The 115,343-nt window shown below is 64.8% G+C and carries 94 protein-coding genes, 1 tRNA gene, 1 other RNA gene and 1 riboswitch (1 of these 97 only partly in view); of the genes, 38 read left to right on the top strand and 58 right to left on the bottom strand.

The window, feature by feature from the left end:
* The 9 genes from J7396_RS02485 to J7396_RS02445 form a co-directional block, all read right to left on the bottom strand.
* On the bottom strand, positions 1–993 hold the 5' portion of the coding sequence (locus J7396_RS02485) for a response regulator (RefSeq protein WP_014089647.1). It extends 963 nt beyond the left edge of the window; the window shows 993 of its 1,956 coding nt (coding positions 1–993); its start codon is at positions 991–993; the stop codon falls past the left edge of the window.
* Positions 983–1,858, bottom strand: a complete 876-nt coding sequence (locus tag J7396_RS02480; protein ID WP_209260905.1) for an ATP-binding protein — start codon at positions 1,856–1,858, stop codon at positions 983–985. Before J7396_RS02480 ends, J7396_RS02485 begins: the two co-directional genes overlap by 11 nt.
* Positions 1,855–2,853, bottom strand: coding sequence for an ATP-binding protein (locus J7396_RS02475; RefSeq protein ID WP_209260904.1), 999 nt, complete (start codon positions 2,851–2,853; stop codon positions 1,855–1,857). The genes J7396_RS02480 and J7396_RS02475 overlap by 4 nt, the downstream gene beginning before the upstream one ends.
* A 2-nt stretch (positions 2,854–2,855) precedes the next feature.
* Entirely contained in the window at positions 2,856–3,251 is a 396-nt protein-coding gene (locus J7396_RS02470) for an ATP-binding protein (protein WP_008571097.1), read from the bottom strand.
* Entirely contained in the window at positions 3,248–3,610 is a 363-nt protein-coding gene (locus J7396_RS02465) for an STAS domain-containing protein (RefSeq protein ID WP_003484273.1), read from the bottom strand. The genes J7396_RS02470 and J7396_RS02465 overlap by 4 nt, the downstream gene beginning before the upstream one ends.
* A 1-nt stretch (position 3,611) precedes the next feature.
* A complete protein-coding gene (locus J7396_RS02460; RefSeq protein WP_011346773.1) occupies positions 3,612–4,454 on the bottom strand; it encodes an STAS domain-containing protein in 843 nt (280 codons plus the stop codon).
* A gap of 660 nt (positions 4,455–5,114) precedes the next feature.
* On the bottom strand, positions 5,115–7,439 hold the full coding sequence (locus J7396_RS02455) for a tetratricopeptide repeat protein (protein WP_209260903.1): 2,325 nt from the start codon (positions 7,437–7,439) through the stop codon (positions 5,115–5,117).
* A gap of 25 nt (positions 7,440–7,464) precedes the next feature.
* Positions 7,465–9,333, bottom strand: a complete 1,869-nt coding sequence (locus J7396_RS02450; RefSeq protein ID WP_209260902.1) for an ATP-binding protein — start codon at positions 9,331–9,333, stop codon at positions 7,465–7,467.
* Positions 9,334–9,544: 211 nt separating this feature from the next.
* A complete protein-coding gene (locus J7396_RS02445) occupies positions 9,545–10,900 on the bottom strand; it encodes a helix-turn-helix transcriptional regulator (RefSeq protein ID WP_017156588.1) in 1,356 nt (451 codons plus the stop codon).
* Positions 10,901–11,804: 904 nt separating this feature from the next.
* Here J7396_RS02445 and J7396_RS02440 point away from each other — a divergent pair.
* Positions 11,805–12,596: a response regulator transcription factor gene (locus J7396_RS02440; RefSeq protein ID WP_011346768.1), complete on the top strand. Its 792-nt coding sequence runs from the start codon at positions 11,805–11,807 to the stop codon at positions 12,594–12,596.
* 522 nt (positions 12,597–13,118) lie between these two features.
* Here the strand turns inward: J7396_RS02440 and J7396_RS02435 are convergent.
* The 13 genes from J7396_RS02435 to murJ all read right to left on the bottom strand — a co-directional run bounded on the left by J7396_RS02435 (position 13,119) and on the right by murJ (position 29,545).
* A complete protein-coding gene (locus J7396_RS02435; RefSeq protein WP_008571090.1) occupies positions 13,119–13,505 on the bottom strand; it encodes a DUF805 domain-containing protein in 387 nt (128 codons plus the stop codon).
* A 410-nt stretch (positions 13,506–13,915) separates the two neighbouring features.
* On the bottom strand, positions 13,916–15,307 hold the full coding sequence (gene radA / locus J7396_RS02430; RefSeq protein ID WP_008571089.1) for a DNA repair protein RadA: 1,392 nt from the start codon (positions 15,305–15,307) through the stop codon (positions 13,916–13,918).
* A gap of 241 nt (positions 15,308–15,548) precedes the next feature.
* Positions 15,549–17,429 (bottom strand): tetratricopeptide repeat protein, encoded by a 1,881-nt coding sequence (locus J7396_RS02425; protein ID WP_029818923.1) that lies wholly within the window; start codon positions 17,427–17,429, stop codon positions 15,549–15,551.
* Between the two features lie 168 nt (positions 17,430–17,597).
* A complete protein-coding gene (gene cyoD, locus J7396_RS02420; protein WP_003484294.1) occupies positions 17,598–17,933 on the bottom strand; it encodes a cytochrome o ubiquinol oxidase subunit IV in 336 nt (111 codons plus the stop codon).
* Positions 17,933–18,565, bottom strand: a complete 633-nt coding sequence (gene cyoC, locus J7396_RS02415) for a cytochrome o ubiquinol oxidase subunit III (RefSeq protein ID WP_008577121.1) — start codon at positions 18,563–18,565, stop codon at positions 17,933–17,935. Before cyoC ends, cyoD begins: the two co-directional genes overlap by 1 nt.
* Complete coding sequence (gene cyoB, locus J7396_RS02410; protein WP_209260901.1) at positions 18,562–20,562, bottom strand: cytochrome o ubiquinol oxidase subunit I; 2,001 nt, start codon at positions 20,560–20,562, stop codon at positions 18,562–18,564. Before cyoB ends, cyoC begins: the two co-directional genes overlap by 4 nt.
* Positions 20,562–21,497 carry a ubiquinol oxidase subunit II gene (gene cyoA, locus J7396_RS02405; protein ID WP_011346764.1) on the bottom strand — a complete coding sequence of 312 codons (936 nt, stop codon included), beginning with the start codon at positions 21,495–21,497 and terminating at the stop codon, positions 20,562–20,564. The genes cyoB and cyoA overlap by 1 nt, the downstream gene beginning before the upstream one ends.
* 360 nt (positions 21,498–21,857) lie before the next feature.
* A tRNA-Thr gene (locus J7396_RS02400) sits at positions 21,858–21,933 on the bottom strand.
* A 90-nt stretch (positions 21,934–22,023) separates the two neighbouring features.
* A complete protein-coding gene (gene ispH, locus J7396_RS02395) occupies positions 22,024–22,974 on the bottom strand; it encodes a 4-hydroxy-3-methylbut-2-enyl diphosphate reductase (RefSeq protein ID WP_014089639.1) in 951 nt (316 codons plus the stop codon).
* Positions 22,975–23,040: 66 nt separating this feature from the next.
* Positions 23,041–23,559, bottom strand: coding sequence for a signal peptidase II (gene lspA, locus J7396_RS02390; protein ID WP_008577115.1), 519 nt, complete (start codon positions 23,557–23,559; stop codon positions 23,041–23,043).
* A gap of 316 nt (positions 23,560–23,875) precedes the next feature.
* A complete protein-coding gene (gene ileS, locus J7396_RS02385) occupies positions 23,876–26,707 on the bottom strand; it encodes an isoleucine--tRNA ligase (protein ID WP_071117305.1) in 2,832 nt (943 codons plus the stop codon).
* Positions 26,708–26,713: 6 nt separating this feature from the next.
* The gene (locus J7396_RS02380) at positions 26,714–27,766 is read right to left on the bottom strand and encodes a bifunctional riboflavin kinase/FAD synthetase (RefSeq protein WP_011346752.1); all 1,053 of its coding nucleotides are present in this window, start codon (positions 27,764–27,766) and stop codon (positions 26,714–26,716) included.
* A 186-nt stretch (positions 27,767–27,952) separates the two neighbouring features.
* Positions 27,953–29,545 carry a murein biosynthesis integral membrane protein MurJ gene (gene murJ, locus J7396_RS02375; RefSeq protein WP_209260900.1) on the bottom strand — a complete coding sequence of 531 codons (1,593 nt, stop codon included), beginning with the start codon at positions 29,543–29,545 and terminating at the stop codon, positions 27,953–27,955.
* Between the two features lie 116 nt (positions 29,546–29,661).
* On the opposite strand from murJ, the gene rpsT reads away from it, so the two are divergent.
* Positions 29,662–29,931: a 30S ribosomal protein S20 gene (rpsT, locus tag J7396_RS02370; RefSeq protein ID WP_003484323.1), complete on the top strand. Its 270-nt coding sequence runs from the start codon at positions 29,662–29,664 to the stop codon at positions 29,929–29,931.
* Between the two features lie 91 nt (positions 29,932–30,022).
* Here the strand turns inward: rpsT and obgE are convergent, their stop codons facing one another.
* The 3 genes from obgE to rplU all read right to left on the bottom strand — a co-directional run bounded on the left by obgE (position 30,023) and on the right by rplU (position 31,917).
* Positions 30,023–31,090: a GTPase ObgE gene (gene obgE / locus J7396_RS02365; protein ID WP_209260899.1), complete on the bottom strand. Its 1,068-nt coding sequence runs from the start codon at positions 31,088–31,090 to the stop codon at positions 30,023–30,025.
* Between the two features lie 233 nt (positions 31,091–31,323).
* Positions 31,324–31,584 carry a 50S ribosomal protein L27 gene (gene rpmA, locus J7396_RS02360; RefSeq protein ID WP_003484326.1) on the bottom strand — a complete coding sequence of 87 codons (261 nt, stop codon included), beginning with the start codon at positions 31,582–31,584 and terminating at the stop codon, positions 31,324–31,326.
* A gap of 12 nt (positions 31,585–31,596) precedes the next feature.
* Positions 31,597–31,917, bottom strand: a complete 321-nt coding sequence (gene rplU, locus J7396_RS02355) for a 50S ribosomal protein L21 (protein ID WP_003484328.1) — start codon at positions 31,915–31,917, stop codon at positions 31,597–31,599.
* A 292-nt stretch (positions 31,918–32,209) separates the two neighbouring features.
* On the opposite strand from rplU, the gene uvrA reads away from it, so the two are divergent.
* Positions 32,210–35,176, top strand: a complete 2,967-nt coding sequence (gene uvrA, locus J7396_RS02350) for an excinuclease ABC subunit UvrA (RefSeq protein ID WP_029818918.1) — start codon at positions 32,210–32,212, stop codon at positions 35,174–35,176.
* The gene (locus tag J7396_RS02345) at positions 35,176–35,580 is read left to right on the top strand and encodes a thioesterase family protein (RefSeq protein WP_007967522.1); all 405 of its coding nucleotides are present in this window, start codon (positions 35,176–35,178) and stop codon (positions 35,578–35,580) included. Before uvrA ends, J7396_RS02345 begins: the two co-directional genes overlap by 1 nt.
* Before the next feature lie 113 nt (positions 35,581–35,693).
* On the opposite strand, the gene J7396_RS02340 is transcribed toward J7396_RS02345, so the two are convergent.
* Positions 35,694–36,122, bottom strand: a complete 429-nt coding sequence (locus tag J7396_RS02340; protein ID WP_209261006.1) for a copper chaperone PCu(A)C — start codon at positions 36,120–36,122, stop codon at positions 35,694–35,696.
* Between the two features lie 65 nt (positions 36,123–36,187).
* Between J7396_RS02340 and J7396_RS02335 the strand changes: the two genes are divergently transcribed.
* The 5 genes from J7396_RS02335 (at position 36,188) to J7396_RS02315 (ending at position 40,740) form a co-directional block, all read left to right on the top strand.
* Positions 36,188–36,958: an enoyl-CoA hydratase/isomerase family protein gene (locus tag J7396_RS02335; RefSeq protein ID WP_008574729.1), complete on the top strand. Its 771-nt coding sequence runs from the start codon at positions 36,188–36,190 to the stop codon at positions 36,956–36,958.
* Positions 36,959–37,028: 70 nt separating this feature from the next.
* Positions 37,029–37,934: an acyl-CoA thioesterase II gene (gene tesB / locus J7396_RS02330; protein ID WP_029818913.1), complete on the top strand. Its 906-nt coding sequence runs from the start codon at positions 37,029–37,031 to the stop codon at positions 37,932–37,934.
* Between the two features lie 245 nt (positions 37,935–38,179).
* A complete protein-coding gene (locus J7396_RS02325; RefSeq protein ID WP_014089633.1) occupies positions 38,180–38,692 on the top strand; it encodes a DUF2007 domain-containing protein in 513 nt (170 codons plus the stop codon).
* A gap of 109 nt (positions 38,693–38,801) precedes the next feature.
* On the top strand, positions 38,802–39,995 hold the full coding sequence (locus J7396_RS02320; RefSeq protein ID WP_209260898.1) for a sigma-70 family RNA polymerase sigma factor: 1,194 nt from the start codon (positions 38,802–38,804) through the stop codon (positions 39,993–39,995).
* A 259-nt stretch (positions 39,996–40,254) separates the two neighbouring features.
* Positions 40,255–40,740 carry a hypothetical protein gene (locus tag J7396_RS02315; RefSeq protein ID WP_008574722.1) on the top strand — a complete coding sequence of 162 codons (486 nt, stop codon included), beginning with the start codon at positions 40,255–40,257 and terminating at the stop codon, positions 40,738–40,740.
* Between the two features lie 166 nt (positions 40,741–40,906).
* Here the strand turns inward: J7396_RS02315 and J7396_RS02310 are convergent, their stop codons facing one another.
* Positions 40,907–41,497: an EF-hand domain-containing protein gene (locus J7396_RS02310; protein WP_011346743.1), complete on the bottom strand. Its 591-nt coding sequence runs from the start codon at positions 41,495–41,497 to the stop codon at positions 40,907–40,909.
* A gap of 199 nt (positions 41,498–41,696) precedes the next feature.
* On the opposite strand from J7396_RS02310, the gene J7396_RS02305 reads away from it, so the two are divergent.
* From J7396_RS02305 to J7396_RS22495, 4 genes are all read left to right on the top strand, one after another.
* The gene (locus J7396_RS02305; RefSeq protein WP_081306663.1) at positions 41,697–42,452 is read left to right on the top strand and encodes an arginyltransferase; all 756 of its coding nucleotides are present in this window, start codon (positions 41,697–41,699) and stop codon (positions 42,450–42,452) included.
* Positions 42,406–43,737: an endonuclease/exonuclease/phosphatase family protein gene (locus J7396_RS02300; RefSeq protein ID WP_209260897.1), complete on the top strand. Its 1,332-nt coding sequence runs from the start codon at positions 42,406–42,408 to the stop codon at positions 43,735–43,737. The genes J7396_RS02305 and J7396_RS02300 overlap by 47 nt, the downstream gene beginning before the upstream one ends.
* Positions 43,738–43,992: 255 nt before the next feature.
* Complete coding sequence (locus tag J7396_RS02295) at positions 43,993–44,607, top strand: hypothetical protein (RefSeq protein WP_011346740.1); 615 nt, start codon at positions 43,993–43,995, stop codon at positions 44,605–44,607.
* Between the two features lie 28 nt (positions 44,608–44,635).
* Positions 44,636–45,688 (top strand): XVIPCD domain-containing protein, encoded by a 1,053-nt coding sequence (locus J7396_RS22495; protein WP_011346739.1) that lies wholly within the window; start codon positions 44,636–44,638, stop codon positions 45,686–45,688.
* A gap of 130 nt (positions 45,689–45,818) precedes the next feature.
* Here the strand turns inward: J7396_RS22495 and purT are convergent, their stop codons facing one another.
* Positions 45,819–47,021 (bottom strand): formate-dependent phosphoribosylglycinamide formyltransferase, encoded by a 1,203-nt coding sequence (gene purT / locus J7396_RS02285; RefSeq protein WP_071117299.1) that lies wholly within the window; start codon positions 47,019–47,021, stop codon positions 45,819–45,821.
* Positions 47,022–47,145: 124 nt separating this feature from the next.
* On the opposite strand from purT, the gene J7396_RS02280 reads away from it, so the two are divergent.
* The 4 genes from J7396_RS02280 to J7396_RS02265 all read left to right on the top strand — a co-directional run bounded on the left by J7396_RS02280 (position 47,146) and on the right by J7396_RS02265 (position 49,559).
* Positions 47,146–48,015, top strand: coding sequence for an SPFH domain-containing protein (locus J7396_RS02280; protein WP_011346737.1), 870 nt, complete (start codon positions 47,146–47,148; stop codon positions 48,013–48,015).
* A gap of 156 nt (positions 48,016–48,171) precedes the next feature.
* The gene (locus tag J7396_RS02275; protein ID WP_008574709.1) at positions 48,172–48,456 is read left to right on the top strand and encodes a hypothetical protein; all 285 of its coding nucleotides are present in this window, start codon (positions 48,172–48,174) and stop codon (positions 48,454–48,456) included.
* Positions 48,453–48,635 (top strand): hypothetical protein, encoded by a 183-nt coding sequence (locus J7396_RS02270; RefSeq protein ID WP_008574708.1) that lies wholly within the window; start codon positions 48,453–48,455, stop codon positions 48,633–48,635. Before J7396_RS02275 ends, J7396_RS02270 begins: the two co-directional genes overlap by 4 nt.
* Before the next feature lie 126 nt (positions 48,636–48,761).
* A complete protein-coding gene (locus J7396_RS02265) occupies positions 48,762–49,559 on the top strand; it encodes a M15 family metallopeptidase (protein WP_209260896.1) in 798 nt (265 codons plus the stop codon).
* Between the two features lie 75 nt (positions 49,560–49,634).
* Here J7396_RS02265 and J7396_RS02260 read toward each other — a convergent pair whose 3' ends face one another.
* From J7396_RS02260 to J7396_RS02240, 5 genes are all read right to left on the bottom strand, one after another.
* Positions 49,635–50,309 carry a DNA-3-methyladenine glycosylase gene (locus tag J7396_RS02260; RefSeq protein ID WP_209260895.1) on the bottom strand — a complete coding sequence of 225 codons (675 nt, stop codon included), beginning with the start codon at positions 50,307–50,309 and terminating at the stop codon, positions 49,635–49,637.
* A gap of 2 nt (positions 50,310–50,311) precedes the next feature.
* Positions 50,312–50,698 carry a DUF423 domain-containing protein gene (locus J7396_RS02255; protein ID WP_181388215.1) on the bottom strand — a complete coding sequence of 129 codons (387 nt, stop codon included), beginning with the start codon at positions 50,696–50,698 and terminating at the stop codon, positions 50,312–50,314.
* Between the two features lie 80 nt (positions 50,699–50,778).
* Positions 50,779–51,960: an SRPBCC family protein gene (locus J7396_RS02250; RefSeq protein WP_011346734.1), complete on the bottom strand. Its 1,182-nt coding sequence runs from the start codon at positions 51,958–51,960 to the stop codon at positions 50,779–50,781.
* 350 nt (positions 51,961–52,310) lie between these two features.
* Entirely contained in the window at positions 52,311–52,952 is a 642-nt protein-coding gene (locus tag J7396_RS02245; protein WP_008574699.1) for a response regulator transcription factor, read from the bottom strand.
* Positions 52,952–54,148, bottom strand: coding sequence for a sensor histidine kinase (locus tag J7396_RS02240; RefSeq protein ID WP_008574698.1), 1,197 nt, complete (start codon positions 54,146–54,148; stop codon positions 52,952–52,954). Before J7396_RS02240 ends, J7396_RS02245 begins: the two co-directional genes overlap by 1 nt.
* Before the next feature lie 236 nt (positions 54,149–54,384).
* Here J7396_RS02240 and J7396_RS02235 point away from each other — a divergent pair, with 236 nt between their 5' ends.
* The 5 genes from J7396_RS02235 to J7396_RS02215 all read left to right on the top strand — a co-directional run bounded on the left by J7396_RS02235 (position 54,385) and on the right by J7396_RS02215 (position 57,399).
* Positions 54,385–54,984, top strand: coding sequence for a GNAT family N-acetyltransferase (locus tag J7396_RS02235; RefSeq protein WP_008574695.1), 600 nt, complete (start codon positions 54,385–54,387; stop codon positions 54,982–54,984).
* Between the two features lie 3 nt (positions 54,985–54,987).
* Positions 54,988–55,734, top strand: coding sequence for a septum site-determining protein MinC (gene minC / locus J7396_RS02230; RefSeq protein WP_011346732.1), 747 nt, complete (start codon positions 54,988–54,990; stop codon positions 55,732–55,734).
* A 35-nt stretch (positions 55,735–55,769) separates the two neighbouring features.
* Positions 55,770–56,579, top strand: a complete 810-nt coding sequence (gene minD / locus J7396_RS02225) for a septum site-determining protein MinD (RefSeq protein ID WP_005930297.1) — start codon at positions 55,770–55,772, stop codon at positions 56,577–56,579.
* Between the two features lie 2 nt (positions 56,580–56,581).
* Positions 56,582–56,839, top strand: a complete 258-nt coding sequence (gene minE / locus J7396_RS02220) for a cell division topological specificity factor MinE (RefSeq protein WP_003484370.1) — start codon at positions 56,582–56,584, stop codon at positions 56,837–56,839.
* Between the two features lie 68 nt (positions 56,840–56,907).
* Positions 56,908–57,399 carry a hypothetical protein gene (locus J7396_RS02215; protein WP_014089622.1) on the top strand — a complete coding sequence of 164 codons (492 nt, stop codon included), beginning with the start codon at positions 56,908–56,910 and terminating at the stop codon, positions 57,397–57,399.
* A 170-nt stretch (positions 57,400–57,569) separates the two neighbouring features.
* On the opposite strand, the gene J7396_RS02210 is transcribed toward J7396_RS02215, so the two are convergent.
* The gene (locus J7396_RS02210; RefSeq protein ID WP_209260894.1) at positions 57,570–58,886 is read right to left on the bottom strand and encodes a HAMP domain-containing sensor histidine kinase; all 1,317 of its coding nucleotides are present in this window, start codon (positions 58,884–58,886) and stop codon (positions 57,570–57,572) included.
* Positions 58,852–59,568: a response regulator transcription factor gene (locus J7396_RS02205; RefSeq protein WP_003484375.1), complete on the bottom strand. Its 717-nt coding sequence runs from the start codon at positions 59,566–59,568 to the stop codon at positions 58,852–58,854. Before J7396_RS02205 ends, J7396_RS02210 begins: the two co-directional genes overlap by 35 nt.
* A gap of 216 nt (positions 59,569–59,784) precedes the next feature.
* Here J7396_RS02205 and J7396_RS02200 point away from each other — a divergent pair, with 216 nt between their 5' ends.
* The 4 genes from J7396_RS02200 (at position 59,785) to J7396_RS02185 (ending at position 66,175) form a co-directional block, all read left to right on the top strand.
* Positions 59,785–61,518 carry a glycosyltransferase family 39 protein gene (locus J7396_RS02200; RefSeq protein WP_209260893.1) on the top strand — a complete coding sequence of 578 codons (1,734 nt, stop codon included), beginning with the start codon at positions 59,785–59,787 and terminating at the stop codon, positions 61,516–61,518.
* Positions 61,519–61,617: 99 nt separating this feature from the next.
* Positions 61,618–62,382: a phosphatase PAP2 family protein gene (locus J7396_RS02195; RefSeq protein ID WP_029818899.1), complete on the top strand. Its 765-nt coding sequence runs from the start codon at positions 61,618–61,620 to the stop codon at positions 62,380–62,382.
* On the top strand, positions 62,379–64,046 hold the full coding sequence (locus J7396_RS02190; protein WP_014089619.1) for a phosphoethanolamine--lipid A transferase: 1,668 nt from the start codon (positions 62,379–62,381) through the stop codon (positions 64,044–64,046). Before J7396_RS02195 ends, J7396_RS02190 begins: the two co-directional genes overlap by 4 nt.
* Positions 64,047–64,156: 110 nt before the next feature.
* Positions 64,157–66,175, top strand: a complete 2,019-nt coding sequence (locus tag J7396_RS02185) for a M2 family metallopeptidase (protein WP_209260892.1) — start codon at positions 64,157–64,159, stop codon at positions 66,173–66,175.
* Between the two features lie 483 nt (positions 66,176–66,658).
* On the opposite strand, the gene J7396_RS02180 is transcribed toward J7396_RS02185, so the two are convergent.
* The 5 genes from J7396_RS02180 to raxST all read right to left on the bottom strand — a co-directional run bounded on the left by J7396_RS02180 (position 66,659) and on the right by raxST (position 72,895).
* On the bottom strand, positions 66,659–67,063 hold the full coding sequence (locus tag J7396_RS02180; protein ID WP_003484384.1) for a hypothetical protein: 405 nt from the start codon (positions 67,061–67,063) through the stop codon (positions 66,659–66,661).
* A gap of 16 nt (positions 67,064–67,079) precedes the next feature.
* Entirely contained in the window at positions 67,080–68,333 is a 1,254-nt protein-coding gene (locus tag J7396_RS02175) for a multidrug effflux MFS transporter (protein WP_031421558.1), read from the bottom strand.
* Positions 68,334–68,611: 278 nt separating this feature from the next.
* Positions 68,612–70,768, bottom strand: a complete 2,157-nt coding sequence (gene raxB, locus J7396_RS02170) for a peptidase domain-containing ABC transporter RaxB (protein ID WP_209260891.1) — start codon at positions 70,766–70,768, stop codon at positions 68,612–68,614.
* Positions 70,765–72,111 (bottom strand): HlyD family efflux transporter periplasmic adaptor subunit, encoded by a 1,347-nt coding sequence (locus J7396_RS02165; protein WP_078537057.1) that lies wholly within the window; start codon positions 72,109–72,111, stop codon positions 70,765–70,767. Before J7396_RS02165 ends, raxB begins: the two co-directional genes overlap by 4 nt.
* Positions 72,092–72,895, bottom strand: a complete 804-nt coding sequence (raxST, locus tag J7396_RS02160; protein ID WP_209260890.1) for a RiPP modification sulfotransferase RaxST — start codon at positions 72,893–72,895, stop codon at positions 72,092–72,094. Before raxST ends, J7396_RS02165 begins: the two co-directional genes overlap by 20 nt.
* A 422-nt stretch (positions 72,896–73,317) precedes the next feature.
* Between raxST and raxX the strand changes: the two genes are divergently transcribed.
* The 6 genes from raxX (at position 73,318) to J7396_RS02130 (ending at position 83,904) form a co-directional block, all read left to right on the top strand.
* The gene (raxX, locus tag J7396_RS02155; protein ID WP_014089614.1) at positions 73,318–73,497 is read left to right on the top strand and encodes a RaxX family RiPP; all 180 of its coding nucleotides are present in this window, start codon (positions 73,318–73,320) and stop codon (positions 73,495–73,497) included.
* A 251-nt stretch (positions 73,498–73,748) separates the two neighbouring features.
* A riboswitch (glycine riboswitch) is annotated at positions 73,749–73,863 on the top strand.
* A 90-nt stretch (positions 73,864–73,953) separates the two neighbouring features.
* Positions 73,954–76,827: an aminomethyl-transferring glycine dehydrogenase gene (gene gcvP / locus J7396_RS02150; protein WP_209260889.1), complete on the top strand. Its 2,874-nt coding sequence runs from the start codon at positions 73,954–73,956 to the stop codon at positions 76,825–76,827.
* A gap of 178 nt (positions 76,828–77,005) precedes the next feature.
* Complete coding sequence (locus J7396_RS02145) at positions 77,006–78,640, top strand: carboxylesterase/lipase family protein (protein WP_029818889.1); 1,635 nt, start codon at positions 77,006–77,008, stop codon at positions 78,638–78,640.
* Positions 78,641–78,696: 56 nt separating this feature from the next.
* Positions 78,697–79,551 carry an aldo/keto reductase gene (locus J7396_RS02140; RefSeq protein WP_209260888.1) on the top strand — a complete coding sequence of 285 codons (855 nt, stop codon included), beginning with the start codon at positions 78,697–78,699 and terminating at the stop codon, positions 79,549–79,551.
* A 209-nt stretch (positions 79,552–79,760) separates the two neighbouring features.
* Entirely contained in the window at positions 79,761–81,869 is a 2,109-nt protein-coding gene (locus J7396_RS02135) for a catalase (RefSeq protein ID WP_209260887.1), read from the top strand.
* A 799-nt stretch (positions 81,870–82,668) separates the two neighbouring features.
* Complete coding sequence (locus J7396_RS02130) at positions 82,669–83,904, top strand: type III secretion system effector protein (RefSeq protein WP_209261005.1); 1,236 nt, start codon at positions 82,669–82,671, stop codon at positions 83,902–83,904.
* Positions 83,905–84,217: 313 nt separating this feature from the next.
* On the opposite strand, the gene xopP (J7396_RS02125) is transcribed toward J7396_RS02130, so the two are convergent.
* From xopP (J7396_RS02125) to J7396_RS02110, 4 genes are all read right to left on the bottom strand, one after another.
* Positions 84,218–86,371 carry a type III secretion system effector XopP gene (gene xopP, locus J7396_RS02125; RefSeq protein WP_209260886.1) on the bottom strand — a complete coding sequence of 718 codons (2,154 nt, stop codon included), beginning with the start codon at positions 86,369–86,371 and terminating at the stop codon, positions 84,218–84,220.
* 116 nt (positions 86,372–86,487) lie between these two features.
* The gene (gene xopP, locus J7396_RS02120; RefSeq protein WP_071118114.1) at positions 86,488–88,632 is read right to left on the bottom strand and encodes a type III secretion system effector XopP; all 2,145 of its coding nucleotides are present in this window, start codon (positions 88,630–88,632) and stop codon (positions 86,488–86,490) included.
* Between the two features lie 676 nt (positions 88,633–89,308).
* Positions 89,309–90,034: an AraC family transcriptional regulator gene (locus tag J7396_RS02115; RefSeq protein WP_008578160.1), complete on the bottom strand. Its 726-nt coding sequence runs from the start codon at positions 90,032–90,034 to the stop codon at positions 89,309–89,311.
* Between the two features lie 131 nt (positions 90,035–90,165).
* Positions 90,166–90,624, bottom strand: coding sequence for a hypothetical protein (locus J7396_RS02110; protein WP_011346711.1), 459 nt, complete (start codon positions 90,622–90,624; stop codon positions 90,166–90,168).
* A gap of 302 nt (positions 90,625–90,926) precedes the next feature.
* Here J7396_RS02110 and J7396_RS02105 point away from each other — a divergent pair, with 302 nt between their 5' ends.
* On the top strand, positions 90,927–91,334 hold the full coding sequence (locus J7396_RS02105; protein WP_228729571.1) for a hypothetical protein: 408 nt from the start codon (positions 90,927–90,929) through the stop codon (positions 91,332–91,334).
* A 239-nt stretch (positions 91,335–91,573) separates the two neighbouring features.
* Here J7396_RS02105 and J7396_RS02100 read toward each other — a convergent pair whose 3' ends face one another.
* The 10 genes from J7396_RS02100 to lexA all read right to left on the bottom strand — a co-directional run bounded on the left by J7396_RS02100 (position 91,574) and on the right by lexA (position 107,093).
* Positions 91,574–93,694, bottom strand: coding sequence for a S9 family peptidase (locus tag J7396_RS02100; RefSeq protein WP_014089605.1), 2,121 nt, complete (start codon positions 93,692–93,694; stop codon positions 91,574–91,576).
* A 140-nt stretch (positions 93,695–93,834) separates the two neighbouring features.
* Positions 93,835–93,911: non-coding RNA, sX9 sRNA (locus J7396_RS02095), on the bottom strand.
* 61 nt (positions 93,912–93,972) lie between these two features.
* Complete coding sequence (locus J7396_RS02090; RefSeq protein ID WP_209260885.1) at positions 93,973–94,809, bottom strand: transporter; 837 nt, start codon at positions 94,807–94,809, stop codon at positions 93,973–93,975.
* Between the two features lie 717 nt (positions 94,810–95,526).
* Complete coding sequence (locus J7396_RS02085) at positions 95,527–97,497, bottom strand: oligopeptide transporter, OPT family (protein WP_011346708.1); 1,971 nt, start codon at positions 97,495–97,497, stop codon at positions 95,527–95,529.
* A gap of 431 nt (positions 97,498–97,928) precedes the next feature.
* Positions 97,929–98,747 carry an HDOD domain-containing protein gene (locus J7396_RS02080; protein WP_033478574.1) on the bottom strand — a complete coding sequence of 273 codons (819 nt, stop codon included), beginning with the start codon at positions 98,745–98,747 and terminating at the stop codon, positions 97,929–97,931.
* 209 nt (positions 98,748–98,956) lie between these two features.
* The gene (locus J7396_RS02075; RefSeq protein ID WP_209261003.1) at positions 98,957–100,549 is read right to left on the bottom strand and encodes a S9 family peptidase; all 1,593 of its coding nucleotides are present in this window, start codon (positions 100,547–100,549) and stop codon (positions 98,957–98,959) included.
* Positions 100,550–100,981: 432 nt separating this feature from the next.
* Positions 100,982–104,230: an error-prone DNA polymerase gene (locus tag J7396_RS02065; RefSeq protein ID WP_209260884.1), complete on the bottom strand. Its 3,249-nt coding sequence runs from the start codon at positions 104,228–104,230 to the stop codon at positions 100,982–100,984.
* Between the two features lie 174 nt (positions 104,231–104,404).
* Positions 104,405–105,823, bottom strand: a complete 1,419-nt coding sequence (locus tag J7396_RS02060) for a DNA polymerase Y family protein (RefSeq protein ID WP_008571902.1) — start codon at positions 105,821–105,823, stop codon at positions 104,405–104,407.
* 9 nt (positions 105,824–105,832) lie between these two features.
* The gene (gene imuA / locus J7396_RS02055; RefSeq protein WP_011346702.1) at positions 105,833–106,486 is read right to left on the bottom strand and encodes a translesion DNA synthesis-associated protein ImuA; all 654 of its coding nucleotides are present in this window, start codon (positions 106,484–106,486) and stop codon (positions 105,833–105,835) included.
* A 1-nt stretch (position 106,487) separates the two neighbouring features.
* Entirely contained in the window at positions 106,488–107,093 is a 606-nt protein-coding gene (gene lexA, locus J7396_RS02050) for a transcriptional repressor LexA (RefSeq protein ID WP_031421534.1), read from the bottom strand.
* Between the two features lie 149 nt (positions 107,094–107,242).
* Between lexA and J7396_RS02045 the strand changes: the two genes are divergently transcribed.
* Positions 107,243–107,464 (top strand): AbrB/MazE/SpoVT family DNA-binding domain-containing protein, encoded by a 222-nt coding sequence (locus J7396_RS02045; RefSeq protein ID WP_008574105.1) that lies wholly within the window; start codon positions 107,243–107,245, stop codon positions 107,462–107,464.
* Between the two features lie 8 nt (positions 107,465–107,472).
* Positions 107,473–107,898, top strand: coding sequence for a type II toxin-antitoxin system death-on-curing family toxin (locus J7396_RS02040; protein WP_029818875.1), 426 nt, complete (start codon positions 107,473–107,475; stop codon positions 107,896–107,898).
* Between the two features lie 108 nt (positions 107,899–108,006).
* Here J7396_RS02040 and J7396_RS02035 read toward each other — a convergent pair whose 3' ends face one another.
* The 4 genes from J7396_RS02035 to J7396_RS02020 form a co-directional block, all read right to left on the bottom strand.
* A complete protein-coding gene (locus tag J7396_RS02035) occupies positions 108,007–108,510 on the bottom strand; it encodes a DUF6496 domain-containing protein (RefSeq protein WP_014089599.1) in 504 nt (167 codons plus the stop codon).
* A 162-nt stretch (positions 108,511–108,672) separates the two neighbouring features.
* Positions 108,673–109,017 carry a cupin domain-containing protein gene (locus J7396_RS02030; protein ID WP_008574109.1) on the bottom strand — a complete coding sequence of 115 codons (345 nt, stop codon included), beginning with the start codon at positions 109,015–109,017 and terminating at the stop codon, positions 108,673–108,675.
* Between the two features lie 62 nt (positions 109,018–109,079).
* Positions 109,080–109,673 carry a GIY-YIG nuclease family protein gene (locus tag J7396_RS02025; RefSeq protein ID WP_008574111.1) on the bottom strand — a complete coding sequence of 198 codons (594 nt, stop codon included), beginning with the start codon at positions 109,671–109,673 and terminating at the stop codon, positions 109,080–109,082.
* Complete coding sequence (locus J7396_RS02020; RefSeq protein ID WP_057680987.1) at positions 109,670–110,989, bottom strand: DUF763 domain-containing protein; 1,320 nt, start codon at positions 110,987–110,989, stop codon at positions 109,670–109,672. The genes J7396_RS02025 and J7396_RS02020 overlap by 4 nt, the downstream gene beginning before the upstream one ends.
* Before the next feature lie 297 nt (positions 110,990–111,286).
* On the opposite strand from J7396_RS02020, the gene J7396_RS02015 reads away from it, so the two are divergent.
* From J7396_RS02015 to J7396_RS02005, 3 genes are read left to right on the top strand one after another with little or no spacing between them, the layout of a single operon-like run.
* Positions 111,287–111,865 carry a (2Fe-2S)-binding protein gene (locus J7396_RS02015; protein ID WP_136733014.1) on the top strand — a complete coding sequence of 193 codons (579 nt, stop codon included), beginning with the start codon at positions 111,287–111,289 and terminating at the stop codon, positions 111,863–111,865.
* Positions 111,838–112,926: a xanthine dehydrogenase family protein subunit M gene (locus tag J7396_RS02010; protein WP_209260883.1), complete on the top strand. Its 1,089-nt coding sequence runs from the start codon at positions 111,838–111,840 to the stop codon at positions 112,924–112,926. The genes J7396_RS02015 and J7396_RS02010 overlap by 28 nt, the downstream gene beginning before the upstream one ends.
* Positions 112,923–115,220: a xanthine dehydrogenase family protein molybdopterin-binding subunit gene (locus J7396_RS02005; protein ID WP_209260882.1), complete on the top strand. Its 2,298-nt coding sequence runs from the start codon at positions 112,923–112,925 to the stop codon at positions 115,218–115,220. The genes J7396_RS02010 and J7396_RS02005 overlap by 4 nt, the downstream gene beginning before the upstream one ends.
* Positions 115,221–115,343: the final 123 nt, after the last annotated feature.

Raw genomic sequence — 115,343 nt, 5'->3', positions numbered from 1 at the left:
GTGCGCCGAGCCGTTAGCGATCTCGGCCAGGCGCGGCACGCGTTCGATGCGATTGGATTCCACTGCGAGCTGGATCATGTCCAAGCCGGAAATGATGCTGGTCAGCAGGTTGTTGAAGTCGTGCGCGATGCCACCGGTGAGCTTGCCCAGCGCTTCCATCTTCTGCGCCTGCAGCAGCTGGATTTCGGTGTGCTGACGCTGCGCGATCTGATGCGCGAGCTCGCTGGTGGCGGTATCCAGTTCCTGGCGCTGCTCGCGCTCGCGCAGGCGCTGCTCGGTCACGTCTTCCACCAGCAACAGCCCCAGATCCGGCTCGCGGTAGGGCGACACGCGCCATTCGGTTTCGCAGAGCTTGCCATCGCGCAGCAGCGACAAGGTGCCGCTCCAGCGCTCGCGTTGCGCCAACGCAGTGGTCAGTGCGTGCACGGCGGCGGCCTGATCCAACCCGGCGGCATGGATCGCAGCGCCGGGTGTGGCGCTGCCGATCAAGCGTTGGAATGCGGCATTGGCCTCGTGCATGTGCAGGTTGGCATCCACCACCGCAATCGGCGCGCTGATGTGTTCGAAGATTTCGCGGAAACGCGCCTCGCTGACCCGCAACGCCTCCTCGGCGCGGCGTGCGCGCAACAGCGTGCGCAAGGTGGCCAGCAACACGTTGGGGTCGACCGGATGGATCAGGTAGGCGTCGGCGCCGGCATCCAGCCCGGTGATCATGTCGCCGGTGGCGATCGAGGCCGCCGAAACATGCACCACCGGCAGCAACGCGGTGCGCGGCTCGGCACGCAGCGTCCGCACGATATCGAAGCCGCTCATGTCCGGCAGGTTGACGTCCAGCACCACCGCAGAAAACGTCTGCGCGGAAAGTTTGGCAAGACCCTCGGTCCCGGTGCCGGCTTCTTCGACCGCGAACTGATGGTGTTCGAGCACGCGCCGCACCGAATAACGCGTCACCGCGTTGTCGTCGACGACCAGAATGTGGTGCTTACTGCCCACGCGTTTCCTCCGCTGCCAGTGTCATCGGCAGCACCACGTAAAATTCAGAACCCTGCCCGACCACGCTGTTGATCCCCACCCGGCCGCCCAGCAATTCGGCGAACCGTTTGCAGATCGACAACCCCAGGCCGGTGCCGGTCAGGCGTTTTTGCAGCGGCGAGTCCACCTGTACGAAATCTTCGAACAAGGCCTCGTGAAGCTCGGCCGGAATGCCGATGCCGGTGTCGTGCACGCCAAAGCGTACATGGCTGTCGCCTTCCAGCTGCGCAAACACGCGCACCTGCCCCTGCGGGGTGAACTTGAGCGCGTTGGAAATGAAATTGCGCAGGATCTGCGCCAGCTTCTTGTCGTCGGAGTACAGCAGCGGCAGCACCGGCGGATCCTCGAAGATCAGCGTGGTCGTGCCCACATCGGTGAGCGGACGGAACATGCCCCGCAGCGCCGCGAACAGGTCCATCAGGTCGAACCAGCCCGGCGAGATGGTGATGCGCCCGGCCTCGATCTTGGCCAGGTCCAGCAGGTCGTCCACCATCTCGGTGAGCTCGCGCGCCGAACCGCTGACAAAGCGCACCTGCTTGAGCTGCTCTGCATTGAGCGGCCCGTCCATGCCATCCTCCAGCAGCCGGGTGATGCTCAGGATCGAGCCTAGCGGGGTGCGGAACTCGTGGCTCATGTACGACAGAAAGCGGCTCTTGAGTTCGGACACCTCGCGCAGCTGTTCGGCCTGTTGGTCGAGCTCGGCATACAAGGCCAGCACGCCCTGGTTGGTTTCTTCCAGTTCTTCGCGCAAGGCCTGGTTCTGCTGGCGCAAGCTTTCCAGTTCAGCCATCGCCTCGGCTGCCGGCATCTTGGTGGTTGAATTCATTGCATGGCTCCCAAGCGCATGACGAACACGCAGCAATCGTCGCGGCCGCGCGCGTAATCGCGCGCCAGCACTGCGGCAATGATGCGTGGATGGCGCGACAGCAGGCCCGGATGATCGCGCAGGGTCCAGCGCGATTGCAGGCCGTCGCTGTGCATGACCAGTAACTTGCCGGCGGCGCGTGGAAAGTCGAACGGTTGCGCCTTGCGGAACTGCACCCCGACGATGCCCGGGTGCGAGGGCATGCCGCGCACGCCGTCGCCATCGCACAACGAGGCGACGATATTGCCCACCCCGGCAAAGCGCACCTGGCCGCTGCCGGGATCGAACTGCATGACCGCCGCCGCGCCGCCGCGCGTGCCGCTCATGCCGGCATGCAGGCGCGCGATGCGTTCGCCGGGTTCGCCACGGGCCGCTGCCGCAGCGCGCGTCCCCGCATCGGCGGCATCGGCCGCGCCCGCTCCGTGGCCAAGGCCGTCGATCATGCTCACGGTCACGCCTTGCGCATCGATCGCCAGATGCCAGCCATCGCCGCAGACCGTTTCGTTCTGGAGCGGCAGACGCAGCGCGCCGTAGGGCAGGTCGGGCATGCTGTCGGCGTCGGCGTACACACGCGCCAGGACCACGGCCCCCCGGGCATCGGAATAAGCGTCCAGCAACGCGGCATGTCGCTGCACCGTGCCCAGGCCGTTGCCAGGCGTGCTGCCGGTGGAATATCCGTCCGGCAGACAATCGGCCAGCACGAATCCGCGCCCCTGATCGAGCGTGCACAACTCGATGCCCAGACCATCGCGGCCGGCGACGCTGCACAGCTGCATCTGCCCGCCACCGGCATGGTTGAGCAGGTTGGTGCACAACTCGGTCGCCACCAGGGCCACGCGGCCACAGCCGTCTTCATCGAAACCGCAGGCCTGTGCAAGCGCCACCGCTTCGCGGCGCACCTGCCCGACCTGGGTGCCCTCTTCGACGCGGATCACCTGGGTGAGCGCGCCGGTCATGGTTACTTCCATTTGGTGATGGTGATGCGGGTGCCCTTGCCGGCTGCGCTATCGAGCACGAAATCGTCCACCAGCCGCCGGCTGCCGGACAGTCCCAACCCCAGGCCACTGCCAGAGGTCCAGCCGTCGGTCAGTGCAAGCTCCAGGTCTGCAATGCCCGGGCCCTGGTCGCGGAACGTCAGCTGCACGCCCTTGCGGATGCCGCTTTCGACCAGTGCCCAGTCCATGTCGCCGCCACCGCCGTAGATCACCGTATTGCGCGCCAGTTCGCTGGCCGCGGTGACCAGCTTGGTTTGATCGACCAACCGCAGCCCGCATTGCACCACCAGCTTGCGCACGGTCTGCCGCGCCAGCACCACATCCTGCTCGGTGCGCACCGGTTGCGAGCCGACCGTCATGGAGCCGCATCGGGTTGTTGCAGCAGGCGCATGCCGCGCTCGACATCGAGCGCGGTGCGCACCGACGGCAAGGTCAGCCCCAACTCCACCAGGGTGATCGCCACCGCCGGCTGCATGCCCACCACCACGGTTTGTGCGCCCATCAGCGTCGCCAGCCCGGAAATGGTGCTGATCATGCGCCCGATGAACGAATCGACGATATCCAGCGCGGAAATGTCGATCAACACGCCACGCGCAGAGGTGGCGCTGATCTTCTCGGACAGGTCGTCCTGCAGTTGCAGCGCCAGTTGGTCGTGCATGTCCACCTGGATGGTGACCAGCAACAGATGGCCCATCCGCAGGATCGGAATACGTTCCATGTCAGTCTGCCTTGCTGACGGTCACGCCGGTGCGCTTGAGCGCCAGCGCCAACGCATCGGCCAGGTTGGCCTTGGTCACGATCCCCTGCAGGTCCAGGCCCAGATGCACGATGGTTTGCGCAATCTGCGGGCGCACGCCGCTGATGATGGCGTCGGCCCCCATCAGCCGGATCGCGGTCACGGTCTTGAGCAGATGCTGTGCCACCAGGGTGTCCACGGTGGGCACGCCGGTGATGTCGATGATGGCGATTTCCGAGCCGGTGTCGACAATGCGTTGCAACAGCGACTCCATCACCACCTGGGTGCGCTGCGAATCCAGTGTGCCGATCATCGGCAGCGCCAGCACGCCGTCCCACAGCTTCACCACCGGGGTGGACAGCTCCAGCATCTCTTCCTGCTGACGCACGATGATGTCTTCGCGGGTCTTCTGGAAGACCTTCACGGTGTACAAGCCCAGGCGGTCGAGCAATTCCGACAACGCCCACAACTGCTGGCCCAATTCTTCCGGGGTACTGGCGTATTCGCGCTGCACCAGCGCAAACAACACGCGCTTGAGCGAAAAGATGAAGTTGGCGGTTTCCTGCGAATCGAAACCACGCGTGGCGCGGTCGCGCGAGAGATGTTCCAGGAAGCGACGCACCTCGCTCCATTCAGCACTGTCCAGGCTGCTACCGTCGTGCTTCAACGATGCCACCAGCAAGCGCAGGAATTCGCCGGCCTGCGCTTCGAATTCCTGCCGCGACAGACGCGCATCGTTGCCCAGGCTGGACTCCAACCATGCGGCCAGCAACGCATGTTCCTGGCCACCAATCGCATCGATCGAGCGCTGCTGCAATGCCACCATGAGATCACCCACCAAAAGAAAAGAGGTTGGGCATGCGGGCTGGACTGCGCCCTGACCGACGCGGCGCCCCCACGCCGATGCGCAGCAGAATAAAGCAATTCAGATTGACCAACCAGCGAGCCAACCTGTAGCAGTCAGCCGCCCACGGGCGCAGTGTGACATTGCCGCGCGCATGCCGAACGTGCGCCGGTCCACGCCTGCGGACATGCACTGCACCAGCGCCCGTGCAAGGCAACACGCCAACCGGTCGGCGTGCCATCACCCCGGGCCCTGGCGATGGCCGATCGACGGCGCGTCACTGCGTTTTGAGCCTGCGGCGATGCTCTTCCGATCGGCATTGCCACTGCCATGGCGAGCTCCATCAGGACACTGGAGACCAAACAGGACCAAACGCCGCAGAAACGGCAGTGCGTGGCGCTGCGCCCTGCGCCTGCACGCAGGGCATGCACTTGCGTCATCGCCCTGCCGACGGTGTGGCGGCACGTCCAAAGCGGGAGGGTGTGCCGGCGTGAATGCCGCCGCGTTGCGGAAGGGCAATGAGCGTGTTCTTGATGCCGGATGCAGCGCCGCGCATCCAGCGTGGCGCCCGAACGCACGCCACGATCGCCAATGTCCACCCACCCCGGCGACAAACGCCGTTGGATCAAGCCGATCGCCGCCCTATAGTCCGTAACGCTCCACCGCATCCAGATGCGGCTGCGGATCCTGGCCGCAGGCCTCGGCAAGCCGCAGCCAGCACATCGGATGCGACCAGCGCGAGGTCGTGCATCGCAGGACGCGATGCAGTTCCTGCGGGGCGACGTTTTCCGGAAGGGCCACGGTGAACAACACGCCCGGCAGTCCGGATGTTGCATCCTCCGGGTTGAACGCGTCCGGATGGTCCGGGTCGACCACGCGGTAGTCGTCGCGACTGTGCAGCCACATCTTCCAGCCGCGCATTTCCAGGTCTGCACGCATCGCCTCGATCACCTCGTCGCCAGGATGCACGCCGTCCACCAGCCAGCTATTGGCATAGCCACCCGGTTGCAGCACATGCACCTGCGCGTAGGTCGGCACGAAACGCTCGCGTTCGGCTTCGTCTTCCGGCGGCGGATACAACAGTTCCGCGTCGAACACCACCCAGTCGCCGACATGCTGGCGCCGATGCGCAGGCGCGTTTTCGACGATGCGTGCAGTGACCGGGCCGGTGCGGCGCGCGTAGTACTCGGCCACTTCGCCATCATCCATGCAACGAATGATCACCCAGCCCCAGGTCTCTTCGACTACGCCGCTGGTGCTGCTCAGCTCCATGCCAATGGCCTGCGCAGAGGCACGCACCGCGTCCCAATCCTGCGCCGCACTGGCCGCCGTCATATGATCCCAATGCGCAGAACGCGGCTCTTCCAGCAGCTCGGTAAGTTGCCGATAGACCGCGGCGGCCTCGGCAAACCGGCCGGTATCGAGATACATGCGCGCCAACAAGCCGCGTGCGCCGTGCGAGCCGGGCGATAGCTCCAACAGTGCGGTGCAGGCCTGCTCCAGCGCCGGCCAGTCGCCCAGCCGCTGCGCCAGCTGCGCCTCGCACCACAATGCCGCCACCGGCGCCTGTGGGCGATACAGCTGTGCCAGCCGGCGCACACCGGCTTCATCGCCGCGGCCCAGCAACAGATTCATCAGCCGGAAGGTGGGGCTGGTTTCGCGATCGGCATGCCGCTGCACGAATGACCACAGCAACGCGATCGCTTCCTCGTCGGCCGCACAGGCACTCAAGGCAGAAGCAGTGGTGTCGACAAGCTCGGCATCGTCCGGACAGTCAGCGACGGCCTGCAGCAACCACTGCGCTTCGCGCTCGGGATTGCGCACCACATCATCGCCCTGCGCGTTCAACCATTCCAGCAACTGCGCGGCAGCGACCGGTGACTCCTCGCCCGCTGATACGGCCGCGATGCGCGCAGCCCAACCGTCCAGCGCCAGCGTGGCACCACGGTCCTGTCGCAACTTGGGCAGATGCGCACGTGCAAGCGCCAGATGCCTGCGCGCGGTCCACACCGCGCCGCGTTGCAGCGCCAGCCCGATCGCAAGCTCGGCCGCTTCGATCAGGATGCGATGCGCGCCAACCTGCGCGTAATGGTCGAGCATCTGCTGCACGCGGCTGCCCAGGTCCCAGCTATTGCGCTCGGGCGCGCGCGCCACCAGCACCGCCACCGCACGCAGCCAGTGCAGGCGATAACGCGGCGCAATCTCGCGCCATGGCAACAGCGCTTCCATGGCTTCGTCATCGCGCTGCAACAGCGCCAACGCGCGTGCCTTCTGCAGGCGCCGCGGCTGGCTGCAATTGGCCCACTCGGCACCTTCGCGCGCGGCGTCGCGTTCGCGCTGTTCCACCAGCGCCAGCGCTTCCTGCGCACGCCCAAGCGCAAGCAGGATCGAGATGCGCATGTCCGGCACGCCGTCGTAGATTTCGCCGCCATGGTCCAGGATGGCCTGCGACTGCTGCTCCAGGTACTGCAGCGCCGCGTCACCGCGCCCGTCGTCGAGCAATGCATCGGCTTTTTCGCAGCTCAGGCACTGGTAACACGACCAGCTCGGGTCGATGCGGCCCAGGGTTTCGTCGCATACCTCGATACGTTCTTCCACCCAACCCGGGCCATCGATGTTGGCATAACACGCGGCCAGGTCCTGGGTCACGCAGACCGATTGCGGGCACTCCACTGCGTCGGCGCGATGCGCACGCTCGAACAGCGCCACCGCATCGCCCAGCGCACGCTCGCCTTCGCACAGGTTGCCGACCCGGTTGCGCATTTCCCAATGCCCGACGAACACCTCCAGCCACGGGTTGGCCAGCGTCTTGCCCAGCGCACGTGCCTCCGGCAACAAGGCCTCGGCGCGGTCGATCTGCAGATCGCAGATGTGGTCGGTCAGCCGCGTCAGCAACTGCGCATTTTGCGGCTGCCCGGCTTCGCCCAGATCGTCCTGCAGTTTTTCTACCCAGTTCCAGATTTCCATCGTGCCGCTCCTGCGATGCGGCGCTTCAGCGCGCCAGCAATTGGGTCACGGTCTCGGCGAAATCGCCGAAGGCCTTGTTGAGATCGGAAACACCTGATTCGGTGCTGCCCGGCTGCGGCTGCGTACGCCCCTGCGCCGCGACGATCACCTTGAGCGCACGCAGCAAGCGCGCCGCCACCGCGGCCTGCGGGTTGCCTGCGCGCTGCGCGCCCAGCAAGGCCTGCAGCGCCGGATTATCCAGATTCAGATACAGCCGCTGGGTCTGCCGCGCTTGGATGCGCGCGGTGAATTGCCGCGCCAGGCGCAACGCGGCGGTAGAGACACGCTTGTCGTTTTCGTCCTGCTCCAGGCGGCGTTTGAGCTCGGCCTCGCGGTCGGGCACTACCACCAACGGCAGTTCCTGCGGGCTGAAACGCGCCGGCACCAGCGCTTCGCCATCGCCCAGGTGCTGTTCCAGCCAGGCCAGTTCATCGGCCGGCAGCGTGTCCAGCTGGAACAACTGGCGGTTGCCCTGCTCGGTGCCCAGCTCGACCAGACGCACACCCTTGACCTGCGCCCAGCGCCGCAGAAACGGCACCACCGCATACCGGTTGCCGTAGGCCACCGGCACGCCCATCGCACGGAACAGCATTTCTTCGAAACCGCTGTCGCTGTCGAGGATCACGTGCACCGCACCGCGCGATGGCAATTGCTGCGCCGGCAGATCGCCTTGCGACGTCGGTACCCGCACGTGTTCCAGCAGCAATTCGAACAGGCGCTCATCGCACAGCGCCGCGCCCAGCAGAGCTTCGTTATGACGCAACAGGATGCGTCGCCATGCCTCCGGTTGCTGGCGCGCCACATCGGCCAGGCCTTGCACCAAGGCCTCGGACAAGGCGTGCTGCACCGCGCTATAGACCGTATCGCGCTGCAGGTCTTCGCGGCTTGCGGTAGGCGTCAGCCGATTGGATTCGATCACCCCACCGATGAAGCCCGCCCACGGCGGCAGCAGTTCGCGCGCGTTGTCATCCAGCAACATGCCGCGCAGGAACACCGACAGATTGCGGTTGTCGCTGGTGCCGTAGGTCGCACCGTCCTGCACCCATAACAGGCCGACCGCATCGCTGCCCTCTTCCTCACGCACCGGCATGCAGCACAACGGCTCGAAATTGCGCTCAAAGCGCGCGGCGAACTCGCGTTGCCGGCGCCAGGCCTGCACCGGATGCAACGGTACGGCGTCCTGCACGCGCCACGGCGGCGGCTCGGGATTGATCGGCTGCGTTGCGGCGCCGATCCAGATCGGCTCGCGCAACAGCGCGCAATAGCGCGACAGAATCTCGCGCAGCCGCCCTTGCTGAGCCAACGACAGATAATCGCCGTGTAGTTCCAGCACCACCTCGGTGCCCACCTGCGCACGCGCAGGAATCGGGCTGACCGTGTACTGCTCGGCGTTGCTGGAGATGTAGCAATAGCCCAGCGTGGGAGACTGGTAGGAGGTGGTGCGCACGGTCACCCGCCGCGCCAGCACGAAGGCGGACAAGAAGCCCAGCCCGAACATTCCGATCAGGCCGCTGTCCTCGTGGCCGCCCTGGCGCAGCCCACGCGTATAGCCCACGCCCACGGTGGCCAGGTAGTCGTGGATTTCCTGCTGGGTCAGTCCGGCACCGGTATCGACGATGCGCACGATGCCTTGCGCGGTATCGGCATGCACCTCGATGCGCGATTGGCCGTCCCAATCGGGTTGTTCCAGACGACGACGCAGGATGGAATCGTGCGCGTTCTGCACCAGCTCGCGCAGCGCCACCACCGGGGTGGAGTACAGGTGCTTGCCGAGGACCGACATCAGTCCATTGAGATCGACGCCTGCCCGGCGGATCTGCGAGGCGTCGGTCGCCTCGGGAGTGGGATCTTGCATGATCGGTCGTCGTTTCCTTGGCGACGACGCCCATCCTCGGACGCGTCCCCCTGGGTGCCAGTGCCAGCCGGAAAGGATAGCCGGAACCCACATTGCACGCACGTCTCAGTTTGACCCCTGCCCTCCGTTGCGTACAGCGACGCGCACTGCACCGCACGCCGGGTTGACCCACCACGGATCGGTAGCGCTACCAATCCGTGGGTTGCGGAGATTAACGCTGCAGGGTCTCCATCGGCGCCTCATTGAAGTGCTGGCGATAGCCCTTGGCCAACGCCGAACGGCTGCCGACGCCCCAGCGACTGGCCGCCTGCAACACACTGCCGCAGCCGCCTTCGGCCAGCAGTTCGTCGCGGATGCTTTGCATCCGGTAACGGCGCAGCACCTGCGTCGGTGACAGTCCGGTAGCCGACTTGAACGCTTGCTGCAGCGCGCGCCCGGTGACCCCGATCTGTGCGGCCACTTCGTTGATCGACAGATCCGAGCGATGCGCATTGGTGATCATGTAGCTGTAGGCGCGCCGATACTTGGCCGGCAACCGGGCGGAGATGTCGTCGCTGACGTGCGCAGGGGTGCCGCTTTCCAGCAAGCGCGGTGCTTGCACTTCGCTGCGCAGGCACTGCACCGCGCCCAGCGCGTAGCGGTTGTAGAGCAGCAACGCCTGTTCGGTGCGCCCCATCGCCTGGCTGATCTTGGCCTGGCAGTACTCGAACTCCAGGTTCCAGCGCGGCGCATGATGCCGACCGGCACCGGCCAGTGCACGCTCGGCCAGATCGGCACGGCCCACCGCCAATGCCGCCAGCGCCAGTTCCACCTGCGCGTCTTGACGCGCGCACGGCGGGCAGCCGGTGGCTGCGGCCGGCAATGCGTCGATCTGCGCGTCGAAGCCGAAGGTGTCGCCGCCGGCAATACGCAACAGGCTGCGTACATGCCGCATGCGCTGCGCCAGCACCGGCATGCTCTCTGCCAGATCGGCGATGCAGGCGCGCAGGTCGCTGGGCTCGAAGGCATGCGTGGCATCTTCCTGGCGCAGCGTGGCTTGCCAGAACACATGGTCGCTCATGCGGTCGGAGCGACGGATACGCAGCTGCGCAATCATGTCCAGACGCAGCGCAGTGGCAATCCGCAGCCAGTCCGACGCGCCGCTCTCCAGGTCGGCCAGCACCTCGCGGGCACGCTCCAGGGTCTGTAAGGCCAACGTGCTCTGGCCCAGATGGAAGTGGGTCAGCGATTTGCCCAACAGGCTCTCGCCGCACAGGCTGGGCGGCGTTTCGCGGTCCATTGCCAACTGCGCGAAGCAATTCAACGCCGCGCTCAGGCGCCGCTGGCTCAGCATCAACCAGGCGGTGTTCCGGCACGACAGCAGGCGCAATTGACGCTGATGCCCGCGCATGGCCTTCAAGGCCTGCCGATACGCATCTTCGGCCTCTTCCTGATATTCCAGGATCAGCAACGCATCGCCGCTGGCACCGAACAAGCTGACCTCATCGTCGGCGCCATCCGCTGCGCCCTGTCCGTCGCGTCGCTGTTGGAGATGTTGCAGTCCCTGTGGCCAAGCACCAACCAGCATCCTGCTCGTATAGGTAGGAAGACGTTCTGCGTATGACAACGCAGAGATCGCTGCAAAGTAGGTGGAAAGGATCATGCCGGTCTCTCTCTTTGGGGGGCGGAGCAAAAGACAACAGGCGCCGAACTCGCTGGCGCAAACGATTGTATGCAGCGGATCCAATAGAATTTCTCTCTGAAAGCCATTGAAAAAATCAAAAAAGCTCACTCTGTCAAACAACCATGTGATGCGTTTTCTCCCGACGCAAAGCGCATTTGCACATCGTCGGCCTTGTCGTACGCCAGACATTTCGCGCCATCCGGTTGAGTATCGATATCGCCGGTCTACGCCAATCCCCAGGCACAGTCGGACAACGTCTGCGAACGCGCCGCTTCCATGCGCATTGATGGTCATCGGCGATGTTCAACACGATGCACCGTGACTGTACGGACACGTACGCCGAAGCGTTTTTGATCGCGAGAAGCGGGCATGCCACGAAGGAAAATCGCTGCTGACCTATTCCAGCCGCGCGCGATCCCACGACCAATCGCAATAGATTGGTCTAGACCTCGGCAACCGGATGCCTCTGCCCGCGCGCGTCAGTCCATGCTTACTCGCTACTGCATGACGCGCATGGCGCAATTGCATGCGTCCCAGACATGCCCGCTATGTAAGAGCTCTGTTACGTCTAAATGAGCGCGAGTTAAAGCCGATGTCGACAAATCCGAAGACGCGTACGCAAGCGTGAAACTTTTGGTCTCTGCAATGGTACATACCATTCGTCCAGCTCCACTGGACTCTCCCCCGCCAACCGACTGGTCCGACGATGCAGCGATCTTTGAAGATGGATTTTGTCCTGGCATTGGCCGACCCGCACCGGCGCCCGTCCCATGCGTGGCTTGTACGCCGACACGCGAAGGCCGCCTGAATGAACGACCACTCCCCCTCCAATGCCGGATCGGTGTTCCTGTTGACGCAGGACGCGCGCCTGACCTCGCAGGTCAACGCCAGCCTTGCACCGCTCGCACGCAACGTCTCGACGTTTTCCGATGAACTGGAGCTCCTGCGTTCGCTGCGGCACTCGCCGTGCGAGCTGCTGATCTTCGATGCCAGCTGTGTCGCCGCCGATGACAGTTCACTGCTGGCCTGGCAGCGCTGCCATAGCGGCCAGCCCACGCCGCTGATCGTGCTTGGCCGTTTCGATTGCGCCGACAACATTCTGGCCTGGTATCGCGCAGGCGCGCAGGAGGTCCTTGCGCTGCCTTTCAATTCGCATGAGTTGCACGTGCGCGCGGCCCTGGCGATATCGCCGGTGGCGCATGCCTGCCCGGAGACGCAGCACCTGAGCGTGGGTCCCTACAAGCTGATCCGCGATGAAAATACCGTCTACCTGGAAGGCAAGCCGATCGCGTTGACCGCACGCGAGTTCTCGATTGCCTGGCTGCTCTTTTCCAGCCCCGGCGTGTGCTTCCGGCGTTGCCAGCTGGCCAAGGCGGTCTGGGGCAGCCATACCGAATTCACCGACCGCACCATGGAGCAGCACATCTACAAGTTGCGCAAGAAACTGCAGCTGAGCGGTGACAGCAGCGCGGTGCGCATCAGAACCGTCTATTCGCACGGCTACAAGCTGGAGCTCGCGTTGCACGATACCGAGGCAACGACAATGAGCAAGGCCGTTAGCCCAAGTCTTGGCCCTGCACATCACGCAGCCGCCTGCTGAGCAAGCGCACCGCTGCAGATGCGATCTGCGAGCTGCACTGCGCAGTCTCGCCTGCGTGACAGCGAAGGGTGCTTGATGACAGGACGGGCGTCGGCACGCCATCGACGACGGAGCGGCCTGCACGCGCACCCGGCCCGCAAGCTGTGCCGTCATTCAAGTTCTGCAGGTACCGGCCATGCGACTGGCTGCATCGTTCACTGCACAGCGTGGGGTGCACGCTGATCGGCGTTGAGCGACGTCGCTGCATCCGTGAGCAGGCGTGGCAGCGACGAATGCGGCGCTGCCTGCTGCGCCGGGACTGTCCAGCGAAACACGCTTCAAGCATGTCGCTGTGTCTCCGCCGTCCATCTCTGGGGATCGGATGCGGACGCCCACTCTGCAGAGCGCAGACTTGGCAACTCTCACGCACGCAGGCCGTGACCTTGCGCCTATGCGCCATACGCAATGGCACGATTGGCACATTCACACACGACAACGGCGCAGGGAACTCCTGCGCCGTTGTCCGCTTTCATAACGCGCGAATTACTGCTTGGGGTTTTCGCCGTACTGGTTCGGGCCGGGCGTGCCTTCGATGCACATGAAGACCAGCAACACGAAAGCACCGACGTACGGCACCAGGCTGATCAGATAAAACCAGCCGGACTTGTCCTGGTCGTGCAGGCGGCGCACCGTGACTGCAATACCGGGCACGATCAACGCCAGACAAACGATCACCATGACCGCACAGATCAGCCAAGCCAGCGCACCCGGGCCGTTCTCGTTCCCCATCGCCACTGCCGCGACGGCGAACAGGCCGCCAAACACGAACAGCACCAGGAGCTGCATCAGCGCGAACATCCAGTATTCCTTGCGGCGCGAGCGACCGTTGAAGTCGGCGTAACGCTTGAGCGGCAGCAACATCCATTCCATCGTGATTCTCCTGAAAACGCAGTGAGTGGTGTCTGTGGTCCGGTGCACAGTGCAACGGGCCGCGCATGTTGCCATAGCCCCACTCTTTCTGAAAACGCTTTCTCGACAACCAACTACCAAATCCCGGCGTTTGTCCGACAAACGGCTTGCGGGCGTCAGGTCGCCCTGCGACGTATGCCATGCGCGCCTCCGCAGCACGTCTGAAAGGCACGCGAAGACCTCTGCACTCAGCGTTTCTGGAGGGTGGCGGCACGGCCGCACCAGTGGTGACCAAGCCGGACGATCATCGATGGTCGCCCGGCAGCCGGCCGAGACGATGGCGGCAGGCTGGCCCCGGACATGGCAAAGACTTCCGACGCATTCGCAGGTCGCCAACCCGGCCTATCGCAACATCCGCGCGGTGCGCGGCTTCAGTCGGCCGCCGCTTCCAATGCCTGGCTCAGGCGCTCCACGGCAATGATTTCCATGCCCTTGATGCTGGTGGTCTTGGGCGCATTGGCGCGGGGCACGATGGCGCGCTTGAAGCCATGCGTCGCCGCTTCCTTCAGGCGGTCCTCGCCATTGGGCACCGGGCGGATTTCGCCGGACAGGCCCACTTCGCCGAACGCGATGGTCTTTTCGGACAGCGGCCGGTCGCGCAGCGACGACAGCACCGCCAGCAGCACCGGCAAATCGGCCGCGGTTTCCTGCACGCGGATGCCGCCCACCACATTGACGAACACGTCCTGATCGCCCACCACGATGCCTCCATGGCGATGCAGTACCGCCAGCAGCATCGCCAGCCGGTTCTGCTCCAGACCCACCGCCACCCGACGCGGGTTGGACAACGGCGAGGCATCCACCAGCGCCTGCACCTCCACCATCAGCGGGCGGGTGCCTTCGCGGGTGACCATCACGCAACTGCCCGGCTGCTGGGTGCTGCCGCCGGACAGGAAGATCGCCGACGGGTTGGAGACTTCCTTGAGGCCCTTCTCGCCCATCGCGAACACGCCCAGTTCGTTGACCGCACCGAAGCGGTTCTTGAACGCGCGCAACAGGCGGAACCGGCTACCGCTCTCGCCTTCGAAATACAGCACTGCATCGACCATGTGCTCGAGCACGCGTGGCCCGGCGATGCCGCCTTCCTTGGTCACATGGCCGACCAGAAACACCGCGGTACCGGTTTCCTTGGCGTAGCGCACCAGCCGCGCTGCGCTCTCGCGCACCTGGCTCACCGAGCCCGGCGCTGCGGTCAACGATTCGGTCCACAAGGTCTGTACCGAATCGGCCACGATCAGCTTCGGTCGCGCCACGCTGGCGTGCTGCAGGATGTTTTCGATGCCGGTTTCGGCCAGGGCGTTCAGGCCTTCCAGCGGCAGGTCCAGGCGCACCGCGCGCCCGGCCACCTGGGCCAGCGATTCCTCGCCGGTCACATACAACACCGGCAACGTGGAGGCCATGCTCGCCAGCGCCTGCAGCAGCAGCGTCGACTTGCCGATCCCGGGATCGCCGCCGATCAGCACCACCGCACCTTCCACCAGCCCGCCACCCAGCACCCGATCGAACTCGCCGATACCGGTGGAGACACGCGCCTGCTCGGACTGCTGCACGTCCTTGAGCGCGGTGATCTTGGGCGCCTCGGCCTTGCCGGCCCAGCCGCTACGCCGCGATGCCGCTGGCGACGCCTTGCCGCCCGGCGCGGCGCTCTCGAGCACGATTTCGCTCAGCGTGTTCCAGACACCGCATTCGGTGCACTGGCCCTGCCACTTGGTGTACTCGGCACCGCACTCGCCGCAGACATAGGCCGTTTTCGCCTTCGCCATCGCTCTTGCCCATCGTTATTGAAGCAGCAGGATAGTGGCTGACGGTCTCAGTGTGCGCGACGCAGGACTTTGCGGATTCGGGATTCGGGATTCGGGATTCGGAAAAGTCGACGACTGCTGATGTGCAGTGCAAGCGATTGACCAGCTGCGCCCACACAACGGCGGCATGACCGGTGACGACCGGCCATGCCGCTTGGATTCCACTGATCCCACGTCGGGCAACGACGTGGGCGTGTGCCACTCAGCGCGCCTTGTACAACTCGCTCAGGCGATCTGGCTTGCCGGCGATGCGCTCCAGATGCGGATACAGCAGACCGCCGTGGTAGTCGATACGGACGGTTTCGTAGCGGTCGCCGCGCTTGACCAGCAGTTCGATCGGTGCAGTGGTGCCCTTGGCCGCCTTGATCGCATCCTTGATCACATCGGCGCTGAAGGCGCGGCCGTTGACGGCCACCAGGGTATTGCCGTTGATGATGCCGGCATTGAATGCCGGGCTGTCCCACAACACCTCGTTGACTTCGCCCGAGCCCTCCAGCGACAGGCCCAGCGAATAGGTCAGGCTGACGTCGTTTTCGTTGCTCTCGTAGGTCTTGATGGCCAGGTTCGGTTCGTCGTTGTAGACCAGCTTCCAGCCATTGGCTTCGATGCCGCCATTCAACGAACCGTGCCCGTCCATGCGCTCGCGCAACAGGCTGGCCCAGTCGTAGGCGGCCACGCCGTTGAGCGTGCTGACGATGTCGTCGAAGGTATACGGATTGACGTCCCAATCGCCGTTCTTCATGCCGAAGAACGCCTTGGCGAAATCGTCGATGGAACGCTTGTTGTTGGTGAGCGCGCGAAGCTTGCTATCCACTTCCAGCCACATCATCTGGCCGCCGGAGTAGTAGTCCTCGCTCATCTGGTAGCTGCGGTACGCCTTGGGACGCCGCATCGACATGGTCGGGTCGTTGGTGGTGTCCTGCACCGTGCGCCAGGCCATGCCGGGGCGGCCGCGCTCGTAGGTTGCCGCCACGCCGGCCAGCATGTCGCGCGCCTGGTCCTGCGTCCACAGGCCGGAACGTGCGGCCATCACTTCGCCCCAGAACTGGGTCTGGCCCTCGTACAGCCACAGCAGGCTGTCGCCCATCGGCACGTTGAAGTTCGGCGTCGCCAGGTCGGCGCCACGGCGGTACTTGCCGTTCCAGGAGTGGTTGAACTCGTGCGCCAGCAGGTCGCGCATGGTCCAGCTCTTGTCCCACTCGGTGAAGTAATTCGGCGGGCCGCTGTTTTCGCTGGAACGGTGATGCTCCAGGCCGATGCCGCCCAGCTTCTTGGTCAGCGCCAGCAGGAATTCGTAATGGTCGAAGTGACGCGCGCCGTACAGCTTGTCCATCTGCTGCACCAACGCGGCGTGTGCCTTGATCTGCTCGGGCTTGGCCTCCAGCGATTTGGCTTCATCGGCGAACACGTTGAGGTAGACCGGCTGCTTGCCGGTGCTCAGCTCCACGCGCTTGTAGTACTTGCCGGCGAACATCGGCGAATCGACCAGGTCGTCGAAATCGATCGGCTTGAAGCTCACCGTGTCGCCGACGCGGCGATCGGTTTCCAGTGCCGTGGCATAGCTCCAGCCGGCCGGCAGCGTGACGCTGGCCTGCGCCTTGATGTTGCGCGCGAAATAGCCGGCCGGGTACAGCGCCGTGGTGTTCCACTGCAGGTTGAGCATTTCCGGGGTCATCATCACCCGGCCCTGGTTGCCGGCCTGCGGCGAGAGGAACCTGAACTCGGCCGTCAGCTCGGTGGCGCCCTGTGGCACATCCACCTTGAACGCATAGACATCGAATTGGTCGCGTTTCCAGGGCACCACCTTGCCATCGACCTTGATCACCAGACCGGCGAGCTTGTCGATCGGTCCGGTCGGCGAATGGTTGCCGGGAATCCACTGCGGGTACAGCAGCGTCATCGGGCCCGGCTTGGCCGGCATGGTGGTCTTGACCTTGAAGATGCGGTGCGCCAGATCGGTGGCGTCCACGTCGATCTTCAAGGTGCCGTCGAACGGCACGTCCTGCGGCGGTGCGGTTTGCGCAGCCGCCGGCAGCGACAACGCCGCCAACAACGACACGGACAACAGGGTGGGCATTTTCATCGCAACTCCGCAGGTGACCTGGACAGGCAAGCCCACGATGCTAAGCGCCTGCCTGTGCTTGACCGTATGCCATTGGTCATGCTGCGGGCGATTGACGCGTAAAAAAAAGGCCGCCAATCACTTGGCGACCTCTTCTTCAACGTTGCGGCGATTCGGCGTGTCGCCGTCTCAATGCATCATGTTGACATTCATGTTGTGCAGCACCCACAGCGAACCGACGATCACGATGCCGATGATCAGCAGCGAGAACAGGCCCACCTGCACGTTGGAGCGCTGCTCGGGCGTGCGGTCCATGTGCAGGAAGTACACCATGTGCACCAGCATCTGCACCGCGGCCATGACCGAGATCACGACGATGGTGACACCCTTGGAGAACGCGCCGCTCATCACCATCGCAAACGGGATGACGGTGAGGATCACGGCCATCACAAAGCCGATCAGGTAGGACTTCAGGCCGCCGGCATGCGCATCGGCAGCGGTATCGGTGTGGTGGTGATTGGCCATTACAGCGCTCCCAGCAGATAGACGACGGTGAACACACCGATCCAGATGATGTCCAGGAAGTGCCAGAACAGGCTCAGGCAGGCCAGACGCGTGCTGTTGCGCGCGGTCAGGCCGTTCTTGGAAATCTGGATCACCAGCACGGCCATCCACAGCAGGCCGGAGGCCACGTGCAGGCCGTGCGTGCCCACCAGGGTGAAGAATGCCGACAGGAACGCACTGCGACCCGGGCCGGCACCCTCATGGATCAGGTGGTTGAACTCCCATACTTCCATGCACAGGAAGCCGATACCCAGCAGCGCGGTGACGGCCAGCCAGCCGTATAGGCCGCCCATCTTGCGCTTGTGCGCGGCAATCATCGCAAAGCCGAAGCTCAGGCTGCTGAACAACAGCAGGAAGGTTTCCACCAGCACGAACTTCAGATCGAACAGCTCCTTGGCGGTCGGCCCGTCCACCGTGGCGCCAGAGAGCACCGCATAGGTGGCGAACAGACCGGCAAACAGCAGACAGTCGCTCATCAGATAGACCCAGAACCCGAAGACGGTGTTGCCACCGCCGTCGTGATGCTCGTGGTCGTGATCGTGGCCGCCCGCGTGGGCGGCGTGGTCAAGCGTGGTCGAGGAAGCCATGGTCATACCACCTTCGCGGCCTGCGCCGCCTGTTGCTGTTCGAGCAGGGCGAAACGTGCGTTTTCGATGCGCTCCACTTCGTCGGCCGGCACCCAGTAATCGATGTCGTCATCGAAGGTGCGCGCGATGAAGCTGCCGATCATGCCCACCAGGCCGATGATGGCCAGCCACCAGATGTGCCAGATCAGACCGAAGCCCAGCAGCACACTGAAGGCACCGATATAGACGCCGGCGCCGGTGTTACGCGGCATGTGGATCGCTTCGTACTTGGACGGACGCACCCAGCCCTTGCCATTCTGCTTGTCGGCCCAGAACTGATCGCGGTCGTCGATGTGCGGCAGCACGGCGAAGTTGTAGAACGGCGGCGGCGAGGAGGTTGCCCATTCCAGCGTACGGCCATCCCACGGGTCGCCCGTGTAGTCCATATGCTCCTTGCGCTTCCACACGCTGTAACCGATCTGCACCAGGTTCAGGAAGATGCCCATGCCGATGATGGCAGCACCCACCGCGGCCACGTACAGCCACGGCGCCCACTCGGGGTGGTTGTAGGTGTTCATGCGACGGGTCATGCCCATGAAGCCGAGCACGTACAGCGGCATGAAGGCCACGAAGAAACCGACGATCCAGCACCAGAACGAGGCCTTGCCGATCTTCTCGTTGAGCTTGAAGCCGAACGCCTTCGGGAACCAGTAGGTCAGGCCCGCCAGGTAACCGAACACCACGCCGCCGATGATCACGTTATGGAAGTGCGCGATCAGGAACAGGCTGTTGTGCAGCACGAAGTCCACGGCAGGAATCGCCAGCATCACGCCGGTCATGCCGCCGATGGTGAAGGTGATGATGAAGCCGATCGTCCACAGCACCGGCGAGGTCATGTGCACGCGACCGCGGAACATGGTGAACAGCCAGTTGAAGATCTTCACGCCGGTCGGGATCGAGATGATCATCGTCGTGATGCCGAAGAAGGCATTGACGTTGGCACCCGAGCCCATGGTGAAGAAGTGGTGCAGCCACACCACGAACGACAGCACGCCGATGCACGAGGTGGCGTACACCATCGAGGTGTAGCCGAACAGGCGCTTGCGGCTGTAGGTGGCAATCAACTCGGAGAAGATGCCGAATGCCGGCAGGATCAGGATGTAGACCTCCGGGTGACCCCAGATCCAGATCAGGTTGACGTACATCATGGCGTTGCCGCCACCGTCGTTGGTGAAGAAGTGCGTGCCCAGGTAACGGTCGGCACCCAGCAGCGCCAGCGCCACGGTCAGGATCGGGAACGCGGCGATGATCAGGATGTTGGTGATCAGCGCAGTCCAGGTGAAGATCGGCATGCGCATCAGGGTCATGCCCGGCGCGCGCATGCGCATGATCGTCACGAAGAAGTTGATGCCGGTCAGCAACGTGCCTAAACCGGACACCTGCAGCGCCCAGATGTAGTAATCGACACCGACCCCCGGGCTGTATTCCAGCCCCGACAACGGCGGGTACGCCAGCCAACCGGTCTGCGCGAATTCGCCAACGCCCAGCGAGATGTTGATCAGCGCCGCGCCGGCCACGAACAGCCAGAAGCTCAGCGAGTTCAGGAACGGAAAGGCCACGTCGCGCGCGCCGATCTGCAGCGGCACGATCAGGTTCAACAGGCCGGTCATGAACGGCATGGCCATGAAGAAGATCATGATCACGCCGTGCGCGGTAAAGATCTGGTCGTAGTGATGCGGAGGCAGCACGCCTTCGCCACCGCCGCCGGCCAGCGCCTGCTGGGTGCGCATCATCGCCGCGTCGGCGAAGCCGCGCAGCAGCATGACCAGCGCCACGATGATGTACATCACGCCGATGCGCTTGTGATCCACCGAGGTGAACCACTCTTTCCAGAGATAGCCCCACAGCTTGTACTTGGTGATGGCGCCCGCGATGAGCAGGCCGAGCAGGCCGGCACCACCCAGCGCGACCATGATGATCGGCTCGTGGTACGGAACTGCCTCGATGGTGAGTTTGCCTAGCATCACTTGTCTCCAGAAGTGCACATGGCGACCGGCTCCGTAGCCGATGCCTGATGGTCGCCGTGGCCCTTACTGTGGCCCGGACCATTCATGTATTTGTCGACCAGCGAGCGGAACATGCCGTCCTGCACCGACGAGTAGTAGGTGACCGGATACTGTTCCTTGTCGTTGCGATTGGCTGCCAGCACCTGGTACTCGGCAGCGTTCAACGCGGTCGGCGATGCCTTGACCTTGGCCACCCAGGCCTCGAAGCCGGCCTGATCGACGGCGTGCGCCTTGAAGCTCATCTTCGAAAAGCCGTGGCCGCTGTAGTTGGTCGACAGGCCGAAGTATTCGCCCGGCTCGTTGGCCACCAGGTGCAGCTTGGTTTCCATGCCCGCCATGGCGTAGATCATGGTGCCCAGGTGCGGGATGAAGAACGAGTTCATCACCGTGTCGGAGGTGATCTTGAAGTTCAGCGGCGTGTGCACCGGGAACGCGATCTCGTTGACGGTGGCGATGTTCTGGTCGGGGTAGATGAACATCCACTTCCAGTCCAGCGACACCGCTTCGATGTTGATCGGCTTGACGTCCGAATCCAGCGGCCGGTACGGGTCCAGCGCGTGCGACGAGCGCCAGGTCAGCACCGCCAGCACCAGGATGATCACGCACGGGATCGACCACACCACCACTTCGATGGCAGTGGAGTGCGACCAGTCCGGCTCGTAGCGCGCCTTGGTGTTGGATGCGCGATATTTCCACGCGAACGCAATCGTCATCACGATCACCGGGATGACCACGATCAGCATCAGCACCACCGAGGTGATCAGCAGTTGCTTTTCGTCGTGGCCGATCTGGCCTTTCGGATTGAGGATGGCCGAGTTGCAGCCTGCCAACAGCAGGAAGGGCAACATCAGACCTGGACGAAGTAAACGCCCGAGCTGTTTCAGCGGAATCATCGGTCGATCCAAGTGCGAAGGAACGCCAGCCTCGTTCGTCGTATCGGTCGCGGGATGTTCCCGACGCAGCTGTCTTCCTGGAGGAGATGAACTGCGCAGACCGAAGACACGGGTTAGCGCGCTAATTTTAGTCTTTGCTGCACCTGCACGAAACCCATTGGCAATGATCTGACGCAATAAAAGCGCGCCAATTTGTGCGACATGTTGTCGCAGCGCAGCGCGAGGCAAGAATTGCGCCGTTGCAGCCGCCGAACGGGGAGCGCCTGCGCGGCTGCAACACACGCGGGCAACGCGTGAAACGCGGCACTCGACGCCTCAAAACGCAACTGGGCCGGCACAGGCCGACCCAGTCTTGAAGCGTGGTGCCGGAAATAGGAATCGAACCTACGACCTACGCATTACGAATGCGCCGCTCTACCAACTGAGCTATTCCGGCGAGCCGCCAATTGTAGGAGCGCAGCCGCCCCGGGGTCAATCGCTGCAGGCACCGCGTCGCGCCTGCACCGTCATGCCGGAAGCAGTCGCGTCAGCTGACCAGACGCAAGCGCAGCTCCTTGGGAAGCGCGAAGACCATCGATTCCGGCTCGCCTTCCAGTTCGGAGACGCCGGCTGCGCCCAATTCGCGCAAGCGCGCCAGCACGCCATCGACCAGCACCTGCGGCGCAGAGGCGCCGGCGGTCAGGCCGATATGCTGCTTGCCAACGATCCAGGCCGGGTCGATCTCGCTGGCGTTGTCGATCAGGTAGGACTCCACCCCGTCGCGCCGGGCCAGTTCGCTCAGCCGGTTGGAATTGGAGCTGTTGGGCGAACCGACCACCAGCACCAGATCGCACTGGCGCGCCAGATCGCGGACCGCGTCCTGGCGGTTCTGGGTGGCGTAGCAGATGTCGTCGTGGCGCGGCCCCTGCATGGCCGGATACCGGGCCCGCAGGGCTTCGATGATGCCCATGGTGTCGTCCACCGACAGCGTGGTCTGGGTAGTGTAGGCAAGGTTATCGGGTTGGCGGACATCGAGCGTGGCGACCTGTTCGATGTCTTCCACCAGGTAGATCGTGCCCGCTCCGCGCTCGCGGCTCCACTGCCCCATCGTGCCTTCCACTTCCGGGTGCCCGGCGTGGCCGATCAGCACCACGTCGCGGCCGGCCCGGCAGTGCCGCGCCACCTCGAAATGCACCTTGGTCACCAGCGGGCAGGTGGCGTCGAACACCTTCAGCCCACGCCGCTCGGCCTCCTGACGCACCGCCTGCGAGACGCCGTGCGCGCTGAAGATCACGGTGGCATCGTCGGGCACCTCGTCGAGTTCTTCGACGAAGATCGCGCCACGCTGCTTGAGGTCATCGACCACGAAGCGGTTGTGCACGACCTCGTGCCGCACATAGATCGGCGCGCCCAGCGTCTCGATCGCACGCTTGACGATCTCGATCGCACGGTCGACACCGGCACAAAAACCACGGGGATTGGCGAGCAGGACATCCATGGCGGGCATTCTACGGGAATGAGGGATGCGGGGTCGGACCGGGCGGCATGCGCCTGCAGGCAGGCTTCAGCGCAGATTCCCGGTTCCCGGCTCCTGCTTGCCGGATTTGTCGAACAAGCCGAACACGGCAATTCCGATCGCGCCGCCCACGATCGCCGAGTCGGCGATATTGAACGACGGCCAGGTATGGCTGCCGATGTACCACTGGATGAAATCCACCACGTGGCCGTGCATCAGCCGGTCGATCACATTGCCGATCGCCCCGCCGATCACCAGCGCATACGGCAGCGCGCTGCGCCACTGCCCGCGCGCGGTGCGCGAGAGCCAGAACGCCAGCAGGCCGCTGATGCCCACCGCCAATGCAGTGAAGAACCATAGCTGCCAGCCGCCGGCATCGCTCAGAAAGCTGAAGGCCGCGCCGGTGTTGTAGGTGCGGTACCAGTTCCAGAAGCCGTCGATCACCGGCACCGGGGTGTACTCGGGCAGGCTGGACAGCACCCAGGCCTTGCTCCACTGGTCCAGGCCGACCACCAGCACAGAGAGCAGCAGCCAGATCAGGGCCGAGGGATTGGGGCGTTGACTCATGTCGAAGGATCGCAGTTGGTGGCCGCTGCTCCGATGCCGGAGAAGACGCCTGGGTGGGAGACAGTGACGGCGGCGGCAGAAAACGACAGATGCACGATTGCAGGCGGACAAGCATGGCACGGGCAGCTCGACCAGCCGCGCCGCCCTGACCGCGTGCATGCCCCAAGCTTCAGCAAGCCAGGCGCACGGCGGAATGGCCGCCTCGCCGCAGGGCGACCAGGGCTACCCCGGCAGCTGACGCGAGCTGCGCCAGCGCCAGAGGCCGGCAGTGTGCGTGGCGAGATCCCCGCCACGCGCCGCCGCCGGCGAGGCCGCGTCAGAACCAGCGACGCTGCTCGCCCGGACCTTCGATATTGCTGACGCAACGGCTGCACAGTTCCGGGTGACGCGGGTCGCTGCCCACGCTGGCCTGGTGGTGCCAGCAGCGCACGCACTTGGCCTTGGTGGTGGGCTGCGCACTGACGAAGATGTCGTCGGTGCTGGCTGCGGTCACGGTGACATCGCCACTGATGAACAAAAAGCGCAGTTCCTCGGCCAGCGGCTGCCAGCGCGCAGCGGTCTGCGCATCGGCGGCCACGGTGATCTCCGCTTCCAGCGCCGCACCGATCGCGCCATTGGCACGCATCGGCTCCAGCACCTTGGCCACCTGCTCGCGCAGGACCAGCAACTTGTCGAAATCCGCACCGGTCAATGCAGCATCGGCCGGCAACGGCGCAAGGCCGTCGTACCAGGTGGCGAACAGCACGTTGTCGACATGCTGGCCCGGCAGGTAGCCCCACAGTTCCTCGGCGGTGAAGCTCAACACCGGCGCGATCCAGCGCACGAACGCCTCGGCCACGTGGTACATCGCGCTCTGCGCCGAACGGCGGCCGCGTGCGTCTTCGGCCATCGTGTACAGGCGGTCCTTGGTGACGTCCAGGTACAGCGAGCCCAGGTCCACGCTGCAGAAATTCAGCAGCGCCTGCACGATCTCGGCGAAGTCGTAGCGCGCGTAGGCGGCCACGATCTTTTCCTGCAGCTCGTAGGCACGATGCACGATCCAGCGGTCCAGCAGCACCATCTGGTCCAGCGCCACCAGGTGCTGCAGCGGATCGAAACCATGCAGGTTGCCGAGCAGGAAGCGCGCGGTGTTGCGCAGCCGGCGGTAGGCATCGGCATTGCGCTTGAGGATCTCCTGCGACAGCGACATTTCGTTGCTGTAGTCGGCAGAAGCGATCCACAGGCGCAGGATGTCCGCGCCCAGCGTCTTCATGATGTCCTGCGGTTCGATGCCGTTGCCCAGCGATTTGGACATCTTGCGGCCGTGCTCGTCCACGGTGAAGCCGTGGGTCAGGCACTGCTTGTACGGCGCCACCTTGTCCATCGCCACGCCGCTCAGCAGCGAGGACTGGAACCAACCGCGGTGCTGGTCGGAGCCCTCCAGATACAGGTCGGCCGGCTTGGGCAGGCCACGATCCGGAAGCACCGCTTCGTGCGTCACGCCGGAGTCGAACCACACATCCAGGATGTCGGTGATCTTCTCGTAGTCGGCCGCCTCGCTACCCAGCAGCTCGGACGCGTCCAGCGTGTACCAGACATCCACACCGCCCTGCTCCACGCGGTCGGCCACCTGGCGCAGCAACTCGGTGCTGCGCGGATGCGGTTCGCCGGTTTCGCGATGCACGAACAAGGCGATCGGCACGCCCCAGGTGCGCTGCCGCGAAATGGTCCAGTCCGGGCGCCCGTCGACCATGCCGGCGATGCGCGCCTGGCCCCAGGACGGATACCAATGCACGTTTTCGATGGCTTTCAGCGCATCGGCGCGCAGATTGGCCTGCTCCATCGAGATGAACCACTGCGGCGTGGCGCGAAACGCAATCGGCGTCTTGTGCCGCCAGCAATGCGGATAGCTGTGCTCCATCTTGCTGGCCGCCAGCAGCACACCGGTGCCGCGCAGCGCGTCGATAATGACGTCGTTGGCCTTCCAGATATGTAGGCCGGCCAGCGCGGTATCGCCCAGCGGCGGCGTCGACGGCAGATACACGCCGCGCCCGTCCACCGGATTGATCTGCGCGGCGCCATAGCGCTCCAGCAGACCGTAGTGCTTGGAGACCTGATAGTCCTCCTGGCCGTGACCCGGTGCGGTATGCACGGCGCCGGTACCGTCCTCGGCCGACACGTGATCGCCCAGCAGCAGCGGGATCTCGCGTTCGGCATAGAACGGGTGGTTCAGCAGCATCTGCTCCAGCGCGGCGCCCTTGGCATGGCCGTGCACCACGACAGCATCCACGCCGTAGCGCGCCAGCGCCTTGGCAGCCAACGCTTCGGCGATCACCAGCCAGCGCGGCTGGCCGCGATCGGCCGGGCCTTCCACCAGCACATAGTCCAGCTCCGCGCCCAGGCTCACCGCCAGCGACGCCGGCAGCGTCCACGGCGTGGTGGTCCAGATCGGCACCGCCACGCCCACGCCCGCCGGCAGGCGCGCGCCGAATGCGGCAGCCACTGCGCCTGGATCGCGCGCCGGATAGGCGATATCCACCGTCGGCGACACCTTGTCGGCGTATTCGATCTCGGCCTCGGCCAGCGCCGAACCGCAATCGAAGCACCAGTGCACCGGCTTGACGCCGCGGGTCAGATGGCCGTTGTCGACCACCTTGGCCAGCGCGCGGATTTCGTTGGCTTCGAAGCGGAAATCCAGCGTCTTGTACGGGTTGTCCCAATCGCCGATCACGCCCAGGCGCTTGAAATCGCGCCGCTGCAGATCGATCTGCTCGGTGGCGTACTCGCGGCATTTCTGCCGGAATTGGGCCGCATCGAGCTTGACGCCGACCTTGCCGTATTTCTTTTCGATCGCGATCTCGATCGGCAGGCCGTGGCAATCCCAGCCCGGGATGTACGGCGCATCGAAGCCAGCCAGGTACTTCGACTTGACGATGATGTCCTTGAGGATCTTGTTGACCGCATGGCCCAGATGGATCTGGCCATTGGCATACGGCGGGCCGTCGTGCAGCACGAACAACGGGCGGCCGGCGGCATTGGCACGCAGCTGCGCGTAGAAGCCCTCGCGCTCCCAGCGCTCCAGCATCGCCGGCTCGCGCTTGGGCAGGTCGCCGCGCATCGGAAATTCCGTCGCAGGCAGATGAAGAGTGGCTTTGTAGTCTTGGGTCACAGGAATCTACCGTTGCGCTGGATTGCTTGAGAAGTCCGCACATGGATGTGCGGGCTCTTGCGAGGGACTCGCAGTATCTACAGGCTCTTGCGAGGGACTGGCCGTAGTCGAGGGTTGTTGCTCAGCACGCATATGCGCCGCCAGCACCTCACGTGCCTGCTCGGCATCGCGGTGCATCTGCACGGTCAGCGCCTCCAGGCCATCGAATTTTTCTTCGTCGCGCAGCTTGGCGACGAATTCCACGGCAATGTGCCGACCATACAGATCGCATTGGAAATCGAACAAGTGCGCTTCCAGCAGCGGCTCCACGCCCGCTACCGTGGGGCGCGTGCCGAAGCTCGACACCGACGGCCACGGCCGTTCGGCCACGCCGTGCACCCAGGTTGCATAGATCCCCGACAACGCCGGCGTGCGCGGAAAGCGCAGGTTGGCGGTGGGATAGCCCAAGGTCCGGCCAAGCTGCTTGCCGCGCACGACCCGGCCACCGATGGCGTACGGGCGACCGAGCAAGTCGCCAGCGTGGGCAAATTCGCCGGCGCCGAGCAGTTCGCGAATCCGCGTCGCTGAAATCCGCTCCCCATGCAGATGCACCGGCGCAATCTCGCCCGCCACAAACCCATGCTGCTCGCCAAGCGTACGCAACAGGCCGATGTCGCCGCTGCGTCGATGGCCGAAACGGAATTCCGGGCCAATCCAGACTTCGCGCGCGCGCAGCCGGCCAACCAGCGCCAGCCGCACAAAATCTTCCGCACGCATCTTGGACAGGCGACCGTCGAAACGGATCATGCCCACGCTGTCGGCGCCGAACCCGTATAAGCCTTCGATCTTGGCGCGCGCCAGGGTCAGACGCGGCGGCGGCGCGGCGGGTGCGAAGAATTCACGCGGTAGCGGCTCGAAGCTCACCGCCACTGCCGGCACACCGAGTGCGCGGGCACGCGCCACGGCGTGTTGCACCAGCGTCCGATGCCCCAGATGCAGGCCATCGAAGGCACCGATGCAGACCACGCTTCCGCGCGGGAACAGCGTCCCGCCTTCGACGTCTCTAAACAGCCTGCTCATTCCTCGATCCAAACAGATGCCGGCCCGCCGGCCGACCCTCGTTGATACATAACCTGCAAGTATAGCCGTGCCTGTCAAGCCGTATGGGCACCTTGGCGTGGCAGCGCGCCCCCGCCTGCGGTGCGCGGGAATGCGCGATCTCTGGACAGTGCGGGCGGCCGGCAGCGCACGCGTTCGGCTGTCGCCTCAGCCTTCGCGCAGATGCCGCGGCCGCAGCCCCAGCGCCAACTGCGCGACCAGATACGTCGCCCCGCCACTGCCCACCAGCACCGCCAGCCAGCCGATGCGGCTCCATTTGTCCATCTGCGTAAACGACGGCAGCCACCACAGCAGGCTCAACAGCACTGCCACCATCGCCGCGCACGCCAGCAGCAGACGCAGCGTATAGCCCCCCCAGCCCGGGCGGCGTTGGTACACGCCGGACTTGCCCAGCCAATACCACAGCAATCCCAGATTGAGATAACTCGACAACGCACTGGCGATACCCAAGGCCAGATGCAGGCCCGGCTGCTTGCCCAGCGCCTGCATCACACCCTGCGCCTTGAGTTCGGGCGGCACCATGATCTGGTACACCACCGCCAGCAACGCGAAGTTGAACACCATGTTGGCGATCAGCGCCGCCACGCCCGCACGCACCGGGGTGCGGGTGTCCTGGCGTGCGTAGAAGGCCGGCAGCAGCACCTTCAGCATGGCGTAGGCCGGCAAACCGAAGCTCAGACCGTAGACCGACATCGCCGTCATGCGGGTGTCGAACGCGGTGAACTGGCGGTACTGGAACAACGTCGCCACCAACGGTTCGGCCAGCAGCAGCAGGCCGAGCATGGCCGGCATCGCGATCAGCAAGGTGGTGCGAAATCCCCAGTCCAGCGCGCCGGAGAAAGCGCTGCGGTCGGTCTTGACGTGATGGCGCGCCAGCGCCGGCAGGATCACCGTGCCCAGCGCCACACCGAACACACCCAGCGGCAGTTCCAGGAACCGGTCAGCCAGCGACAACCACGACTGCGACCCATCGGCCAGGCGCGCGGCGATCACCGTATCCAGCATCAGGTTGATCTGCGCAATCGACGAGCCGAACAAGGTCGGGATCATCAAGGTCAGCACCTTGCGCACATCCGGGTGATTCCAGCCCCAGCGCGGCAGCGTCAGCAGGTCGATACCCTTCAGCGCCGGCAACTGGAACAGCAACTGCAACGCGCCTGCCACCAGGACCGCCCAGCCCAGCGCCAGGATCGGGACCTCCAACCGCGGCGCCAACCACAGCGCGCCGGCAATCATGCACAGATTGAGGATGACCGGCGTCAGCGCCGGAATGGCAAAGCGCTGGAAGCTGTTGAGCGCGCCGCCGGCCAGCGCCGTCAACGAGACGAACAGCAGGAACGGAAAGGTCAGCCGCAACAGATCGACCAACAAACCGTATTTTTCAGGATCGGTGGCCGCGCCATCGGAAAACACCGCGGCCAGTTGCGGGGTGAAGATCAGCCCCAGTGCGGTGATCAGCAGCAACATCCCGCCTAAGGTGCCGGACACGCGCGCCATCAGCTCGCGCAGGTCGGCATGCGGGCGGGTCTCCTTGACCTCGGTGAACACCGGCACGAACGCAGTGGCGAACGAGCCTTCGGCGAACAGCCGGCGCAGGAAATTGGGAATGCGGAAGGCCACCCAGAACGCGTCGGTCACCGCATTGGCGCCGAAGGTGGTGGAAATCGCCTGGTCGCGGATCAGACCCAGCACCCGCGAGATCATGGTCATACTGCTGAATGAGAGCAGGCCTCTCAACATGCCGGGCTTGCTCACTCTGCATCCCTCTTGACAACTGACTTGACGTACATATCCGGGTCCATCATACTTTCGCGCTTGCTTTTTCCACCATACCGATTTTTCAGGAACCCACCACCGTGGCCAATATCAAGTCCGCCAAGAAGCGCGCCAAGCAGACCATTGTGCGCAATGAGCGCAACACCGGTCAGCGCTCGATGCTGCGCACCGCCGTCAAGAAGGTGATCAAGGCCCTTGACGCCAACGATGCTGCAGGCGCCGAAGCTGCTTTCGCCGTTGCCCAGCCCATCCTCGACCGTTTCAGCGCCCGTGGCCTGATCCACAAGAACAAGGCTGCACGCCACAAGAGCCGCCTGACCGCGCGCATCAAGGCCATCAAGGCCGCGTAAGCGATCGGTTTGCGCATTGCCGGGAGCCTGGCTTCCGGCAATACAGAAAAACCCGGCCTTGGCCGGGTTTTTTGTGTGCCTGCGCCTGCACTCAGCCTGCATTGCGTGCATCGAGCTCGTCTTCGCGCTGGCGGTCGAAGAACGCCATCACGTCCTTCATGATCGGGAACGTGCCGTCACGCCCGAGGGCGGACACCAGGTACCACGGCGCCGTCCAGCCCAACTCGGCCACGATGCTCTCTGCGGCGGCACGCGCCTCGTCTTCGAACATCAGGTCGGCCTTGTTGAGCACCAGCCAGCGTGGCTTCTTGAGCAACTCGGGATCGTGCCGTTCCAGTTCGCGTTCGATGGTGCGCACCTGATCGGCCGGCGATACGCCGTCCACACCACCCTCGCCATACACGCCCAGCGCAGGCGAAATATCCACCAGATGCAGCAGCAGGCGGGTACGCTGCAGATGGCGCAGGAACTGCGTGCCCAGACCGGCACCGTCGGCAGCACCTTCGATCAGGCCCGGAACGTCGGCAATGACGAAACTGCGGTACGCCTCGACACTGACCACGCCCAGATTCGGGTACAGGGTCGTGAACGGGTAGTCGGCCACCTTCGGCGTGGCCGAGGACACTGCGCGGATCAGGGTGCTCTTGCCGGCATTGGGGAAACCCAGCAGGCCAACGTCGGCCAGCAGCTTCAGTTCCAGCTTGAGCAAACGCTCCTCGCCCTCCTCACCGGTGGTGGCCTGGCGTGGCGCACGGTTGACCGAGCTCTTGAAATGCATGTTACCCAGGCCGCCCTTACCGCCTTTGGCGACCAGCAAGCGGTCGCCGTGCCGGGTCAGATCGCCGATCACTTCGTCGGTCTGCACATTGATCACCACGGTACCGACCGGCACCACGATGATGCGGTCTTCGCCGCCCTTGCCGTAGGCCTGACGGCCCATGCCGTTCTCGCCGCACTGCGCCTTAAAGGTGCGCTCATGGCGGAAATCGACCAGCGTGTTGACGTTCTCGTCGGCCACGATCCAGACGCTACCGCCCGCACCGCCATCGCCGCCATCGGGCCCACCCAGCGGAATGAACTTCTCGCGGCGAAAGCCGACACAGCCGTTGCCGCCATTACCGGCGGTGACCAGGATTTCTGCTTCGTCGACTAATTTCATGGGATTCGGGGTTCGTGATTTGGGATCGGTGACAACGCGGCAACGCAACCTTGGCGAGCCCGTCAGCAGGGAAGGATGGGAACGCCAGGACGCCAAGGGATCCGCTCCTGCGAATCCCCAATCCCGAATCCCAACTCCCGGCCCTCAAACGAAAAACCCCGCCGAAGCGGGGCTTTCCGTCTCATTCGCAGCGCCTTGCGGCACATGCGAACTGGCCTGCATGGAGCGGGCGATTACGCCTCGGCAACCACGCTGACGGTGCGACGCTTCTTCGGCCCCTTGGTGGAGAACTCCACCTTGCCGTCCACCAGGGCGAACAGGGTGTGGTCACGGCCGAGGCCGACGCCAGCACCCGGATGGAACTGGGTGCCGCGCTGCCGCACGATGATGTTGCCGGCATCGATGGCCTGGCCACCGAAGATCTTCACGCCGAGGTACTTCGGATTCGAATCGCGACCGTTGCGCGAGGAACCTACGCCCTTTTTATGTGCCATGACTGGTTCTCCTTACTTCTTGTCGCCACCGGCAATGCCGGTGATCTCGATTTCGGTGTAGTGCTGACGGTGTCCCTGACGCTTCATGTGGTGCTTGCGGCGGCGGAACTTGATGATGCGCACCTTGTCGGCGCGGCCGTGGGCCACGACCTTGGCGGTGACCGAGGCGCCCTTCAGCGCATCGCCCAGCTTGATGCCATCGCTATCGCCCAGCATCAGGATGGTGTCGAACTTGATCTCGTTGCCAGCTTCGACTTCGAGCTTTTCCACGCGGAGCGTTTCGCCCTGCGCGACGCGGTATTGCTTACCGCCGGTTACCAGAACTGCGTACATGACCAGGTGTTCCTCTGTAGTTATTATGGTCGCCTGCCTTGCCCATGGGGCAGACAGGAGCGGAATTGTACTGGCTTAGCCGGTTTCGGGTCAAGTCGCAAGCAGCCTGGCCGCGACTGGCCCGCACTGGGCTGGTAGAACGCATCATCCGGCCGCCACAACGGCCCCGGCAGACTGGCATTTGGGGCAATTGCCCTCACCTAGGTCGGCGGGTAGGCTGATCGACTGCCACTCATTCCTGCTGAGCACGCTCGCACCACTGCCGGTTCGCCGGCCCGACATCGGATCCCCCATGGCGATGGATTTCATCCGCATCCGCGGCGCGCGGACGCACAACCTCAAGAACATCGACCTCGACCTGCCCCGCGACAAGTTGATCGTGATTACCGGCCTGTCCGGCTCGGGCAAGTCGTCGCTGGCGTTCGACACCATTTACGCAGAAGGCCAGCGCCGCTACGTCGAGTCGCTGTCGGCGTATGCGCGCCAGTTCCTCAGCGTGATGGAAAAGCCGGACCTGGACCACATCGAAGGCTTGTCGCCGGCGATTTCGATCGAACAGAAATCCACCTCGCACAACCCGCGCTCCACCGTCGGCACGATCACCGAGATCTACGACTACCTGCGCCTGCTGTACGCGCGCGTGGGCCAGCCGCGTTGCCCGGACCACGGCTTCCCGCTGGAAGCGCAGACCGTCAGCCAGATGGTCGACCACATGCTCACCCAGGATCAGGAGCAGCGCTACATGTTGCTGGCCCCGGTGATCCGCGACCGCAAGGGCGAGCATGCGCAGGTGTTCGAGCAACTGCGTGCGCAGGGCTTCGTGCGCGTGCGCGTGGACGGCGAGCTCTATGAAATCGATGCGGTGCCGCCGTTGGCGTTGCGCCAGAAGCACACCATCGAGGCAGTGATCGACCGCTTCCGTCCGCGCGAGGACATCAAGCAGCGTCTTGCGGAAAGTTTCGAGACCGCGCTCAAGCTCGGCGAAGGCATGGTGGCGGTGCAGTCGCTGGACGACCCGGCGGCCGCGCCGCACCTGTTCTCGTCCAAGTACAGCTGCCCGGTGTGCGACTACTCGCTGCCGGAGCTGGAACCGCGTCTGTTTTCGTTCAACGCACCGGTGGGCGCCTGCCCCAGCTGCGATGGCTTGGGCGTGGCCGAATTCTTCGACCCCGATCGTGTGGTGGTGCATCCGGAGCTGTCGCTGTCGGCCGGCGCGGTGCGCGGCTGGGACCGGCGCAATGCCTATTATTTCCAGCTGATTGCCTCGCTGGCCAAGCACTACAAGTTCGACGTGGATGCGGTGTGGAATACGCTGCCGGCCAAGGTGCGCCAGGCGGTGCTGTTCGGCAGCGGCGATGAGGTGATCAGCTTCACCTACTTCACCGATGCGGGCGGGCGCACCACGCGCAAGCACCGCTTCGAGGGCATCCTGCCGAACCTGGAGCGCCGTTACCGCGAAACCGAATCGCCAGCGGTGCGCGAAGAACTGACCAAGTACGTCAGCCAGCAGCCCTGCCCCGCCTGCAACGGCACGCGCTTGAATCGCGCTGCGCGCAACGTGTTCGTGGCCGATCGCCCGCTGCCCGAGCTGGTGGTGCTGCCGGTCAATGAGGCGTTGAATTTCTTCCGCGGCCTGTCGTTGCCGGGCTGGCGTGGCGAGATCGCGGCCAAGATCGTCAAGGAGATTGCCGAGCGGCTGGGCTTCCTGGTCGACGTGGGCCTGGATTACCTCACCCTGGAGCGCAAGGCCGACACCTTGTCCGGTGGCGAGGCGCAGCGCATCCGCCTGGCCAGCCAGATCGGTGCCGGCCTGGTCGGGGTGATGTACGTGCTGGACGAGCCCTCGATCGGCCTGCACCAGCGCGACAACGAGCGCCTGCTCGGCACGCTGACGCGGCTGCGCGACCTGGGTAACACGGTGATCGTGGTCGAGCATGACGAAGATGCGATCCGCCTGGCCGACCACGTGCTGGACATCGGCCCCGGCGCCGGCGTGCATGGCGGCGAAATCTGCGCGCAAGGCACGCTGGACGACATCCTGAAATCGCCACGCTCGTTGACCGGCCAATACCTGTCGGGCAAGCGCCGCATCGAGATTCCCAAGCAGCGCCACAAGCCCAACCCGAAGATGATGCTGCATCTGCGCGGCGCCACCGGGAATAACCTGAAGAATGTCGACCTGGATATTCCCGCCGGCCTGCTGACCTGCATCACCGGCGTGTCCGGCTCGGGCAAGTCGACGCTGATCAACGATACCTTGTTCACCCTGGCGGCCAACGAGATCAATGGCGCCTCGCACACGGTGGCGCCGCATCGCGAAGTCGAAAACCTGGACCTGTTCGACAAGGTGGTGGATATCGACCAGTCGCCGATCGGGCGCACGCCGCGTTCCAATCCGGCGACCTACACCGGCATGTTCACGCCGTTGCGCGAGCTGTTCGCGCAGGTACCGGAAGCGCGTGCACGCGGTTATTCGCCGGGGCGTTTCAGCTTCAACGTGCGTGGCGGCCGCTGCGAGGCCTGCCAGGGCGACGGCATGATCAAGGTGGAGATGCACTTCCTGCCCGATGTCTACGTGCCCTGCGATGTCTGCCACGGCAAGCGCTACAACCGCGAAACGCTGGAGATCCGCTACAAGGGTTTCAACATCAGCGACGTGTTGCAGATGACCGTGGAAGATGCGCTGCGCCTGTTCGAACCGGTGCCGTCGATCGCGCGCAAGCTGGAAACGCTGGTCGATGTGGGATTGAGCTACATCAAGCTGGGCCAGAGCGCGACCACGCTCTCCGGCGGTGAAGCGCAGCGCGTCAAGCTGTCCAAGGAACTGTCGCGTCGCGATACCGGGCGCACCTTGTACATCCTGGACGAGCCGACCACCGGCCTGCACTTCCACGATATCGAAGCGTTGCTCGGCGTGCTGCACAAGCTGCGCGACGAAGGCAACACGGTGGTGGTGATCGAACACAATCTGGACGTGATCAAGACCGCCGACTGGATCGTGGACCTGGGCCCGGAAGGTGGACATCGCGGCGGCACCATCCTGATTTCCGGTACGCCGGAAGACGTGGCCGCGCATAAGCCGTCCTATACCGGGCAGTTCCTGGCCAAGATGCTGCCATCGGTGAAGGCGCGCGAGACGCGTCCGGCGGCGATGGCCAACAAGCCCGATGCGCGCCCGCCGCGCAAGGTCAAACCGGAGAAGGTGGCCAAGGCCGCCAAATCCGCCACCAAGAAGACTGCGAAGAAGAAGGCAAGCTGATGAGCGAACACAAGGTACTGGCACGCATTCCGATCAGCGTGCGCTGGCGCGACATGGACAGCATGGGCCATGTCAACAATGCCAAGTACATTTCCTATCTGGAAGAAGCGCGGGTGCGCTGGATGCTGGGCGTGCAGGGCGTGGCGATGACCGACCGCATCGCGCCGGTGGTGGCCGCCACCAATGTCAACTACAAGCAGCCGTTGATCTGGCCCAACGACATCACCGTCGAGTTGTTCGTCGAACGCCTGGGCACCAGCAGCGTGACCATCGGCCACCGAATCTTCGACCAGAAGGACGACAGCAAGCTGTACTCCGACGGCAACGTGGTGGTGGTGTGGATCGATACGCAGACCGGCAAGAGCGCCGCGCTGCCGGATGCGGTGCGCGCGGCCAGCAGCTGAATTCCCATCGGCTCATTCGCTGAGGTTGCAGCGCGAAAGATCGGCGGCGGCTCCGTGTGGAGCCGCCGCTTTCATTTCAATGCTGGCGCAGGCGCGCAACAGCCATCAAGCACTCAAGACCCGGGCGCGCGCTTGCGTGCTTCCAAGGTGGCCTTGATTTGGCGGCCGTCCTGCAGGGTGAAGCTCACCGGCACCTGCGCGCCTTCCTGCAGTGGCGCATTGGCGTCCATCAACATCAGGTGCAGGCCGCCCGGCGCCAACGGCACCGATTTGCCGGCCGGCAATGCCAGTTCGGGCACCGCGCGCATGCGGCTGACGCCATTGACCTGGGTGGTTTCGTGCAAGGAAACATCGGCAAACACGCTGCTGTTGGCAGCAGTGATCTTCAGCGGCTGCGCACAGCCGTTATGAAATTGCCCGAACCCGGCCGCCATGCCCATGCCACCGGGCGGCGGGATGCGGATCCAGCCATTCTTGAATTCTGGCAGGCATTGCGCCGACACGCCCGCACTTGCCACCAGCGCCAACGCCGCGAGCACCACGCCGGCACACCTAACCCGCCTGCTTCGACTGCCGTCTATCATGACCTGACCTCCAGGAGCCCCGAATGAGCATCCAGATCTTAGACCATGGCCGTCTTCGCGAAATCCGTCTGGCGCGTCCGCCGGTCAATGCGCTGGACAGCGCGTTGTGCCAGGCGTTGAGCGTCGCGGTCCAGCAGGCGGGCGAGGAAGTCGATGGCATCGTGCTGTCGGGCAGCGAGCGGATTTTTTCCGGCGGCATGGATGTGCCGCATCTGCTGGCGCACGGTACCGACCGCGCCGCGCTACTGGCCAGTTGGACCGCGTTCTTCGATGCGGCGCAGGCGCTGGCCAACAGCCGCGTGCCGGTGGTGGCGGCCATCGGCGGGCATGCGCCGGCCGGCGGCTGCGTGCTGGCGCTGTGCTGCGACTACCGGGTGATGGCACGCAGTGCCGATACCGCAAGACCCTATACGATCGGCCTCAACGAGGTGCAGGTTGGCCTTGCTGCGCCAGAGGGGATCCAACGCCTATTGCGCCGCGTGGTGGGCGCGCACCGCGCCGAACGCCTGCTGATCTCCGGGCAACTGCTGCCGGCCGAACAGGCGGTGGCGATCGGGCTGGTGGACGAACTGGTCGATGGCGAGCTGGTCACCGCGCGTGCGGTGGCGTGGCTCCAGGAGCTGCAGCAGCTCCCCCGCCAACCGATGTTGACCACGCGCGCGATTGCGCGCGCCGACCTGCGCGCGGCATTGGCGCCGGAGTTGATCCAGCTGGAGCGTTTCATCGATGGCTGGTACGCGCCGGATGCGCAGGCCGCGCTGCATGGCCTAGTGGCGCGCCTGCAAAAGGCCTGAACCCTGCCTCGCGGCGCCCATTGGGCGGGCCAGTATACTCGCGTTCCGTCGCATGCCCAGGCCAGCCCCCTTGTCCGCCACCGCCGAACCCGTCGTCTCCGAACTGATCAGCCTGCTGTCGCTGGAGCGTCTGGAAGACAACCTGTTCCGTGGCCAGAGCCGCGACATCGGCACCAAATACGTGTTCGGCGGGCAGGTGCTGGGCCAGGCGTTATCGGCAGCGCAGGCCACGGTCGAAAACGGCCGCCAGGCGCATTCGCTGCATGCGTATTTCCTGCGTGCCGGCAATATCGACCACCCCATCGTCTACGACGTCGACCGCACCCGCGATGGCGGCAGTTTCTCGGTGCGCCGGGTTACCGCGATCCAGCATGGCAAGGTGATCTTTTTCTGCGCAGCTTCGTTTCAGGAGCGCGAAGATGGCGCCGAGCATCAGTCGGCGATGCCGGTGGTGCCGCCACCGGAAGACATCGAACCGGCCGCACCGCTGGCACCGGAAGTGTTGGCCAAGCTACCGGCCAAGGTGCAGCGTTGGCTGTCGCGCGGCGGCCCGTTCGAATTTCGCCATGTCTTTCCGCGCGACGAACTCAAGCCGCCCAAGCGTCCGCCGTTCCAGCAGATGTGGCTGCGCCTGAACGATCCCATCGGCGACGATGTGGGCCTGCATCAAGCGCTGCTTGCGTACGCGTCGGATTTTCAGTTGCTCGGTACCTCGACATTTCCGCACGGCATCAGCTATTACACGCCGAACGTGCAGATGGCCTCGCTCGATCACGCCCTGTGGTTCCATCGCCCATTCCGTACCGACGACTGGCTGCTGTACTCGCTCGACAGCCCCACCGCGCAAGGGTCACGCGGCCTGGCCCGCGGGCAGTTTTTCACCCGCGACGGCGTGCTGGTGGCCAGCACCACGCAGGAAGGCCTGATCCGGGTGGTGCCTGACGGCAGCGCGATTGCCGTGCCGGCCAAGGAGTAGACCTCACGCCGCGACGGTACGGCACGCTGCTTGATGCCAGCACGCACCCTTGGCCGGGTCGAAGGCAGCCGAGCACCGCGCCCCGCGCACGGCAGACACCGCAAGCTGGCATGCTTGCCTGCCATGGGCATGCGCATGCGCATGCGCATGCGATCACCTGACCGCACCACCCGCACCTTGATGTTTCATCTTGAACTGGCGCCTCAACGGTGCCATCTGTTCCGGACCCAACGGCGTTTTCCACCATGCGCAAGATCTTCAGCAGTCAACGTATCGAAACCGCCGAAGGCGTGGCCAATCTCTTGCGCGATGCGGGAATCGAGATCCGCATCAGCAACGGTCGCTCTTATCAGAGCAAGCGCGGCGGCCAGTTCAGCTACCTGGAGCAGAGCAACGCCCAGGCGCAGCCCACCGTCTGGATCGTGCATGCCAACGACCAACCGCGCGCACGCGAGCTGTTGCGCGACGCCCGCCTGCTGGACACCACCCGCCGCGACCTGCCGAATGTGGAATACACCTTCCGCGAAGGCGAAAACGGCTCCAGCTCCAGTGCGCGCAGCTGGGCCTGGCGTATCCGCCTGGTGTTGCTGCTGGTGATCGGCGCCGTGGCGATGGTGGTGGTGATGCGCCATCGCAGCGCGCCGACGCAACTGGCACCAGCAGCCCAGCCGGCATCGCAACGGACGCCGACGCCAGATGGCGCACCACCGGCAGCAGAAGACGACGAAGTGCGCGTACGGATCCAGCCGACCCGCTGAACGCAGCTGGCCAGCGCGGCCATCCGCTGGTACGACAAGCATGCTCGTCGGCGCGGTCACATCCGTTGCCGGCCTGCGTCATGCTGGCATGAGGACATGGATTGCGCCGATGAACGCCGACACGCTGAATCTGATGTTGCAACGCGACCTGCCCAGCGCCGCGGCTGGCTGCCAGCAGGCTTACGGACGCATCGTGCTTGCCTGCCAGAACACGGTGACTGCGATCGCGCTGGCGATCACCCGCGACCTCGCGGCCAGCGAAGACATTGCCCAGGAGGCCTTCCTGCGTGCCTGGCAGCGGCTGGGGCAATTGCATCAGCCGGCCAGCTTCCTGCCCTGGCTTCGTCAGATCACCCGCAACCTGGCGCGCGACTGGCTGCGCGCCAACCGCCATCGTGCGCTCGGTGGTGGGGCGGCGGAGCTTGCCATCGCGATGGCAGCCGACCCGGCGCCCTCGCCCGCCGACCAGTTGCTGCAGGTGGAAGAAGAGATCGCGGCGCTCGACATCATTTCTGCACTGCCGGAAGAAAGTCGCGAAACGCTGCTGTTGTATTACCGCGAAGGCCAGCGCTCGCAACAGGTTGCCTCGCTGCTTGGACTCAGCGATGCAGCGGTGCGCAAGCGCCTGTCGCGTGCACGTGCCAGCGTACGCAGCGAGCTGCTGCGCCGGTTTGGCGAATTCGCGCGCGGCAGCGCCCCCGGCGTGGCGTTCGCCAGCGCAGTAAGCTCGGCCAGCCTGTTGGGCGCGCCGGGCAAGGCTAGCGCGGCCGTTGTGCTGACGGGCATCGGAGGCGCGGGAAAACTGGGCGCGAGCGGGTTGAGCGGCTCGGCGCTGGGTGGGGGCGGCGCCGCGGGCGCACTCAGCCTCTGGCTCGGCATGCCGGCCCTGTTCGCTGCGTGCGCGGTGCTGGTTGCCGGGATCGGCACCTACTGGACGTACTGGTACCTGCTGCGCTTCGCACAGACCGCCAGCGAGGCAGCGGCGATCCGTCGGTTCGTGCACGTCACCACGCTGACCTCGGTGCTGGCGTGCGGCAGCACGCTGGTGCTGAAACACCTGCAGGCGGGCGCATGGGCATCGGTTCTGGCGCTGTGCGCAGGCATGGCGGTGCTCAACTATCAATCCCTGCGCGTCCTGCCACGTGTCATGCGCCCCATGCTCAAGCGCGATGCGCGCAGACGCGGCGTCACCCGGGCACCGCTGTTATACCGCTGCATGTTCAGTCCAGGCGCGATGCTGGTGAGCACTGCGGCTGTCATTGTGCCCGTCGTGCGGCACTACATGCAGTTGGGAATGCTCTGAGCCGACCGGATATCACCGCAGGAGACGATGACACGCCGGTGCGGGCCAAGTGAGCGCAGACGGAGCAACCCTGCGTATGGCAGCCTGGTGGCATGGGCGATGAGAACCGGTTCAGTGCGATGCGCGTGCGGCGGTGAGCCCGTAGCAAGCAACGTCGCATGATCCGAAGTGATGGGTTCGTATCCGACTGTCGCCGTCATCGGGCAGCGCCCGCGCTGCTATAAGCAGGCAGGATTCAACCAGACCACGGAGTCATGAAGTGAAGGCAAGCCTGTTCACCAGTCTGCTGATGATGGTCAGCATGAGCGCGCATGCGGACGGACTCACCAAGTCCCCCGATGGCAAGACGCTATCGGTGAGTTTCGGAGCACCCACCTTCAAGCAGGTGCTTCACTACCGCAAGCTCTACGACAAAAAGCCCTTCCCCGATGCGGAAATCTATTATTTCAGCAACGGCATGTACAAGATCATTTCCCAGGGCGAAAACCATTACGGCGTTTATGTCCTGCAGGGAACATTCGACGACCAGAGCTACACCATCCGGTTCATTTCCCTGCCCTCGGAAGACTGGGGCAACAAGACCGCGTTCCATCAGCTGACCTTCGTGCGCGGCGACAAGCAGAATGTCTTTATCCAGAACGCCATCGTCGACACCGGCGAAGCGATCGCGCAGCAGAACGGCACCTACACGCTGGAGAAGAACACCGTCTCCAATCCGGTTCCCACGTCCTGGAAGCACGACTGAGCGTTGTAGCCGCGCTCAGCATCTGCCCAAACGCAAGCGCCCTCCCGCCAGGCGGAAGGGCGCGGTCGATCGGCGCCTTGTTACGTACTGCAAATCGCGGGGTGAACTCACCGCTCACCCGAGCGGCACTCGCCGATACGCAGCGAGCGCCGCACTCGGCGATGCCTCAGCGGTTGGCCGCAGGTGCGCTCGCCGGTGCCGGCTTGCCATCGTCGCCGTGTCTGCCCATCCCACCCGGTCCGTGCCCGCCACGCCACTTGGACGCGGCATCGAACTCGGCCTTGCTCAACTTGCCGTCCTTGTCGGTGTCGGCCTTGGCGAACCACGCATCGCGATGCTGCTGCATGCGCAATTCACGGTCGGCACGGTCGACGAATCCGTCCTTGTTGAGATCCATCTGGTCGAAGCGCGCAGCGAACTTGGGGTCGGCCTTGGCTTCTTCGCGGCTGATACGGCCGTCCTTGTTGGTATCGAGCTTGGCCATCCATTCGCCACGTCCGCCGCGCCCCGGGCCACGATGGTGCGGGCGCTCGTCGCGCGACAGCTTGCCGTCCTTGTTGGTGTCCAACGTATCGAACTGCGCGGCCAGCGTCGGATCGGCAGCCGCTTCGCTGCGGTCGATCACGCCATCGCCGTTCTTGTCGAGCTTGGCAGGCCGCGGCGCATCGCCGGGAGCCGGCACGGTGGCGGCGAATGCGGTGCCAGCGGACAGCGCGGCCAGCACGGCCAGGGCGAGAAAGGGTTTGCGTGACGTCATGAGACACTCCTGAAAGATAGGAACCACACGCGGCACCTGCATGGGCCGCATCGCGTGAGTGGTGCGTGCGGATCATCCGTGCGCTGCCACCAACACCCCCATCAACGAGCCATCGATGCGCGCGTTGACGCCCAGGCCGGACGTATTCATCCGGCGGACAGTCGCCGCTGATGCGACGCTCAGGCGCTATCCTTCGGCCATGGCCATCCATGCCGACACCCACGACGACCTGCGCCTGTTCCAGACCGGCGAGCATGCCTGTGGCTATTGGTCCGACCGGCAGGCGCGCGATCTGGTGCTGGATCCGCACGATCCGCGCCTGGGGGCGATCTATCCGCAAGCGCTGGCATGGGGCTTCCGTCGCTCCGGCGACCTGGTCTACCGGCCGCACTGCGAACGGTGCCGTGCCTGTGTGCCGGTACGCATCGCGGTGGATGCGTTCCACCCGGACCGCAGCCAACGCCGTTGCCTGGCGCGCAACCAGGATCTGGTGGTCCGCGTGGTGGCCGCCGAGCGCACCGACGAACAACTGGCGCTCTATCGCCACTACCTCAAGCACCGACATCCCGGCGGCGGCATGGACGAACATGGCGCCACCGAGTTCGACCAGTTCCTGATCGGCGGCTGGTCGCACGGGCGCTTTCTGGAGATCCGCGAACCAGCCATCGCCCACCTGCCCGGCCGGCTGCTGGCAGTTGCAGTGACCGATGTCACCGGGCATGCGTTGTCGGCGGTCTACACGTTCTACACGCCGGAGGCGGCAGCGCGCAGCCTGGGCACGTTCGCGATCCTGCAGCAGATCCAGTGGGCGCAACGCGAGCGACGCGCGCACCTGTATCTGGGGTACTGGATCGATGGCCACGCGAAGATGAACTACAAGCGCCGCTTCAGTGCACTGGAAGCCTACGATGGTCGCCACTGGCGCGGCTTGCCCGCTCACGCATCGGTCGACTGAACCGCCGGATTGCGACATCGGCGTGTCGCATCCCGCATGCGAGAATCTCGCAATGATCAAACCTTTCCTGCTGCTGACGCTGACCGCCTTGTGCGCGGCCTGCGCCCACCCCGCGCCCTCGCCCAAGATGCAGACCGACACCCTCGCCGCCCGGCCGGCCGCGGCACAGCTGCGCATCGCCACCTACAACACCTCGCTGTATTCGGACGAGGCCGGCGGCCTGATTCGCGAGCTGCAGGGCGATAGCGCACATGCGCGCAAGATCGCTGCGGTCCTGCAGCGCGTGCGCCCGGATCTGGTGCTGCTCAACGAATTCGACTTCGACCCGGAACATCGCGCTGCCGATCTGTTCCAGCAACGCTACCTGCAGGTCGCCCAGCCGGGCGGCGGCGAGGCGTTGCGTTATCCGTACCGCTATCTGGCACCGGTCAACACCGGCGTGCCGAGCGGCCTGGATCTGGACAACAACGGCAGCACCGGCGGCGAAGGCCGCGCGCGTGGCAACGACGCGTGGGGCTACGGGCTGCATCCTGGCCAGTACGGCATGCTGGTGTTGTCGCGCTACCCGATCGATGCGCAGGCGGTGCGAAGCTTCCAGCTGCTGAAGTGGAGCGCGCTACCCGGCGCACTGCGGCCGATCGATCCGGCCAGCAAGACGTCGTACTACAGCGATGCCATCTGGGCACAGCTGCGGCTTTCGTCCAAATCGCATTGGGATGTGCCGGTGCGCACGCCGCTGGGCGTCGTGCATGCGCTGGTGTCGCACCCCACCCCGCCGGTGTTCGACGGTGCCGAGAAACGCAACGCCGCGCGCAACCACGACGAACTGCAGCTGTGGCGCGCGTATCTGGACAACGCACCCGAAAGCCAACGCTGGCTCTGCGACGACAAGGGCGGCTGCGGTGGTCTGGATAACGATGCGCGCTTCGTCATCCTGGGCGATCTGAACAACGACCCGGTCGATGGTGCCGGCCGCCATGCGGCGATCCGCGCCTTGATCGACCACCCGCGCGTCCTTCGCTACCCCACCCCGCGCAGCGATGGCGGCCCGGAAAAAACCGCCGAATACGCCGCACTGGGCATCGCCCACAGCGGCGACCCGCACCAGGTCACCGGCGACTTCGGCCCGCAAGCCGGCACCATGCGCCTGGATTACGTGCTGCCGTCGCGCCAGTTCACCCTGATCGGCAGCGGCATTTTCTGGCCGGCCAGCAGCGCACCAGAAGCGGCGATTGCCGATGGCAGCGACCACCATGCGGTGTGGGTGGATGTGGCTAGCAACTAAGCAATCGTACCGAGGCTCCGAGATGTCACGCTCTGGGCCTGGTGTCGACGGCTGCTTATAACAGTAAGGCCATACGCTAGAAAGGGAAGATTCAGCGCCCCGAGTCCTAACGCCATGCCGGAAGAGCAGACGACTTTCGGAGGCAACTGAGGCAGTGATCGACAAGGCTCCGAGGGCGCCCCCATTGAATCTGGTGGTCCCGATCCGATCGACAGGCTTACACTCCCTCGCAGACAGGTATCGTGAGCAAGTTGAATGAGACTGCATTTCCACGACGCGCGCGGTTTCCTGCGTACTTTTTTTCTGCCATTGGCGCTCGCGCTTCTTGCGAGCGCGTGCAGCGCAAGCAAGCCACCGTCTTCTGAAAAAGAAGACCTTCTCCTCATTCGGCCATTTCCGGTGGATGCCACCGATGCCCATGTGCGCTTCGAATTCGAAGCAACGCCGAAGAATGTAAATCTCACTCAATCCTACATCGTTGGATTGACTTTGAACCGCAAAGGCGAGCTCGATCCAGTCACTTTCTTAAATAACGGGAAATCTCCGCCACGATATGCGGTCCATGTCGAGGCCTGCAAATGGATCGGGGATCAATGCCAAAAACTACCCACTGAAGACGCGTTTCAAGCGTACATCAAGAAAGAACCAGCTAGACGTAAATTTTTTGAATGGCGGTTCGGAAACGAGGAAAAAAAATACATTGACGTCGCCGCACACACCTCAGATACGAGCAACTGGACCGTTTGCTATTTGCCAATAGACAGCTACGGCCGATACCGCGTCGATGTCTCATCTCAATCAGGAAATCCAGCACTCAAAGACCCGTCTGCGCAAATTTCCGTTCAACGGGAATGGACTTCCTCCAAATAATCAAAAATGAATTTGAATGGGGCATCTAATGGACAGGCAGCATTACACAGTAACGGTCGTCATTGCCGCGCCCGGGACGCCCCTTTATACAAAGGGAAAGCAACAATTGGTGGATGGTGAACCAGCCACCTCTGGCCCAGGGCACATGTTTTTCGTACTCGACGATGGCAAAAGCAGGCCAGCCAGCTATGGCTTTGCCCCGATCACTCATGGGCAAATGAACGGCCCAGGAAAAATCTATGACACAGATGCAAGCGAATATCACAGGCCAGCATACTCAAGAACCATCGAAATAAGCAAAGAACAATATGAAAAACTCCATAAATTTGGGGAAGAACCAGAAAAATTTGGTTTTGACACGCAATACAGGGACGTACGCAACAATTGCGTCGATTTCACCTGGGCGGCCCTCAATCATGCCGGACTCCATCGAAACAAGAGCATTGATGTAAATGGCTTACTTATTCCAGGAGCCGGGCAACTGCTTCCGGACGTTCGCATCCCTCTGCCGCTAGAAGGGCCTGGAAAAGATGCTTACCGCCCGCTACGCAATATCCACGGTGTAGAGAGCATTGAGGCACCATTTCCTGACAGTCCATTGAACAGGGAAATCCGTAACCCGCTTCCATCGCAAAGGTCTTTGCAGCAGCACATTCTCAGCGAGGAGCGGCACGCGCCATCGTTAAAGGATCCCACGCATCCCGGCTACCAACTGTTTGCACAGGCAAAGGATCACATACAGATACTGGATCGCGAGCACGGACGACAAACGGACGCGCGCAGCGCCAATCTTGCGGGCTGCCTGGCGGTGCAGTCCTGCAAGATGGGAATGGACCGCATCGACGAAGTCAGGCTGAGCGACGATGCCTCGCGCGCATTTGCAGTGCAGAACAATCCTTACTCGGCCGGATCGCACGACCAGCTGCGTGCCCATGTCGATACGGTCGCCGCACTCAATACACCGCTGGAGCAGAGCAGTCAGGAATGGACAAAGGCTGCAGCCGAACGCGGGCAGGCAGAGCAGCATCGGAACTTGCAACAAGAGCAGACGCAGGCACCAGCAGCTCGGACCATGAGCTGACCGCACGAGAGTCGCCAGATGTGCACTCCTGCGCCCGACCTGTTGGCTACTAACTGACTTGTCAGAGCCAGCAACCATAGTCTACGGTGCAGCAACCTTGTCACTGCACCAATGCGAGTCGGCAGGAAACTCAGGCCTGCAGCTGGATCGTCAACGCGGCAGCGGCGACGCGCGCCTTCTCACGCGCCGCATCGATGCTGTCCGCGCGCGCCAGGGTGACGCCGACGCGGCGATGGCCGTCCACCCGGGGTTTGCCGAACAGGCGCAGTGCGGTGTCCGGGTCGCGCAGCGCCTCGGCCACGTTGTCGAACACCGGCACGCCATTGCCGTGCGCCAGCAACGCGCACGATGCCGAGGGGCCGGCCTGACGGATCACGCCGCCGTCCTGCGCGCCCACCGGCAGGCCGAGAATGGCGCGGGCATGCAGCGCGAATTCGCTCAGGTCCTGCGACACCAGCGTGACCAGACCGGTGTCGTGCGGGCGCGGCGAGACTTCGCTGAACCACACTTCGTCGCCCTTGACGAACAACTCCACGCCAAACAGGCCCCAGCCGCCGAGCTCGTCGGTGATGGCCTTGGCGATTTCCTGCGAGCGGCGCAACGCAGCGGCCGACATCGGTTGCGGCTGCCAGCTTTCGCGGTAGTCGCCGTCCTGCTGCCAGTGCCCGATGGGGTCGCAGTACGAGGTGCCACCGGCATGCCGCACGGTAAGCAAGGTAATTTCGTAATCGAAATCGATGAAGCCTTCGACGATGCAGCGACCGGCACCGGCACGCCCACCGGTCTGCGCATACGCCCACGCCGCATCGATATCGGCCTCGCTACGCAGGGTGCTCTGGCCCTTGCCCGAGGACGACATCACCGGCTTGACCACGCATGGCACCCCCACCGCGGCGATTGCATCGCGATATTCCTCGACGGTATCGACAAAGCGATACGGCGAGGTCGGCAGGCCCAGCGTTTCGGCTGCCAGGCGGCGAATGCCTTCGCGGTCCATGGTCAGGCGCGCGGCACGCGCCGTCGGGATGACCTTCTGGCCTTGCTCGCGTTCCAGCGCCACCAGGGTTTCGGTATGGATCGCTTCGATCTCCGGCACGATCAGATGCGGCTGCTCGCTGGCGATCAGCGCGCGCAATGCTGCGGGGTCGAGCATGTCCAGCACATGCGAGCGGTGCGCCACTTGCATCGCCGGTGCATTGGCATAGCGGTCGGCTGCGATCACTTCCACACCGAAACGCTGCAGCTCGATCGCCACTTCCTTGCCCAGTTCGCCCGAGCCCAGCAACAACACGCGGGTGGCGGAAGGCGATAACGGCGTGCCGAAAGTGGTCATGAGCGCGGTCCAAAGCGAGAGGGGCCGCCATTCTAACGGTTGCCCACTGCCACGCCGACGAACGGCTATTGTTTAACTGATATCACATTGATATCTTTTTACCATTCCACAAGGACTCGCGCTCATGAAAGAGAAGCCGATCGGTTCGTTACCCGGCATTCCCGTCGTTCTCGTCGCAGGCGCCGGCCTTGTCGGTACGTCTTGGGTTGTATTGACGATGATGGCCGACAACAGCGTCACGCTGGGCGCATTCATCGCCGCGGTACTGGTCGCGGCGGCGTGCATTTTCATGCTGGCCGGGCTGTACACGCTGGAGCCCAACCAGGCCGCGGTACTGAGCCTGTTCGGCAAGTACGTCGGCACCGTCAAGGACGCCGGCCTGCGCTGGAATGTGCCGTTCTACGCCAAGCGTCGCGTCAGCCAGCGCGTACGCAATTTCGAAAGCGGGCGACTCAAGGTCAACGAGCTGGATGGCAGTCCGATCGAAATCGCTGCGGTGATCGTATGGCAGGTGCTCGATGCCTCCGAAGCGGTCTACAACGTCGACGACTACGAAAGCTTCGTGCATATCCAGTCCGAAGCGGCGCTGCGTGCGATGGCGACCAGCTATCCGTACGACCAGCACGAAGACGGCCAGATCTCGCTGCGCAGCCATCCGGCCGAAATCAGCGAGCAACTCAAGCGGCATCTGGACGAGCGCCTGACCCAGGCCGGCGTGGACGTGATCGAGGCGCGCATCAGCCACCTCGCCTACGCGCCGGAAATCGCCCAGGCCATGCTGCAGCGCCAGCAGGCCAATGCGGTGATTGCCGCACGCTCGCGCATCGTCGCCGGCGCAGTGGGGATGGTCGAAATGGCGCTGTCGGAGCTGCACAAGAATGGCGTGGTGCAGCTGGACGAAGAGCGCAAGGCGCATATGGTCAGCAACCTGCTTACCGTGTTGTGTTCCGATCGCGGGACCCAACCGGTGGTCAACGCCGGCTCGCTGTATTGAGGGCTGCCGATAAAACACCTGCGCTCACTGCCGCCCGGGCGCAGCCGCGGTTCGGCATCGGCATGCGCCACTCGTACACTGCGCTTGTGGGCGCGCCCTCCACGCCACCTGGCGAGCGCTCGCTTCCGTTGCGTCAGCCACTCCGAGATCGATCTGATGAATATCATGGTGCCCCTGGTGGTTGCGCTTTCCGGCTTGCCCGCGCTTGCCATCGCCGCGTCCATCGGCGCCGACGATGACGACCGTGCACGCGGGCTGGGCCTGCGCTGGGCATTGATCAGCCTGGTGATCCTGGTCGGCGCCGCATGCCTGTACTGGGCTGGCGACAATCGCGCCGGCATCTATGCCGTGGTGATCGGCATGCTCATCGGCGTCAACGCGTTGATCGTGTCGATGGTGATGCACCTGCGCCGTCACGGCGGCCGCAGAGACGGCAAATGAGCGAAAAAAAAGCCTACCCGCTGCGTATCAACGCCGATGTGTTGGCCGCCGTGCAGCGCTGGGCCGACGACGAATTGCGCAGCCTCAATGCGCAGATCGAATACGTGCTGCGCGATGCGTTACGCAAGGCTGGCCGGCTACCGAAACCGCAGGGCGAAAAAGAACAATCCGAAAATTGATCACGCGCCGTCGATCATCCAGACGCGACTGCGCACCGGTGTAGCGGTTCGCCCATCTGGGTCGGTGCGGGTCACAGCGCCTGGCCGGACTGGCAGCGCTCACCAGGCAACCGCTAAGCTGCGTAGATGCATCATCTTCAACGTGTACTCCTCAATACCAGCGCGATCGAGCTGTGGCCGGCCGATCTGCTGCGCGCGCGCGGCAATGCGGATGCGCGTGTGCTGGCACAGGCCGACTGGCTACTGCGGCGCAAACGCGATGGACGCTATCTGGCTGCACATCTTCCGCAGGGTCTGATGCCGCTGATCCCGCGGCTGGCACGCGAGCATGGCCTGGACGAAGCATTGGACCGTCTGCAGACCGCAACCGGCCGCATCGGCCAGGTACGCGACGACACGCTGGCGATCGACGGATTGCAGTGCCGGCTGAGCCAGCTCGGGCTCGCCACCGACGACTATGTGCAACGGACCGGCCTGCAGTTGATTGCCGAACCGGCCGCACTGCAGTTTGCCGGACGCGATCGCTTCGGCCGCCCGCTATGGCTCAGTGCCGGCGCTGCACGCGCATGGCGACAGATGCGTGCGGCTGCGCTGCGCGCAGACATCGTGATCGATGCGATTTCCGGCTATCGCAGCCACGACTACCAACTGGGCATCTTCGAGCGCAAGTTCGCGCGCGGGCTCACCCTGGAGCAGATCCTGACGGTCAACGCAGCGCCGGGTTTCAGCGAACATCACAGCGGCGACGCACTGGATCTGGGCACACCGGGCGAGCCGCCGGCCGAAGAGTCCTTCGAAGCCACGCCCGCATTCGCCTGGTTGTGCAGCAACGCGCACGCATTCGGCTACCGCCTGAGTTATCCACGCGACAACCCGCATGGCATCGTCTACGAACCGTGGCATTGGCGTTGGTCGGCGGGATGAGCCGGTCGCACGTCATGCGCCACGCAGCGCGGCTGGACAGGACGGCCCGTCGCGTCTGCCCCGCGTGCGTTCGCCCTACTCCTGCGAACGCGGTGTCGGCACCTTGGTCCCCACACTGAAGTCGGCAATCTTCCACAGATAGAACGCGGCATAGGTGCGGTACGGGCCCCAGCGTTCGCCGCGTGCGGCCAGTTCCCTGGGGGTGGGCATCTGCTCCTGCTTGTCCACGCGCTGCGCCCCTTTGCGTACGCCCAGGTCGTCGATGGGCAGCAGATCCGGGCGGCCCAAGCGGAACATCAGCATCATTTCCACCGTCCAGCGGCCGATGCCGCGCACCGGCACCAGCGCCTGCACGATGGCGTCCTCGTCCATGAAAGCGAGCCTGCGCAGCGAGGGAATCTCGCCTTCGCGTTCGCGCCGTGCCAGATCGCGCAACGCCAGCGCCTTGTTGCCGGAAACGCCGCAGGCACGCAGCGCTGCATCGTCGATACGACCGAGGGTGTCCGCATGCAGCCGCTGCGCACCGATCGCCACTTCCACCCGCGCCACGATGGTCGACGCCGCCTTGCCGCTGAGTTGCTGGAACAGGATGGCGCGTGCCAGCGCATCGACCGGGTCGAAGGGTTTGTGCCAGCCCGGTTGCGGGGCGATCGGGCCGATGCGCTTCATCCACGCACCCAGCGCGCGATCGCGCCGGGACACATGCGCGAACGCAGCCTCCACATCGAATCCGCGGGCATGGCGCGGCATGCTCAGCGCCTCAACGCACCAATGGCCAGCACCACCCAGCCCAGCATCAGGCCCACTCCGCCGACCGGCGCCAGGGTGGTCGGCCACTGCAGCAACGCGCCCCCGACCAGGCTGCCGGCAAACAGCAACGTGCCGAGCAACAGCAGGTACAAGCCCACCCGGCCCAGCGCACGCGTTTCGGTGGCGCCCAGCACGGTGAGGACCGCGCCATGGCCGAATGCGTACAACGACGCCAGCTGCAGCCGCGACTGCACCATCGCATCGGCAACGCCGTGCGAGGCATAGGCCGATAGACCGACGGCAGTGGCCGCCAGCAGGCCGCCGCAGCAAGCCAGCAGCGAGGGGTGTTTCTTGCGACGATCAAGCAAAGACATGCAGGCAACTTCCATGGCAGCGCCGCAGCGCAAAAAAAACGCGCCGCAAGACTGCGGCGCGTTTTCGTCTGGATCAGCTCATCGTGGTGAGACGATTACTTGATGGCCCAGTAGACGTCGTAGGTGCCGTCCTGGGTGAACGACTTGTCCACGCCACCCTTCCACGCTTCGTATGGACGATCGGTCACGTCCATGCCGCTGGTGGCAGCCCAGGCGCGCAGCGAGTTACGCACTGCGTCCAGACCGGCCATGTGGCCTGCGTAGGTCGCAAAGGCCGAACGGTGCGCCGGAACCCGCTGGTACTTCACCGGTGCTTCGGACGGAATGTTGAGCTTCAACTCGTCGCCCGTTGCAGCCACCGGGGTTGCATCGGCGGGTGCCGCGGCAGCCGCGTCGTCCTTCTTGGCATCGGCCTTGGCGGTGTCGGCCTTGGCGTCGGCCTTCGGAGCACCACCAGCGCGCTTGCGCACCGGCTGCACCACGTCGAAGGCGTACTTGTCCGAAGCGAAGTCGGTGGTCACGATGCGCACCGGACCAACCGCCTCAAGGCCGTTGGAATCCATCACGCGCTTGATCCACTCCTGGTTGTCCTTGATCGACTTCTTGATCGTCTCGTTGTCACGATCGATGTTGCCCGCGGTGACGACCAACAGGTCCTCGGCCGGCACATCGACGATCTTGAGGTCGCTCAACACCGGCTTGCCGTCAAGCTCGGCGCGGTAGTCGAAGTTCGGCACGGTGGCCAGCGCAGTCGCCAGACGCGACAGACCCAGCTTCAGGTCGTCGCCCACGTGGCGGCTGACGTACAGGCCGGCATAGCGACCAAACAGGTTCCAGCCGTACTTGACGCTGTAATCCTGGGTGATCTTGACGTTCTTGTTGTTCTTGCCGGTCGGCACCAGGGTGAAATTGGTGACCTTGTCGTAGCCCTTGGTGGGATCTTCGATTGCGATCTCAACACGCTCGTTCTTGACGCTGTTGGTGATCTCCCAGCTGCCGTTGCCGATATAGCCCTCGGTGGAGCTGTATTCGACGCGTGCACCCTTGCCCTCTTCCGGGCCGGCCAGCTTCAGCTGGATCTTCGGGTCACGCAGCACAAGCGGGTTCCAATCCTTGAAACGACGGAAGCTGTTCACGGTGTCGTAAACAATCGTCATCCTGCGGTTGGTCTCAACACTCTCGGACATCTGCCGCTCCGAGGGCAACACCAAGCCCACCACGACAAACAAGCCAGCCACGATCCCCAAGGCGATCAGGAACTCGATAATACGGGTCATTCAGGAGGTCTCCGGGGCCGATCCCACGGCCGGGTTGAGTGAAGCGAAGCCACCATCCTAGCAGGCTTCGAGAAAGATGTTCAGTTGTGCGACGGGTAGCGCGGTCTTGCGGTGTCATTCACCGCGCAACACAGCGCGTGGGGGATGCGCAATCCCAACCTGCACAAGGGTTTGGGCGATTGCGCGCCGCTATCATGCACATCACGTGCTGCGTGCGTGTGATGTTGCAGTGGCCAGGCGGCACCGGCCCGCCCGTTTCGCAGTCCGACCGGCGCCGCAGCGTCCTGAATGCGAGTCCGGTGCCTGCTGCAGGCCGGCTTGGCGTCGAGCTCGCCGGCGCAGGGCCGAGCTCACACCAGCTGCAGTTCGAATGCTTTCAGCACCGCGCGGGTGCGGTCGCGTACGCCGAGCTTGGAGAGGATGTTGGAGACGTGATTCTTGATGGTGCCTTCGGCCACACCCAGCGAGTTGGCGATTTCCTTGTTGGAAAACCCACTCGCCATCAGCCGCAGGATCTCGGTTTCGCGGTCGGTGAGCGGATCGGGGCGGTCCAGGCTGACGAACTCGTTACGCATGTGCTCCAGACCCGACAGCAGGCGCTGGGTCACCGCCGGCTGCACCAGCGAGCCGCCTTCGGCGACGGTGCGGATGGCGCCAACCAGTTGTTCCAGCGAGACGTCCTTGAGCAGATAGCCCTTGGCGCCGGCCTTGAGCCCGGCCAGCACCAATTGGTCGTCGTCGAAGGTGGTCAGGATGATCGTCGGCGGCAGGGTGCCGTTGCGCGAGAGCATCTGCAGCGCTTCCAGCCCGGACATCACCGGCATGCGCATGTCCATCAGCACCACGTCCGGCTGGATCTGCGGAATCTGCTCCACTGCCTGCTTGCCGTCGGAGGCCTCGGCCACCACCTCGATGCCGTCGTCCAGCGCCAACAGCGAGCGGATCCCCTGGCGCACCAGGGTTTGATCGTCGACCAGGCACACACGGATCATCACAACACTCCTTGGGTCACGGCCGCAGGCATCAGTGCCGGCGCGCCTGGAACAGCGATGCGCAGGCCAAAGCCCTCACCCCGCCGGGTTTGAATTTCGAGCTTCCCACCATACTGGTTCAGCCGCTCACGCATGCCGCGCAGCCCGTTGCCGGGCGCGACCGCATCGGCGCCGTGGCCGTCGTCGCGGGCGTCGATCAGCACCGTATCGGCATCGCGGCGCACCTGGATCCACAGGTTGCGCGCGCCGGCATGGCGCACCGCATTGGTGATGATTTCCTGGGTACAGCGCAGCAGCACGTGGGCGCGCTCGGGGTCGTCCAGGGTCAGCGGCTGGGCGATGTCCAGGTGGATATCCAGCGACGGCACCTGGGTGACCAGCGGGCGCAGCGCCGCTTCCAGGTCGATCGCGCCGCTGTCGCGCAGATGGCTGACCGCCTCGCGCACATCGGTGAGCAACAATTTGGCCAGCGTGTGCGCCTGGCGCACGTGCTCCTGGGCCTGGCCCTCGGTGATGTGGCCGGCCACTTCCAGGTTGAGGCTGAGCGCGGTGAGGTGGTGGCCGAGCAGGTCGTGCAGCTCGCGCGAGATGCGGGTGCGCTCGTTGATGCGCGCACTCTCGGCCAGCAACGCGCGGGTGGCGCGCAGTTCGGCGTTGAGCCGGCGCTGCTCTTCGCGCGCATCGGTCTGCTGGCGGGCCACCAGGCTGGTGACGAAGATGAACATCGAAAAGCCGCCGTACAACAGCGACTGCATCAGCGCCGCGAACAGGGTGAAGTCCGGGCGCAGGTAGTAGAACACCGGCAGCACCGCCAGCTGGCTCAGCACCAGCCATAGCACGCCCACGCGTAGCGGCAGCAGCCACGGGATCACCCCGGCCGCCACCATCATCAGGATGCTGCCGAGCCCGGTTCCGCTCAGATAGCTCACCGCCAGCGCGCAGATGGTGAGCAGCAACAGGATCAACCGGTCGTACCAGTGCGCGTGGCCGCCGCTGTTCAAGCCGCGGGTCAACCAGAAGTAGCTGGCGCCGAAGCCGATGAAGAATGCCGACATCATCACCGCCTCGGCCACGCTGCGGTGGTCGCCTTCTTCGGCCGGCGGCCAGTAGGTGTACACCAAGGGCATGACGATCATCGCCCAGGTGAACAGGCCGGCAAAGCGCAGGACGCGCGTGTGACTGAGGTATCCCAACATGCCCGCATCTTAGGCGTAAGCGACCGCGCTGCCCTCTTGCCGGAAGTCATGCATGCCGGCAGGTGCACGGGTGGCGGATGTCGGGCCCGCGCAGCGCCTGTGCTGACGCGCCGTTGCACGCCGGCACCTGCCGCGCGCCGGCCGATCGCATGCGCTGGGTCGCCGCTTCAGGCCCCGCATGTAATAATCCGACGCAGATCCGATTTCGGGTCGACGCGTTACCCCACGGAGTCCCAATGTCGATCGTCATCCGCGACGTGCGCGAGCACGAGCTCGATTCCGTCCTGGCCCTGAACAACAATGCCGGACTGGCGATCCTGCCGCTGGATTCAACCAGGCTGCAACGTTTCTACGAGCAGGCCGAGTATTTCCGCGTCGCCGAGCGCGACGGCAACCTGGCCGGGTTTCTGGTCGGTTTCGGAAGCGGCAGTGCGCACGACAGCAGCAATTTCGCCTGGTTCCGGGACCGTCACCCGGAATTCTTCTATATCGACCGCATCGTGGTCGCCAGCCGCCGCCGCGGCGGTGGCGTCGGGCGGGCGTTCTATGCCGATGTGCAGAGCTATACCGAGCTGCGTTACCCGCAGCTGGCGTGCGAGGTGTTCCTGGACCATGGCGCAGATGCGGCCTTGCTGTTCCATGGCAGCTTCGGCTTCCGCGAGGTTGGCCAGAACACCATGCCCGATGTGGAAGTGCGCGCCAGCATGCTGATGAAAGACATGTGCAGCTATCGGTGGGTCAAGGAGACCTATGGCGGCAAGTTGCCCGACCACTTGCCGTGGGTGGGCCGGCCGCGTCATGCCGCCACCACCGCTAGCCCATCGACGGGGAGCTGAGTTGTGGCAAGTGTGAATGTGGATTTTGAACAGGCCGGCGAACTGAAGATCGGCCAGGTGGGCATCGCCAACCTGCGTGTGCGGACGCTGGATGTGCCGCGGCTGGTGCAGGAAATGCGCGAGCGCGTGAGCCGCGCGCCCAAGTTGTTCGGCCGTGCGGCGGTGATCCTGGATTTCGGCGGGCTGTCGCAGGTGCCGGACCTGGCTACGGCCAAGGCGCTGCTGGACGGCCTGCGCGATGCCGGCGTGCTGCCGGTGGCGCTGGCCTACGGCACCAGCGAGATCGACCTGCTGTCCCAGCAGTTGGGCGTGCCGCTGCTGGCCAAATTTCGCGCGCAGTACGAGCCGACCGCGGTCAGTCCGCCACCGCCACCGCCGCCGCCCGCACGTGCCGAGCCGGCACCGCCGGCCGCGCGACCGGCGCCGGGCCGGATGCAGCGCACCGCGGTGCGTTCGGGTCAGCAGCTGTACGCGGAGAACTGCGACCTGACCGTACTCAGTACGGTCGGTGCCGGGGCCGAGGTCATCGCCGACGGAAGCATCCATATCTACGGTACCCTGCGTGGCCGCGCTCTGGCCGGCGCGCAGGGCAATCCCGACGCGCGCATCTTCTGCCGCGACTTCCACGCCGAACTGGTTGCCATCGCTGGCCACTACAAGGTGCTGGACGATGTTCCCATGGACCTGCGTGGCAAGGCCGTCCAGGTCTGGCTGGAGCAGGATCAGATCAAGATCGCTGCGCTTGATTGACGCGGCCCAACCACAGAAATATTCGGAGAAATCCTTTGGCTGAAATCATCGTAGTCACCTCCGGCAAGGGCGGCGTCGGCAAGACCACTACCAGCGCGAGCCTGGCCTGCGGGCTGGCCAAGCGCGGCAAGAAAGTAGCGGTCATCGACTTCGACGTCGGCCTGCGCAACCTGGACCTGATCATGGGCTGCGAGCGGCGCGTGGTGTACGACTTCGTCAACGTCGTGCACGGCGAAGCAACGCTCAAGCAGTCGCTGATCAAGGACAAACGGTTCGAGAACCTTTACGTCCTGGCCGCCTCGCAGACCCGCGACAAGGACGCGCTGACCCAGGAAGGCGTGGAAAAGGTGCTCAAGGACCTGGCCGCCGACGGCTTCGACTACATCGTCTGCGATTCGCCGGCCGGCATCGAAAAAGGCGCGTTCCTGGCGATGTATTTCGCCGACCGCGCGGTGGTGGTGGTCAATCCGGAAGTCTCTTCGGTGCGCGACTCGGACCGCATCATCGGCCTGCTCGATTCCAAGACCCGCAAGGCCGAAGAAGGCAAGGCCGTGCCGGCGTTCCTGCTGCTGACCCGCTACAGCCCGGGCCGCGTGGAAGGCGGCGAGATGCTCAGCATCACTGACGTGGAAGAAGTGCTGGGCCTGAAGGCGATCGGCGTGATTCCCGAATCCGGCGACGTGCTCAACGCCTCCAACAAGGGCGAGCCGGTGATCCTGGATGCCGAGTCCCCGGCCGGCCAGGCGTATGACGACGCAGTCGCCCGCATCATGGGCGAGGAGCGCCCGATGCGATTCACATCCGTGGAGAAGAAAGGCTTCTTCAGCAAGCTGTTCGGAGGGTAAGCATGGGCCTGCTCGATTTTCTCAAGAGCAAGAAGAACACCGCCGAGACGGCCAAGAACCGCCTGCAGATCATCATTGCGCAGGAGCGCAACCACCGCGGCGGGCCGGATTACCTGCCGCTGATGCAGCGCGAACTGCTGGAAGTGATCAAGAAGTACGTCAACATCGATGCCGATGCCGTGCGCGTGGATCTGGTCAAGGACGGCGAACACGACGTGCTGGACATCTCGGTCGCCCTGCCGGAAGACGGCGACAAGTAAGCGCCGACAACGGCACCGCGTTCGCACGGTGCCGTTGTTGCATGTGACCCGACCGCGAGCCATTGCGCGTGACCACCGCCCCCACTGCCACACCCACCGCTGCCGATGTTCTGTGCGTGGCCGATATCGGCCTGGACGCACCTGCCGCCCTGCTCGCGCGCTATGGCTTGCGCCTGCATCGCGTGGACAGTGGTGCAGCGATTCCAGGCAGTTTCTGGGGCGAACCGGAGGCCGGCATCATCGGCTGCGACGTTTACGTGCGCGACGACACCCCGGTGCATTCGCTCCTGCACGAAGCCGGACATCTGATCGTGCTGCCTGCGGAAAAACGCGCCGCCGTGCATACCGACGCCACCGATTCGGTGGAGGAAGAAGACGCCACCTGTTACCTGCAGATCCTGCTGGCCGAGCAACTGCCCGGCGTGGGCAGCGCGCGCCTGATGGCGGACATGGACAGCTGGGGCTATACGTATCGGCTGGGCTCCACCCGTGCCTGGTTCGAGCAGGACGCGGAGAACGCGCGCAGCTGGCTGGACGCACGCGGCCTGTTGCCTGCCTGAGCTTGCGCGGCGCGTTCAAGTGGCTGCCCAACCGCAGCGAGCAGTGGTCAGCAGCGACGGGCATCAGGGCAGTGCGGCGTTCGCAGCAGCAGCGGCGAACGTGTGGCACCTGCAGTACCGAATAGCGGACGCGCCGTCTGGGCTGAGCGCAGTCGATCGAATGATCGGCCTCAGGATCCCGTTGCCGTGGCGCCGGAGAGATCCAGCGTGGCCACCGTGCCCTGCCCTGCATTGGAATCCAGCTGCAGATGCCAGCCCAGGTGCTCGCACAACCGTCCGATCAGCTCCAGCCCGATGCCACTCCCCTGGCGTGCGTTGCCGCGCGCCAGGCGCGTATAGATGGCGCTGATCTCTTCGGGCGTCATGCCATGGCCGGGGTCGGCAATGCGGACCACGCCGGGCGCCGACAGCGAGATGCGAATGATGCCGCGGTCGCTGTTTTCGATGGCGTTGCGCAACAGGTTGCCGATGGCCGTCTGCACGATGGCGACCGGGGCGACCAGCCTGCACGGCGGCAACGGGTCCACGACCAGTTGCAGATCCTTGTCGGCGCACAGGTGCGTGTGGTCGGCCACGATGTCCGGCAGCAACTGATCCAGCCGCAACGCATCGCTGCTGCGCACCAGCCGGCCTGGGTCCTTGGCCAGCACCAGCAGCAAGGTGATCAACTGCTCGACCGAGGCGCTGGTCTGGGCAATGCGCTGCAGCTGGTGGCGTACCGCCGGCGGCGTGCCGGGTTGCTCCAGCGCCAGCTCCACCGCATTGCCGATCACCGCGATGGGCGTGCGCAATTCGTGGCTGGCGCTGTCGATGAAGGCCCGCTCTCGGTCGACGAACTGGCTATTGCGTTCCAGATAATCGTTGAGCGCATCGGCAATTACGTACAGTTCGGCGCTGCCCTGTGGCCCGACCGCAATCTGCTGCGCACGCTGCCCTGGACGCAACGCCCCGATGTCGCGCGCAAGTTCCACCAAAGGGCGCACCAGCCGGGCCATCGCATACGTGCCCATCAGCAAGGTGATGCCGATCAGCGCGATCCCAGCGGCCAGCATCCAGCGGGTCAGGAACTTTTCCAGCGCTTCGAAATCGGTGATGTCCAGCACCAGGGCCAGGCGGCCGGCATGCGCGGTGTCGCGCACCATCACGGCACTCTGGCGGCCGGCGATCTCCAGACCGTCGTGCAGGCCGGGATGCAGGGTGCGCAAGACCGGCGGCGTGCGCGCGACATCGTCGACGCGGTACAGCCGCAAGGTGTCCGAGTCCTGCCAGTGATACTCCGGATTCTGCACGCTGCGCTCGAGAATGCTGTCCAGTTCGGAATTGAGCAGCGAGCGCCACACGCCGTGTTCGGCGCGTTCGTGCAGGTACTGCGCGGTGCCGAACACCGCCAGGGTCATCAGCAGCGTGTAGCCGAACAACCACACCAGCACGCGGCGACCCAACGGGCGCTGTTTAGACATCGCTGCAGTCGCCAGCGCCAGGTGCATCGGCCGCATCCAGCTGCGCCAGCCGGTAGCCGAGCCGCGGCAAGGTATGGATCAGTTTTTGCGCGAACGGGCCGTCCACGCTGCGACGCAACTCATAGATATGCGAGCGCAGCATGTCGCCGTCGGGCGGATCGTCGCCCCACAACGATTGCTCCAGGCGTTGCCGCGTCACCGCAGCTGGGCTGGCCTGCATGAGCACCTCCAGCAACTTGCGGCAGGCCGGATACAGATGCAGCACCTGGCCGGCGCGCGTCGCTTCCAGCGTGGCCAGGTCCAGGCGCAGGTCGGCCACTTGCAGCAGTTTGCCGCGGCGACGGCCGTGCGCACGCGCCAGCAAGGCTTCGATGCGCACCTCCAGCTCGGGCAGTGCGAAGGGTTTGGTCAGGTAGTCGTCGGCGCCGGCGCGGAAGCCGGCGATCTTGTCCGGCAGTTCGTCGCGTGCGGTGAGCATGATCACCGGCAATTCGGACTGGTGCTGCTCGCGCAGCCGACGCAGCACTTCCGGTCCATCCATGCGCGGCATCATCCAGTCCAGGATCAATGCGTCGTAATGCTGGGTGGTCGCCAGATGCAGGCCGGTGACGCCATCGGGCGCGGCGTCCAGGGTATGCCCGCGCGCTTCGAAATAGTCGAACAGGTTGGCAACCATATTGCGGTTGTCTTCAATGACCAGCAGCCGCATGAGCGGGGTTCCAGGACGGCCCGGCAGGCACAGTGTGCGCATCCTAACCGAGGCCGGCCAAACGCGACCGCTATCGCCGGTACCGCCTTCCAACCGGTTGCGCTTCGGCAGCCGCGCATGGCGATGCCTGCGCTGCGATGCGCGATCACGCAGGCGCGGCTCCGACAAATTTCCGACCCACTTGCCAGATAGTGTCTGCCCGCATTTACTCAGGGCGTGCGCGTGTCGCCTGCCATCGCTGCCTCCTTATCCCGCCAGCGTGCACTGCTGGCCGCGCTGCTGTTGATCGTCGTCAGCTTGCTGGCCGGGCTGGGCATGCGCCAACCCAATCCGCCGGACGAGCCGCGCTTCGTGCTGGCCGCGCGCACCATGGTCGAGACCGGCCAGTGGCTGCTGCCGCACCGTGGCAGCGAGTTGTATGCAGAAAAACCGCCGGTCTTCATGTGGCTGCAGGCGGCCACCTACGAACTGGTACCGCACTGGCCGGTGGCCTTCCTGCTGCCGTCGCTGCTGGCCGCGCTGGCCACGTTGTGGCTGACCTGGGATATCGCGCGCCGGCTCTGGACGCGGCGCGTGGCGGCCCATGCGGTGCTGGCCTTGTTCACGGTGCTGCAGTTCGGCCTGATGGCCAAGCGTGCGCAGATCGATATGGTGCTGGTGGCGCTGACCACCCTGTCGTTGTGGGGACTGCTGCGGCACCTGCTGCGCGGGCCGGACTGGCGCGCCTGGACGCTGGGCCTGTTTGCTGCCGGCGTCGGCACGGTGACCAAGGGCGTCGGTTTTCTGCCGCTGCTGCTGTTGCTGCCGTGGATGGCGCTGCGGCGTACGCATTGGCGCGTATTGCCGGCGCGCGCGCTGGCAGGACGCAGCTGGGCACTGGTGCTGCCGGCGTTCGTGGCCGGTACGGCGGTGTGGCTGGGGCCGCTGGGCATCGCGCTGTGGCACAGCGACGACCCGCAGCTGCATGCCTATGCGCACGAGCTGTTGTTCAAGCAGACCGGCACGCGCTACGCGCATGCCTGGCATCACGTCAAACCGTTCTGGTACTACCTGCAGGTGATCGCCACCTTGTGGCTGCCCGGCTGCCTGTTGTTGCCGTGGCTGCTGCCGGCCTGGTGGCGGCGACTGCGCCGCGGCGACCCGCGCTATGTGCTGCTGCTGGCCTGGAGCGTGCTGGTGCTGCTGTTCTTCAGCGCCAGCCCGGGCAAGCGCGAGGTCTATATCTTCCCGATGCTGCCGGCACTGTGCATTGCCGCGGCGCCGTTGCTGGCGGGGTTGTTGCGCCGGCGCGGCGTGCGGGCGCTGCTGACCGGGTATGTGCTGCTGCTTGCCGTCGCCGGCCTGGCGCTGGGCGGCGGCATTGCGTTGCATCTGCACTGGGCCGAGAACACCGCAGTCAAGCGCGGCATGGAGCTTGCCTCGCTGCAGCCGGTGGGTTTCTGGTTGATCGGCCTGGGCGTGGTCGGCCTGGCGGCGAGTGCATGGTCGCGCGGTAAACGCGCGGGCACCGCGTTGGTGGTGATGACCGCCGCGCTGTGGACGGTGTTCGGCCTGGGGTTGATGCCGGCGCTGGATCCTTATAGTTCGTCCTCACGTCTGATGCAGCGCGTGGGCCAGCGCATCGGCCCGGACGCGCAGCTGGGCATGCTGGCCTGGCGCGAGCAGAACCTGCTGCAGGCCGATCGCCCGGTGACCGATTTCGGCTTCAAGGCGAGCTGGCAGGACCAATGGGCCAAGGCCGGCCCGTGGCTTGCGCAAGCGCCGCACACTCGCTGGCTGTTCGTGCTCAAGCAGGCGGTGCCGGCGTGCATCGATCCGGCGCAACGCATCGATATCGGCGAGTCCAATCGCAATCAATGGCAGTTGCTGCCCGGCACGGCGTGGCATGCCGGTTGCATCGCCGCTGCGTCCGACGCCGAACAAACCGGTAGCGAAGGCGATGCAGACTGAACGCTTGGTATCGGGTTAACGGCCGGGCAACCCCGGTCCGACCGCTTTCCGACATCCGGGTTTCGAAGATGTCGGGCATTGACACAGGCCGCCATCTCGATGACAACGCTTCCCATCCGTGCGCCGACCGTGGCGCATACCGCCAGCGGCGTGGAGACGCACTTCCTCGTGCGCCATCTGTGGCTGCCCCTGGCCTGCGTCCTGTTGGCGAGCGCGCTGCTGATGGGCGCCGGTGGCGACCAATGGATCGCCGATGCGCTGTATCGGTTGGAAGGTGGCCACTGGTTACTCAAGGACCACTGGTTCACCAGCGGCGTGATCCACCGCGTGGGTAAATGGTTGAGCACGGCAGCCGGAGTCGGCGTGCTGGTGCTGGCCATCGTTGCGTGGTGCAGGCCGCGCCTGAAGGTGTTGCGCTGGCCGCTGACCTACCTGGCCGCTTCCGTCGCGCTTTCGACCTCGCTGGTGTCGCTGCTCAAGTCGTGGACGGCGATGGATTGCCCGTGGGATCTGAGCCGCTATGGCGGTACGCAAGCGATGATCGGGCTATTCGAATCGCGCCACGGCATCGCCGCGTCCGGGTGTTTTCCTGCCGGCCATGCCAGTGCCGGTTATGCGTGGGTGGCACTGTATTTTTGTGCGCTGGCGCTCCGTCCTGCATGGCGGTTTGCAGGTTTGTTCATAGGCTTGGCAGCAGGTCTCATTTTCGGTGTTGCGCAACAATTGCGCGGCGCGCATTTTCTCTCGCACGACCTGTGGTCGCTGGCGGTGTGCTGGGTGAGCGCACTGGCGCTGTACTGCGTGATGCTGCAACGGCCGCGTCGCGCGCTTGGATTGGTGTTGCTCTCGGGGGATGCAGCATGAGTACCTGGTTGCCGGAACCGCGCAGGCGTGGTGGCCTGCGCGCGCTGACGTGGAGTACGCGGCCGACGGTGTCGACCGAAGCGTTGGTGCTGCTGTCGAGCCTGTTTTTTGCGTTGGTGTGCAATCAGTTGTTCTGGCGCACGGCCATGGCCACGCATCCGGGCAGCATCGGGTTTGCGATCTCGTTGATGGCGCTGTTGGTGGCTGTGCATGCGCTGCTCCTGGGCATCCTGGTCTGGCGCTGGAATGCAAAGCCGCTGCTGACGCTCTTGCTGTTCACCACCGCGCTGGCCGCGCACTACATGGACAGCTACAACGTCTATCTGGATGCGGACATGCTGCGCAACGTGCTGCATACCGATCACAAGGAATCGCGCGAGTTGCTCACGCCGGGCCTGATCCTGCCGCTGGTGTGCTACTTCCTGATTCCGACCGCGTTGCTGTGGCGCACACGTTTGCGCGCACGCAGTGCGGGCAAGGCGGTGCTGGTGCGATCGGGCTTCCTGCTGGTGGTCGCAGTGGTGGGCGCTGCTGGCGCCATGCTCTCGTCGCAGGATATTTCCGCACTGATGCGCAATCACCGCGAAGTGCGTTATTTGGCCACGCCGATCAATTACATCGTGGCATTGCGGCAAAACCTCAAATCCGAATCGCCGATCAAGCGTGCTCCCAAACAGCCGATCGAACACGACGCCATGGCCACGCCGCGCGCGCCGGGCAGCCGCCCGCGCTTGTTGCTGGTGGTGCTGGGGGAAACCGCACGCGCGCAGAACTGGGGACTCAACGGTTATGCCAGACAGACCACGCCGGAGCTGGCACAGGCAGGGGTGATCAACTTCCCCGACATGCATTCGTGCGGGACCAGCACAGAAGTCTCGGTGCCCTGCATGTTCTCGCCCTACGGGCGTCGCGACTACAACGAAGACATGATTCGTGGCCATCAGTCGTTCCTGCATGTGCTGGAACATGCCGGCATATCGACGCTGTGGCGCGACAACCAGTCCGGCTGCAAGGGCGTGTGCGACGGGTTGGAGATCCAGAAGCTGGACGATGCCACCACACCGGGCCTGTGCGCCGATGGCCGCTGCATGGACGAGATCCTGTTGAGCGACCTGGCTGCGCAGGTGCGCGCAAAGCCTGGCGACCGCGTGGTGGTGCTGCACCAACTGGGCAGCCATGGCCCGAGCTACTTCGAACGGTACCCGGCGCAGTTCGAACGCTTCAAGCCGGTGTGCAAGACCGCGGATCTGGGCAGCTGCGGCCGCCAGGACATCGTCAACGCCTACGACAATTCGATCCTGTACACCGACCATTTCCTCAATCAGGCCATCCACGCGCTGCGCGGCCTGCCGGACTACGACACGGCGATGATCTATCTCTCCGATCACGGCGAATCGCTTGGCGAAAAAGGCCTGTACCTGCACGGTGTTCCGTATGCCATCGCGCCCAAGGAGCAGACCCATGTGCCGATGGTGATGTGGTTCTCGCCGGAGTTCGCGCGCGATCGCGGCCTGGATGAAGCCTGCCTGCGCCACCGTGCAGGGCAATACACCGATCAGGATGCGCTGTTCCCTTCCGTGCTTGGGCTGATGCAGGTCAAGACCAGCGTCTACGCGCCCGAGCGCGACCTGTTCGCCAAGTGCACCGGCACCACGCTGCGCTGATCGCCAACGCCTGCGTCTGCCCGCCCCATCGCATGCGTGGCGTGCGTTGGCCCTTGCCCTGAACCCCGGCGCGCTCTAGCCTTCGCCGGACTTCACTGCAAGGACCACCCGTGAATCCTCGTTTGCTGTTGCTGGCGTTGGCCGTGGCTGCCGGCACCCTGAGCTTGTCGGCCTGCCGCCGGGATGCGGCACCACCGGACACACCTGTCGCGAGCAAGACCGCGCCGGCCGAAAGCGCCGACCAGTTCGTTGCGCGCATCAGCGCCGAATACAAGGCGGCCTATCCGGAAATCACTGCGGCGCAGTGGCTGTCGTCGACCTACATCAACGGCGATTCGCAGTTGCTGGCGGCCAAGGCCAACGAGCGCTCGCTGGCGCAGCTGGACCGGTGGATCGAACAATCCAAGCAGTACGCCGGCACACCGATGTCGGCCGACAGTGCGCGTGCGCTGCAATTGCTGAAATTGATGAGTGCTCTGCCCGCACCGCGCGACCCGGCCAAGCTGGCCGAACTCACCCGCATCGCCGCCAAGATGGAAGGCGATTACGGCGCGGGCAGCTACTGCGTGGGCGAAGGCGAGCAGCGCCGCTGCCGCCAGCTCGGCGAGTTGGAGCAAGTGCTGGCCAGCAGCCGCGACTACAACGAACAACTCGACGCCTGGCAGGGCTGGCACAGCACTGCGCAGCCCATGCGCAAGGACTACCAACGCTTCGTCGAACTGGCCAACGAGGGCGCACGCGGGCTGGGTTTCGCCGACGTCGGGGTGCTATGGCGCAGCGGCTACGACATGCCGCCGGCGCAACTGGCCAGCGAAACCGACCGTCTGTGGGAACAGGTCAAACCGTTGTATGCGCAGTTGCAGTGCTATGCGCGCGGCAAACTCGATACGCAATACGGCAAGGACAAGGGCGAGGTCGCCGGCGGCCTGTTGCCGGCACACCTGATGGGCAATATGTGGCAGCAGGACTGGAGCAACCTGTGGGATCTGCTGCAGCCCTACCCTGGCGCCGGCGATCTGGACATCACCTCCGCGCTGGAAAAGCAGTACCAAGGCAACCTCAGCGCAGTGCTGGCGCGCAACACCGGCGGCGATGGTGGCGCGGCCGCACGCTTCAACGCCGAACGCGAGGCGCAGCTGCGTACCGCCAAGCAGATGACCGAACGCGCGCAGGATTTCTACACATCGCTGGGCATGCCCAAGCTGCCGGACACGTACTGGCAGCGCTCGCAGTTCATCAAGCCGCTGGATCGCGATGTGGTGTGCCACGCCAGCGCCTGGGACATGAACATGGGCGGCGAGCCGAACCAGAACATCGGCGCGGACGTGCGCACCAAGATGTGCATCAAGCCGACCGAAGAAGACTTCACCACCATCTACCACGAGCTGGGCCACATCTATTACGACCTGGCTTATAACCCGTTGCCGCCGCTGTTTCAGAACGGCGCCAACGATGGCTTCCACGAAGCGATCGGCGACACCATCGTGCTGGCGATGACGCCCAAGTATCTGCAGTCGATCGGCATGGTGGGCGAGCAACAGACCGGCCGCGAGTCGTTGATCAATTCGCAGATGCGCATGGCACTGAGCAAGGTGGCGTTCCTGCCGTTCGGTTTGATGATCGACCGCTGGCGCTGGGGCGTGTTCGACGGCTCCATCACGCCCGAGCATTACAACCAGGCCTGGTGGGAACTGAAAGCCAAGTACCAGGGCGTGGCGCCGGTCAGCGCGCGCGGCGAAGAATTCTTCGACCCTGGCGCCAAGTACCACGTGCCGGGCAACACGCCGTACACGCGCTATTTCCTGGCGCATATCCTGCAATTCCAATTCTACAAAGGCCTGTGCCAGGCCGCCGGCCATCAGGGGCCGCTGTACGAATGCAGCTTCTACGGCAACAAGGACGCCGGGCAGAAGTTCTGGTCGATGCTGCAGCGTGGTTCCAGCCAACCCTGGCAGACCACACTCAAGGAACTCACCGGCAACGACAAACTCGATGCCGGCCCGATGCTGGAATACTTCGCGCCGATGAGCGAATGGCTCAAGCAGCAGAATCAAGGGCAGATGTGCGGGTGGCAGGCAACGGCCGCCGCTCCGGCAACCACGACGACTGCGCCTGCGACGGCGCGCTGATGACGCATGGCAAAGGAAAGCGTCGACCACCGGCCAACCGTCGCTTCGGCAGATTGCTCAGGCGCAGCGCTCTCTGACAGCGAGGTGTTGCGTCGATGATCGGTCAGCGTTGCACGCGGTGGTTGCTGGTCTGTATGACGGCAGGTGGGTGCATCGCAGCGTTGGCGGTGCTGTTGTCGCTGGCGTGGCACCTGACGATTGCTTATTGCTGGCAGTGGCCGGGATTGATCGGCTCGCAACACAGCGCGCAGCTGCCAGCGTTTCCCGCCTGCATGGCGCGGTGGCATCCTGCCACTGATCAAACCGTGATCGCGATGAGCATGCTCATCGCTTTGGCGACCTGCGGCAGGCTGCTGCACCATCTACTTCGGCATCGTCCACCCGCTGTTGCGCGTCCAGTGACACGCCCTGACTGACACCCAACGCTGTCGTGGACAGCAGACGTGTCAGGCAGTGCGTCTAGCAGCGCTTGTTCCAGCAGGATCAGTTGAGCTTGGTGCCGCCCTGCAACCGTTCGCTCAACCTGGTCTTGAACTGCTCGAACTCCATGCCGTCGGCACGGGCTTCGGCGTGCGCGGCGTCCTTGAGGGCGTCCGAGTAGGTCAGCCGCACGGGGGTGCCCTGGCGTTCGTGCAACTCGGCCGCGCGCATGATCAGCGCCAGCACCTGGGCGGCGCTGGTGCTTTCGCCGGCGATGCGGCCATCCATGCCCAGCACCCATTCACCGTCGCGGCGGACGATGCCGGCCAACAGGGTGCGTTGCTGGTCGCGGAGTTCGGCATGCGGTTCGATCGGGGACACCGGCGCGGGATTGGCGGCGGCCTGGTTGCGCTGGCGCTCGGCGGCGCGCTTGCGGGCATCACGGCGCAACTTGGAATCGGTGGACATGCAGGCTCCTGTGAGGTCAGAGGTGGTCGGCCGGCTCCAGAGGCACTGCCTCGGTGGCCTGGCGGTGCCGTAGACGGCGGCCGCTGCGGCGCTCCCAGCGCCAGAATAGCCAGCCCAGCAAGAAAAAGCCGGTCATGCCGATCGCCAGATGCCGCGGATGCTCACTCAGCAGCGGCGACAGCACCCCGGCCACCACCGTATTGGTCATCAACTGCGTGAAGGCCTGCAGCGAAGAGGCCAGGCCGCGCTGCTGCGGGTACATGTCCAGCACCGCCAGCGCCAGGATCGGGAAGATCAGCGCCATGCCCACGCCGGCCAGGAAGATCGGCAGCACCGCCCACGGCAGCGCGATCTGCGCCACCGCAAAGGTGTAGGCCAGATTGGCCAGCGCCGCCGCCCCGCAGCAGATGAAGCCGATGCGGATCTGCCGCACCGGCTGCATGCGCCCGGCCATGCGCCCGGACAGGAACGAGCCCAGCGTCATGCCGCCGATGGTGGGAATGAACAGCCAGGCGAAATCGCCTTCGCCCAGCTTCAGGTGCTGCATGATCAACACCGGCGCCGACGCGATGTACAGGAAGATGCCGGCGAAGTTGAACGAACCGGCCGCGGCCAGGCGCTGGAAGCGCGGGTTGAAGCCGATGCGCACGTAATCCTGCAACAGGCGTTTGAACTGCAGCGGCGTGCGCGCCTCCACGGGGTGGGTCTCGGGAAGCCAGGTCAGGGTTGCGATGAGCAGCACCAGGCCGAACACCACCAGGAACCAGAAGATCAACGGCCAGCCGGCGCCACTGAGCAGGATCCAGCCGCCGATGATCGGCGCGATGGCCGGCGCAATCCCGAAGATCATCGACACCTGGCTCATCAGCCGTTGTGCGTCCGGGCCATGGAACAGGTCGCGGATCACCGCCCGCCCGACGATCATGCCCACGCCGGCCGACAGGCCCTGCAGCGCGCGGAATGCCAGCAGTGTGGGCAAGTCTTGCGACAGCGCACAGCCGATCGAGCCGGCGATAAACAAGGCCAGCCCGCCCAGGATCACCCGCTTGCGGCCCCAGGCATCGGACAACGGCCCGTGCGCGATGCTCATCAGGCCATACGCCAGCAGATAGACGCTGATGGTCTGCTGGATCGCCACCTGGTCCACCGCCAGGCTGCGGCCAAGCTGCGAGAACGCCGGGAAGATGGTGTCGATCGAAAACGGGCCGAACATCGCCAGCCCGGCCAGCAGCAGCGCCATGCGACGGGTGGAGGGAACAGCAGAAGTCATGCGCAACGGTACCCGGAGGACTCCCCACGCGCAGGCACCGGCAGCGGTGGTCAGGCCAACGAGCGCAGCGGCAGGCATGGGGCAAAGAAGCCGACACTTTACGCCAACTGCCACCGCATGCGGCCAGCGATGGAGCGCATGCGCGGCACGCAGGCACATAAATCGCAGCCGCGTCCGCTTCGTCCTAGCACGGCATCGTCATCCTGCCCAGCCGAGCGGCTGCGCACCCGGCAATGACGGCGCCGGCAGTGCTCGGCGCCAGCGGCCAACGGCAGCGATCAGTCGGCTGCGGCGGAGCGCTCCTGCAGCCGCTGCCAATCGGCGATCGGCTGATCGCTCACCACCCGGCCCTGCTCCAGGGTAATGACGCGCGCGGCCATGGCCACGGTTTCGCACCGATGCGCCACGATGATCCGGGTGACCTGCATTGCCTGGATGGCGCGATTGACGCGCTGCTCGTTCATGACGTCCAGATGGCTGGTCGCCTCGTCCAGCACCAGGATGCGTGGCGACCTGTACAGCGCGCGTGCCAGCAAAACGCGTTGCCGCTGCCCGCCCGACAACCCGGTACCCGCCTCGCTCAACAACGAGGCGTAGCCTAGCGGCATCTGCTCCACCTCCTGGTGCACGCCGGCGATGCGCGCGCAACGTTCGACCTGCGCCTGATCCGGCTCCGGGTCGAAGAAACTGATGTTTTCGCTGACCGATCCAGTGAACAGCAGATCGTCCTGCATCACCGTGCCGACGATGGCGCGATAGGGCGTCAGCGCCGTCTCGCTCAGCGGGCGCCCGCCGATCTTTACGTGTCCGGCGCTGGGTTTCAGCAGCCCGAGGATCACTTTGACCAAGGTGGTCTTGCCGCACCCTGACGCGCCGGTGATGGCCACGCATTCCCCGCTGGCGATGCGCACGCTGACGTCTTCGAGCACGGCCGGGGTATCGTCGGCATAGCGGAAGCCGATGCCGCACAGTTCGATGGTGGTGTCGTTCCAGGCAGGCGCATCGATGCGCTGATCGGCCTCCTCGCGCGGCTGGTGGACGATGTCGGCCACCCGCTCCAGATGGACGCGCAACAGGCGGAACTCCACCAGCCGATCGATCAGCTCTGACAAGCGCATGGCGAACTGCTCGCGATAGGCCATGAATGCCAACAGCATGCCCAGCGAAAGCTCTGCGCGCAGGATCGCGAACGCGGCGAGCCAGATCACCAGCACCCGCTCGCATCCGAACAGCAGGCGCTTGAGTGACGACTGCCAGACCTCGCCCTGCGCCAGGCGCAGTTGTGCATTGGTCTGTTCGGCCAGCAGATGGGTCCAGTCCATGCGCCGCACCTGCTGGCGCCCGAACAGCCGCACGCCCTGGATGCCGCGCACGCTCTCCAGCAGGTGGGTGTGCTGGCGCGCGTCCCACAACAACTGCTCGGCGGCAGCTTCGCGCATCCTCCGCAGCCACAGCCAGCGTGTCGCCGCATACAGCGTTACCGCCACCAGCGTGATCGCGCTGAGGCCGACGCTGTAGACCAGCATCAGGCCGAGGGTGCCGATCACCAGCACGCCATCGACCAGGGTCTGGGTGAATCCGGTCGTCAAGGTGCGTTGCACCTGCACGATCGAGGCGAATCGCGACTGGATTCCGCCGAGGTGACGCTTCTCGAAATACGCCAACGGGAGCGCGAGCAGGTGCGCAAACACCTGCCCCATCCATTGAAAACCCAGCTGTGCCGACACGCTGGCGATCAGCCATCCGCGCAGCAGGGCGATGCAGGATTGCAGGACCACCAGCAACAGGAACCCGGCGCCAAGGACATGGATCAACCCGATGTCGGCCGACGGCACCGCCTGATCGACGATCCACTGCAGTTGGAACGGCATTCCCAGGCTGAGTACCTCGAGCGCGAATGCCAACGCAAGCACCTGCCAGACCGCCCGTCCAAGCCCGTGGACACGACCGATCAACGAGGACAACGCCACTGCCGGCGCCGCAGCTTGCGGACGGAAGTCGGCGGCCGGGCTGAGTTCCAGCGCGATCCCGGAGAAATGCCGGGAGAATTCGCCCGGCGTCAGGCTCCGCGGCCCGCTGGCCGGATCGTGGATCTGCAGACGACGGGTGCCCACCCGCTTGAGCACGACGAAATGATTGAGATCCCAATGCACGACGCAGGGCAGCTGCAACTCCGGCAGCGCGTCCATTTCCAGCCGCAACGCGCGCGCCTGCAGACCGAGCGCCTGCGCGATCGCGACCAGATTGGCCAGGTTGGTGCCCTGTCGCGATAGCAGGAAGCGGCGGCGCAGTTCGGCCAGGCCGATGTGGCAACCGTGATAGTGGGCGATCATGGCCATGGCCGCCAATCCGCATTCGCCGACTTGCCCCTGCAGGATCATCGGCAATCCACGCACGCCGGACGCTCGGCGCAACTGCGCCCACCAGCGGCTCATCGCAGCGTGCCGTGCAAACTGGACAGCGGCTCGAATGCCCACTGCGAGAAGCGCCGCCATTCCAATGCCAGCGTGCCCTGCACGCGCATACCCGGTCGCAGGACCGCCGTGCGTCCTGCACGCAGCGCGGCATCCCCGGCCAGGCGCACCCGCACGCGGTACAACGGCTCGCTTACCGAGACCGAGTCGACACGCGGCGGTTCGGGCGCGACGGCGATCTCGACCACCTGCCCGGCGAACTGACCGTAGTGCTGGTAGGGCAAGGCATCGAAGCGCAGTTGCACCGGCATGCCGGGGCCGATCAGCCCGGCGGCCCTGGAGGGCGCATACAACACGACCTCGGTCGCCATCGACGTCGGCAGCAGATCGGCCAGGCGTTGCCCCTGCGCGACCGCCTGCCCGCGCTGCAGCGGTCGCAGCGCCACACGCCCGGCACGCGGCGCGCGCACTTCCCAACGCGACGCGGCCGCCTGCTCGATCGCCGCACGCCGGTCCTCCTGCAGGCCGGCACCGGCCATCGCCAATTGTTGGCGCAAGTTCGACGGTAACTGCTGCACCTCGGCCTGGGCCTGCGCAAGCGCATCGGCCAAGGCCATGCGCTCGCGCTGCAGCTCCAGGGTATGCGCGCGTTGGTCGAGCACGTCGGCCTGTTTCTCATCGACGAATTGCTGGCTGACCAGGCCGCGCGTCAACGCGGTACGGTAACGTTGCTCGATCGATTGGGTCAGTTGCTGCCGATGGCGCAGCAAGTCCAGCTCGGCGTCGATCTGCTGCAAGCGGTCGCGCAGGCCGGCCAGCGCCCGCGCAGCCGCCTGCTGCTGCACGCGCCCCTGGGCACGCAACTGCGCCATCGCCTCGACGGCCAGGCGCTGCTGTTCGGCCAGCACCACAGCAGCGCGCTGGGTCGGCCGCCCGCGATCGTCGCGATGTTCGGCCGACAACACGAACAGCAGCTGGCCCGCAGCGACGCGCTGGCCCTGCACGGCGCCGACCTGCACCACCACGCCCGACTGCGGTGTGGTGACGGAGATCAGTCCGCCCGCCGGGACGACCGTGCCATACAAGGTCTCGCTGCGCGCGAAGCCCAGGCGGAAGAATCCGACCAGCAGCAGGATCACGGTCGTCATCAGCAGGCCTACGCACCAACGTAGCGCGCCATGCTGGCGCAGCACCACCGGCCCGAGCCGACTGCGCTGCCGGTAGTCCACCGCCTCGCGTCGAAACAGGGTCGTCATCCGCCGGCGGCCGCCGACGCCGGCCCGTGCTGGCCGCCTGCTCGGCAGTGCCGCCGCGTCGCCGTGCGCTGCCACGCCACGCGCCTGCTCATACCAGCAGGGCTCCATGCGAGGGCCCGCGTTCCCAGAAGGCCAGCTCCTGCAACCGCTCGAACAGCGCCGGCGGCAACACGCTGCGCCGGGGGACATACTGCACCCCGCGACGGACGCGATGCAGGCCCGGCATCTGCAACGCGGCATCGAAGCGTTCGGCCTCGGCCTGGACACCAGCATAGTCGTGCGCGAACGCCGGCAGTTGCAGGAAGGCGTAGATCTGCTCCATCGCCTGCGCCGGCCGCTGCGCCAGCGTGTCGTAGCGCAACAGCAGCAGTCGATCGGCATGTTCGCCGTAGAACGCCTGGCGCAGCCCGTCCAGTGCATAGCCCACCACGCCGCGCGGTGCGGTCAGCAGGTCCGCGCGCATCGAGACCGAGTCTTCCGGGTCGTAGCCGAACACCGCCGACAAGCGCAGCGGCTGGGTCTGCGCCAGGCGCTCGAAGCTATCGACGACCCAGCCAACATCGCGAACGCAACAGATGACACGGCTGTGCGGGAACAGCGTCGCCAGCCCTGTCAGGCGGCTGCACCAGGCGCGATTGGTGTCGAACACCGTGCCCAGCCCCTGGCGATCCTGGTAATAGGCGTCGAAGACCGAACGCAGCAGCCGCACCCGCTGTGCGTCGTCGATCTGCACGTTGGAGGGATGTTCCTCGCTCATGCCCATCAGCATCGCCGCGTACAGTCGCGCCACCGGCGAGGTGACATCGGCGTGCACATGCGGGTTCTGTCGCAGCAACGCGGCCAGCAAGGACGAGCCCGCCCGCGGCAGCCCGGAAATGAAATGGTAGTTCACCTCGCGCCTCCCCTGTCCGATGCTGGTCGGCGGCGGCATGCCGGCCAGACGCATCGCCAGCCAAGCCTGCATCGCGTGCCACTACAAACGCGGACACGCTGCGCAAAGGCGCTGCGCTTTGCGAATGCCAGCGATCCGGCCGGGCGGTCGGGAGCGCTTGCCGTGACCGGCATCACATCGGCACGTGCCGGCACGGACCTGGCGGATGCGACGTTCGTTACCGCGCACACAGCGTCGTGCGCCGGCCCTGGGTCGCAATGGCACCCGCGCACGCTGGATCGCATGGTGCTGTCCCCGGCTCTGCGGTCCAGCGACCACTGTCGCCTCACCGGCCAACGGGCAGATGGCCGAGGCGGTCACGCAGTCGTCCCTTCGGGCGGCGTGACGCTGCGTACGAAGGGAAAACCCGTGAGGACGTCAACATGAATCTGTCGAAAAAATCGCCAACCAATGGTGCGCAAGCGCTGCAGCGGCCCGCCGGGGCCAAGGGCCAGCTGGAGCCCCTGGACCAGCGTCTGTGGAAGCATGTCGGCGGTGGGGACTATCCCCCGCCGGGCGCCAATACCAAGCACGATCCGCCGCCCAAGAACGGGCACCACTGATCCGCCTGCGCGGGCAGTCGCGAGCGGGCGCTGCCGTTGCCGGACCACCCGGTAGCGGAGAACAGCAGCCGCTCAAACCCCGGAGGCCGGACGAGGCGACTCGCCCGGCCTTTGGCATTTCATGGCGCCGAAAAGCGTTTCGCCAAGCGGCTGGGCGCTGGCTATACTAGCCAGGCAACACGGTGGGAGAAGCGGCACTGCCGCTGCCGAAGGCGCAACAGCCCGTAATCGCTCAGGCCCGATACCATCCGCAGTACAACTCTGGAGAGACCGGCCGATGCCGGCGCCGAAGGGGCACGAAACGCAGGCAGGCCGCGGGCCAGGCCGCGTTTTTAAACTCTCAGGCAAAAGGACAGAGGGGCGCGAGGAAGACTGCTGCTGCGGCAGGTCGTGGTGCGCGCATGCGCGTCATACCGGCCGTGATGCGGGTCGACCATTCGTCTGCCCCTACTCCGGATGCCCGCCATGTCCCAGACCCCGTCTTCCCTGCGCGACCTCGAACACCACAGCGCGTTCGTCGAGCGCCATATCGGCCCCAACGACGCGGAAATCGCCCAGATGCTGGACGTGGTCGGCCACGCCTGCCTGGATGCGCTGACCGATGCCATCGTACCGGGCAACATCAAGTCGCCGGCGCCGCTGGCGCTGCCCGAGGCGATCACCGAAGAAGAAGCGCTGGCCAAGATCCGCGCCATCGCCGACAAGAACACCGTGTTCCGCAACTTCATCGGCCAGGGCTACTACGGCACCCACACCCCGAAGGTGATCCTGCGCAACATCCTGGAAAACCCGGCCTGGTACACCGCCTACACGCCGTACCAGGCGGAAATCTCGCAAGGCCGCATGGAGGCGCTGATCAACTTCCAGACCCTGTGCGCCGACCTCACCGGCATGCAGATCGCCAACGCCTCGCTGCTGGACGAAGCCACCGCCGCGGCCGAGGCAATGACGCTGGCCAAGCGTTCGGCCAAGTCCAGGTCCAACACGTTCTTCGTGCATGACGCAGTGCATCCGCAGACGCTGGAACTGCTGCGCACACGCGCCGAGCCGCTGGACATCGTGCTGCGCGTCGGCACGCCGGAAGAAGCGCTGCAGGCCGAGTGCTTCGGCGTGCTGCTGCAGTACCCGGACAGCTTCGGTCATATCGGCGATCACGCTGCACTGGCAGACGCCGTGCACGCGCAAGGCGGCCTGGTCGCGGTGGCCACCGATCTGCTTGCACTGACGCTGATCGCCGCCCCGGGGGAATGGGGCGCCGACATCGTGGTCGGCAACTCGCAGCGCTTCGGCGTGCCGTTCGGTTTCGGCGGCCCGCATGCCGCGTTCATGGCCTGCCGCGATGCCTACAAGCGCTCGATGCCGGGCCGTTTGATCGGCGTGTCGATCGATGCCGCCGGTAACCCGGCGTATCGCCTGACCTTGCAGACCCGCGAGCAACATATCCGCCGCGAAAAAGCCACGTCCAACATCTGCACCGCGCAGGTGCTGCTGGCGGTGATGGCGTCGATGTATGCGGTCTACCACGGCCCCGACGGCCTGACCCGCATTGCACGACGCACCCATCGCCTGGCCGCGATCCTGGCGGCGGCACTGCGCAGCGCCGGCGTTACCGTCGGCGAGCGCTTCTTCGACACCTTGCACGTCAAGGCGATCGATGCCGATGCCATCCACGCCAAGGCCCGCGCCGCCGGCATCAACCTGCGCGCGATCGACAGCGAAGCGGTTGGCATCAGCCTGGATGAAACCACCACACGGGCCGATGTGGTTGCGCTGGCGCAGCTGTTCGGTGCCACGGCCGATGTGGACGCGCTGGATGCCGCCACCGCCGATGCCTTGCCGCAGGGTCTGCTGCGTACCACCCCGTTCCTGACCCACCCGGTGTTCAACACCCACCACAGCGAACACGAACTGCTGCGCTACATGCGTTCGCTGGCCGACAAGGACCTGGCGATGGATCGCACCATGATCCCGCTGGGCAGCTGCACCATGAAGCTCAACGCCACCGCCGAGATGATTCCGGTGACCTGGCCGGAGTTCGGCGCCATCCACCCGCTTGCACCGGCAGAACAATCGGCCGGCTACGCGCAGCTGATCGACGAGCTGGAAGCGATGCTGGTCGAGTGCACCGGCTACGACGCGGTGAGCCTGCAGCCCAATTCCGGCGCGCAGGGCGAATACGCCGGCCTGCTGGCGATCCGCGCGTATCACCGTTCGCGCGGCGAAGCGCACCGCGACATCTGCCTGATTCCCGAATCGGCGCACGGCACCAACCCGGCGTCGGCGCAGATGTGCGGCATGACCGTAGTGGTGACCAAGTGCGATGCCAACGGCAATGTGGACGTGGATGACATCCGCGCCAAGGCGGAAAAATATTCCGACCGCCTGGCGGCGCTGATGATCACCTACCCGTCCACCCACGGCGTGTTCGAAGAAGACGTGGTGGCGATCTGCGAAGCGGTGCATGCGCATGGCGGTCAGGTCTACACCGACGGGGCCAACATGAACGCGCTGGTCGGCGTGGCCAAGCCCGGCAAGTGGGGCTCGGACGTCTCGCACCTCAACCTGCACAAGACCTTCTGCATTCCGCATGGCGGCGGCGGCCCGGGCGTGGGCCCGTGTGCGGTGAAGTCCCACCTGGCCCCGTATTTGCCGAAGACGCTGGGCGGCGAAGGCGATGTCGGCATGGTGAGCGCAGCAAGTTACGGCTCGGCCTCGATCCTGCCGATCAGCTGGATGTACGTGACCATGATGGGCAGCGCCGGTCTGCGCAAGGCCACGCAAGTGGCATTGCTCAACGCCAACTACATCGCCAAGCGCCTGGCGCCGCACTACAAGACGCTGTATACCGGCCGCAACGGGCTGGTGGCGCACGAGTGCATCCTCGACGTGCGCCCGCTGGAGAAGACCAGCGGCATCGGCGCCGAGGACATCGCCAAGCGGCTGATCGACTTCGGCTTCCATGCGCCGACCTTGAGCTTCCCGGTCGCCGGCACGCTGATGGTGGAGCCGACCGAAAGCGAATCGCAGCATGAACTGGACCGCTTCATCGACGCGATGATCCAGATCCGCGAAGAGATCCGCGCCATCGAAGACGGCCGCCTGGACCGCGAGGACAACCCGCTCAAGCACGCGCCACATACCGCAACGCAGGTGTCGGCCAGCGAGTGGACGCATGCCTACCCGCGCGAACTGGCCGCCTTCCCGCTGCCCAGCCTCAAGCAGCAGAAGTACTGGCCGCCGGTGGCGCGCGTGGACAACGTCTACGGCGACAAGAACGTGATGTGCGCCTGCATCCCGGTGGATGCATACAAGGAAGACGCCGAGGCCTGATCGCCGTACCCGCGATGGCCGACAAAACCCAGCCGGTGACACGGCTGGGTTTTTTATTGGGCTGCGTGTGAATGCCCGGATGCCATACACGCCCCAGCGCGCTGCCAGCCGTTTTCCTGGCCTACACGTGCCACCAGGATGATGACGGACGCTTTCATCCCAGAGCAGACCCTGGCGCATGCGTGAACTGAACTTTCTTGGTGCCGTTCTGGTGGCAGCCTGCCTGCTGATTGGCTGCGCACCGCGCCGTCCCGGCGAGGTGCCGGCGCTGGTGCACGCGCCCGATGCGCGTGCCGAAGTGGTGCAGACAACGGCCGGCCCGGTGCGCGGTGTGGCCAGTGCACAGGGTCGGGCATTCCTGGGGGTGCCGTTCGCAGCGCCGCCGGTGGGTGCACTGCGCTTTCGCGCACCGCAACCGCCAGCCGCATGGACGCAGGTCCGCGATGCCACCCAGGCCGGCCCGGCCTGCCTGCCGCGCTATCGCTTCGGGCAGAAGCATGTGTCCGAAGATTGCCTCACGCTCAATGTCTACGCACCGCCCGGCCCGGCAGCAGCGCATCCACGCGCGGTGATGGTGTGGATCTATGGCGGTGCGCTGGAATTGGGCAGCAATGTCGACTACGACCTGAGCGCGTTGGCTGCGCGCCAGGATGTCATTGTGGTGGCACCCAACTATCGGCTGGGCGTGTTCGGTTTCTTCGCGCATCCAGGCCTGCGTGGCGAAGGCGAAGGCGCCTATGCATTGCTCGACCAGCAAGCGGCCTTGCGCTGGGTGCAACGCAATATCGCCGCGTTCGGCGGCGATGCGCACAACGTCACCGTGTTCGGCGAATCGGCCGGTGCGTGGAGCATCTGTTATCAGCTCGCCTCGCCCGGCGCGGCGGGGTTGTTTCAACGCGCCATCCTGCAAAGCGGCAGTTGCCTGGCGAGCGATTCCAGCGTGCCACAGCGCGAGGCAGAAAGTGGCGGCGTCCGCATGGCGCAACGCCTGGGTTGCGCACGCACGCACGATGTTGCCGCATGCCTGCGCGCACTGCCGGCCGAAACGCTGGCCGATGCAGTTCCACAACGGCGCGGCCTGACCGGCAGCGATGCGTGGGCGCCGATGTCCGGCGGCCAGGCGTTGCCGCTGCCGCCGGCCGCCGCAATCGCCAGCGGTCGGCATGCGCAGGTGCCGGTACTGATGGGCACCAATCGCGATGAAGGGCGTTTGTTTGCGCAATTGCTGTCCTACATCGGCAAGCTCAACCTGCGCGGCGGATATGAAGCGCGCGTGCAACGCATGCATGCCTCTCCAGCCCCGGTGCTGACGCAATACGCAACCGTTGCCGCGCAATCGCGCTGGGAGGCGTTCGCCGACATCGTGACCGATGGCGGCTTCGCCTGCCCGACACGCCGGCTGGGGCAGGCATTGCGCACGCATGCGCCGGTGTACGCCTACGAGTTCGACGACCCGCACGCGCCGTACGGTCTGTTACGCCTGCCGTTTTCGCCTGCATTGGGCGCGTTCCACGCCTCTGAACTGGTGTATCTGTTTCAACGCCCGTGGGTACTCAGTGGCCGGGCGCAGTTCAGTCCGGCGCAGCAGGCGTTTGCCAACACGGTGCAGGATTACTGGGGTGCGTTCGCGCGCACCGGCGATCCCAACGGTGGCGGGCGGCCGCGGTGGCCGCTGTTTGATGGCGACACGCCGCTGACACTGTCGCCGCACAGGATCGGCGCAACGCCCGACTTCGTGCAGCGTCATCGTTGTGCGTTCTGGGATGCGCGTGCAGACACTGCGACAACATCGGTGCAGCCATCGTCGCCGTGACAGGGCGATCGGGTGATGCGACCGCCACCCTCATTCCAACGCGACAGGAACCCATCATGTCCGAATCGTCTTCCCCTTCCTGCGCACAGGTGCGCCTGCGCAACGGGCGTCGCGTGCCCGCGTTAGGCCTGGGCTCCTGGAACCTGGGCCAGGGCCGGCATGCGCCCGAGCAGGAAATCCAGGCGCTGCAACTCGGTCAGCAATTGGGCATGCAGTTGATCGACACCGCCGAGATGTACGGCAATGGCCGCTCTGAGCAACTGATCAGCCAGGCCATCGGCCGTGCGCAGCCGCCCTACGTGGTGTCCAAGGTGTTGCCCGGCAATGCCAGCGCCCGCGGAGTCGCACGCGCCTGCGAAGCCAGCCTGCAACGGCTGGGGGTGCGCACCTTGGATCTGTATTTGCTGCACTGGCGTGGCGGCAGCGATCTGGCCGAAGTGGTGGATGCATTCGAAGCACTACGCGATGCCGGCAAGATCCGCGATTGGGGCGTGTCCAACTTCGATGTCGATGACATGGAGGAGCTCTGGGCAATCGATGGCGGCTCGCGTTGCCTGGTCAACCAGGTGCTGTACCACGCTGGCAGCCGCGGTATCGAATTCGACCTGTTGCCGTGGTGCGCCGCGCACGAGGTGGCCGTGATGGCCTATTCGCCGCTTGGCAGCCGCGCGTTGCTGGATCATCCGGTCTTGCACGCCATCGGCGAGCGTCGTGGCGTTGCAGCCACCGCGGTGGCGCTTGCGTGGGCGATCCGCAGCGGCAATGTCATCGCCATTCCCGAATCCGGAACGCCGGCGCATGTGCGTGCCAATGCCGCGGCCTGCACGCTGCAATTGCACACAGACGATCTTGCCGAGATCGATCGCGCCTTCGCGCCGCCTACCCGCAAACAGCCGCTGGATCTGCTGTAAAAACACCGATAGTCGCGCCCGCTTGTCTGCGCATCTGCACGGCTGCGCGTGTGCGTTGCTCGTGATCGATGCAACATGCAACTGCGACGTCGCGCAATGTTTGCTGCACATGTGAGTTTTCGTTCGCAAGCAGACACATGCAATTAACAGCGCCACTCCCAGGCTTTATTGCTCAGCCCGCATCCCAAGCCCGCCAGAGTGGAGTTCCTATGGCCAAATCCCCCAGCAAATCCGCGCAGGTCCCTGCCCTCGCCCCTGCCAGCACCACCGTCGATGGGTCGCGCGGTACTGGCGATGAATTGCACCAGAAGGCAGGCGGCACGCACCCGCAGCTGACCACCAACCAGGGCATTCCGGTAGGTGACAACCAGAATTCGCTCCGCGCCACCCCGCGCGGCCCGACGTTGCTGGAAGATTTCATCCTGCGCGAAAAGATCACCCACTTCGATCACGAACGCATTCCCGAGCGCATCGTGCATGCGCGCGGCAGTGCCGCCCACGGCTATTTCGAGCTCACCAAGTCGTTGAGCCAGTACACCACCGCCAAGATCTTTACCGAGGTGGGCGAAAAGACCCCGTTATTCACCCGTTTTTCCACTGTCGCAGGCGGCGCCGGCTCGGTGGATACGCCGCGCGATGTGCGCGGGTTTGCGGTGAAGTTCTACACCAAGGAAGGCAACTGGGATCTGGTCGGCAACAACATCCCGGTGTTCTTTATCCAGGATGCGATGAAGTTCCCGGACCTGATTCATGCGGTGAAGATGGAGCCGGACCGGGGCTTCCCGCAGGCTGCCAGCGCGCATGACACGTTCTGGGATTTCATTTCGCTGACACCCGAATCGATGCACATGGTGATGTGGGCGATGAGCGACCGCACCATTCCGCGCTCGCTACGCATGATCGAGGGTTTCGGCATCCACAGTTTCCGATTCCTCAATGACAAGGGCGAAAGCACCTTCGTCAAGTTCCATTGGCGGCCCAAGCTGGGCCTGCAATCGACGATCTGGGACGAGGCGGTCAAGATCGCCGGCGCCGATCAGGATTTCCACCGCCGCGACCTGTTCGAAGCGATCCAGAACGGCGATTTCCCCGAGTGGGAACTCGGCGTGCAATTGTTCACCGAAGCCCAGGCAGCAACGTTCCCGTTCGATCATCTGGATTCGACCAAGGTCATTCCCGAAGAGCTTGTGCCGTTGCAAATCGTCGGCCGCATGGTGCTCGACCGCTGGCCGGACAACTTCTTTGCCGAAACGGAGCAGGTTGCCTACTGCCCGGCCAACATCGTGCCCGGCATCGACTTCAGCAACGACCCGCTGCTGCAAGGCCGCCTGTTCTCGTATCTGGATACGCAGCTGAGCCGCCTGGGCGGGCCGAACTTCCATCAGATTCCGATCAACGCACCCAAGTGCCCGTTCGCCAACAACCAGCGCGACGGTCACATGCAGATGAGCGTACCCAAGGGCCGCGTCGCCTATGAGCCCAGTTCGCTGCAGGCCGATGCGCCGCGTGAAGCGCTGCGTGGTTTCCCCAGCCATGCAACTGCGGCCGAAGAAGGCACCAAGGGCCGGGTGCGTGCAGAAAGCTTTGCCGACCATTACAGCCAGGCGCGACTGTTCTTCCGCAGCCAGACCGCACCGGAACAGGCGCATATCGCCTCGGCATTGGTGTTCGAACTGTCGAAGGTGGAAACCGCCCACGTACGCGAGGCCATCGTGGGTCATCTGCGCCACATCGACCAGGAGCTGGCGCAACGTGTGGCCGATGGCATGGGCATGACCGCCCTGCCGCCAGCACCGCCGGCTGCAGTGGCGCCGATCGACATGCCGCTCTCGCCTGCCTTGCAGGTCATCGGCAAGATGAAGGACACCCTGAAAGGGCGCACGGTGGGCATCCTGATTCACGACGGCTCCGATGCCGCGGCGATCAAGGCCGTACGCAAGGCGGCCGAAGCTGCGGGTGCGACGGTCAAGATCGTTGCGCCCAAGCTCGGCGGCGCCAAGCTGAGCGACGGCAAGCAGTTGGCCGCCGATGGGCAGCTGGCTGGGACGCCTTCGGTGGTGTTCGACGCGGTGGCGGTATTGCTGTCCTCGGAAGCGGCCAAGCTGCTGACACGCGAATCGGCGGCGCTGGATTTTGTGAGCTTTGCCTGGGCGCATCTGAAGGCCATCGCATTCGACGAAGGCGCGCAGTTGTTGTTGAAGGCCGGCAACGTCGGCAAGGATGCGGGCGTCGTTCCGGCCGCCGATACCAAGGCATTCATTACCGCAGCAAAAACCCGCCAGTGGGCACGCGAGCCGAAGGTGCGCATGCTGGCGTAACCGCGGGAAGACCCGGTACCCGGGCTTGAAACCGAGGCACGCCACGTCCGCGCGCTGGCGGCCCCAAACCCCTCGGCTTTTGCCGCTGCCGCGCGTTTGCGCGGTAGCGGCAGGTTACTGCGCATTTCCACGGCAAGCGCTAGCTGTTTCGCGTTGGCCAAAGCTTCGATCGCGCAACCAGCATGCGCACTGCGCGATGTCCGTTACCAGGCCGCGATGGAGCACCCTGACGCGAGCGAGGTTTACCTGTCGCTCGCGCCCAGGTCATGTAGGTCGGGTCGATGACGACGCTCGATCGCTATTCGCTTCCCGGATGACGATTACGCCAACTGGCGTTGCTTGGGATTGGCCGCATTGCAGAATGTGCCGCTAGTCACTGGAGCACGGTATGGAATCTCGGATCACCCCGACCTCTGGCGCAGCAAACTTGCCGCTTCCTGCAGCCGATGACGCGGCGTTACCACGCAGCCCGGCGACCGACGACGATCGGCACCACCGCACTGATGCCCGATTAGCTGGACTAACGCCCCGCCGCAGCGCGGCGCGGACCAGCGCAGCCACCGCGCTCGATTGCGTAATGCCGGACGCCGCGGGCAGCAGGAGCATCGGTGCGCCTGCCTCGGCTCACGTCGTAAACCGCCTGGATAGACCTCTATTCTCGATCATTCGGCCTATCGCGTTTCTAGCCACCAGGGCCGACATCGGCGGCCATCGCCACCCGATGAGCCTGTCCGAAAGCGCTGTTGTCTTCTCGCGCTCCAAGGCGACATTGGGAGGCAGCGATGTGGGCATGGTCGGGATGCTCGATGGCCAGGAGCATCTTGTCAAAACCGGAATTTCGCGCAGCCTGCTGGGTCAGGCAGTGAAATGTTGCGCGAAGGGGCAAGGCGCGGAGGCCAACAAACGCTTGGGCTACATCGTCGGCTCGGCAGCCAGGCTGCTTGAGGGCAGCATGGACAAGCAGGCCACGCAGCAGTGGCTGACACTGGCCTTCCATGCCTTTCTCGATACCGAAAAAGGTAAGAGATTGACGGAAAAAGCGAAGACGGATGCGTTGGACATCGACGATGTCTGCGAGATTCACGAAAGCCTGGTTGCTGCAGATCCTCGTCTACGCAATCCGCTTGGCATCCCGGCCTTGTTTGACATCATCAACGTCGCTGCCGCACAGGATTTGGTCAACGCGCTGCAGGCACGCCATCTTCCGCGGCAAAACATTCCGGACTCATCGCTGCTGACACTGCCCGACAACGCCTTCATCGCCTCGCGACTGATTCATGATGCAGAGCCGCTGGATACATTCCTGACCAAGGCGTTTCTGCCGCCTGACGTTTCGCTTGCGCAGGCCAAGCAAGCCGCTGCCCGTGTGAAAAGCGCAGCCGGCAGCGGTGCGCAGGCCGATGAACTCGCCGCAGACCAAGCGCTGCTTGCGCGGATCAACGATCCGGTCAATCTTCGTTCGGGCAAACAGGCGTTGATCGATACCTTGCGCCACAGCGGTCTGGACGGGCTGTTCGCCTCGTTGCTGGCCAGACTGACCCTGGGCGAAGCGTCTGATCTGGGCCCTGACAATATGCTGGTCATTCCCGGAGAAGATGCACGCCACAAGGTCGTCAGCATTGACGTAACCGGCTTTCGCTACGACCGGGAGAAGGACACCCCGGCAAATCCACGAGAGCCGCTTCGGTATGGCTGGGGAGACGTCGTCCAGAACCCGGCACGGGCGCTGCAAGTGCTGCTTGATGCCAGCGTGATGAGCAGCCGTTATGCGAAAGGCCTGGAGGGCGTACATGCCATGGTGATTGAGGCGATACGCGAGGCGCTTGCCTGGCAAGCCACGCCTGAAGTGGAAATGGTCAAGCAGTGGTACGCCGCGCTCGATGTGGACTCCGCCACGTCCTCCTTGCACTCGCTGGGCGATCAATTGAAAGACATGGCTGGCGCGGGTTGGATGCCGGATGCCGCGCTGGTGAGTCAGGTGTTGGCACGCAATTCCTCCTTCCTCAGCAATGTGATTCAAAAATCCCGGACATGACGACTGCGACCAGTACGTGCCACGGTCTGCACGGGCGCGATACCAGTACCGCCCACGGCGACCACGCCTGGCCGCGCGCCAGCGCTTGTGCGTGCACTGGCTCGGGCGTTCGACACCGGCTTTCTTTCCGCACAGCGTTGGCGGGCAAAAAGACCGAGCTCCCTGCCCGCCGAATTGCCTCTATCAGATGCTCACCGTTTTCAGGTTCCTGCCTGGCCCGCTGCAACTGGCCACTCACGTTGAGCGATCCGTGGAGCTTTGAGCCGTGTGTTCGAGGATCTCTTCCTTGGTGAGGACAGGCGACGCGTCGTGATTAGCGCTCCCCACCAGCGCCAGCCACCCAAAGCTGGCCAAGCAGCTTGGAGCCGATGGTTGCCCGGTGCACCTTGGCCTCGGTGTTTCCGAGGGCGCGCATCATCTCTTCCCAGCGTGCGCCCAGGTTGACTTCTCTCTCCGTCTTCAGGTGGACGGCCGCCAAGTCCTTATAGTCGAGCGCGCGCAGCGCGTCGGGGGTGACCGGTCTTTTGGCATGTACGTGGACGAACCAGGGCCGCGGGATGTTTCCATTCGACTGCGGCGTGTGCTCGATACGCACTTCAAATAGCCTGCCACGGTCGCCAATGTCGTCCTCCGAGCGAAGGCGGCGCGGCGCCGTGACGCGTGCCAGTCCATTCATCGCCAACAGGCGCTCCAGATGCGGCGCACGTGGCTGCGGATCGGTCTTGAGCGCATCGGCTTCGCGCCGTTTGAAATCGTGCTCGATCCTCTGGAGAAGACGCAGCCGCGTGTCGAGGTGGTCGATGCGCGCGTCTCCTGCACGGAGCTTGCCTTTGAGCTGCAGCACACGCTCGCTCGATCCGAACCAGCCCTGCATGGTGATCCTGGCAGAATCGAAGGCCGTCGCCGCGTCATATCTGGAGTCGCCGATCAGCCGCTCTACGTCGGTGGTGTCCTTGCCAAGGCGCTTGGCGAGCGCGATGAAATCACCGCCGAGTTCTGCTACCGGCAACGACTCCAGACGCGTGCCTTTCAGTATCTCGTCGGCCTGCTTTTGCGTTGCGCTGCGCTCATCCATGACCCGCCGCGCGGGCGCTGCGGCCGAGCTGGAAGCATCAGGCGTGCGCACGCGTGCCTTGCGCGACCTGGTCGATTTGCCTGTTGTCGTCGTGGTTGTCGGCACGCTTGATGTTGTCGACGCCGGTGCCTGCCCGGGCGAAGCCGCTGCTGCGCCAATCAGCTGTCTGTCCTGGATGGCGAACTCACACATGTCAACAATCGCCTGACGTTGGTCGGCAAGTGCCTGTGCAAGATCGAGCATCGTCGGCCATAGATGATCTCTGGCATGTTCACCTGCTTCGATGAGCACGGCGGCATCCATACACAGCTGCGTCGCCGCTCGGCCACGCAGCTCGGCGTATTCGATAAGCACTTGCTTGTACATGGCCAGCATCTGCGGCGTCAGCGAGTGCTCGGTTGAGAGAAAGCGTTCAAGATGGATCTTGGTCAGCTCCGTAAACGCTTGTCCGACCTTGGCTTCCATGCATCTGTCTACTTCTTCGAGCGCGCTCAATCGATCCATCACCTGTCGCAACCCGCAACAACTGGCTTGATCGGAAAGCCTTCTTGAATATATTTCGTACAGCACTCCACGAACGGTCTGCATCCGCGTGTGACAAGATCCCATCGTGATCCTGATGATCGGCAGCTGGGCCTTCAGCACGTCGGGCGGCGCCCGATTCGTCATCGGCGACTTGATACGCCGGAAAACCTCTTCCAATGCTGCAATGACATCAAGAAGATGCGTGCGTAACGCATGCCATGATTCCGGCTGCTGCAGACGGATGGCCTGGACATTAAACCGTGCAAACTGGCTGCTTTCCGCAAGCACAGACCCCAATTCATGGGTCAATTTGTGATCGATCATTTTTTCGCATGACAGATAGTTCATCGCTGCGGCTTGCCCGAGAGACGAAATCAATCGATCCTCATGGGCTTCGATGTCGGAGGATGACATGCGGCGTTGAATCTTGAGCTCGCTCAGCGCCTGCAAGCCTTGTCGCGCGGATGCGATCGCCGATGCGCCGGACTTGAGCCTTGCTTCAAGGGATCTTGTGTCTGCCACCCCCCTTGGCGCCACGTTTGTGACCAGGTGATTGAACAGTTGCAGCCTGGCCGAGGCCGTGTGCAATACCTCGAGCTGATCTGGTCCTGCTGAGACAGGCGCCGAGGTGAAGAGCGATCCGCGGACGCTCCTGGCGTTAGCGGATGATGATGCAGGCGCACTGGCTCTGGCAGCTCTGGCCGGTCGGGGCGTTCTGATGGCAAGCCCGCTGAGTTGCGTGGAGAGCGCCGCTACCTCGTCAGGCACGCTCGCGTTGGTTGACGCATCCTGTGGCGGCGCCGCCGCTGGTTGAGCGGACTGCGCGGGATCCACTGGGGCTTGATTGGTCGCTCGAACTCTCGGCACGGTGCATCCTCCGACATTGCCATTCTATTGCCACGCATGGACGCCCAGATGCGCCTGTTCTCCGCAGATCCGAGACCTGGTGGTCTGGGTATGCGACGGCACCTGGGCCGTTGTGGCTATTGCTGTCCACCAGCGCCAAGCGCCCAAAGCTGGCCAAGCAGCTTGGAGCCGATGGTTGCCCGGTGCACCTTGGCCTCGGTATTTCCGAGGGCGCGCATCATCTCCTCCCAGCGTGCGCCCAGGTTGACTTCTCTCTCCGTCTTCAAGTGGACGGCGGCCAAGTCCTTATAGTCGAGCGCGCGCAGCCCGTCGGGGGTGACCGGTCTTTTGGCATGTACGTGGACGAACCAGGGCCGCGGGATGTTTCCATTCGACTGCGGCGTGTGCTCGATACGCACTTCAAATAGCCTGCCACGGTCGCCAATGTCGTCCTCCGAGCGAAGGCGGCGCGGCGCCGTGACGCGTGCCAGTCCATTCATCGCCAACAGGCGCTCCAGATGCGGCGCACGTGGCTGCGGATCGGTCTTGAGCGCATCGGCTTCGCGCCGTTTGAAATCGTGCTCGATGCTCTGGAGAAGACGCAACCGCGTGTCGAGGTGGTCGATGCGCGCGTCTCCTGCACGGAGCTTGCCTTTGAGCTGCAGCACACGCTCACTGGATCCGAACCAGCCCTGCATGGTGATCCTGGCAGAATCGAAGGCCGTCGCCGCGTCATATCTGGAGTCGCCGACCAGACGCTCTACGTCGGTGGTGTCCTTGCCAAGGCGCTTGGCGAGCGCGATGAAATCACCGCCGAGTTCTGCCACCGGCAACGACTCCAGACGCGTGCCTTTCAGTATCTCGTCGGCCTGCTTTTGCGCTGCGCTGCGCTCGTCCATGACCCGCCGCGCGGGCGCTGCCGCCGAGCTGGAAGCATCAGGCGTGCGCACGCGTGCCCTGCGCGACCGGCTCGATTTGCCTGTTGTCGTCGTGGTTATCGGCACGCTTGATGTTGTCGACGCCGGTGCCTGCCCGGGCGAAACCGCCGCTGCGCCAATCAGCTGTCTGTCCTGGACGGCGAACTCACACATGTCAACAATTGCCTGACGTTGGTCGGCAAGTGCCTGTGCAAGATCGAGCATCGTCGGCCATAGATGATCTCTGGCATGCTCACCTGCTTCGATGAGCGCGGCGGCATCCACACACAGCTGCATCCCGGCTCGGCCGCGTATCTCGGCGTATTCGACGAGTACCTTTTTGCACCGGGCCAGCCCCTCCGGGGTGAGCGAATGCTCGGTTGAGGAAAAGCGTTCGACATGGACCTGGATCACATGCTTGAGTGCTTCGCCCACCTCAGCATGGTGAAGGCTGTCGATTTCTTCGAGCTCCCTCAGTCCGTCAAGCACCTGGGGCAGGCCGCACTCGCTGGCCTCATCGGCAAGGCGCCTTGAATGTATTTCGACGAGCATTCCGCGGACGGTCTGCATCCGTTCATGGCACGATCCCATCATCGCCCTGACGACCGGGAGATGGTCCTTGAGCGAGTCGCGTGGCCCCTGACCCGTCATCGGCGACCTGATGCGCTGGCAAACCTCCTCCATCGCTGCAAGCGCATTCAGAAGATGCCCGCGTAACGCAAGCCATGGTCCCGGTTGCTGCAGACGCATGGCGTCCGCGGACAACACCACCATCTCGACCCTTTGGGTATTCACATGGCCAAATTCGGTGGCCATTTTCTGATCGATCATCTTCTCGCATGCGCCGTAGTGAAGCGATGCGGCTACTGCGAAATGCGGCACCAGGAAATTCTCGTGTTCTTCGACGTTGTCGACCGGCATGCGTTTTTGGATATTCAGCTCGGCCAGCGCCTGCAAGGCTTGTCGAGCGGATTCGATCGCAGACTTTCCGGATTCGAGTCTTGCTTCCAGCGCTCTGATATCCGCTGGTGCGTCACGTTTTTGTGCCAGGTCGTTGAAGCGTTTCAGCCTGGATGAGGCCTTGCTCAATACTTCGAAAGGATCTGGCCCTTGCGGAACTGGCGCCGCGGCAAAGAGCGCCGCCATGACGTCCTGTGCGTTGGTGGACGATGCCGCTGGAAGATTGGCTCTGGAGGCTCGGCCCAGCCGTCGCGGCCTGATGGAAAGTCCGCCGAGTTGCGCTGAGGGCGCCGCACTGGCGGCAGAGCTACTTGCGGCTGATCCCGAGCCCGATGGTGTCGGTGCAGTTTGAATCAATTGCGCGGGATCCGGTGGGGCCTGCTTGGTCGATTCAATTTTAGGCACGGTGCATCCTCCGATATCGCCATTCAATTTGCTCGCACACCGCGCCCAATTTTCCCCGTCCCGGAATGTGCATGGAACGTGGCGGCGCCGTACGCCAGGCCTTGCGAGCCGGCAGCGATGCGTGTTGCCACTGCGTGGCGCAGTCACCGCGTGACCTGTGCCATGGGGCTCGAAACCGCCTGCCTCATCGTGTTGCATGCTGCAGCGCCTGCCTCACTCACTGCTGGCTCGACCCGGCATTGTTCATCATGCAATCGCGGATGAAGTGCAGCGAAAACCGTGTTGCCGTTTCAACGCAGGAAGCGCGACCCGCTCATGTCGATGTGCGTGACATCGCTGCCTTAGTAAACCACCGAATGCGGCGCGGTTTGCATGCGGCGCGAATGCGTGGTGACTGATACGAAGACGAGCCGGCTGCGCATGCAGTTGTTCAATGACCAGACGAGGCGGTCAAGGCATCTCCCAATAACTTGGGCACCTCTCAAGACCCGTCATCATGTCCGATGCCTTTGAATCATCGGCACAACGCTCAGGAATCAAGAAACGACACAATGTTGCAGATCCGGTGGACGCCCATCCATGGCAAGCCCTAGTTCGGAAACCTCAGCAGGCAGTTCGAGAGAATTTTCAGGCTCAACGCACGTCTTGCGCATGCACGTTGAGATCGCCCCGCCCTCTACACTGTTTCGGCTGAAAACTGCTGCGCATTCGCCAACGCACGATATTCGCGCGGCGTCATGCCGACCGCTTGCTTGAATTGCCGCGCGAACGCGCTTTGGTCGCTGAAGCCGCAAGCGTGGCCGATTTCGGTAAGGCTCTTGTTTCCGTGCAGCAGATGCATCGCCATCTGCAGACGCAGCTTGGCCAACACTTGCTGCGGCGTGAGCTGGAATACCTTGCGGAACGAGCGCTGCAGCTTGGACATGGAAAACCCGGTGATCTCCACCAGCGCCTGCATGCGGACGTTCTGCGCGTAATTGGCGTTGAGATACGCCAGCGCAAGTCGCAGCTTTTCGTACTGCGATTCGTGCCCGTCCTGCGGGCCCAGATCGCGCGAGATGCCGATGATGCCCTGCACCTTGCCATTCACCAGCAACGGCCGCTTGCAGGTCAGGCACCAGCCAGGCTCACGGTTGGCGAACAGGTGGAGCTCCAGCAGGTTGTCGATCACCTCGCCGGCCAGCACCTGCTCGTCCTGATTGGCGTAATTGGCGCCCAGGCCACTGGGATAGACCTCGGCAACACGCTTGCCGATCAGGTCCTTGCGCGATTTCAGCCCCAGCCGCCGCAGCATGGTCTGGTTGACGTGGGTGTAGCGGCCCTCGCGATCCTTGACGAAGAACAACACGTCCGGCACGGCATCGAACAACGCTTCAAGATCGGCAGGATCGATGCTCTTCATGCGAGAGGGTTCATGCAGGGCAAGGTGCTCGAGACCGGGAAAGGCGCATCAGACCAGGCGCGCGATCGAAACGATTCGCTCCTGCCGCGCCATGATACGCCGCATGCGCGATCGGCCTGCGGCCGGATGACTCAGCGCGAGGTGTTGCCTGCGTCCACTGCCGCCGGTGCAGGCTTGGCATCGCCCGCCGCAGCGGTCGGGTTACCGATGCGATCCAGCGGCACCTGTCGCGCACGCCAGCTCTGCACTACCGCCGCACCGGCCTGTGAGCCCACCTGCACGCGCAGCCGCGCGCTGCCGCCGGGCGCGATGAACTCGATCTCGCAGTCGCCCGCGGCCATGCAGCTATCGGCCGCAAGGGGATCCACCAGTTGCCAGCCTTGCTCCATCACCGCCTGCGCAAACGCGCGATACCCCATGCCGGATTTCAGCACGGCCGGCAATGGCACGCTCGTATCGCCGCCTTGCTCGGAAGACGCAACCGCCACCGGGGCGCGCGCGGGCGCAACGGCAGGCCGCGACGCGGCGCCCAGGGCGGGACTGCAGATCAGAGCGATTACCCACAATGCGGGGCGGAACGACGTGCGCATGCAAACGGTCCTTGCGGTCCTGGCAGGGAACTGGGAAGAGGAAGATGCGCTAGTTTGACATGCCTGTGATGCGCTGCGGCAATTGCATTTGGGATGCATTGGCCCGTGATCTGCACAGCGGCGTTGCAAGCGGTTCACGTCAAGCGTACTCATCCAGCGCGCGGGATGTCAGTGGAACGGCCAGACGCTCCGGATCGACGATTGCCGCCGGCGGACTCATCGGTATCAGCGCGTCCACCGCCGATCCGGTCGCCATCGTCGCAAGCAAGCTGCATCATTGCGGTTTGCGCGCGGAGTTCCCGATGGCCATTGCCAACGCTTCAACCCCAACGTCTTCAACCTATGCAGTCGGCCAGCTATGGCGCTGCCGCGGGCGCAGTGCCGCCGAAACGCCGCTACTGCTGATCAACCAGATCGATACGCATCCGCAGGGAGGCCAGATCCTGCACGTGACCATCAGCGAGGTCCAGGTCCGTCATGCGGGAATGCCCAACGGAACGCTGGACACGTTGCCGCACATTCCGGTGATTGCACAGACGCTGGAGCGCAGCGCTGCCGAACACGTCGGCGACAGCATGCCCAATCAGGCGTATCTGCCCGGGTATGCCGAGTGGAAGGCCGCGTTCGACGCCGGGCGTGCCGGCTCGTTCGGGATTGCGGTGTCGGAAATTCTGGACATCGTGGAAGGCCAGCTGGCCAAGCGCGGCTAGCACTGCGCAGGTGTCAGGTGGGCATGGACTGCCGGCAGACTGCAGTGCACGCGCGGCAGATGCGAGGTGGAATAACGGCTGCGTGCCTCCGGCGGTGCGCGCAGTCGGCGCGCTAGCACTCCAGGCGCAACGGGCAGGATGCGGTTGCCGAAACGCTGACTTCGACAACGCCCATCGCCCAGGGAACGCATTCGCTCAAGCAAACGACACGCCGCGCCTGGCGGCGTGTCGGTCGTCCGTCACTGGCCGATATGCTGCTTCAACCATCCATTGACGGTGTCATGCCACAAGATGCTGTTATCCGGCTTGAGCACCCAGTGGTTCTCGTCCGGGAAATACAGGAACTTGGAATCGATGCCCTTGCGCTGCAGCGCGGTGAAGGCAGCCAGGCCCTGTTCGACCGGAATGCGGAAATCCTGCTGACCGTGGATGACCAGCATCGGCACCTTCCACTTGTCTACGTGCAGCACCGGGTTGAACTTCTCGTAGCCGGCCGGGTTCTGCCACGGCGTGCCGCCATTTTCCCACTCGCTGAACCATAGTTCCTCGGTGGCATAGCCCATGGTGCGGTTGTCGAACACGCCGTCGTGGTCGACCAGGCACTTCCATGGTTGATTCCAGTTGCCTGCCATCCAATAGACCATGTAGCCGCCGTAGCTGGCGCCCAATGCGCAGGCCTTGTCGCCGTTGAGGAAGCCGTATTGCTTCTGCGCGGCGGCCCAGCCTTTTTGCAGATCTTCCAGCGGGCGGTCGCCCCAATGCTGGCTGATGGCGTCGGTGAATTCCTGGCCGTAGCCGGTGGAGCCGTGGAAATCGATCATCACCACCGCGTAGCCCTGGCCGGCGTAGGTCTGCGGATTCCAGCGGTTGCTCCAGCCATTGCCGAAGCTGCCCTGCGGGCCGCCGTGGATCAGGAACGCCACCGGGTAAGTCTTGCCCTGCTGGTAGTTGTACGGCTTGACCACGTAGCCGTGCACGGTGTCGTTGTTCCAGCCCTTGAACTGGAACTGCTCGTAGTCGCCGAACTGCACGTCCGGCAGCAATTCGCCCGCGCTCTGGCTGATCGCGCGCAGTCCCTGGCCTTGCGTGTCGCTGACGAAGATCTGGTCACCGCTCTTGAGCGAGTTGCGGGTAAAGGCCAGCGTATTGCCGGCCAGCGTGGGGGCGTGCACGCTGCCCTCGCCCACCAGCTTAGTTGCCTCGCCGCTGGCGATATCGATCTTGAACAGTGGGTGCTCGCCGAGTTCGTCGGCACTGGTGTAGAGGCTGGCACCGTCTTCGCTCAACACGATCTCGCCCGCCGAGCGGTCCCACTTCGGCGCGATCTCGCGCGTCTTGCCGCTGGCCACATCCATCGCCATCAGGCCGAAGCGGTCGGCCTCGAAGCCCGGGCGCTTCATGGCGCGGTAGTACAGCGTCTTGCCGTCGGTGCTGAACACCGGGCCGGCATCCCAGGCCGGGTTGGCCGCGGTCAGGTTGACCGGCGCGGACTTGCCGGTCGCATCCAGGCGGTACAGATCGAAGTTGGTCTGCCACGGCTCGTCGTTGCCGGTGGGCTTGCCGCTGGCCTTGGCATTCTTGCTCGCCTCCGGGCCATGCGGCTGCGGAATGCGCACGCTGGCCACCACGCTGGCGCCATCGGGCGACCAGGTGTAATCGTCGTTGCCGCCGAACGGCTTGGACGGCGCGTCGCCGGCCAACGTGGCGCTGATCGCCGATGCCCCGACCACTGCCTTGGCACCGGCCGCAGGCAACTCGGCCACGAACAGGGTGTTGCGGCGGCCATCGTTCCAGGTGTCCCAATGACGCACGAACAACTGGTCGTACACCACGCCGCTGGCCTTGTTGTTCTTGAGCTCGCCCAGCTTCTTCTTGGTGCAGCCCAGGTCCGAGCCGCAGTCCTGGAACACGCCCGCGCTGAACGCGATGCGCTTGCCGTCCGGCGAGAGCTTGTAGCTGTCCACATCCACCGCAAATGCGGTGAGTTGCTGCGGGGTGCCGCCGGCCATCGGCTGCGCGTAGAGCTGCTGGCTACCGGATTTGCTGCTGAGGAAGTACACCGTCTTGCCGTCCGGCGACAACGCCGGGCTGTTGACGTTCCATCCTTCCGGGGTGAGCCGCTTGGGCGGCGCCAGATCGCGCGTGCGCAGATTGCGCACCCACAGGCTGGTGGCCGGCTTGCCATTGGCGGTCTTGGCCTGGCGCTTGGCGAACAGCACCACGCTGCCATCCGGGCTGAGCGTGGGCGAGGACACCCGGTCCAGCGCCACCATGTCGCGCACATCGAAACCGCGCGCAGCGGCAAGGCTTGGCAGGGCAGCCAGCAAACACAGGGGCAGTACGGCGTGACGCAGCTTCATCGAGATCTCCGGCAACGGCAAAACGTCGATGGTAGGCGTTGCTGCGGCGCACGCGCAAAGGCAGGAGGTCCTGCGGCGCGACGTGGTGCGCCGCGCACGCATGCGCAGACCATGCCGCCTGCACGCGACACGGGCGGCTGGGCGCTTTAAACGTAGCGAGCAATCGTCAGGTGGGTGCGGACGGTGCACTCAAAACCGGCGTGTACGCGTGGTACATGCCGATTCCGGGCACCGGCCGCGCCCGCCTGGCGGCTGCGCAGTCGTTTTGTTCGCTGCTCTTAGAAGCGGTGCGACAAGCCGACGTAGACCTGGGTGTCGGGCGTGCGGTCGTTGAGGCCGAAATTGGCGCCGACGTCCAGCTGCAAGAGCGGATTGAGCAGATATGACGCCGCGATATCGGCCGAGTACTGCTCCACGGTCTGCGCCGGATCGCGGTTGATGGAGGACCACACCTCCACCGCCATCGACAACCTTGGTGTCAGCGGGCGCGCCAGATTGATCACGTTGACGATGGCCACATGCTTGCCGCTGCCATCGCTGTCGGCCAACCAATCCAGTTCCGGACCGAACGTCAGCGAGAAGCTGCTGGGCAGCACGAAGTTGACCGGCAGCGCCAGGCCGCCTTCCCAGGTGTCGTTGCCCAGGCCGGTACGCGCGGTGGGTGCCTTCACGAACGGCAGCAGCGCCACGCTGGCGGTGTCGCTCTCGTACACACGCGCCTTCATGCGCAGATAGAGATCGCCGCCGCCGCTCAGGCTGCTGCGCGCGCCGGTGGCGCGGTCGGTGGTCTTGACCTGTAGCTGCGGCGCCCAGTTGAGCTGCACATCGATGCGGTCGCTGACGCCGTACTTGAGCGTGGGATTGGTGAAGTACGCCGTTTCTGTGCGTGTGCCGGGCTGGCTGTCGCGCGTGTAATTGCCAATGTCGGTTTCCAGTTGCCAATCGCCAGCCGGCACGGTGCAGGTGGCATTGGCCTTGGTCGGCCGATCGGTGCAAAGCGCCGCGTCGGTGGCGTCTTGCGCCTGCGCCTGAACTGCGAGGCTGCTCAGTGCTGTCGTAACGATGACGGCGAGCAGTGTCTTGCGGGAAGGCGAGCGCGAGGTGATGGTGGGCATTGCGGTGATTCCAGGGCAAAGCGCGGTACGGATCGCATGACCGTGCCGCGTTGAAGAGTGGGAGGTGGTGCGTTACGACGCGCGGTATGGCGGCGCTGCACTTGGTCTGCAGTGCCGCAACTGCGGTTTTTTCGGGACGGCGTCGGTGCGGTCGCGATGCGATGCACAGGCCCACTGCAGGGAAGTGCGCGGGCTTGCACTGCCAGACACTTGCCTGGCGTTGCGGCGTCATGCACAGCGCATGAGCGCACCACGGTCTACCGAGTGGTTGGGATCAGATCAGTCCAGGCATGCAGCACTCGTGGCGCACCGTTGTGCGGGAGACGGCACGATAAGCAGCAGCGGCATAAAGTCGCTATGCACGGCAGTTGCGCAGGGCGTAAAGCCGGCGCAAAGACATTGAATCTGGATGGCGGGTTAGCGGGTGGCTGTGCAGGCCGCGATGCCCGCATGCGGCAGTGCTGCACGGTTTGCATGCGGTGTGCAGGACGCAGTGGCAGCGATGCAATCGAAACGGCGAATCGAGCTCCATCGTGCGCAGGATCTGGCGCCATTCCAGCGCTGGCATGTCTTCGCCAGGTAAAGCCCGGGGGCCCAGACAGCTGTTTCCCGTTCCCTCACAGCTGTGCTGGATCAAGCTGCGCGCACAACCAGGCGCGGCTTGCAGATGGCGCATGCGGGGCGCATGCGGGGCGCATGCGCCATCTGGCATCACACTCAGGCGGCCTGTTCGCCGCGCTTGCCAACGCGATACAGCAGCCAGCCGACCAGGGCCAGAATCGCCAGGCCGACCCACTGGTTGAGCTGCAGCGCGGCCGGCAATGCCAGCACGTCGGCGCGGCTGGACAACACGATCGGCACCGCAATGGCGATGCCCATCAACGCCTCGCCGGTGATCAGGCCAGCGGCAAACAGCACGCCCGGGCGATGCACGCGGTCACGGCCGTCTTCGTCGTCGGCACGGATGTTGTGGAAGCGCTCCACCAGATGCGCGATCAGGCCGCCGAGGAAGATCGGCACCATCAGTTCCAGCGGCAGATAGATGCCGATGGCCGCGGCCAGCACCGGTACACGGAAGCGCTTGCCGTTGGCCTTCAACCATTCGTCCAGCGCGATGATGGCCGCGCCCACGCCGGCACCGATCGCGATCATGCTCCACGGCAGCTGGCCACCGAACAGGCCCTTGGCCACCGAGGCCATCAGCGTCGCCTGCGGCGCGCCCAGCGAGTTGGGATGCTGTGGCGTTGCTGGGCCGATGCCGTAGGCTTGAGCCAGCAGGTTCAGCACCGGCGCCATGATCAACGCGCACGAGAACGCGCCAATACCCAGCATCAGCTGCTGTTTCCACGGTGTGGCACCGACCAGATAACCGGCCTTGAGATCTTGCAGGTTGTCCCCGCCCACCGCCGCCGCGCAGCACACCACCGCACCGATCATGATCGCGGCCACTGCGCCCAGCGGTGCAGCGCCGATACCCACCGGCACCAGGCCGCTCTTGCCGAGCAGCAACACCAGCACCGCCGAGGCGAACAGGATGGTGGAGATGGTGATGCCCGACACCGGGTTGTTGGAAGAGCCGATCAAACCGGCCAGATAGCCCGAAACGGACACGAACAGGAAGCCGGCCACGATCATGATGATGGTCATCGGGATCGACACATGCCACTGCTGCACGATGGCCTGATACAGGCCCAGCAGCGGCAGCGTGCACAGCACCAGCGCCACCAGCATCCACTTCATCGGCAGATCGCGCTCGGTCTCTGCAACCACGCCGCCGCCACTCTTGCGCGCAGCGGCAAAGCCGCTCTTGACGCCGGAAAACAGCGATTTCCGCAGCGAGAACAAGGTCCACACGCCGCCGATCAACATCGCGCCGACACCCAGGTAGCGAATCTTCGCGCCCCAGATGCCGAACGCTGCATCGGCCGCCGACGCATCGACCAGGCTCTGCGCCAGGGCCGGGTCCGAGCCCATGAAGAACTGCTGGTACAGCGGGATGGCGATGTGCCAGGACAGGATCGAGCCGGACAGCACCACGATGCCCACGTTCAACCCGACGATGTAGCCCACGCCCAGCAGCGCCGGCGACAGGTTGGTGCCGATATAGCCCACCAGCCGGCTGCTGCCCAGGTAGGTGGCCTGCGCCCAGGTGTCGGGAATCACGCGCAGGCCGCTGGCCGCAGCCAGCTTGACCAGCGCTCCGATGGCGCCGGAGATGGCCAGGATCTTCAAGCCCGGGCCGGGATTTTCGCCGGCCTTGAGCACTTCGGCCGCCGCCTTGCCTTCGGGGAACGGCAGCGGGTCTTCAACGATCATCGAGCGACGCAACGGCACCGAGAACAACACGCCAAGCAGGCCGCCCATGCCGGCGATGCCGAGCACCCACCAGTACTTGAAGTCCGGCCAGTAGCCCATGATCACCAGCGCGGGGATGGTGAAGATCACCCCGGCCGCGATCGACGAGCCGGCCGACGCACCGGTCTGGACGATGTTGTTCTCCAGAATGGTGCCACCGCCCAACAGGCGCAGCACACCCATCGACACGACGGCTGCCGGGATGGCGGTGGCGATGGTCAGGCCGGCAAACAGGCCGAGGTAGGCATTGGCGGCCGAAAGCACGACCGCCAGCACGATGGCCAGCGCGACGGCACGGAAGGTGAGCTGGCGCGGCTGCGCGTCGTGGCTCATTGGGCATTCCCCTGTAGGCAAAAAATCCGCACCACGCTAGCGCCTGCGTCCACGCGAGTCCAGCTGCGGCGCGGCGTGACAGTGTGCGTGCGATGGCGGGTGGACGTCGCAGGGGCAACCCGACGCACGCGCTGCCGGCTGGGTTGCAATCTGTCCGATCGCGGCGGTATCCGGCGCGTTGGCTGTTGAGGACGCGGGCACGTTTCGAACCACGCTCACCCCCAGCGTCGATACAGGTGCGCCGCGCCGTGCAACTGGCGTCAGCTGCTGCCGGGTGGATGTTATTGCGCTAACGCGCCTGCCGGGATCTGCGCCCGGCGCGGCGATCACTGCACGGCAACAGCCCGACACCGCGCGTGCGACGCCAGGCGCAGAAGAGTGCGCGTGCGCCGCTACGCCGGGAATGACGCAGCAGCGCATCCTGCCGAGGGTTAGTGCAGCAACTCGGCAAAGGCGCGATCAGCCTCGATGACCTCCGGCAGCGCGGCGAACAACGCGTCCAGATCCACGCCGTCCATCAGCGGGCTGCGTATCGCTTCCAATGCCGCCGCGGTGGCGCCGCCATGCGCATGCAGCGCATCGCAGACCAGTACCGCCTGGGCCACCAGCAATGGCATGCGTGCCCCGTCCGGGGCCGCGGCGGGCCGGACCTGGTACGCGATGGCGTGCTGGATCACCACGGGCAGCTGCCAGCGCCGTGCCAGCTCGGCCCCGACTTCCGGGTAGCCGAAGCCCAGTTGCAGGGTTTCTTCGGCCGCATGACCGGCAGAGGAGGTTTCGTGATTGATGCGGCTGGCGTATTCCGGCGCACCGGACTGGATCAAGAGCTCGCCGATGTTGTGCATCATCCCGCAGGTGAAGGCCGTCTCCGGGTCCAGCCCCTGCTGGCGCGCCAGCAGGCGGCAGATGCCGGCCACTTCGAAACTGTGCCGCCAGAAGGCCTTGAGGTCGAAGCCCGGGCCAGCCCGGAACGCGCCCGTCATCGCCGAAGCCAGCACCAGCGTGCGCAGGGTATTGAAGCCCAGCCGCATGGCCGCGTCTTCCACGCTGGTGGAATCGCGCAGGCCATGGAAGCGCGCCGAATTGGCCAGCCGCAACACTTTGGCGGCAATCACCGGATCGCGCTCGATACTATGCGCCAGCGTATCGATATCGGTCTGCGGATCGTCGAATTGACGGATCAGGTCTTGCGCCACCTTGGGCACGGTGGGCAAGGTGTGCAACTGGTCGAACAACGCCTCCAACTTCATGATCGCCTCGTGGGTGAAAGACAAGCCAGCGCGGCTGCGCGGACCTGCATGGTGTAGCACGGACCGGTTCACTGCCAATGACCGACGGCAGGATGATTCACTCAGGCTTCTGGCTGGGTCTGTACAGCGCACTGCCTCACCGCGTGGCCCAACTGACAGGAGAGGCAAGCGAACTGGACAGTTCGACGAGGCGACCGTCTCGGTGACCCTCAGTCGGCCTTGGCGCCACCCAGCGATTTGGATAAAAACGCCAACAGCTGGGTGTAGAACGCGCGTCGATGGGGCTCGGTGTAGAAGCCGTGGCCTTCTGTGTCGAAGTACAGCGTTTCCACTGGGGTGCCGGCCTGGCGCAACGCTGCTTCCATTCGCTTGCTGTGCTGGATGGGCGCGCGCTCGTCTTCGCCCCCTGCAGCCAGAAACACCGGCACCTTGATCTGCCTGGCCAGACTGACCGGCGAACGCGCGGCCAGGGTGGCCGGATCGCCCAACCATTGCTTGAGATAGTTCTCGCCGGAACCGCGCTTCTGGATATCGCCGCTGGTGAACATCATCGGCAAGTCGTAGACGCCCACATAACCGGCCGCGCACGCATACAGGCCCGATTCCTTGGCCGCACCCATCAGGGCTGCGTACGCACCGTAACTGGCGCCAAAGATGCAGATCTTGCGTGCGTCCGCATACCCCTGGTCAATCGCCCAACGCGTTGCATCGGTCACATCGTCCTGCATGGTGCCGCCCCACTGACGCGCGCCGGCGTGCTGGAAGTGGCGCCCATAATTGCCAGAGCCGCGGAAATTGATCTGCAGCACCGCATAACCCGCTTGCGCCAGCAGTTGCGCATCGTCGTCGAACTGCCAGCTGTCGAAGATCTCGAAGGGACCGCCATGGGGCATCACCACCGTTGGCAGATGTTTGTCGCCCCCACTGCGCGGCAGCGTGAGATACCCATGCAGTGGCACCCCGTCACGTGCCTGCAGTGCAATCGGCTGCACGGTGGCCGTGCGCTCGGGGTCGAACCAGTCGCGCCGACTGATCACATGCTGGGCTTTGTTCTCTTGCGTATCGAACACGTAGAAATCGCCAGGGTTGCTGCCCGAATAGGCTTCAAGCATCACGTAGCGACCGTCTTTGGTGCTGGAGGTCACGCGCACCGCATTGCCGGCAAAGGCCGCCTCCAGGCTGTGATACATCCGCGCCTGTGCCCCATGCTCGTCGAAAAAGCGGGTGCGGGGACGGTCGGCCATGAAAATGGCGCCGACCGGGATGGTGGTGCCGTTGCGGTAGATGATCTCCAGTGGGTCGGCCACCGCGTCGCGCAATACCTGCTCACGGCGATTGGCCTGGATGTCCCAGCCGACGATCGCATCGGGGCCGTCGGCACTTTGCACGCGCAAGTACGCAATGCGCTCGTCTTGCGAAAAACCCAGCGGTGTTTCGACATGGCCACTGACCTGCTCGTCATTGATCAGCGCCCATTCGTCGCCCGCGCCCTTACGGTAATACAGCTTGCTGACGTTGTCCGAGCCCGCCCCCTGCGCGAAGCGCACCTGCCCATGATGGTCGGTGGTGAAGCTGGCGCGCTGAATCGGCGCACGCGCAAGCGGGAGGCGGCGGCCGGTGGTGACGTCGAGCTTTTCTGCGCGCGTATAAGGATCCTGCCCCGACATCGGCCAGATCGCCACGATCACGCTGCGGTCGTCGTCGGGCAAGGGATCGGTCAGGAATGCGGCCACCGCTTCGGTCTTCTTGACCTTGATGTTGGTGCCAAGGCCGGTGCCGCGTGCGCGGTAACCCACCAGCAACTCGGCTCCGGTGCCATCGGCATTGATGGCATACAGCTCGCCGGTCGGCAGCGGCTTGTCGAGCAAGCCGTACTTCTGTGCAATGGAGATCAACACGCGGGTGTCGCTGACCCAGGCGAAATCGCTCACGTAGGTGTTTTTTTCCAGCACGAAGGTGGCGCCGATGCTGTTGTCCGAACGCCGCATGATCGCAAGGGCGGTCTTGTCTTCCATCGGCACGGTCGCGGCGAAATACGCGCCGCTGGGCGATAGCTTGATGTCGGCGAACTTGTCCTTCTTGATATAGGCGCCGACATCCACCTGGGCCGTGGCAGTGCCAGCCGCCATCAGCAGCACCAAGGCCGCAGGAATGATCCATTTCCGCATGTACGACTCCGTGTTGTAGGCAAACCGATGGCGAAATCTAGCAGCAATCCATGCACCTAAAAAGCGTCAATGGAAATCGCGCGAGGGCAGCTGCATGTCGCCGAGCAGGTTGCTGAGGTCGTACAGGTCGCCGGCGATGAGATGCTCTACGCCGTCCACGCGTTCCCAGCGACCGCGCACGGCGAGCAGGCGCGATTCCAGTAGCGCACGGCGGCGACGCAGCGCAAGGTGCGCCCAGACGATCACGTTGATCATGCCCTGCTCGTCTTCCAGGGTGACGAAGATGGTGCCCTTGGCGGTGGCCGGGCGCTGGCGCTGGGTAACCAGGCCAGCCACATGCACGCCGCTGCCATGGCGGCGGCCCTGCAATTCGCGCAGACCCAGGATGCGCCGCTGGCGCATCTGCGGGCGCAGCAGCGCCATCGGGTGCTGGCGCAGACTCAGGCCGACCGAGCGGTAATCGGCAAGGATTTCTTCGCCGGCGCGCGGCGCCTCGAACGCCACCGGGCGCTCCTCCGGGCTGCCCGGCAACAGGGGGCGACGCGCCTCCACGCCGGCCATTGCCCAGCGCGCGGCGTTGCGGTTGCCCACCATGCCGTGCAGAGCGCCTGCTTCTGCCAATGCCAGGCGTGCTTTTTCGTCGAGTGCGGCGCGCAGGCACAGATCGCCGATATCGGCGAACGCCCGCTGCGTGCGTGCGGCAACGATGCGCTGCGCCACCACTTGCGACAGTCCGGCAACCTGCCGCATGCCCAGCCGGATCGCCGGTTGTTCGCCGGGATCGGCAGCGCTGCGCCACGGCCGGCCGCCGACCAGGGTGTTGTCCCAGTCGCTGTGCAATACATCCACCGGCAGCACCTCCACACGCTCGCGCTCGGGGCTGCCGCGGCGCGCATCCTGCACGATCTGGCTGGCCGAATAGAAACCCATCGGCTGCGCGTTGAGCAGCCCGCAGGCGAAGGCGGCCGGCTCGTGGCGTTTGAGCCAGCAGCTGGCGTAGACGAGCTTGGCAAACGAGGCGGCATGGCTCTGCGGAAAACCGTAGGAACCGAAACCCTTGATCTGTTCGAAAATCTGGTCGATGAAGCTGGAGGCGTAGCCTTTGCCTTCCATCAATGCGCGAATGCGCACGCGATGCGATTCCATGTCGCCACCGCGGCGCCAGGCCGCCATCGAACGGCGTAGCTTGTCGGCCTCGTCAGGGTCGTAGCCGGCGTGGATCACCAACTCCATGACCTGCTCCTGGAACAGCGGAATCCCCAATGTCGGCCCGAGAATTTGCTCTACGCCTTCGGAGGGATAGTTGATCAGGCTCTTGTCCTTGCGACGTTGCAGGTACGGATGCACCATGTCGCCCTGGATCGGGCCAGGGCGCACGATCGCCACTTCGATGACCAGGTCGTAGAACTCTGCCGGTTTGAGCCTTGGCAGCATGGCCATCTGCGCACGCGACTCGATCTGGAACACGCCGACCGTATCGGCGCGCTGGATCATCTTGTAGGTCGCCGCATCCTCATCCGGCAAGGTCGCCAACGTGTAGTCGCGATGACGGTGGCCACGCACCAGGTCCAGCGTCTTGCGAATGCAGGTCAGCATGCCCAGGGCCAGGCAATCGACCTTGAGCAGCTTCATGGTTTCCAGATCGTCCTTGTCCCACTGGATGATGGTGCGGTCGGCCATCGCGGCATTTTCCACCGGTACCAGCAACGACAACGGCTCGTCGGAGATGACGAATCCGCCCACGTGCTGCGACAGATGCCGTGGGTGATCGCGCAGGTGGTCTGTCACGAGCAGGATCTTGTTGATCAGCGGGTTGGCCAGATCGAAGCCGGCTTCTTCGATGCGCTGTTCCATCGGCGTTTCGCCATTGCCCCAGCCATAGCAATTGGCCAGCAAGGCAATCTGGTCCGGTGGCAGACCGAAGGCCTTGGCCACGTCGCGCACCGCGCTCTTGCCGCGATAGCAGATCACCGTCGCCGCCAGCGCTGCGCGTTCGCGCCCGTATTTGGCGTAGACGTATTGCAACACCTCCTCGCGGCGTTCGTGCTCGAAATCCACGTCGATGTCCGGCGGCTCGTTACGCGCCTTGGACAAGAAGCGCGAGATCAACAATCGCGTCTTGCTCGGATCAACCGAGGTGATGCCCAGTGCATAGCAGACTGCCGAATTTGCTGAAGATCCACGCCCCTGGCACAGGATGTCTTTGGAACGCGCAAACCGCACCACATCCTGTACCGTGAGAAAGAAAGCCTCGTATTCCAGTTCGGCGATCAACGCCAATTCGTTCTCGATGTCGTCGCGTATTTTCTTCGGCACCCCATCCGGCCAGCGCTCCCGCATCCCGGCTTCAGTGAGCTGACGCAGATAACTGGCAGGCGTATGCCCCTGCGGCACCAATTCTCTGGGATAGGTGTATTGGAGCTTGGAAATGTCGAAGGTGCAGCGTTGCGCCAGCTCCACGGTGGCCTGCAACAACCCATCCGGGTAGATATTGCCCAACGCGCGCCGGGTGCGCAGATGGCGCTCGCCATTGCGGAACAGGTGTGCGCCGCATTCGGCCAGCGGCAGCGTGTGGCGGATGGCGGTCAAGGTGTCTTGCACGATGCGCTCGCGACGCTGCGCCATATGTACATCGCCGCTGGCCAACGCGGTCATGCCCAACTGCTGCGCCAGCGCTTGCAGGACCTGCAGGCGTGCGACATCGTCCTGTTCGCGATGCAATTCCACTGCCAGAAACGCCCGCTCGCCGAAGACTTGTTGCAACCAGGCACCCTGCTCTGCCTGCGGCTGCGCGCCGGGTAGCCACAGTGCAAACACGCCCGGCGCCACATCGCGAAACTGCGCTTCCACCTCGGCCCGCCCCAAGCGATAAGCGCCCTTGCTGGCCGCGCGCCGCGCGGTGGTGATCAACCCGCACAGCTGCGGGTAACCGTGCGCGTTTTCCACCAGCAGCACGAAGCGGGTGCCATCGACCAGGGCGAATTCGCTACCGACGATCAACCGCACCCCGGTGGCGCGCGACGCTTCCAGGCCACGCACGATGCCGGCCAGCGAGCATTCGTCGGTGATGGCCAAGGCGCTGTAGCCGCAGTGTTGTGCGCGCACGAACAGCTGTTCGGCGCTGGAGGCGCCACGCAGGAACGAGAAGTCCGACAGGCAGTGCAGCTCGGCATAGGCGGGCAAGCCATCGGCAACGTGCGCATGGCTGATGTCGTCGTTGGCCGCGCGCAACCGTGCGGCCACATTCCAGGCGCGCGGCATGCGCCCGCCGGGCGTGTCGCGGTCTACGCCATCGATGGCGTCATCCCAGCTCATGGACGGCTGCCTTCAACAGCGCGCTGCGCCAGACGGTTTTTGCAATGCGCAGCAGATCGCGCCGTTGCAGATGCTGCTGCTCTTGCCTGCAGCCCTGGCATCGGCCACGCGCGCCCCAGCCGCAACCACCAGACAGCCGGTACCTGCTCCGATACCGCGCGAACATACGCGCGCTCACGCGAACCATCCATGCAGCATCCAGCCGTCCACCCGACCGGGCGCGGCGAAGGCCCAACCACGCCGGCCGCGCGCAGTCTCCACCACGTAGTAATCGCGACGGGCTTCATCGTCGTCCCACCAACCGCTTTCCAGCCGTTCCGGGCCGGACACGATGCGCAGGTGCGGGTCGTGCAGCGGCACCGGCTGCGGCAGCAACCAGGTGGGGCGCGGCGGGCGCGGCGGCGCAGCGGCTTCGCGCACCGCATCGCCGATGGCGCGACGCCACGCGCGCTCCGGGCGCGGGTCGTCGGCCGGCAACACGCGATAGACCGCGTCATCGCCAAGCCGTGCACGCAGGCGCTCGCGCAGTTGCGGCCACTCCACCGATTGCTGCGCGCGCTGATCGAACAGGTCGCGCATGGCCGGTACGAACGGTGGCAGCTGCCGTGCCAGCAAGCGCATCGCCACCACCGGCCGCGGAATCTCCACCCGCTCCAGCCGGTTGCGGGCCAGCTCGAACAGCAAGGTGGGCGCGCGTTCCGGCGTGAGCAGACCGATCTCCACATCGGTCGCGCCTTCTTCATGCTCCAGGCGCAATAAAAACCGCTGCACGCCGCCATCGCGAATGGACAGATACGTGCACAGGTCGCCGATCAGCCGGCGCAACGGAAACAGCAGCGCCGGATGCGTTTCCACCTCATAGCCCAGCTCCACGCGGTGGTCGAAGTGGTCTGGCGGCGCGTAGCACTCCAGTGGGTCGTCGACCTGCCCGTAGAGGCGATCCAGGTGATCGAGCAGGCCCGCACCAAACCGCCGGCGCAACCCGTCACGCGGCAGGCCGCGCACCGCCGCGAGCGTGCGCACGCCCATGTGCTGCAGGCGCTCGCCGGCATCGTCAGGCAATGCAGCGCGGCGTACAGGCACCTTGTCGAGCGTGCTGTGCAGGGCCGGCAATTGCGTCACCACCATGCCGTCGCGCAGCCCAGCCAGCACGCGCGCAGCGCGCGGCGTGGGCGCCAGCGCAAGCCGGTGCTGGAAGCCCAAGGCCTGCAGCTCATCGCGCAGGCGACGCTCGAAGCGCGGCCAGGGGCCGAACAGGCGAAAGCTGGCACCGGCTTCCAGCACGATGGCGCGCGACCACTGCTGGCTGACCAGCGAACTATGCCGATACGCCCAGGCCGCAAGAAACCGCTGCGTGCGCGCTTCGTTTTGCGCGTCGTAATCGATGGTGCGTACCTGCGTCATCAAGGCATGCGCCGCCGATAGCCGCATGCCGGCCTTCAACCCAGCTGCGCCAGCGGCAGCATTGACCGAATGCAGGCTGCGCAGCTGCGCCGGGCCTTCCACCAGCGCCAGTGGCGCCTGCGGTTCTTCCAGACGCCGAAGGACGGCGTCCAGCGCCAGCTGCGGCAGCAATATGCAGGCCCACAACATGCGCGCGCCTCAATGCGCCAGCCGCAACGGCTGCGACGGCACCTGCCCGCCCCGGCATTTGCGCACCTGCCAGGCATCGCGCTCGGGCAGGAATTCCAGCCGCAAGGCCGCCGGCGATGCATTCACCGCATGACGGCGGTCGCGCAGTGCGAACGCGCAGCAATTGCCGCTATCGGCCGCCACCTGCAACCGGCGCAGCGCACGCGCATCGCCGGTCTGCGGCCAGCCCAGTACCGCAGCGCATGCGCCGCTGCGCAGGCATTGTTCGAACGCCCATAACGCTTCGCGCGGCTCGGCCTGCACCACTTCCAGATGCTCCAGCACCACCCCGCCCGCCTGCCAGGCCGGCGCGTAGGGAATGAACGGCGGTGCCACCAATACCACCCGGCTGCTGCTGGCGGTCATGCGTGCCAGCGTGGGCAGCAACAAGGCGATCTCGCCGATGCCATGCGCAGGCAACAACAATTCGGTCAAGGCACGCCGCGGCCAGCCGCCATCGGGAAGCAATGCATCCAATGCCACATGCCCGGTGGATTCACCGCCATTGGCGGTGGCCGTGCCCTGGCCTGCACGCCAGACCGTGCGCGCGGCCAGCAGGGCGTCCAACGGCAGTGCCACGGCCGCATTGCCGTCCTGTCTGATGCGCGCCGGCTCCTGGCTCATGTCAGCCCTGCCGGATCAGGCCGCAGTACAGCCCTTCGATCGCGAAGTCGGCATCGGCCGCCACCACGATCGGCGCATGCGCGCGATTGCGCGGCAGCAGGCGGATCCGTTCGGCGCCGCGCTCCAGGCGCTTGATGGTGATTTCGCCATCCACCCGCGCCACCACGATTTGCCCGTCGCGCGCCTCGTTGCTGCGATGCACGCCCACCAGGTCGCCATCCAGAATGCCGTCATCGATCATCGAATCGCCCTGCACCTGCAGCAGGTAATCCGGGCGCAGCGAAAACAGCGCGCGGTCCAGCCAGAGCTGACGCTCCAGGCCGATATCCGCACCGATCGGCAGACCTGCTGCCACTCGCCCCAGCACCGGCAAGGCCAGCAATGCATCGCGACCGGCGCCTCCCGGTACACGGATGCCACGTTTCTGATTGGGCAGCAGCTCGATCAATCCGGCGTCGGCCAGCGCCTGCACGTGCTTTTGTGCGGCATTGCGCGAGGCAAACCCGAAGGCCTGCGCGATCTCGGCCAGACTGGGCGAGACGCCCGCCAGGGCCTGCTCCTGCAGGAACGCCAGCACGGCGGCACGTTGGGGGGGAAGCGATGGCATCGGGGCGAGGCAGCAGGACGGGACAAGGTGTACATTTGTACACCAACCGATCGCAGCAGGCGAGACTGGCGTGCTGAGCCGCTTCAGCACGCCACTTGCGACTGGCTGACGACAGGGTTATAACCTTCGTAATAACGCGAGATGCCGCCATGAAGCTCAAGATCACCGCCATCGGCAATTCCGCCGGCATCATCCTGCCCAAGGAACTGCTGGCCCGCCTGCGGCTTGGAAAGGGCGACGAACTCTATGCACTGGAAACGCCCGACGGCATCAGGCTGACCGCATTCGACCCGACGTTGGCCGCGCAGATGGATGTGGCCGAGCAGGTGATGCGCGAGGATCGCCAAGTGCTGAACAAGCTGGCCAAGTGAACACGCGCATGCTGGTCTGGATCACGCACGCACTTGCATTGGCGATCCACGAACGTCAATTGAGCGAGCACGGCGGCGCAAGCGGAGTGCGCGACGAGGCACTCTTGGCCTCGGCACTGGCACGCCCGCAGCAACTTTTTTCCTACGGCGATCCTCCACCCGATCTTGTAGAGCTGACGGCCAGCCTGGCCTACGGGCTCGCGCGCAATCATCCGTTCGTAGATGGCAACAAAAGGACTGCCCATGTGTGCTATCGGGTTTTTTTGCTACTCAACGGCGCCGAACTCATCGCTTCGCAGGAAGAGAAATACGTTGCCATGATGGGCCTGGCCGATGGCGCGTGGAGCGAAGCGACGTTTGCGCAATGGCTGCGACCTCGCGTGCGTTTGCGCGCGGACACGCATGTACACGAACCGCAGGGCCACTACGGCTGAAAACAGGACTGTGGCACGCGACGCGCTTGTCTGGCATTTGCACGCGCAGTCTTGGATCCACACGCCGCAACCAGTCAGCACTGACGTCACTGCACGGCATAGACGCTCTTACTCGGCACGCTTGCGCGTTGCCGCGGCTTTCTTTGCGGCGGCCTTGCGTACTGCCGGGCCCTTGGTCTTGGCCGCCTTCTTTGCTGCCGTCGAACGGTCGCTGGCAGTGCGCTTTTTTGCGGCACCCGTGGTCTGTTTGGACAATGCCTTTTTGCCTACCGTCTTCTTGGCGGTAGTGCCCTTGCTGGCGGTCTTGAGGGCTTTCTTGGCACCGGCCGAGCGCGTAGGCGACACCGGCTTTTTGGAGGTTGCCGCTGCCTTGTCCTGCGCGGCTTTTTTCTTGGTGGCCCTGGACGCGGAACTGCGCGGGGCAACGTCCACGCCATCGCGGCGCGCCTTGGACAAGCCGATCGCAATGGCCTGCTTGGTACTTTTCACACCATGCGCGCCGTCGCGCACCTGGTCGATTTCTTCTTTGACATATTCGCCGGCCTGGGTGCTGGCCGATTTTCCTTCGCGCTTGTCCTTGGCAGCAGCGCGGCGTGTCTTGGCCTGTGGCATGGCACTTCCCCTGTTGTGGATGGCAACTCGATGTAACAAGCGCCGCGTCAATGCGCAGTGGGCGCGGTGCTCACCTGGCGTTGAAGCCTGCCTGCCGCTTTTTCCAGGTCATGCACCCGCGCCGTGACCGATCCACTCAACGACATGCGAAACCGCCAGCGATCACGCCCCCTCACCGGCTGGCAAGGGTTCGCCTTGGGCATCGTAGGCAGGCGGGTGATAGAAATTGACCGTCTTCAACGGTGTGCTCCCGGTATTGCGGATCTCATGGGTTTCACCGCGCTCGATGGCGATCAGGCTACCGGCCTGCAGTGCATGCGTCTGCCCCTCGATCACCGCCTCGCCGGTGCCGTCCACCACGTACAGCCATTGATCGGCACCACGGTGGCGATTGTCTGGCCCGCCCTCGCCCTGGCCCGGTGCAATCGCCATTTCGGCAGCTTGCACCTGGCGCACCGAAAACAGCACCTTGAACGCGTCGGTCAATGTCAGTTGTGCAATCTGCATAAGGCACTCCTCAGGGTTGAGGCGATGCTGAGGCGACGCACGTCAAGGTGCTGGCAACATGCTCAGCCGTTGCGGCAATACCAGGCCCAAATATGTTCGGGCACATGTGCCTGCACGGGAAGATCCAATGCGCGGTAACCATCGAGTACATCGCGCAGCGCACGTTGTGCTGGCGTGGGGCCGACCAGGCCATCCAGTTCGTCCGCACTCAACTGCACCGCGGCCCAGTCGTAGAGGCGATCGATACGCTGGGCCATCGCCGCCTGCAGCCAGTCGCGCAACACGAACACGCGATACCCGCCCTGCTGCAGTTGCGCAACTGCACGTTGCAACGCCTCGCCCACGCCCCGAAACCATTCGGTATGCCCACCGGCCACTGCGCGGATCGCCATCGGTGGCGGTGCGTTGTGCGCAAGCAGCGGGCGCCGCAGTTGCAGTTCGAGATCGCGCGCATCGCGCTCGCGCTCGGTTTCCACCAGCAGCCCGTGCTCCAGATCGAAAAAATCGAACCAGCGCGGATGCAGGCTACCGATGCGCCCCAGCGGATCGCGCGAGAAACCGATCTTGCAATGGTCTTCCCACTGGCATGGGAACACATAGGTGAAGCAACGTCCGTCGATGGCCACTGGCGTGCTGCCAGGCGCGCGCACGCTCATCGGCGACCTGCATGCGCTTGGGTCGGCTGCACCGCGCGCGCATCCTCCGGCGCCGGTTCCCACCCGAACACGCTACGCCCGCCATAGCGATGCGAATCGCGACGTTCCTGCGCGATGTAGTCGTCCACCGTCGGCCCTTGCGCGCTGGCTTCGAGTCGACGCGCCTGCGCGTCAAGCCGCGCAATCGCCTGCAAGCGTTCGTCGTTGCCCAGTCTGGCCTGCTGCATCGCTTGCTTGAGTACGCCGATGGTGTGATCGAGCACGCGTGTGGGCACCGGGAACGGTTGCCGGTCCTTGCCGCCATGCGCAAGCGAAAAGCGTGCCGGGTCGCTGAAACGGCATGGCGTGCCGTGCATCACCTCGGCCACCATCGCCAGCGAGCGCAAGGTGCGCGCACCCACGCCGGGCACTTGCAGCAGCGCGGTGAAATCGCGCGGCCCCGCTTCGGCAGCGGCGGCCAAGCTGGCGTGCAGCCGTCGTGTGATCACGTTTTCGCTGCGCACGTCATGATGGTCGGGCATGCACAGGTGCGGTTGCTGTGCCGGGTCCCAGGCGTGCACGGCGAACAGATCGCCGGTGAGCGGACCTTGCGCCGCAGGCGCCTCCACACCCGCAATCCGTTGCCACTGCTGTGCCAGCCGGTCCGGCGCGGTGCTGCGCAGCAGTGCCACCTGCGCATCGCGCGAGGCAGCGGCGCGGTGGTCGGCGAGATTGACGATGTTGCCTTGATGCGCGCCATCGATGGCAGCATGCGGCGCATCCACAAAACTGCTCAGGCCTTCGGAGAGCCAGTGATACCGGCGTGCCTGCTTGCGCTGCCCATGCATGCCTTGCTGCACCACCACCCAGCGGCCATCGTCGCTGACGATGAAGCCGTGCAGATACAGATCGAAACCGTCCTGCACGGCAGCGCTGTCCACCTTGGCGACCAGGCGGCTGGCCTGTGCCAATGCGGCGCCGTCCAACCCGACCGCATCGCCCACGGCCAGCAACTCCGAAGGCGTGGCACGCGAATGCCGGCCGCGCCCGCCACAGACATGAATGCCCAGTTCGCCGGACAGTGGCGTCAACCCACGCTTGAGCGCGCCGATCACGCTGGTGGTAATGCCGGACGAATGCCAGTCCATGCCCATGACCGCACCGAACGACTGAAACCAGAACGGGTGCGCAAGCCGCCGCAACAATTCATCGCGCCCATAGCTGTGCACGATCGCCTCGCACATCACTGCGCCAAGCCGCGTCATCCGCTCACCCAACCAACGCGGAACGCGGCCTCCATGCAAGGGAAGATCCGCACTACCACCACGCCGGCTCACTGCTGCCACCTCGTCTTCATGCCGCCAGGATAATGGCGGCACGTCGCAACAGCTGGGACACCAGCACCACGACGCATGCGCAAAGCTGACACATTCAGCGCACCGCGTGACACTCCACACAGTGCCCGCCTGCACGCTCGCGCCATGCAGGCACGAGCGTGCAGCGATCACGATGCCGCTCCTGAATGCGCGTACGCCGCGTCGTATCGGTGCCAATCGCAGCCGTGGTCACTTTGCGTTGACCACAGCGCCGTCAAGGTGGTGGTCCTTCTCCTCAGCCATCGCCACGGGGTTCGCATGACTGCCACACCCGCCACTGCCCATGACACGGCGCCGGCCACTGCCACCACCAGTGCGCCGACCTACCCGATCAACCTGCGCATCAACGGTCAGCCGTATCACTTGCAGCTCGAAGCCTGGGTGAGCCTGCTCGACCTGCTGCGCGACCGCCTCGACCTCACCGGCACCAAGAAAGGTTGCGACCATGGCCAATGCGGCGCTTGCACGGTGCTGGTCGATGGCCGCCGCATCAACAGCTGCCTGACCCTGGCCGTCATGCAGGACGGCGCCGACATCACCACCGTCGAAGGGCTGGCCGATGGCGACACACTGCATCCGCTGCAACGCGCCTTCATCGCCAACGACGCATTTCAGTGCGGTTACTGCACTCCGGGGCAGCTGTGCTCGGCCGTGGGCTTGATCAACGAAGGCAAGGCGCACGACCGCGACCAGGTACGTGAACTGATGAGCGGCAATATCTGCCGTTGCGGTGCCTATCCGCAGATCACCGATGCCGTGATGGAGGTGATGGGCAAGCTCAGCGACAGCAGCGACAGCGCGGCCACTCCGTGGACGCCAGGGACGGTGCCGGCATGATTCCGCTCACCTACACACGCCCGGACACCGTCGATGCGGCGCTTGGCGCCATTGCAGTGCGCAGCGGCGACACGCAGCCGGTGCCCTCCGAGGCACCGGTACGCTTCATCGCCGGCGGCACCAATCTGACCGATTTGATGAAACTGCAGCTGATGCGCCCCAGCAGTTTGATCGACATCAATCGGCTGCCGCTGGACAGCATCAGCACCCAACCCGACGGCGGCCTGCGCCTGGGTGCGTTGGCGCGCAATGCCGACACTGCATATCACCCGGAGGTGGAAACGCGTTACCCCTTGCTGAGCGCGGCGATTCTGGCCGGCGCTTCGCCGCAGATTCGCAACATGGCCAGCAATGGCGGCAACCTGCTGCAGCGCACGCGCTGCATGTATTTCTACGACCATGCCACCCCGTGCAACAAACGCGACCCGGGCACCGGCTGCTCGGCCATTGGCGGGCTGACCAAATACAACGCCATTCTCGGCACCAGCGCGCATTGCATCGCCACGCATCCATCGGATATGTGCGTGGCATTGGCCGCGCTGGATGCCGTGGTGCACGTGCAGGGCGCCAATGGCGAGCGCGACATTCCGCTCGCGCAGTTCCACCGTCTGCCTGGCGATCACCCGGAACTGGATAGCACCTTGGCGCCGGACGAATTGATCGTGCATATCGATCTGCCCGATGCGCAGCGCTTCGTTGCGCATAGTGCCTACCTCAAGATCCGCGAGCGCCTCTCCTATGCGTTCGCGCTGGTGTCGGTGGCAGCGGCCCTGGATCTGGCCGACGACGGCAGCATTCGCGAGGTGCGTGTGGCACTGGGCGGCGTGGCCCACAAACCCTGGCGCAATGCCGATGCAGAGGCAACGCTGGTCGGCCAGCCGGCCACTGCCGACACCTTCGGCCGCCTGGCCGATGCGCTGCTGCAGGGTGCACAACCGCAGGGCGAGAACGCCTTCAAGCTGCCGCTGGCACGCCGCGCCATCGTGCGCGCATTGAGCGTTGCGCGCGAGGGCACCCTCGACAACCGCGGGCGCACCAGTGCGCTGGAGGAATCGCCATGAACGCACGCATCCCTGACCTGTCCGACAGCGCGCTGACCCCGCCGGTTGCCGACAGCGGCACCGGCTATCGCCCCACCGGCACCGGCGTCACGCGCATCGACGGACGCGCAAAGGTCACCGGCCAGGCGCGTTATGCCGCCGAATGGCCGGTGCCGGACCTGGCCTATGGCGTGGTGGTCAACAGCAGCATTGCCAAGGGTGAGATCGTTGCCTTCCATCTGGATGCAGCACGCGCAGTCCCCGGCGTGCTGGAGATCGTCACCCATGAAAACCGCCCGCACATGCGCGGCATGGACCTGTTCTACAAGGACATGACGGCGCCGGCCGGCTCGCCCTTCCGTCCGTTGTACGACAACAAGATCTTGTACAGCGGCCAGCCCATCGCGCTGGTGGTTGCCGAGACCTTTGAAGCGGCGCGCCATGCCGCGCATCTGGTGGAAGTGGAGCTGTTGCAGGACCCGCACGACACCAACCTGATGACCAACCTGGACCGTGCACACGCGCCCAAGCCGCTGAAGGCCGGATTTTCGCCGCCGCCCAAGGACAAGGGCGATCCGCAGAGCGCATTCGACAATGCCGCCTGCCAGGTACAGGCCGACTACTACAGCGGCATCGAGCACCACAACCCGATGGAATTGTTCGCTTCCACCGTCATCCGCGACGCCGACGGCCATTTCACCATTTACGACAAAACGCAAGGTTCGCAGAACAGCCGCTGGTACGTCTCGCACGTGTTCGGGCTGAGCAAGCGCAAGGTGACGGTGCGCAACCCGTACGTGGGCGGCGCGTTCGGCTCCGGGCTGCGCCCGCAGTATCAGTTGCCGCTGGCGGTGATGGCGTCGATCCTGCTGGATCGCTCGGTGCGCGTGGTGCTGACGCGGCAACAGATGTTCACCTTCGGCCACCGCCCGGAAACGCTGCAGCGGCTCAAGCTCGGCGCAGACCGCGACGGCACCTTGCGCTCGGTCTGGCATGAAGCCATCGCCGAAACCTCGCGCATCGAAGACTACGTCGAGGTAGTGGTCAATTGGAGCGGTCAGTTATACGCCTGCGACAACGTGCACCTGGGCTACAAGCTGGTGAGTCTGGACCAATACAGCCCCATCGACATGCGTGCGCCCGGCGCCGCGCATGGTGTGCATGCGCTGGAAGTGGCGATGGACGAGTTGGCCTATGAGGTCGGCATCGATCCCTTGGCACTGCGCTTGAAGAACTACGCCGAGGTCAATCCGGCCGACAACAAGCCCTACTCCACCAAGGCGCTGCGCCAGTGTTACGAGCAAGGGGCAGAGCGCTTCGGTTGGGCGCAACGCCCCCTGCAACCGCGCACGCGCAAGGAAGGCAGCGAGTGGGTGGGCTGGGGCATGGCCACCGGGCAGTGGGATGCGATGCAGATGTTCGCGCGCGCACATGCTGCGCTGCATGCCGACGGCCGTTTGGTGGTCAGCAGCGCAGCCAGCGATATCGGCACCGGCACCTACACGGTGATGGCGATGATCGCTGCCGAAGCGCTGGGCCTGCCCCTGGAGCAGGTGACGTTTCAACTTGGCGACTCCACCTTGCCCGTTGCGCCGATCGAAGGTGGCTCCTCGCACGTCACCACGGTGGGCTCGGCAGTGGATGGCGTGTGCGCAAAGCTGCGCGGGCGTCTATTGCGTCTGGCCCAGGCCCTGCCGGACTCGCGCTTTGCCAAGGCCAAACCTGACGATGTGGTCTTTGCCGACGGCAAGCTGGCATTGCGGGCCGATGCCGGCAGCGCCATCGCCCTGACCGACCTGCTTCGCACTGCAGGGCTGGAGCAGATCGAAGATAAGTTCCTCCTGCTGCCGAACGTGCTCAAGCAACGCAAATACACCCGTGCCACGCACGGCGCGGTGTTTGTGGAGGTCCGGGTGGACGAAGAACTGGGCACGGTGCGGGTCACCCGCGTGGTCAGCGCCGTTGCCGCCGGGCGCATCCTCAATCCGATCACCGCACGCAGCCAGATCGTGGGTGGCGTGGTCTGGGGCATCGGCCAGGCGCTGCACGAGCACACCCAATCGGACCATCGCTTCGGCCGCTTCATGAATCACGACCTGGCGCTGTATCACGTCTCCGCCAACGCCGACATTCACGACATCGACGTGATCTTCGCCCACGAAGACGACCGCGTCGTCAGCAGCCTGGGTGCGAAGGGCGTGGGCGAGATCGGCCTGGTCGGCGTGTCTGCGGCGATCTGCAACGCCATCTTCCACGCCACCGGCAAGCGCATCCGCAGCACGCCGATGACGCCGGACAAGGTGATGGCGGACTGACCTGCAGTGTACGTTGCGCTTGCAGGCAATGCTTGGCGCTTTGGGTAGTGAAGTGAAGTGATCCCAACAGTCGGGCCCAATGCAGCGATGCATTGGGCCCGCTGCCATGTCGGTCAGACGCAT

This window comes from Xanthomonas sp. A1809, from assembly GCF_017746015.1.
Lineage (GTDB): Bacteria > Pseudomonadota > Gammaproteobacteria > Xanthomonadales > Xanthomonadaceae > Xanthomonas > Xanthomonas euvesicatoria.
Note: the sequence above shows the minus strand (reverse complement) of the source record. Positions and strands in the feature narration are given on the sequence as shown.

Coding starts and splice junctions, on each gene's coding strand:
- J7396_RS02015 (WP_136733014.1), top strand. CDS start 111,287: ATGACTGCCACACCCGCCACTGCCCATGACACGGCGCCGGCCACTGCC.
- J7396_RS02130 (WP_209261005.1), top strand. CDS start 82,669: ATGCTCGATGGCCAGGAGCATCTTGTCAAAACCGGAATTTCGCGCAGC.
- J7396_RS02235 (WP_008574695.1), top strand. CDS start 54,385: ATGTCGATCGTCATCCGCGACGTGCGCGAGCACGAGCTCGATTCCGTC.
- J7396_RS02250 (WP_011346734.1), bottom strand. CDS start 51,960: ATGACCCGTATTATCGAGTTCCTGATCGCCTTGGGGATCGTGGCTGGC.
- purT (WP_071117299.1), bottom strand. CDS start 47,021: ATGACCACTTTCGGCACGCCGTTATCGCCTTCCGCCACCCGCGTGTTG.
- J7396_RS02180 (WP_003484384.1), bottom strand. CDS start 67,063: ATGTCCACCGATTCCAAGTTGCGCCGTGATGCCCGCAAGCGCGCCGCC.
- J7396_RS02100 (WP_014089605.1), bottom strand. CDS start 93,694: ATGAAGCTGCGTCACGCCGTACTGCCCCTGTGTTTGCTGGCTGCCCTG.
- J7396_RS02255 (WP_181388215.1), bottom strand. CDS start 50,698: ATGGAAGTTGCCTGCATGTCTTTGCTTGATCGTCGCAAGAAACACCCC.
- obgE (WP_209260899.1), bottom strand. CDS start 31,090: ATGAAATTAGTCGACGAAGCAGAAATCCTGGTCACCGCCGGTAATGGC.
- J7396_RS02205 (WP_003484375.1), bottom strand. CDS start 59,568: ATGCGGCTGCTGGTCATTGAAGACAACCGCAATATGGTTGCCAACCTG.
- cyoB (WP_209260901.1), bottom strand. CDS start 20,562: ATGCTAGGCAAACTCACCATCGAGGCAGTTCCGTACCACGAGCCGATC.
- cyoD (WP_003484294.1), bottom strand. CDS start 17,933: ATGGCCAATCACCACCACACCGATACCGCTGCCGATGCGCATGCCGGC.
- J7396_RS02435 (WP_008571090.1), bottom strand. CDS start 13,505: ATGGAATGGATGTTGCTGCCGCTCAAGCGTTACGCCGACTTCAACGGT.
- J7396_RS02040 (WP_029818875.1), top strand. CDS start 107,473: ATGCTGGTCTGGATCACGCACGCACTTGCATTGGCGATCCACGAACGT.
- J7396_RS02380 (WP_011346752.1), bottom strand. CDS start 27,766: ATGAGCAGGCTGTTTAGAGACGTCGAAGGCGGGACGCTGTTCCCGCGC.
- radA (WP_008571089.1), bottom strand. CDS start 15,307: ATGGCGAAGGCGAAAACGGCCTATGTCTGCGGCGAGTGCGGTGCCGAG.
- gcvP (WP_209260889.1), top strand. CDS start 73,954: ATGCCCGCCATGTCCCAGACCCCGTCTTCCCTGCGCGACCTCGAACAC.
- J7396_RS02065 (WP_209260884.1), bottom strand. CDS start 104,230: ATGAGCTGGGATGACGCCATCGATGGCGTAGACCGCGACACGCCCGGC.
- J7396_RS02320 (WP_209260898.1), top strand. CDS start 38,802: ATGAACGCCGACACGCTGAATCTGATGTTGCAACGCGACCTGCCCAGC.
- J7396_RS02445 (WP_017156588.1), bottom strand. CDS start 10,900: ATGCTGGTTGGTGCTTGGCCACAGGGACTGCAACATCTCCAACAGCGA.
- J7396_RS02030 (WP_008574109.1), bottom strand. CDS start 109,017: ATGCAGATTGCACAACTGACATTGACCGACGCGTTCAAGGTGCTGTTT.
- rpmA (WP_003484326.1), bottom strand. CDS start 31,584: ATGGCACATAAAAAGGGCGTAGGTTCCTCGCGCAACGGTCGCGATTCG.
- cyoA (WP_011346764.1), bottom strand. CDS start 21,497: ATGATTCCGCTGAAACAGCTCGGGCGTTTACTTCGTCCAGGTCTGATG.
- J7396_RS02080 (WP_033478574.1), bottom strand. CDS start 98,747: ATGAAGTTGGAGGCGTTGTTCGACCAGTTGCACACCTTGCCCACCGTG.
- J7396_RS02035 (WP_014089599.1), bottom strand. CDS start 108,510: ATGCCACAGGCCAAGACACGCCGCGCTGCTGCCAAGGACAAGCGCGAA.
- raxX (WP_014089614.1), top strand. CDS start 73,318: ATGAATCTGTCGAAAAAATCGCCAACCAATGGTGCGCAAGCGCTGCAG.
- J7396_RS02245 (WP_008574699.1), bottom strand. CDS start 52,952: ATGATCCGTGTGTGCCTGGTCGACGATCAAACCCTGGTGCGCCAGGGG.
- J7396_RS02025 (WP_008574111.1), bottom strand. CDS start 109,673: ATGAGCGTGCGCGCGCCTGGCAGCACGCCAGTGGCCATCGACGGACGT.
- J7396_RS02475 (WP_209260904.1), bottom strand. CDS start 2,853: ATGACCGGCGCGCTCACCCAGGTGATCCGCGTCGAAGAGGGCACCCAG.
- rplU (WP_003484328.1), bottom strand. CDS start 31,917: ATGTACGCAGTTCTGGTAACCGGCGGTAAGCAATACCGCGTCGCGCAG.
- J7396_RS02300 (WP_209260897.1), top strand. CDS start 42,406: ATGGTCGCCACTGGCGCGGCTTGCCCGCTCACGCATCGGTCGACTGAA.
- J7396_RS02450 (WP_209260902.1), bottom strand. CDS start 9,333: ATGCAAGATCCCACTCCCGAGGCGACCGACGCCTCGCAGATCCGCCGG.
- J7396_RS02145 (WP_029818889.1), top strand. CDS start 77,006: ATGCGTGAACTGAACTTTCTTGGTGCCGTTCTGGTGGCAGCCTGCCTG.
- J7396_RS02165 (WP_078537057.1), bottom strand. CDS start 72,111: ATGGAGCCCTGCTGGTATGAGCAGGCGCGTGGCGTGGCAGCGCACGGC.
- J7396_RS02310 (WP_011346743.1), bottom strand. CDS start 41,497: ATGACGTCACGCAAACCCTTTCTCGCCCTGGCCGTGCTGGCCGCGCTG.
- murJ (WP_209260900.1), bottom strand. CDS start 29,545: ATGTTGAGAGGCCTGCTCTCATTCAGCAGTATGACCATGATCTCGCGG.
- uvrA (WP_029818918.1), top strand. CDS start 32,210: ATGGCGATGGATTTCATCCGCATCCGCGGCGCGCGGACGCACAACCTC.
- J7396_RS02280 (WP_011346737.1), top strand. CDS start 47,146: ATGAAAGAGAAGCCGATCGGTTCGTTACCCGGCATTCCCGTCGTTCTC.
- J7396_RS02270 (WP_008574708.1), top strand. CDS start 48,453: ATGAGCGAAAAAAAAGCCTACCCGCTGCGTATCAACGCCGATGTGTTG.
- J7396_RS02115 (WP_008578160.1), bottom strand. CDS start 90,034: ATGAAGAGCATCGATCCTGCCGATCTTGAAGCGTTGTTCGATGCCGTG.
- J7396_RS02045 (WP_008574105.1), top strand. CDS start 107,243: ATGAAGCTCAAGATCACCGCCATCGGCAATTCCGCCGGCATCATCCTG.
- J7396_RS02335 (WP_008574729.1), top strand. CDS start 36,188: ATGAGCATCCAGATCTTAGACCATGGCCGTCTTCGCGAAATCCGTCTG.
- J7396_RS02440 (WP_011346768.1), top strand. CDS start 11,805: ATGAACGACCACTCCCCCTCCAATGCCGGATCGGTGTTCCTGTTGACG.
- J7396_RS02325 (WP_014089633.1), top strand. CDS start 38,180: ATGCGCAAGATCTTCAGCAGTCAACGTATCGAAACCGCCGAAGGCGTG.
- cyoC (WP_008577121.1), bottom strand. CDS start 18,565: ATGACCATGGCTTCCTCGACCACGCTTGACCACGCCGCCCACGCGGGC.
- ispH (WP_014089639.1), bottom strand. CDS start 22,974: ATGGATGTCCTGCTCGCCAATCCCCGTGGTTTTTGTGCCGGTGTCGAC.
- J7396_RS02425 (WP_029818923.1), bottom strand. CDS start 17,429: ATGAAAATGCCCACCCTGTTGTCCGTGTCGTTGTTGGCGGCGTTGTCG.
- J7396_RS02275 (WP_008574709.1), top strand. CDS start 48,172: ATGAATATCATGGTGCCCCTGGTGGTTGCGCTTTCCGGCTTGCCCGCG.
- J7396_RS02140 (WP_209260888.1), top strand. CDS start 78,697: ATGTCCGAATCGTCTTCCCCTTCCTGCGCACAGGTGCGCCTGCGCAAC.
- J7396_RS02195 (WP_029818899.1), top strand. CDS start 61,618: ATGACAACGCTTCCCATCCGTGCGCCGACCGTGGCGCATACCGCCAGC.
- J7396_RS02135 (WP_209260887.1), top strand. CDS start 79,761: ATGGCCAAATCCCCCAGCAAATCCGCGCAGGTCCCTGCCCTCGCCCCT.
- J7396_RS02470 (WP_008571097.1), bottom strand. CDS start 3,251: ATGACGGTCGGCTCGCAACCGGTGCGCACCGAGCAGGATGTGGTGCTG.
- J7396_RS22495 (WP_011346739.1), top strand. CDS start 44,636: ATGGACAGGCAGCATTACACAGTAACGGTCGTCATTGCCGCGCCCGGG.
- J7396_RS02085 (WP_011346708.1), bottom strand. CDS start 97,497: ATGAGCCACGACGCGCAGCCGCGCCAGCTCACCTTCCGTGCCGTCGCG.
- J7396_RS02090 (WP_209260885.1), bottom strand. CDS start 94,809: ATGCCCACCATCACCTCGCGCTCGCCTTCCCGCAAGACACTGCTCGCC.
- J7396_RS02305 (WP_081306663.1), top strand. CDS start 41,697: ATGGCCATCCATGCCGACACCCACGACGACCTGCGCCTGTTCCAGACC.
- lspA (WP_008577115.1), bottom strand. CDS start 23,559: ATGAGTCAACGCCCCAATCCCTCGGCCCTGATCTGGCTGCTGCTCTCT.
- raxB (WP_209260891.1), bottom strand. CDS start 70,768: ATGAGCCGCTGGTGGGCGCAGTTGCGCCGAGCGTCCGGCGTGCGTGGA.
- J7396_RS02295 (WP_011346740.1), top strand. CDS start 43,993: ATGAGACTGCATTTCCACGACGCGCGCGGTTTCCTGCGTACTTTTTTT.
- J7396_RS02480 (WP_209260905.1), bottom strand. CDS start 1,858: ATGAATTCAACCACCAAGATGCCGGCAGCCGAGGCGATGGCTGAACTG.
- J7396_RS02265 (WP_209260896.1), top strand. CDS start 48,762: ATGCATCATCTTCAACGTGTACTCCTCAATACCAGCGCGATCGAGCTG.
- minE (WP_003484370.1), top strand. CDS start 56,582: ATGGGCCTGCTCGATTTTCTCAAGAGCAAGAAGAACACCGCCGAGACG.
- J7396_RS02175 (WP_031421558.1), bottom strand. CDS start 68,333: ATGACTTCTGCTGTTCCCTCCACCCGTCGCATGGCGCTGCTGCTGGCC.
- J7396_RS02240 (WP_008574698.1), bottom strand. CDS start 54,148: ATGTTGGGATACCTCAGTCACACGCGCGTCCTGCGCTTTGCCGGCCTG.
- J7396_RS02460 (WP_011346773.1), bottom strand. CDS start 4,454: ATGGTGGCATTGCAGCAGCGCTCGATCGATGCGATTGGTGGCCAGGAA.
- J7396_RS02060 (WP_008571902.1), bottom strand. CDS start 105,823: ATGTTGTGGGCCTGCATATTGCTGCCGCAGCTGGCGCTGGACGCCGTC.
- J7396_RS02260 (WP_209260895.1), bottom strand. CDS start 50,309: ATGCCGCGCCATGCCCGCGGATTCGATGTGGAGGCTGCGTTCGCGCAT.
- J7396_RS02465 (WP_003484273.1), bottom strand. CDS start 3,610: ATGGAACGTATTCCGATCCTGCGGATGGGCCATCTGTTGCTGGTCACC.
- J7396_RS02210 (WP_209260894.1), bottom strand. CDS start 58,886: ATGCACCTGGCGCTGGCGACTGCAGCGATGTCTAAACAGCGCCCGTTG.
- J7396_RS02110 (WP_011346711.1), bottom strand. CDS start 90,624: ATGCGCACGTCGTTCCGCCCCGCATTGTGGGTAATCGCTCTGATCTGC.
- J7396_RS02105 (WP_228729571.1), top strand. CDS start 90,927: ATGGCCATTGCCAACGCTTCAACCCCAACGTCTTCAACCTATGCAGTC.
- lexA (WP_031421534.1), bottom strand. CDS start 107,093: ATGCCATCGCTTCCCCCCCAACGTGCCGCCGTGCTGGCGTTCCTGCAG.
- J7396_RS02190 (WP_014089619.1), top strand. CDS start 62,379: ATGAGTACCTGGTTGCCGGAACCGCGCAGGCGTGGTGGCCTGCGCGCG.
- J7396_RS02455 (WP_209260903.1), bottom strand. CDS start 7,439: ATGGAAATCTGGAACTGGGTAGAAAAACTGCAGGACGATCTGGGCGAA.
- J7396_RS02345 (WP_007967522.1), top strand. CDS start 35,176: ATGAGCGAACACAAGGTACTGGCACGCATTCCGATCAGCGTGCGCTGG.
- J7396_RS02005 (WP_209260882.1), top strand. CDS start 112,923: ATGAACGCACGCATCCCTGACCTGTCCGACAGCGCGCTGACCCCGCCG.
- imuA (WP_011346702.1), bottom strand. CDS start 106,486: ATGAGCCAGGAGCCGGCGCGCATCAGACAGGACGGCAATGCGGCCGTG.